This is a genomic window from Streptomyces sp. NBC_01017 (assembly GCF_045162795.1).
In the GTDB taxonomy this organism is placed as follows: domain Bacteria; phylum Actinomycetota; class Actinomycetes; order Streptomycetales; family Streptomycetaceae; genus Streptomyces; species Streptomyces machairae.
This window is the reverse complement of the sequence record NZ_CP108683.1, coordinates 10,644,074-10,759,416: the sequence shown is the minus strand read 5'-3', so window position 1 is coordinate 10,759,416 and position 115,343 is coordinate 10,644,074. Positions and strand designations below refer to the sequence as shown.

Annotated in this window: 85 protein-coding genes and 14 pseudogenes (2 of these 99 running past the window's edge); 56 read left to right on the top strand and 43 right to left on the bottom strand. The window is 66.7% G+C overall.

All coding sequences use genetic code 11. The features are described from left to right. Nucleotides 1-743, top strand: the 3' end of a protein-coding gene (locus tag OG331_RS49240) for an ATP-binding protein (protein ID WP_406191340.1). It extends 2,065 nt beyond the left edge of the window; 743 of the gene's 2,808 nt are visible here — the last part of the coding sequence; its start codon lies off the left edge, out of view; it ends in the stop codon at nucleotides 741-743. A gap of 93 nt (nucleotides 744-836) precedes the next feature. On the opposite strand, the pseudogene OG331_RS49235 reads toward OG331_RS49240, so the two are convergent. After that, nucleotides 837-1,119: pseudogene (locus tag OG331_RS49235) on the bottom strand (transposase); the annotation flags it as partial. A gap of 882 nt (nucleotides 1,120-2,001) precedes the next feature. Here OG331_RS49235 and OG331_RS49230 point away from each other — a divergent pair. Genes OG331_RS49230 through OG331_RS49210 form a run of 5 tightly spaced genes read left to right on the top strand, consistent with a single transcriptional unit; the run spans nucleotide 2,002 to nucleotide 6,684 of the window. Beyond that, entirely contained in the window at nucleotides 2,002-2,775 is a 774-nt protein-coding gene (locus OG331_RS49230) for an ABC transporter ATP-binding protein (protein ID WP_406191342.1), read from the top strand. Next, complete coding sequence (locus OG331_RS49225) at nucleotides 2,693-3,490, top strand: ABC transporter ATP-binding protein (protein WP_406209507.1); 798 nt, start codon at nucleotides 2,693-2,695, stop codon at nucleotides 3,488-3,490. The genes OG331_RS49230 and OG331_RS49225 overlap by 83 nt, the downstream gene beginning before the upstream one ends. An 11-nt stretch (nucleotides 3,491-3,501) precedes the next feature. After that, on the top strand, nucleotides 3,502-4,368 hold the full coding sequence (locus tag OG331_RS49220; protein WP_406191344.1) for a branched-chain amino acid ABC transporter permease: 867 nt from the start codon (nucleotides 3,502-3,504) through the stop codon (nucleotides 4,366-4,368). Next, the gene (locus tag OG331_RS49215; protein ID WP_406191346.1) at nucleotides 4,365-5,402 is read left to right on the top strand and encodes a branched-chain amino acid ABC transporter permease; all 1,038 of its coding nucleotides are present in this window, start codon (nucleotides 4,365-4,367) and stop codon (nucleotides 5,400-5,402) included. Before OG331_RS49220 ends, OG331_RS49215 begins: the two co-directional genes overlap by 4 nt. After that, entirely contained in the window at nucleotides 5,395-6,684 is a 1,290-nt protein-coding gene (locus OG331_RS49210; RefSeq protein WP_406191348.1) for an ABC transporter substrate-binding protein, read from the top strand. Before OG331_RS49215 ends, OG331_RS49210 begins: the two co-directional genes overlap by 8 nt. Before the next feature lie 651 nt (nucleotides 6,685-7,335). Here OG331_RS49210 and OG331_RS49205 read toward each other — a convergent pair. Further along, nucleotides 7,336-10,140, bottom strand: a complete 2,805-nt coding sequence (locus OG331_RS49205) for an AAA family ATPase (RefSeq protein ID WP_406191350.1) — start codon at nucleotides 10,138-10,140, stop codon at nucleotides 7,336-7,338. Between the two features lie 522 nt (nucleotides 10,141-10,662). On the opposite strand from OG331_RS49205, the gene OG331_RS49200 reads away from it, so the two are divergent. The 4 genes from OG331_RS49200 (at nucleotide 10,663) to OG331_RS49185 (ending at nucleotide 13,312) form a co-directional block, all read left to right on the top strand. Next, nucleotides 10,663-11,685, top strand: coding sequence for a tyrosine-type recombinase/integrase (locus OG331_RS49200; RefSeq protein ID WP_406191352.1), 1,023 nt, complete (start codon nucleotides 10,663-10,665; stop codon nucleotides 11,683-11,685). A 307-nt stretch (nucleotides 11,686-11,992) separates the two neighbouring features. Then, on the top strand, nucleotides 11,993-12,370 hold the full coding sequence (locus OG331_RS49195; protein ID WP_406191354.1) for a hypothetical protein: 378 nt from the start codon (nucleotides 11,993-11,995) through the stop codon (nucleotides 12,368-12,370). Nucleotides 12,371-12,554: 184 nt separating this feature from the next. Continuing rightward, entirely contained in the window at nucleotides 12,555-12,947 is a 393-nt protein-coding gene (locus OG331_RS49190; protein WP_406191356.1) for a hypothetical protein, read from the top strand. A gap of 2 nt (nucleotides 12,948-12,949) precedes the next feature. Then, a complete protein-coding gene (locus OG331_RS49185; protein ID WP_406191358.1) occupies nucleotides 12,950-13,312 on the top strand; it encodes a hypothetical protein in 363 nt (120 codons plus the stop codon). A 224-nt stretch (nucleotides 13,313-13,536) separates the two neighbouring features. On the opposite strand, the gene OG331_RS49180 is transcribed toward OG331_RS49185, so the two are convergent. Next, on the bottom strand, nucleotides 13,537-15,750 hold the full coding sequence (locus tag OG331_RS49180; protein ID WP_406191360.1) for a hypothetical protein: 2,214 nt from the start codon (nucleotides 15,748-15,750) through the stop codon (nucleotides 13,537-13,539). Nucleotides 15,751-16,122: 372 nt separating this feature from the next. Here OG331_RS49180 and OG331_RS49175 point away from each other — a divergent pair, with 372 nt between their 5' ends. Together OG331_RS49175 and OG331_RS49170 are read left to right on the top strand one after the other, a co-directional pair. Further along, nucleotides 16,123-16,653, top strand: a complete 531-nt coding sequence (locus OG331_RS49175) for a winged helix-turn-helix domain-containing protein (RefSeq protein ID WP_406191362.1) — start codon at nucleotides 16,123-16,125, stop codon at nucleotides 16,651-16,653. Beyond that, complete coding sequence (locus OG331_RS49170) at nucleotides 16,560-17,003, top strand: transposase (RefSeq protein WP_406209504.1); 444 nt, start codon at nucleotides 16,560-16,562, stop codon at nucleotides 17,001-17,003. The genes OG331_RS49175 and OG331_RS49170 overlap by 94 nt, the downstream gene beginning before the upstream one ends. A gap of 191 nt (nucleotides 17,004-17,194) precedes the next feature. Here the strand turns inward: OG331_RS49170 and OG331_RS49165 are convergent, their stop codons facing one another. Then, the gene (locus OG331_RS49165; protein WP_406191364.1) at nucleotides 17,195-17,398 is read right to left on the bottom strand and encodes a hypothetical protein; all 204 of its coding nucleotides are present in this window, start codon (nucleotides 17,396-17,398) and stop codon (nucleotides 17,195-17,197) included. 458 nt (nucleotides 17,399-17,856) lie between these two features. Between OG331_RS49165 and OG331_RS49160 the strand changes: the two genes are divergently transcribed. The 6 genes from OG331_RS49160 (at nucleotide 17,857) to OG331_RS49135 (ending at nucleotide 24,251) form a co-directional block, all read left to right on the top strand. Continuing rightward, complete coding sequence (locus tag OG331_RS49160) at nucleotides 17,857-19,662, top strand: VanW family protein (RefSeq protein WP_406191366.1); 1,806 nt, start codon at nucleotides 17,857-17,859, stop codon at nucleotides 19,660-19,662. Between the two features lie 457 nt (nucleotides 19,663-20,119). Further along, nucleotides 20,120-20,626: an ATP-binding protein gene (locus tag OG331_RS49155; protein ID WP_406209663.1), complete on the top strand. Its 507-nt coding sequence runs from the start codon at nucleotides 20,120-20,122 to the stop codon at nucleotides 20,624-20,626. A 500-nt stretch (nucleotides 20,627-21,126) separates the two neighbouring features. Then, on the top strand, nucleotides 21,127-21,330 hold the full coding sequence (locus tag OG331_RS49150; RefSeq protein ID WP_406191368.1) for a cold-shock protein: 204 nt from the start codon (nucleotides 21,127-21,129) through the stop codon (nucleotides 21,328-21,330). Nucleotides 21,331-21,616: 286 nt separating this feature from the next. Further along, nucleotides 21,617-22,390, top strand: a complete 774-nt coding sequence (locus tag OG331_RS49145) for a GNAT family N-acetyltransferase (RefSeq protein ID WP_406191370.1) — start codon at nucleotides 21,617-21,619, stop codon at nucleotides 22,388-22,390. A 1,216-nt stretch (nucleotides 22,391-23,606) separates the two neighbouring features. Continuing rightward, a complete protein-coding gene (locus OG331_RS49140) occupies nucleotides 23,607-23,924 on the top strand; it encodes a WhiB family transcriptional regulator (protein ID WP_406191372.1) in 318 nt (105 codons plus the stop codon). Between the two features lie 75 nt (nucleotides 23,925-23,999). Further along, complete coding sequence (locus OG331_RS49135; protein WP_406191374.1) at nucleotides 24,000-24,251, top strand: hypothetical protein; 252 nt, start codon at nucleotides 24,000-24,002, stop codon at nucleotides 24,249-24,251. Between the two features lie 623 nt (nucleotides 24,252-24,874). Here the strand turns inward: OG331_RS49135 and OG331_RS49130 are convergent. Further along, nucleotides 24,875-25,525, bottom strand: coding sequence for a hypothetical protein (locus tag OG331_RS49130; protein WP_406191376.1), 651 nt, complete (start codon nucleotides 25,523-25,525; stop codon nucleotides 24,875-24,877). A 464-nt stretch (nucleotides 25,526-25,989) separates the two neighbouring features. Here OG331_RS49130 and OG331_RS49125 point away from each other — a divergent pair. Next, nucleotides 25,990-26,799, top strand: a pseudogene (locus tag OG331_RS49125) (transposase family protein). Here OG331_RS49125 and OG331_RS49120 read toward each other — a convergent pair. The 3 genes from OG331_RS49120 to OG331_RS49110 all read right to left on the bottom strand — a co-directional run bounded on the left by OG331_RS49120 (nucleotide 26,759) and on the right by OG331_RS49110 (nucleotide 28,895). Next, nucleotides 26,759-27,490 (bottom strand): ANTAR domain-containing protein, encoded by a 732-nt coding sequence (locus OG331_RS49120; protein WP_406191378.1) that lies wholly within the window; start codon nucleotides 27,488-27,490, stop codon nucleotides 26,759-26,761. The pseudogene OG331_RS49125 and the gene OG331_RS49120 sit on opposite strands and share 41 nt — an antisense overlap. Before the next feature lie 5 nt (nucleotides 27,491-27,495). Beyond that, the gene (locus OG331_RS49115; protein ID WP_406191380.1) at nucleotides 27,496-28,155 is read right to left on the bottom strand and encodes an ANTAR domain-containing protein; all 660 of its coding nucleotides are present in this window, start codon (nucleotides 28,153-28,155) and stop codon (nucleotides 27,496-27,498) included. 395 nt (nucleotides 28,156-28,550) lie between these two features. Beyond that, complete coding sequence (locus tag OG331_RS49110; RefSeq protein ID WP_406191382.1) at nucleotides 28,551-28,895, bottom strand: group II intron maturase-specific domain-containing protein; 345 nt, start codon at nucleotides 28,893-28,895, stop codon at nucleotides 28,551-28,553. 294 nt (nucleotides 28,896-29,189) lie between these two features. Between OG331_RS49110 and OG331_RS49105 the strand changes: the two genes are divergently transcribed. Both OG331_RS49105 and OG331_RS49100 read left to right on the top strand, forming a co-directional pair. Next, on the top strand, nucleotides 29,190-29,984 hold the full coding sequence (locus OG331_RS49105) for a hypothetical protein (RefSeq protein ID WP_406191384.1): 795 nt from the start codon (nucleotides 29,190-29,192) through the stop codon (nucleotides 29,982-29,984). Between the two features lie 95 nt (nucleotides 29,985-30,079). Beyond that, nucleotides 30,080-30,196, top strand: a pseudogene (locus tag OG331_RS49100) (hypothetical protein); the annotation flags it as partial. A gap of 137 nt (nucleotides 30,197-30,333) precedes the next feature. Here OG331_RS49100 and tnpA read toward each other — a convergent pair. Beyond that, nucleotides 30,334-30,762, bottom strand: a complete 429-nt coding sequence (gene tnpA / locus OG331_RS49095; protein ID WP_406191176.1) for an IS200/IS605 family transposase — start codon at nucleotides 30,760-30,762, stop codon at nucleotides 30,334-30,336. A gap of 25 nt (nucleotides 30,763-30,787) precedes the next feature. On the opposite strand from tnpA, the gene OG331_RS49090 reads away from it, so the two are divergent. From OG331_RS49090 to OG331_RS49075, 4 genes and pseudogenes are all read left to right on the top strand, one after another. After that, entirely contained in the window at nucleotides 30,788-31,945 is a 1,158-nt protein-coding gene (locus OG331_RS49090; RefSeq protein WP_406191386.1) for an RNA-guided endonuclease InsQ/TnpB family protein, read from the top strand. 2 nt (nucleotides 31,946-31,947) lie between these two features. After that, nucleotides 31,948-32,424: a hypothetical protein gene (locus OG331_RS49085; protein ID WP_406191388.1), complete on the top strand. Its 477-nt coding sequence runs from the start codon at nucleotides 31,948-31,950 to the stop codon at nucleotides 32,422-32,424. 143 nt (nucleotides 32,425-32,567) lie between these two features. Beyond that, nucleotides 32,568-32,708, top strand: a pseudogene (locus OG331_RS49080) (DUF4158 domain-containing protein); the annotation flags it as partial. Nucleotides 32,709-33,613: 905 nt separating this feature from the next. Then, complete coding sequence (locus OG331_RS49075) at nucleotides 33,614-34,144, top strand: PleD family two-component system response regulator (protein WP_406191390.1); 531 nt, start codon at nucleotides 33,614-33,616, stop codon at nucleotides 34,142-34,144. Between the two features lie 448 nt (nucleotides 34,145-34,592). Here OG331_RS49075 and OG331_RS49070 read toward each other — a convergent pair whose 3' ends face one another. Then, nucleotides 34,593-37,247: an ATP-binding protein gene (locus OG331_RS49070; RefSeq protein WP_406191392.1), complete on the bottom strand. Its 2,655-nt coding sequence runs from the start codon at nucleotides 37,245-37,247 to the stop codon at nucleotides 34,593-34,595. A gap of 106 nt (nucleotides 37,248-37,353) precedes the next feature. On the opposite strand from OG331_RS49070, the gene OG331_RS49065 reads away from it, so the two are divergent. Further along, nucleotides 37,354-40,164, top strand: coding sequence for an AAA family ATPase (locus OG331_RS49065; protein ID WP_406191394.1), 2,811 nt, complete (start codon nucleotides 37,354-37,356; stop codon nucleotides 40,162-40,164). 106 nt (nucleotides 40,165-40,270) lie between these two features. Continuing rightward, nucleotides 40,271-40,699, top strand: a complete 429-nt coding sequence (locus tag OG331_RS49060; protein WP_406209666.1) for a zinc ribbon domain-containing protein — start codon at nucleotides 40,271-40,273, stop codon at nucleotides 40,697-40,699. Here the strand turns inward: OG331_RS49060 and OG331_RS49055 are convergent. Further along, complete coding sequence (locus OG331_RS49055; RefSeq protein WP_406191396.1) at nucleotides 40,685-41,728, bottom strand: GlxA family transcriptional regulator; 1,044 nt, start codon at nucleotides 41,726-41,728, stop codon at nucleotides 40,685-40,687. The two genes, OG331_RS49060 and OG331_RS49055, sit on opposite strands and share 15 nt — an antisense overlap. 132 nt (nucleotides 41,729-41,860) lie before the next feature. On the opposite strand from OG331_RS49055, the gene OG331_RS49050 reads away from it, so the two are divergent. Together OG331_RS49050 and OG331_RS49045 are read left to right on the top strand one after the other, a co-directional pair. Further along, nucleotides 41,861-42,784 carry an NADP-dependent oxidoreductase gene (locus OG331_RS49050; protein WP_406191398.1) on the top strand — a complete coding sequence of 308 codons (924 nt, stop codon included), beginning with the start codon at nucleotides 41,861-41,863 and terminating at the stop codon, nucleotides 42,782-42,784. Nucleotides 42,785-42,979: 195 nt separating this feature from the next. Next, nucleotides 42,980-43,414 carry a reverse transcriptase domain-containing protein gene (locus OG331_RS49045; RefSeq protein WP_406210841.1) on the top strand — a complete coding sequence of 145 codons (435 nt, stop codon included), beginning with the start codon at nucleotides 42,980-42,982 and terminating at the stop codon, nucleotides 43,412-43,414. Nucleotides 43,415-43,443: 29 nt separating this feature from the next. Here OG331_RS49045 and OG331_RS49040 read toward each other — a convergent pair whose 3' ends face one another. The 3 genes and pseudogenes from OG331_RS49040 to OG331_RS49030 form a co-directional block, all read right to left on the bottom strand. Further along, nucleotides 43,444-44,148 carry a L,D-transpeptidase family protein gene (locus OG331_RS49040; RefSeq protein WP_406191399.1) on the bottom strand — a complete coding sequence of 235 codons (705 nt, stop codon included), beginning with the start codon at nucleotides 44,146-44,148 and terminating at the stop codon, nucleotides 43,444-43,446. Nucleotides 44,149-44,854: 706 nt separating this feature from the next. Next, a pseudogene (locus OG331_RS49035) lies at nucleotides 44,855-45,217 on the bottom strand (VapC toxin family PIN domain ribonuclease). After that, on the bottom strand, nucleotides 45,214-45,378 hold the full coding sequence (locus tag OG331_RS49030) for a type II toxin-antitoxin system VapB family antitoxin (RefSeq protein ID WP_406191401.1): 165 nt from the start codon (nucleotides 45,376-45,378) through the stop codon (nucleotides 45,214-45,216). The pseudogene OG331_RS49035 and the gene OG331_RS49030 overlap by 4 nt, the downstream one beginning before the upstream one ends. Nucleotides 45,379-45,533: 155 nt before the next feature. Here OG331_RS49030 and OG331_RS49025 point away from each other — a divergent pair, with 155 nt between their 5' ends. From OG331_RS49025 to OG331_RS49010, 4 genes are read left to right on the top strand one after another with little or no spacing between them, the layout of a single operon-like run. Continuing rightward, on the top strand, nucleotides 45,534-47,144 hold the full coding sequence (locus tag OG331_RS49025; RefSeq protein ID WP_406191403.1) for a TIGR02677 family protein: 1,611 nt from the start codon (nucleotides 45,534-45,536) through the stop codon (nucleotides 47,142-47,144). Further along, on the top strand, nucleotides 47,141-48,367 hold the full coding sequence (locus tag OG331_RS49020; protein ID WP_406191405.1) for a TIGR02678 family protein: 1,227 nt from the start codon (nucleotides 47,141-47,143) through the stop codon (nucleotides 48,365-48,367). The genes OG331_RS49025 and OG331_RS49020 overlap by 4 nt, the downstream gene beginning before the upstream one ends. Then, entirely contained in the window at nucleotides 48,364-52,473 is a 4,110-nt protein-coding gene (locus tag OG331_RS49015) for a TIGR02680 family protein (RefSeq protein WP_406191407.1), read from the top strand. The genes OG331_RS49020 and OG331_RS49015 overlap by 4 nt, the downstream gene beginning before the upstream one ends. Next, nucleotides 52,470-53,750 carry a TIGR02679 family protein gene (locus tag OG331_RS49010; RefSeq protein WP_406191409.1) on the top strand — a complete coding sequence of 427 codons (1,281 nt, stop codon included), beginning with the start codon at nucleotides 52,470-52,472 and terminating at the stop codon, nucleotides 53,748-53,750. The genes OG331_RS49015 and OG331_RS49010 overlap by 4 nt, the downstream gene beginning before the upstream one ends. A 488-nt stretch (nucleotides 53,751-54,238) precedes the next feature. Here the strand turns inward: OG331_RS49010 and OG331_RS49005 are convergent, their stop codons facing one another. Further along, on the bottom strand, nucleotides 54,239-55,231 hold the full coding sequence (locus OG331_RS49005; protein ID WP_406191411.1) for a DUF3048 domain-containing protein: 993 nt from the start codon (nucleotides 55,229-55,231) through the stop codon (nucleotides 54,239-54,241). A gap of 907 nt (nucleotides 55,232-56,138) precedes the next feature. Between OG331_RS49005 and OG331_RS49000 the strand changes: the two genes are divergently transcribed. Beyond that, the gene (locus OG331_RS49000; RefSeq protein ID WP_406191413.1) at nucleotides 56,139-56,585 is read left to right on the top strand and encodes a DUF402 domain-containing protein; all 447 of its coding nucleotides are present in this window, start codon (nucleotides 56,139-56,141) and stop codon (nucleotides 56,583-56,585) included. A 693-nt stretch (nucleotides 56,586-57,278) separates the two neighbouring features. Here the strand turns inward: OG331_RS49000 and OG331_RS48995 are convergent. From OG331_RS48995 to OG331_RS48970, 6 genes and pseudogenes are all read right to left on the bottom strand, one after another. Beyond that, nucleotides 57,279-57,482 (bottom strand): cold-shock protein, encoded by a 204-nt coding sequence (locus OG331_RS48995; protein ID WP_406191415.1) that lies wholly within the window; start codon nucleotides 57,480-57,482, stop codon nucleotides 57,279-57,281. A 329-nt stretch (nucleotides 57,483-57,811) separates the two neighbouring features. After that, complete coding sequence (locus OG331_RS48990) at nucleotides 57,812-59,890, bottom strand: N-acetylmuramoyl-L-alanine amidase (RefSeq protein WP_406191417.1); 2,079 nt, start codon at nucleotides 59,888-59,890, stop codon at nucleotides 57,812-57,814. A 1,453-nt stretch (nucleotides 59,891-61,343) separates the two neighbouring features. Next, a complete protein-coding gene (locus tag OG331_RS48985) occupies nucleotides 61,344-63,188 on the bottom strand; it encodes a stealth family protein (protein WP_406191419.1) in 1,845 nt (614 codons plus the stop codon). 1,197 nt (nucleotides 63,189-64,385) lie between these two features. Further along, entirely contained in the window at nucleotides 64,386-65,579 is a 1,194-nt protein-coding gene (locus OG331_RS48980) for an acyltransferase family protein (protein ID WP_406191421.1), read from the bottom strand. A gap of 1,396 nt (nucleotides 65,580-66,975) precedes the next feature. Next, nucleotides 66,976-67,344 (bottom strand): zinc ribbon domain-containing protein, encoded by a 369-nt coding sequence (locus OG331_RS48975; RefSeq protein WP_406209501.1) that lies wholly within the window; start codon nucleotides 67,342-67,344, stop codon nucleotides 66,976-66,978. 128 nt (nucleotides 67,345-67,472) lie between these two features. Further along, nucleotides 67,473-68,048 (bottom strand): annotated as a pseudogene (locus OG331_RS48970) (IS607 family transposase). A gap of 72 nt (nucleotides 68,049-68,120) precedes the next feature. On the opposite strand from OG331_RS48970, the gene OG331_RS48965 reads away from it, so the two are divergent. Then, the gene (locus OG331_RS48965) at nucleotides 68,121-68,792 is read left to right on the top strand and encodes an HAD family hydrolase (protein WP_406191425.1); all 672 of its coding nucleotides are present in this window, start codon (nucleotides 68,121-68,123) and stop codon (nucleotides 68,790-68,792) included. A 450-nt stretch (nucleotides 68,793-69,242) separates the two neighbouring features. Here OG331_RS48965 and OG331_RS48960 read toward each other — a convergent pair whose 3' ends face one another. Next, a complete protein-coding gene (locus OG331_RS48960) occupies nucleotides 69,243-69,527 on the bottom strand; it encodes a WhiB family transcriptional regulator (protein ID WP_406191427.1) in 285 nt (94 codons plus the stop codon). 289 nt (nucleotides 69,528-69,816) lie between these two features. On the opposite strand from OG331_RS48960, the pseudogene OG331_RS48955 reads away from it, so the two are divergent. Beyond that, a pseudogene (locus OG331_RS48955) lies at nucleotides 69,817-70,434 on the top strand (alpha/beta hydrolase); the annotation flags it as partial. Here OG331_RS48955 and OG331_RS48950 read toward each other — a convergent pair. Continuing rightward, nucleotides 70,324-71,514 carry an RNA-guided endonuclease TnpB family protein gene (locus OG331_RS48950; protein ID WP_406191429.1) on the bottom strand — a complete coding sequence of 397 codons (1,191 nt, stop codon included), beginning with the start codon at nucleotides 71,512-71,514 and terminating at the stop codon, nucleotides 70,324-70,326. The pseudogene OG331_RS48955 and the gene OG331_RS48950 overlap by 111 nt on opposite strands. A gap of 373 nt (nucleotides 71,515-71,887) precedes the next feature. Here OG331_RS48950 and OG331_RS48945 point away from each other — a divergent pair. Next, a protein-coding gene (locus OG331_RS48945; protein WP_406210838.1) for an IS5 family transposase occupies nucleotides 71,888-72,717 on the top strand; the annotation gives its coding sequence in 2 pieces (ribosomal slippage) (nucleotides 71,888-72,224 and nucleotides 72,224-72,717; 831 coding nt in all). Between the two features lie 20 nt (nucleotides 72,718-72,737). Here the strand turns inward: OG331_RS48945 and OG331_RS48940 are convergent. After that, nucleotides 72,738-72,896: pseudogene (locus OG331_RS48940) on the bottom strand (IS5/IS1182 family transposase); the annotation flags it as partial. Between the two features lie 135 nt (nucleotides 72,897-73,031). Next, on the bottom strand, nucleotides 73,032-74,195 hold the full coding sequence (locus tag OG331_RS48935) for a low temperature requirement protein A (protein WP_406191431.1): 1,164 nt from the start codon (nucleotides 74,193-74,195) through the stop codon (nucleotides 73,032-73,034). Nucleotides 74,196-74,473: 278 nt separating this feature from the next. Here OG331_RS48935 and OG331_RS48930 point away from each other — a divergent pair, with 278 nt between their 5' ends. Continuing rightward, nucleotides 74,474-74,791 carry a hypothetical protein gene (locus OG331_RS48930; RefSeq protein WP_406191433.1) on the top strand — a complete coding sequence of 106 codons (318 nt, stop codon included), beginning with the start codon at nucleotides 74,474-74,476 and terminating at the stop codon, nucleotides 74,789-74,791. 272 nt (nucleotides 74,792-75,063) lie between these two features. On the opposite strand, the gene OG331_RS48925 is transcribed toward OG331_RS48930, so the two are convergent. Together OG331_RS48925 and OG331_RS48920 are read right to left on the bottom strand one after the other, a co-directional pair. Beyond that, a complete protein-coding gene (locus OG331_RS48925) occupies nucleotides 75,064-75,393 on the bottom strand; it encodes a transposase (RefSeq protein WP_406191435.1) in 330 nt (109 codons plus the stop codon). 229 nt (nucleotides 75,394-75,622) lie between these two features. Beyond that, the gene (locus tag OG331_RS48920; protein WP_406191437.1) at nucleotides 75,623-77,572 is read right to left on the bottom strand and encodes a hypothetical protein; all 1,950 of its coding nucleotides are present in this window, start codon (nucleotides 77,570-77,572) and stop codon (nucleotides 75,623-75,625) included. Nucleotides 77,573-77,653: 81 nt separating this feature from the next. Between OG331_RS48920 and OG331_RS48915 the strand changes: the two are divergent. Further along, nucleotides 77,654-78,378 (top strand): annotated as a pseudogene (locus OG331_RS48915) (IS5/IS1182 family transposase); the annotation flags it as partial. A gap of 208 nt (nucleotides 78,379-78,586) precedes the next feature. On the opposite strand, the gene OG331_RS48910 reads toward OG331_RS48915, so the two are convergent. Then, nucleotides 78,587-79,522 carry an NADP-dependent oxidoreductase gene (locus OG331_RS48910; protein WP_406191439.1) on the bottom strand — a complete coding sequence of 312 codons (936 nt, stop codon included), beginning with the start codon at nucleotides 79,520-79,522 and terminating at the stop codon, nucleotides 78,587-78,589. A 553-nt stretch (nucleotides 79,523-80,075) separates the two neighbouring features. On the opposite strand from OG331_RS48910, the gene OG331_RS48905 reads away from it, so the two are divergent. After that, on the top strand, nucleotides 80,076-80,267 hold the full coding sequence (locus OG331_RS48905; RefSeq protein ID WP_406191441.1) for a hypothetical protein: 192 nt from the start codon (nucleotides 80,076-80,078) through the stop codon (nucleotides 80,265-80,267). 24 nt (nucleotides 80,268-80,291) lie between these two features. Next, nucleotides 80,292-80,662 (top strand): annotated as a pseudogene (locus tag OG331_RS48900) (IS5/IS1182 family transposase); the annotation flags it as partial. 289 nt (nucleotides 80,663-80,951) lie between these two features. Here the strand turns inward: OG331_RS48900 and OG331_RS48895 are convergent. The 4 genes from OG331_RS48895 to OG331_RS48880 all read right to left on the bottom strand — a co-directional run bounded on the left by OG331_RS48895 (nucleotide 80,952) and on the right by OG331_RS48880 (nucleotide 85,545). After that, a complete protein-coding gene (locus OG331_RS48895; RefSeq protein WP_406191442.1) occupies nucleotides 80,952-81,407 on the bottom strand; it encodes a hypothetical protein in 456 nt (151 codons plus the stop codon). Nucleotides 81,408-82,803: 1,396 nt separating this feature from the next. Then, nucleotides 82,804-84,015 carry a hypothetical protein gene (locus tag OG331_RS48890; RefSeq protein ID WP_406191444.1) on the bottom strand — a complete coding sequence of 404 codons (1,212 nt, stop codon included), beginning with the start codon at nucleotides 84,013-84,015 and terminating at the stop codon, nucleotides 82,804-82,806. A 42-nt stretch (nucleotides 84,016-84,057) separates the two neighbouring features. After that, nucleotides 84,058-84,591, bottom strand: coding sequence for a hypothetical protein (locus OG331_RS48885; RefSeq protein ID WP_406191446.1), 534 nt, complete (start codon nucleotides 84,589-84,591; stop codon nucleotides 84,058-84,060). A gap of 756 nt (nucleotides 84,592-85,347) precedes the next feature. Next, complete coding sequence (locus OG331_RS48880) at nucleotides 85,348-85,545, bottom strand: hypothetical protein (protein ID WP_406191448.1); 198 nt, start codon at nucleotides 85,543-85,545, stop codon at nucleotides 85,348-85,350. Nucleotides 85,546-85,558: 13 nt separating this feature from the next. Between OG331_RS48880 and OG331_RS48875 the strand changes: the two are divergent. After that, a pseudogene (locus OG331_RS48875) lies at nucleotides 85,559-85,654 on the top strand (IS200/IS605 family transposase); the annotation flags it as partial. Nucleotides 85,655-85,693: 39 nt separating this feature from the next. On the opposite strand, the gene OG331_RS48870 reads toward OG331_RS48875, so the two are convergent. From OG331_RS48870 to OG331_RS48860, 3 genes are all read right to left on the bottom strand, one after another. After that, entirely contained in the window at nucleotides 85,694-85,942 is a 249-nt protein-coding gene (locus OG331_RS48870; protein WP_406191450.1) for a hypothetical protein, read from the bottom strand. 3 nt (nucleotides 85,943-85,945) lie between these two features. Beyond that, the gene (locus tag OG331_RS48865) at nucleotides 85,946-86,239 is read right to left on the bottom strand and encodes a transposase (protein ID WP_406191452.1); all 294 of its coding nucleotides are present in this window, start codon (nucleotides 86,237-86,239) and stop codon (nucleotides 85,946-85,948) included. A 138-nt stretch (nucleotides 86,240-86,377) separates the two neighbouring features. Beyond that, nucleotides 86,378-87,424 carry a transposase gene (locus tag OG331_RS48860; protein WP_406191454.1) on the bottom strand — a complete coding sequence of 349 codons (1,047 nt, stop codon included), beginning with the start codon at nucleotides 87,422-87,424 and terminating at the stop codon, nucleotides 86,378-86,380. Nucleotides 87,425-87,719: 295 nt separating this feature from the next. On the opposite strand from OG331_RS48860, the gene OG331_RS48855 reads away from it, so the two are divergent. From OG331_RS48855 to OG331_RS48845, 3 genes are all read left to right on the top strand, one after another. Further along, a complete protein-coding gene (locus OG331_RS48855) occupies nucleotides 87,720-90,632 on the top strand; it encodes a LuxR C-terminal-related transcriptional regulator (protein ID WP_406191456.1) in 2,913 nt (970 codons plus the stop codon). A gap of 305 nt (nucleotides 90,633-90,937) precedes the next feature. Further along, nucleotides 90,938-92,233 (top strand): ABC transporter substrate-binding protein, encoded by a 1,296-nt coding sequence (locus OG331_RS48850; protein ID WP_406191458.1) that lies wholly within the window; start codon nucleotides 90,938-90,940, stop codon nucleotides 92,231-92,233. 1,004 nt (nucleotides 92,234-93,237) lie between these two features. Beyond that, a complete protein-coding gene (locus OG331_RS48845; RefSeq protein ID WP_406191460.1) occupies nucleotides 93,238-93,498 on the top strand; it encodes a hypothetical protein in 261 nt (86 codons plus the stop codon). Nucleotides 93,499-93,567: 69 nt separating this feature from the next. Here OG331_RS48845 and OG331_RS48840 read toward each other — a convergent pair whose 3' ends face one another. The 5 genes from OG331_RS48840 to OG331_RS48820 form a co-directional block, all read right to left on the bottom strand. Continuing rightward, nucleotides 93,568-94,416, bottom strand: a complete 849-nt coding sequence (locus OG331_RS48840) for a maleylpyruvate isomerase family mycothiol-dependent enzyme (RefSeq protein ID WP_406191462.1) — start codon at nucleotides 94,414-94,416, stop codon at nucleotides 93,568-93,570. Continuing rightward, entirely contained in the window at nucleotides 94,413-95,153 is a 741-nt protein-coding gene (locus OG331_RS48835) for a DsbA family protein (protein ID WP_406191464.1), read from the bottom strand. The genes OG331_RS48840 and OG331_RS48835 overlap by 4 nt, the downstream gene beginning before the upstream one ends. Continuing rightward, complete coding sequence (locus OG331_RS48830) at nucleotides 95,150-95,770, bottom strand: TetR/AcrR family transcriptional regulator (RefSeq protein ID WP_406191466.1); 621 nt, start codon at nucleotides 95,768-95,770, stop codon at nucleotides 95,150-95,152. The genes OG331_RS48835 and OG331_RS48830 overlap by 4 nt, the downstream gene beginning before the upstream one ends. A 636-nt stretch (nucleotides 95,771-96,406) precedes the next feature. Next, nucleotides 96,407-97,885, bottom strand: a complete 1,479-nt coding sequence (locus OG331_RS48825; protein ID WP_406209674.1) for a S8 family peptidase — start codon at nucleotides 97,883-97,885, stop codon at nucleotides 96,407-96,409. A 291-nt stretch (nucleotides 97,886-98,176) separates the two neighbouring features. Further along, the gene (locus OG331_RS48820) at nucleotides 98,177-98,374 is read right to left on the bottom strand and encodes a hypothetical protein (protein WP_406191468.1); all 198 of its coding nucleotides are present in this window, start codon (nucleotides 98,372-98,374) and stop codon (nucleotides 98,177-98,179) included. Nucleotides 98,375-98,921: 547 nt separating this feature from the next. Between OG331_RS48820 and OG331_RS48815 the strand changes: the two genes are divergently transcribed. Then, nucleotides 98,922-101,516, top strand: a complete 2,595-nt coding sequence (locus tag OG331_RS48815; protein ID WP_406191470.1) for an ATP-binding protein — start codon at nucleotides 98,922-98,924, stop codon at nucleotides 101,514-101,516. Here the strand turns inward: OG331_RS48815 and OG331_RS48810 are convergent. Further along, nucleotides 101,513-102,019 carry an ATP-binding protein gene (locus OG331_RS48810; protein WP_406209677.1) on the bottom strand — a complete coding sequence of 169 codons (507 nt, stop codon included), beginning with the start codon at nucleotides 102,017-102,019 and terminating at the stop codon, nucleotides 101,513-101,515. The two genes, OG331_RS48815 and OG331_RS48810, sit on opposite strands and share 4 nt — an antisense overlap. Before the next feature lie 372 nt (nucleotides 102,020-102,391). Between OG331_RS48810 and tnpB the strand changes: the two genes are divergently transcribed. Together tnpB and OG331_RS48800 are read left to right on the top strand one after the other, a co-directional pair. Continuing rightward, nucleotides 102,392-103,768 (top strand): IS607 family element RNA-guided endonuclease TnpB, encoded by a 1,377-nt coding sequence (gene tnpB, locus OG331_RS48805; RefSeq protein ID WP_406191472.1) that lies wholly within the window; start codon nucleotides 102,392-102,394, stop codon nucleotides 103,766-103,768. 222 nt (nucleotides 103,769-103,990) lie between these two features. Further along, nucleotides 103,991-105,229 (top strand): IS256 family transposase, encoded by a 1,239-nt coding sequence (locus OG331_RS48800; protein WP_406209680.1) that lies wholly within the window; start codon nucleotides 103,991-103,993, stop codon nucleotides 105,227-105,229. A 77-nt stretch (nucleotides 105,230-105,306) separates the two neighbouring features. On the opposite strand, the pseudogene OG331_RS48795 reads toward OG331_RS48800, so the two are convergent. After that, nucleotides 105,307-105,694 (bottom strand): annotated as a pseudogene (locus OG331_RS48795) (transposase family protein); the annotation flags it as partial. A 1,194-nt stretch (nucleotides 105,695-106,888) separates the two neighbouring features. Here OG331_RS48795 and OG331_RS48790 point away from each other — a divergent pair. The 7 genes and pseudogenes from OG331_RS48790 (at nucleotide 106,889) to OG331_RS48760 (ending at nucleotide 113,054) form a co-directional block, all read left to right on the top strand. Further along, nucleotides 106,889-107,581, top strand: coding sequence for a thioredoxin family protein (locus OG331_RS48790; RefSeq protein ID WP_406191474.1), 693 nt, complete (start codon nucleotides 106,889-106,891; stop codon nucleotides 107,579-107,581). Nucleotides 107,582-107,601: 20 nt separating this feature from the next. Next, nucleotides 107,602-108,162, top strand: coding sequence for a TlpA family protein disulfide reductase (locus OG331_RS48785; protein WP_406191476.1), 561 nt, complete (start codon nucleotides 107,602-107,604; stop codon nucleotides 108,160-108,162). Nucleotides 108,163-108,319: 157 nt separating this feature from the next. Beyond that, the gene (locus tag OG331_RS48780; RefSeq protein ID WP_406191478.1) at nucleotides 108,320-109,102 is read left to right on the top strand and encodes a cytochrome c biogenesis CcdA family protein; all 783 of its coding nucleotides are present in this window, start codon (nucleotides 108,320-108,322) and stop codon (nucleotides 109,100-109,102) included. Nucleotides 109,103-109,314: 212 nt separating this feature from the next. Then, the gene (locus OG331_RS48775) at nucleotides 109,315-109,815 is read left to right on the top strand and encodes a hypothetical protein (protein ID WP_406191480.1); all 501 of its coding nucleotides are present in this window, start codon (nucleotides 109,315-109,317) and stop codon (nucleotides 109,813-109,815) included. Nucleotides 109,816-110,058: 243 nt separating this feature from the next. Beyond that, nucleotides 110,059-110,872: pseudogene (locus OG331_RS48770) on the top strand (IS5 family transposase). A 62-nt stretch (nucleotides 110,873-110,934) separates the two neighbouring features. Then, nucleotides 110,935-111,663 carry a response regulator transcription factor gene (locus OG331_RS48765; protein ID WP_406191482.1) on the top strand — a complete coding sequence of 243 codons (729 nt, stop codon included), beginning with the start codon at nucleotides 110,935-110,937 and terminating at the stop codon, nucleotides 111,661-111,663. Then, nucleotides 111,660-113,054 (top strand): ATP-binding protein, encoded by a 1,395-nt coding sequence (locus OG331_RS48760; RefSeq protein WP_406191484.1) that lies wholly within the window; start codon nucleotides 111,660-111,662, stop codon nucleotides 113,052-113,054. Before OG331_RS48765 ends, OG331_RS48760 begins: the two co-directional genes overlap by 4 nt. 82 nt (nucleotides 113,055-113,136) lie before the next feature. Here OG331_RS48760 and OG331_RS48755 read toward each other — a convergent pair whose 3' ends face one another. Further along, nucleotides 113,137-114,378, bottom strand: a complete 1,242-nt coding sequence (locus OG331_RS48755; RefSeq protein WP_406191486.1) for a DUF5925 domain-containing protein — start codon at nucleotides 114,376-114,378, stop codon at nucleotides 113,137-113,139. 645 nt (nucleotides 114,379-115,023) lie between these two features. On the opposite strand from OG331_RS48755, the pseudogene OG331_RS48750 reads away from it, so the two are divergent. Then, nucleotides 115,024-115,343, top strand: a pseudogene (locus OG331_RS48750) (transposase) (its annotated part continues 16 nt past the right edge of the window); the annotation flags it as partial.

Below are 115,343 nucleotides of genomic sequence, written 5' to 3'. Positions count from 1 at the left end.
ATCAGGCCGTGCTTCAGGCTCTGCGCGCTGTGGACGACCCCGCACGGGTCCCACTGACCACTCGAACCAGCCTCTGTGTGCTGTGGGCACCGCTGCTCATCGAGGCTGCCACGGCCAGCCCAGGACTGGACCATGCTGATCTGGTCCGCGCCGAGCGGGCCCTTGCCGACTATGACCAGATCACCTCCGGCGCACCAGCCTCCGCCTGCACATCTGCCTGGTTGCGCGGCCGCTTGGCCACTGCCCTGGGCCACTCACCAGACGCACTCACCCACTACCGGGCCGCTGTGGCCACTCCCGCCTCGGACCAGGACGACATCCCCCTCCACCGGGCCTTCTGCCATCGCGACCTGGCTCACCACTTGCAGGCCCTTGGCGGTCGGCAAAGGCTCGCTGAGGCGACACACCATCTTCAGGAGGCACTCGGCGTCTGCACCGCACTGGGTGCAACACCGTATGCCCTGCACATCACCGATGACCTTGCCCGACTCCATCCGCACCAAGCTCGCATCCCGCATGCCGCATTCAAGGTCGACGCCGCCTTGACCGAGCGCGAACAGACCATCGCCCATCTAGCCGCCAGGGGTCTGACCAATCAGGAAATCGCGCGCGAACTATTCCTCAGCCCGAAGACAGTCGAATACCACCTCAGCCACGTCTTCACCAAACTTCGCCTCACCAGCCGCCGCCAGTTGCGCACCTCCTTTGCCGGAGCCGCAGGCCGCTCGGTGACAGCACAATGAAATGCGGCTGCTGGATGGTCCCAGGACGAGCTGCCCGCCCGGGTCTGTCCGATCAACGGCTGATCGTGGCTGTTGAGGTTCAGTGGCCGGCAGGGGGGTGAGTCGGCCTTCGAAGGCGGTCCGGAAGGCGTTCAGCGGTGCTTTCCAGCGCATCGTCCAGCGGCGTCGGCCCTTGCCGGTCGGGTCCATGCTCGTCAGCGCCATGCAGGCGCACTTCAATGCGGCGTTTCGGCGAGGGGAAGTGCCCACGAGCCCTCACGGCCTTGCGGATGCGGGCGTTCGCACTCTCCATCGCGTTCGTCGAACAGATCACCTTGCGGATCTCGACGTCGAAGGAGAGGAGGGGCACCATCTCTGCCCAGGAGTCGTACCACAGAATAGAGTTGACCTGAAGGCGAGTTGGCGAACATGTGAGTTCCTGACTGGTTTACGCGATCCTGCAAACTGCTGACCGTTCAGCACAAAGTCCGGCTATCCTCGCCGACCGACAATGACAGAAGCCCACGGCATCTGAGCAGGACCGTGGCTTCTTCAACCTGGTCAGCAAGGCTGCCGATTGCGACGGTCCCCTTTGTGGTGACCGCTCGTTGGGCGGTCTATGGGGCAACGTCGCGGCATTGTCACGTTGTTGGGGGCGTGGCCGGCTGAGGGCATGGCGGAGGCCGGCGGCTTGTGGCTCAGCCGGTGGTGGGCAGGCTGGTGGCGCTGGTGATGTGATTCCAGATGGTGAGGCGGACCATCATCTCGAAGCGGTACCGGCCGGTGGGGTCTGAAGTGGGGTGAGATCCCTCGGAAGTACCGCCACACACAGTGCGAGATGACCTCCACCGGATGGCGGTGATTCCGGTACGACGGCACCACATCCGACACGCCCCCGCACTCTTCCCACACGGACAATCCGAAGATTCATCCCACGCCCCAGCCGGCAATGTGAAGCACCTGCTGGAAGTCAATTGTCCAGCTACCCGGCTCCATCAGAACCGGGCATACCATCTCCGCCGAACCCGGAACGGTTCAACCTCGGGCGAGTCGTCCCGGTTGACGTGGCTCCTTGACGTAGGCTGGAAGAATGTCCGCCGCTGACGTTTTCGGACGGTTGCGCCGGTGCGGATTGACTATAACGGTCAACGGTCACATGAGGTTGGAGAGTTAAGCCATATGAAGGCATGATGAGTTCCAGCAGCAATCCATCAACGGCATGGGTTGATAATCTGCACCCGGCCAAACCTGCCTCGCCGCTTGGCTGCCGGAGATACTGATGGCGCCTCCCCTGCTGGAACTCGCTGGCGTGACTGTGCGTTTGAATGGAGTGAAAGTCCTTGATGGGATTTCCCTGAGCATCCTGCCGGGGCAGGTTCTGGGTGTCATTGGCCCTAACGGGGCGGGTAAGACCACGCTGTTCAACGTGGTGTGTGGATTTGTCCGGGCAGAATCCGGTTCGGTCATCTGGAAGGGACGGAACCTGCTTCGGCACCAGACCCACAGTCTTGCTGAACTGGGTATCGCCAGGACCCTGCAGGGTCTGGGGCTCTTCCCCGGTCTCACGGTGGTGGAGAATGTGATGGCCGGGGCCACCGCCCACGCGCGGGCGGGGCTGCTCTCCGCGCTTTTGGCGCTGCGCCGGGCGGATCGTGACGAGGCAGCCCTGCGGGCGCGGGCCGGGGAGCGGCTTGCAGCTCTTGGTATCGGCGACACAGCGGACCGGATGCCGGGCGAGCTGCCCTATGGGATCCGTAAGCGGGTGGCACTGGCACGGGCGCTAGTTGCCGAGCCGGAACTGTTGTTGCTCGATGAACCTGCCGCTGGACTTTCCAGTGCGGAGATTCAGGAGCTGGCGGAGCTACTGCCCAGTCTCGAAGCCTCTGTGGTGCTGGTGGAGCACCGGATGGACCTCGTGATGAGGGTCTGTGACAACGTCGCGGTGCTCAACTTCGGGAAGTTGATCGCCCATGGCCCGCCGGACGTCGTGCGTAACGATGCTGAGGTGGTTCAGGCGTACCTGGGTAAGGGGGTCGGCGGCAGTAGTGCTTGAGATCCGTAACCTCACGGTCGACTACGGGGCGGTTCGAGCCCTGGACCAGGTGACGCTAAGCGCCCGGGAGGGCACAGTTACCGCTGTGCTCGGCGCCAACGGGGCGGGGAAGACGACGTTGCTGCGTACGATCAGCGGTCTGGTCAAGCCGACGGCGGGCAGCATCGTCTTCGTCGGACGGGAGATCAGCGGCCGGCCTGCTGAAGACATCGCCCGCCTTGGGCTGGGGCACGTCCCTGAGGGACAGGGCGTGATTCTGGAACTCACCGTCGAGGAAAACCTGCGGCTGGGCGGGCTGATCGCGCCGGGTGGGTCCAGGGAGCGCCGGGCCACCGCCGATCGTGTCTATGCGTTGTTCCCTGCCCTAGTCGAGTGCCGGGACCGCCTCGCCTCGACTCTCTCCGGTGGCGAAAGGCGCATGCTGGTGATCGGGCGGGCCTTGATGGGGGGGCCTCGGGCCCTTGTCTTGGACGAACCGTCGCTGGGCCTGGCACCTCTGGTCGTTGCTCAGCTCTTGGCCAGCGTCCGCCAACTGCGGGACGAGAGCGGGTACACGGTGGTGCTGGCTGAGCAGAACGCACGCAGTGCTCTGGCCATCGCCGACCGATCCGTCGTGCTCGATCTGGGCCGTGTAGTCCTGGACGCCGACGCCGCAACGCTCGCCGCTGACGAACAGCTCATGGACCGGCTGCGCCGTGCCTATCTGGGGTTCTAGTGCTGAGGTTCTTGAATCTGATCCTGGCCGGCCTCACGGAGGGGTTCGTGCTCGCGGCTGTCGCGCTGGCCGTGGTGCTGATCTTGCGTACGACCCAGGTCATCAACTTTGCGCAGGGCAGCATGTTGATGCTGACGACGTTCATTGCGTGGACCGTGCTGCAGCATTCCGGGTCCTACTGGCTCTCTCTGATCACAGCACTCGTTTCCGGGCTTGTCTTAGGCGCTGCTGCTGAGCGTTTCTTGATCCGCTGGGTCGAGGGCAGGCATCTGTACAACTCCGTCATCCTTACTTTCGGCCTTCTGATCGTGCTCGAAGCTGTAGCCGGCATGATCTGGGGATCGACTCTGCGGTCGTATCCAACGGCGTTCAGCGTCCAGGGCTTCACGATCGGCGGAGCTCGCCTGCTGCTGTCACCAGCCGATTTGTTCACAGTAGGCGCGGTCTGTGCCACGCTGGCTGCACTGGTGGTCATGTTCCGTTTCAGCGCTGTAGGCCTGCGTATGCGCGCCACCGCCTACGAACCGGAGATTGCACAACTGCTCGGCGTTCGGGTGAACCGGATGCTCACCCTGGGCTGGGCGCTGGCAGCCATGGTCGGGGCTCTGGCCGGAGTACTGGTGGCCCCAACCACTTCCGTCGGCCCCAGTCAGTTCGACCCGGTGTTGATCTATGGGTTCACTGCAGCGGTCATCGGCGGCCTGGAGAGCCCGGTCGGTGCCGTCGTCGGCGGTATCGTGCTCGGCTGCGTACTGAGTCTCATCTCGGGTTACGCCAGCCCGGCCCTCGGCCCGCTCGCCACTTTCGGATTCCTTATCGCCGTACTCGCAATTCGGCCCGCCGGGCTGTTCGGTTCCGCAGCCGGGAGAAAGGTATGAAAAGGACCTTTGTGCGGCACACCGTTTTCGCCATTGCGGGCCTGGCAGCCGTGGGTGTCCTGACCTCTCTAGTGTCACCGTACTGGCAGTTCGAGCTCACTCGGGCCACCTGCATGCTCTGCGCTGCCGCGGGGCTGACCGTTCTCATCGGGCTCAGCGGCCAGATCTCCGCCGGGCAAGGCGCATTCATAGCGGTGGGCGCCTACACGACAGCATTGCTGCTCAACAGCGAGCGGTCCTCGTTGATTCTGGCCCTGGTCACCTCTGCGGCGACGGCGGGCGGGGTGGGCATGCTGGTGGGCCTGGTCTGTACGCGACTGCGGAGACACTACCTGGCGGGGGCGACACTTGCGCTGGCATTGGCGTTGCCGTCCTTGACCAATCTTGGACCCCTGCGGCCTGTACTCCAGGCGGAGAACGGGCTGTCGGTGCCGATCGGCCCGCTGCCAGCCGTGTTCGGCACGAGCATCCCTGTGGCGCAGTGGCAGGCATGGGTTGCTGGTGCCAGTGCCACCGTTGTTTTGTGGCTGCTGGCAAATCTATCCGCAAGCCGGTACGGAAGGATACTGAGGGCAGTGCGTGACGACGAGGCGGCGGCGGCACTCAGCGGCATTCGCGTTGCCCGGGTACGGTTGATTGCTTTTGTCGTCTCAGCTGTCTGCGGTGGTCTGGCGGGAGGTCTGCTTGCGTGGGTGACCTCGCTTGCTGCGCCAGGAGCGTTTACATTGATCTTGTCATTGATGTTGATCGCCGCGGTCGTCATCGGCGGCCTTGGCAGCCTTATGGGTGCGATCTGGGGCTCGCTGCTGTTGGTGCTGGTTCCGATCTGGGTGTCGAATTTCTCCGTAGCGTTGGAGCTTCCGGTCCGTGTGGAGAACAACCTGCCTAATGGGGTGTTCGGAGTAATCCTCACCACCATGATCATTATCTTTCCGGCCGGGATCCAGGGAGGACTTGCCAAGGCTTGCCGCCGCGCGGGGCCCCGGATGCTCTCCCTCATGACATTTCGCCGAGCAAGGGGAAGCGATGAGTAAGCGATCAAGTGTCGTCGCAATGCTGACAGCATGCGTGGTTATGGCGGCCGGCTGCAGCAGCGATTCGTCCGAGGGCGGCGATTCGACGGGGGTGACCGACACGTCCGTCACGATCGGCAGCCATCAGCCGCTGACGGGGCCGGCTTCTCCGGGATTCGGCGACGTCGCGCCAGCGGCCAAGGCCTACTTCGACTACGTCAATGCCCGTGGCGGCGTGCACGGACGTAAGATCATCTACAAGTATCGTGACGATGCCTACGATCCCGTCCGAACTGTCAGCGTGGTCCGCCAGCTCGTAGAGCAGGACAAGGTGTTCGCCATCTTCAACGGCCTCGGCACACCGACGCACACCAAGGTCGTGGACTATCTCAACGCCCGGAAGGTGCCCGACCTCCTCGTGACATCTGGCTGCACCTGCTGGGATGCACCCGAGAAGTATCCCTACACCTTCGGCTACCTCACCGACTACGTCCGCGAGGGCAAGATCCTCGGCGCCTACATCAAGAAGAACTTCCCGGGCAAACGCGTCGCCTACTTCACCCAGGACGACCAGCTGGGCCAGGACGGCATCAAGGGACTGGACAAGGAAATCCCGGCTGCATCGGTTGTCTCCCGTCAGGTCTACCAGCCCGGCAACCTCGACATCACCCCCCAGGTTGCGGCCATTGATCAGGCCAAGGCCGACGTGATTGTGGCGTTCGGAATCCCGCAGTACACAGCACAGTTGCGCAAGGCCCAGCTCAAACTCGGCAACAGTGCCCAGCTGGTGCTGAGTACCAGCAGCGGCGGAGAGCCCACCACACTCGTGCGTCTGCTGCAGGACGCTACCCCCGACCAGAGCGCCACCTCGCTGATCCAGGGCATCATCACCGACGCGGCGGCGCCCCTGCCCAACGAAACAAGAAACCCCTGGATTCAACTCTTCACCAAGGTCCGCAACGAGTACGCGACATCATTGCCGCTCACCACAGCCATGGTCGCAGGCATGACCGCTGCCTATACCTTCGTCCAGGCGCTTCAAGTAGCCGGGCCTGACCTGACCCGGCAATCTATGGTTAGCGCCATGGAGAAGGGCGGATTCACCGGGCCGAGCTTCGTCCCGTTTGCCTTCAGCAAGACCTCTCACGCCGGCGGCACCGGCACCCGCGTCGGCAGCATCAAGGGCACCGCCATCGAGTACCAAGGCCCACCCATGACCACCGATAACGGCAATGGGCCCGTCGTACCCTATGACGCTTCGCCGGCTACCCCTCCGGCTAACGGCATCCCCACCACGAGGTAGCCCGGCACCGCGCAGGGCCACGGTGTGCGTCCAGCTGGTCGGCGATCCGCTCGATCGCACCAGCCCGGCCGAGCGGGTCCTTGCAGGCCTCGACCGCCAGACGCGTCGCACGCTCACGCAGCTCGTCGGGGTATCTACGGGGAGCAGCCATGATCGGCATCCTCCCGGGGTCTTCGATGTCTCCATCAAACCCGGGCGGTTCAGGCTCAAGATCCTGGAACGCTCCAACCGGGATAGCGGAGCATACCTTAACGATCTTCCTCAAGCGGCTTGACTCGATATAGCAGTCTTCCGTTCACCTGCGGATGACGCCTCGCGAGCGTGAAAATCGGTACGTGGGCTGTCCGCCGACGCCGCTTGGTGCTTGGGCTGTGAGCCCGTATAGCAGTCTGGTGAGGGAGCCGTCCGAGGGGCCACACACTGTCGCCTTTGAGCACGCCGATCAGCTTCTCCGTTCCCCTCAAACTCCCCGCCACCTCAGTCCCGCCCGCAAACCCGCGATCTCGTCCGCCAGCTCCAGGCCCTCGGCCACCAAGTCGCCCTCACCCCAACCACAGACTGACCGCCCACCGCACCGACATCCGGTCCGCACACGGCCCGGATGCTGCCGCCTGCCCTGCCGAAGATCGATTTTCCGTTCAGCCTCGGGGGTCATGCGGCGGTGAATTGGAGGGCGCGCAATTGGCGGCGGCTGGTGAGGTCGAGTTTGGTGTAGACGTGGCTGAGGTGGTATTCGATGGTTTTGGGGCTGAGGAAGAGCTCCTTGGCGATTTCCTGGTTGGTCATGCCCTGGGCGGCGAGGTGGGCGACGTGGTGCTCGCGTTCGGTGAGGGCATTGGCGGGGAGATGAGTGGGTGTGGCTGTGGGGTGGGTGTGGGGGTGGAGGCGAGTGAGGTCGTCGGCGGCGCGTTGGGTGTAGGGGGTGGCACCGAGGGTGGTGTAGATCTTGTGGGCGAGTCGGAGGTGGTTGGTGGCCTGGGTACGGTCGCCGTCGGTGGCCAAGAGGTGGCGGGCCAGGTCGTGGTGGAGGAAGGCGCGGTGCAGGGGGATGTCGTCGCCCGCTCGTGTGGGGGCGTTGATTCCGGCCTGGTAGTGGGTCAGGGCGGTTGTGGTGTCGCCGTGGGCGGCAGCGAGGCGGGCGTGCAGCCAATGTGAGGTCGCGGTCAGCGCGGGCGTATTGCGGGCGAGGCCAGCGCTGGCGTGGAGGGCGTCTTCGGCTCGGTGCAGGTCCTCTGGCAAGGGCTGTTGGTCGGCGGTGACAGCCTCGATGAGCAGGGGCGCCCACAACACGAGGAAGCTGGTGCGCATGCCGGGGGGGACGGTGGTCGGGTCATCGAGCGGTCGGAGCGCCTGGAGCATGGCCCGGTGGTCCGCCCTGGCCTGGGCCAGCGTCGCCTCGGCCAGCATCAGGAAGAAGGAAGAGAACGCCGGGAAGGTTCTTGCGGTGCGGCGGCAGGCTCCGAGGTGTTCCAACGCTGGTTCCCAACGCCCCTGCAGGGCATGGACGAGGACGGCGACGGCATGGCCCAGGGGCAGGCCCCATGGCTGCGCGGCGGTGTCGGCGACTAGCAGTGACTGTTCGGCGCTGATGGCGGCATCCTGCGGGTGTCCGGTGAGGTAGCGGGCGAGGGCCAGCGCGTAATGATCGGAGGGCCACACCGGGATGTTGGCGTCGGCGTGCTGGCGGGCGATGAGCGTAGTCAGATCCTCGGCGCCAGCCGACAGCTGTCCGGCGAGCATCCGCAGAAGTCCCCGGAAATACAGCAACTTGCTCTCGGGCTTGGGCACCGAGTCGGCGTGCTCGGGCAGGCCGGCCTCGGCGATCACTTCCAGACCGGCCCGCGGGCCGTCGGCGAACCCGACCGCCGTGGCGAGGGAGCCGCGCGCCCTGCAAGCAGCAGGCCCCGCCGGCACGGCGTCGACGACCGGGCGCAAGGCGGCGGCAGCCCCGGCCCCGTCAATCTGCAGGATGCAGCTGGAGCCGAGCCAGGTGCTGGCGAGCAAGTGGGTCTGGGCGTCGGAGGCAGTGGCAACAGCGTGGGTGAGCAGCTGCTCGGCGCTGTCGAAATCGCCTCTCACCGAGGCGAGCCGGCCGAGGATCGCATCGCAGCGGGCAGTGGGGACGCAGTGTTCAACGGCGTCACGCAAGGTAAGGGCACGGGCCGGCAGTTCGCCGACAAGCAGGTGGGTGGCGGCGGTCAGGAGGTGGTGTTCGTGGCCGTCGCGGGTAGGTGAAAGGTCTGCTGCCCACAGCTCCAGGGTGGCGGCGCGGTCCAGGTAGCCATGGTCGGCCAGCCGGTCGGCTTCCGCGGCGAGCTCCTCAACCAGAGACTGGGCGGCAGCGCCGGAAGCGGCGGCCACCTTGTGGGCCCAGGCCTGGTCCGCTCCGACCAGCGTGGCAGCGACGGCGTGCAGGGCGCGGCGGCGGGTGGGGGAAAGGGCCTGGTAGACGGCGTTGCGCTGCAACGGGTGGTGAATGCGCAGTGGGGTGGTGGGATTGTCCGGTTGCCACCGCAGCAGCCCGAGGGCCAGGGCCGGCCCCAACGCCCCAGAAGCGTCAGTCAAGTCGGCCAGCTGGGCGGCGATGCCCAGCGGCACGGTGGTATCCAGCACGGCCAGGGCCTCCACCAAGCGGCGCGACTCCTGCGGAAGCCGCCCCAGACTCTTGCGGATGACCGCCTCCAGACTGGAGGGCACCGGCAACGGGCGGCTGCGGTCGGCCAGCGCCTCGGGAGTGACCTCGGCCAGCAGCGACAGCAGATACAGCGGATGCCCAGCAGTCCACTCGTGCAACCGGTCCACAGCCGCCCGCCCCAGCCCCCCGAAGCCCGCCCCGGCCACAATCCGGGCCGTCTCGCCCCTGCCCAGGCCCTTCAGACGCAGCGGAAGCACCGGCGCAGCGCCCCGGGCCAGGCCCTGCCAGCCCGATCCACCCCCGGCGGGGGTGCCGCCGGAGCCAGCTTCGCCGGTCCTGGCGATGAGCACCACCAGGACCGATTCGGTGAACAGGCGGCGCACCATGAACCCCAGCGCCTTCACCGATTGCTCATCCGCCCACGGGACATCATCCACGACCACCGCCAGCGGGCCGCCATCGCTCACGGCGGCCACCACCGCCAGCAGATCGGCGCCCACCGCCAGCGGCGAGGCAGCTGGCGCCAGTGAACCCGCCAGCTCCTGCACACCGGAAGTACCTGCCGGCAGGCGACGCAGTAGCCGATCGACCACCCCATAAGGCAAGTCCTGCTCGCTGCGGTCGCACCCAGCCCAGCAGGCCCGCATCCCATCCTTGCCTGGCGCCAGCGCCCGGCGCACCAGCGCGGATTTCCCGATCCCCGAGGCCCCCTCGACCACCACCAGCCACGGCCTCCCGGCAACGGCCTCCCCACGACAGCGGGCCACCGTCTCCAGCTCCTCCTCCCGCCCCGCGAAGCCCGTTTCCCACACCCCCGACACAACAGCACTCCCCACGCCGACCAGCCCACCGGTCACTGACGGAATCCCCTCAGCGGGCCCCAGACTCATGCTCGTCACCGGCTTCCCACAACCCCACGGCAGCCCCCTTCGAGGATAGGACCGATCAGCGCCGAGGGCGTTGTCAGACATCGCGATGACCTGGTCATCCTGGTCGATGACAGCCGGCAGATGAGCCGCGGTCCGGGCCCGGGTGCGCGAGCCCCGGGCACTCACCGCTGCCCGAGGTCTGCCGGATCAGCTACTGCGACCTGTGGGTGAGGGGAACCTCGGCGTTCTGCACGGGACACGACGGCCGCTGGAAGGCGCTCGGACGCCCCGACAGCGAGGACTTCAGCGCCTCCTACGAGGAGAGCGGACCCGGCGGGTCCGAGCACATCGACCTGCGCAGACTGCCCGTGCAACTACGCCTGGAGATGCAGTACGCGCTGCAGTGCCGCCATGACGAAGCCACCAAGAAGATCAGGCCCGCATGGGCCCAGCGCCTGGTCAACGCCCTCGCCGATGCCCACGTCCGGTCCCTTCTCGACGAGCCGGAAGATTTCTGGAAGACCTTCCGCGGTCCGTCCGACAACTGGGCCACGGGCTGGGTTCCTTCCTGGCGCCCGCCGGCGCATCGAGGAACTGGTCTACGGTCGCGGCTGGGAAGCGGAATATCCCCGCCCCGTCTGGCGGCTGCGCAATCTCGGCATCGTCCACTCGCACACATCGACGATCACCTTCGAGAAGATCACCCAGTCCTGGCTGCGGGATCTGGCCAAGCGTTGGGCACGCTGGCGGCTGTCCGGCGGCCTCGGTGCCGGCACCGTACGCGCGGGAGTGCGCATGGTCGCCCGGTTCTCCGCGTTCCTCCCGGCAGGGGTGACCGGACTCGCCCAGGTCGACCGCGCCTTACTCGAACGCTATCTGGCAGATCTCCATGCTGCGATGGGCGGCCGCAGCACACACAACGCGCACATCAGCAACCTCAACACCTTCCTGCGCACGATCCGCGTGCACCGCTGGGACGAGACACTGCCGGGCAACGCGGCCTTCGTCCCCGAGGACTACCCCACGCCGCCGCCCCTGCTGCCCCGGTCCGTGGCCGAGTACGTCATGGCCCAGCTGGAAGACCCCGCCAACCTCGCCCGCCGGCAGGACCCCGCACGACGGCTGATCACGCTCGTCCTCATGCGCTGCGGCCTGCGCATCACCGACGCCATCAGCCTGCCGCTCGACCCCGTCGTCGATGACGCCGAAGGGGCGCCCTACCTGCGCTACTTCAATCACAAGATGAAGCGCGAGGCGCTGGTCCCCATCGATGAAGAACTCGAACAACAGCTCCGTGACCACCAGCGCCGAGTCCTGGAGGAGTGGCCCGAGGGGGTGTCGGTCCTCTTCCCCCGCACCGACGCGAACCTCCGCGGTGACAGACCGATCAGCACCTCCGGCTACCGGATCTCGCTGGCCGAGTGGCTCCAACTCTGCGAGACCCGCGACGAGTGCCCGGGAGCGTACACATCCAGGCGTGCAGAACTGGCAGAGTAAGGCATCAACAGGGCTCCTGTTACCGAGAGTTGTCTTGGTCGACTACCTCTCATAGCAGGAGCCCTGCCCGCCTACACCGACTTCACCGAAGCCCTTGACGACCCCGGCCGGACCCAAACTTCGCGACATTGCCTTGCAAGGGCCCTGGATGAAACCCCCCTCGGACACTCGGCGCGCCTAACGGTGCCTAACCTCATGTATTCAGCTGCAAGGGGGATCTGATGCCCCAACAGAAGAAGGGTGCCTCCGAACTGCGATGATCTGGACTGTCTAGATCAAGAACGTCGCGTGGAGAGGCACCCAACGGGTGAAGACTACCGCTTGGGACCAGCGGCTGGACGTGCGGGCCGATGACAAGAACCTGATCGGTCACGCGGGCGTGGTGCTGCTGCGGAAGGTCGCCGATCGTGTCGGGCTCGCCCGTGCCCTGGCCGCCGCGTTTCCGCGGGGTGTCGGGCGGGGCCGGCGGGACCGGGGCGTCGTGTTGGTCCGGCTGGCCTGTGCGATGGCGCTCGGCGCGACGAACGTTCTGGAAGCCGAGCAACTTCAGCGGCACTGGCGGCACCTGTTTCCGCGTCCCGTCTCCGACAGCACGCTGCGACGGTGCCTGGCCTCGGCCGACGGCCCGGTCGCGGCGAGGATCGAGCGCATACGTGCCGCGATACGCCGCGTGGTGTGGACGTAGCTCGCCCTGCGTCCCGGAGGCTTCCCCTGGATTTCGGTGTGCGGTCGGCAGCTGACCGGCTGGTACGTCCTCGATCTCGACGCCACCGTCGTGACCTGCAGCAGCAGGAACAAGGGGCGGCGGGCACGTTCAAGGGAACGTGGGGGCATCACCCGCTCGGGGCCTGGGTTGCCAACACCCGCGAGTGCCTGGCGATGCTGCTGCGGCCGGCAACCCGGCCGCCAACGACGTCGTCGACCACAAGAGCTTCCTGGCCGCCGCGTTGCGTCAGCTCCCGCTGCCGCTGTGGTCGAAGCTGCTGATCAGGATCGACGGTGCGGCCTTCAGCCATGACGTCCTCGACCACCTCCAGTCCCTGACCACGAGCCGGCGCCGGGTGCGCTGGGTGACGGGCTGGGCCATCCACACCAAGGACGCAGAAGCGATCGCGCTGCTGCCGGAACAGGTGTGGACGGCCGCACTGCGACAGCACGGCGAGATCCACGAGATCAAGGGGCCCGACGGCGAGACGGTCTCCTACCAGGTCGCCGAGATCACCGGCCTGCGCGACCTGACCGGCCGGAGGAAACGCGGCTGATCGTGCGCCGGGTCAAACCCTCACGCCGGGACCTGAAGAAACTGACCGACTTCGAGAAACGCACAGGCTGGCGCTACCAGATCGTCGCCCCGAACATCCCCGCCCGCAACGGACTGTCCACAGTGCCCGGCTCCGGGCAGGTGTGGTTCGTCGACGCCCTCTACCGTGACCATGCCGAGGTGGAAGACCGGGTGAAAGCGATCAAACGGGTCGGCCTGGGACCGCTGCCCTCGAAATCCTGGCAGCTCAACACAACCTGGGTCCTGGCCGCCACGATCGCCGCCGACCTCGACGTCCGGACACGTCTGCTTCTCCCGCATGACGAACCCAACTGGCCAAGGCCGAACCGGAGACGATCAGAATGAAGCTCTACCACCTGCCCGCACGCACCACCCACGCCCAGGCGCACCCTCCACCTGGACCAATCGTGGCCGTAGGCATCGGCGTTCGCCACCGCCTGCCACCACGCGACGAAGCTTCCCGCCGTCACCTGACGGCGGACCCCGACCCGGCGAAGACCAGGAAGGAGGAGCCGTACCACCGTAACTTCACGGCTTGGCCTAAAGCTCCGCTACAAACCCACAGGCCTTCAATCCTTCTTCTTCTTCTCCTCCTCCTCTTCCTTCTTCTTCTTCTTCTTCCCCGTCAGTATCCTGATACTGAATTTACCGCTTCCCTTCTTCTTCTCCGGCTTCTTTGGAGGCGTCCCCGGAGACGCATCACGCGTATCAGGAGGCGAATCATCACGCGTACTAGGAGGCGTACTCCGCAGCATAAACCCTGTGTTTGTGAGTTTAACGGCATCACGCCTGCGATCCCTAGGCCTAGACGAGGGTAGGCTCCTGGAGGGCCGTTCCTCCTCCTTCTCCTTCTCCTCCTCCTTCTCCTCCTTCTCCTCCTTCATTCCCTCATACACTCCTGCCTCTCCCGGATCCGCCGGAGGCGTGGGAGGTTTGGGCCGCATTTGCAATACTTCCCCGACTATCCTGTCGCCCTCGTCCTCGTCCTTGCCCTCCGCACGCAGAGTCGCGTTAGCGAGTTCGACCTCCCACTTGCGCACCTCCTCTTGATAGTCTGCATATTCCTTTTCATATTCAGGATACGCCGCCTTCTTCCGTCTTTCTGCTGCCTTTTCTTTCAATCTCCCCTCAAGGTCGCGGTGGTGTGCGCGGCTCGCTTTGCTCCGGTCCCGTGCGAGTTCCTTCTGCTTGAGCTTGGGTTCTATCTCGTGAAGCTTAATAGACGTCTCCGGCCCGATGAGTTTCTTCGCTTGGAGCCACAGAGTGCCCCGGGTCGTCGCGTTCTCGCCCGGCACATAGTGCCCGCTCTGATCGGTTACTGAGATAATGTACCCGCCGTCATCAAAAACCAGCGTCCCGGCCGCCAGGACGTCAGCTCCAAGCGACATGGATGAGTGATGGATGAGGCAGTACTGGCTCACGTCGCCGTCTTCGGCAGGCGCGTTCTCCCACAGCGCCGGCGTTATGGGATTGACATATTCGAGTGATCCGTTTTTCTTCCTGGTGAAGGCAGCGTTTAGCGTGAAGATGTAGATCTCCTCCTCGCAGATGACGAAACCGCGCTCACTGTCTGTGGCGTAATCGCGCCCCCATGTGAGGATTGCCTCCTGACCGTGCGGTCCTTTGGCCGGCGCGCGTACAATCTGCCCGTGGAAGTTATCTTCCCTCTCCTCGTCCGTCGGCTTGAAGGTGACTACCCAGTCCCTGTTCTTTTTGGGATGTTTTTCGAATTCCCTGTCGAATTCCTTGTCCCGGCTCGGGTCTGCGTACCCTTTGCCCCTCGCCTTCGCCCTCCTCTTCCGCTCCTCCTGTGCCGGCTGCGGCAGGTCCGGAAGCGGGGCGGCTTCATCATCTTCCAGCGCCATCGACTGCGCTGCGAATTCATACTCCAGGAGCGCGGCGGCATCGAGTTGCAGGAGGCATTCGTCCCACAGGGCGCTGGCGGGGTACACGGATTCGAAGATTCGCCCCACCAGAGCATCCACTTCGTCGAGCCATCGTTCCCACTTCGGCCACAATTTCCGGTCCGGCAGCCTATCCTCGTCCCGCGGCTTCTCCTGTTCCTCCACGAGCCGCTTCACCTCATCCAGCACAAATAGAACCTCTTGCTGGACCGTCTGGGAAAGACTGCTCCAGGTTCCGTTCTCGTGGGACGCGGTTTTCCGTGCGCTCACAAAGTCATTGTAGAGTGCGAGTCCTGGCTCCTCACCGATGTTCCAGGAAGCGCACTCAGGACTTTTTTCTGCAGAAGCGGAGATATGGCGGCTCGCCAAGTCATCAATGAACAGACCCACACTTTCCAGCTGACCATACAGCCTACCGACCGCGTCCCGCGCCGGATCATCCAATTCTGGTGGTGGAGAGGAAGTCTTTACGTTAAGCGCTTCATGCGCCGCTTCTATATTTTTTGCGTACGTCTTGTCGTGCTCTTCCTTTGCCCAGTTCAGATAGGCGGTCCGGGTGCCCAGTTCTTCCTTCCGCTGCCGGCTCAGGTGGACCATCTGGACTGACCTGGGGTTCAGCCCTTGCAATGCCGCCTTGGTTTTGATCTTCGCCTTGAGGTCCTCGTAGACGGCCAATTTGATATCGGGGCCCGGGTCAATACGGTTCGCCTGGCAGTACTCCACGAATGCCTTTTGCACATCTTTGCAGCCGAAGGATTCGGTGAGCTCTCGAATGATGTCCCGGAAGTCCGGCATAGTGTACGGATTTGTCTCCCAAGCCTTGAATGCGGCGTTGGTTACCTTGAAAACGTCAGGAAGGCGAGCGGGGTCCAATTCCATAATTCTTCTCCAGTCATGCTGTATTTGAAGTCAGTCGTGATCCCGCGACGCGGGGTTCGGACTCACGCGTTAGCGTTGCCGATCCCCGGCCTGCGCCGTCTCGGTCACGGCGGCAGCTCAAGAGCCATGCGGGCGAGCCCGACACCTGGCCCGGTGGAGCAGCCCTCCTCCCCTGCGGATCCCGGGGATCCCCTACACCATTTGGCGGAACGGTCATCCCAGTCGAGTGCAGCACGCCCGGGGCCTCTGCGGTCTTCCTTCCAGGGCAGCATTCAGGGCGGGCACTGCAGACAAGCAGACATTCAGGGCGGGCACGATACTGATCTTTGAGGCCGTGGTTGACGAGTCGGCCATGTGCAGCACACCAGATGTATGGGGGCTCGAACTCGCAGGCCGGTGAGCCTGGTTGAGGCGGAGCAGCGGCGTTTGCAGGCGGCCGACTTATTCGAACAAGGGATGCGGCAGAACAAGGTCGCGGAGGTGCTCGGGGCGAGTCGGCAGGCGGTCAGCCTGTGGCACCGGGCCTGGCGGGAGGGCGCCAGCGACGCGCTGTTGTCCACGGGGCCGGGCGGCAACTCGTACCTGTCCGCCGAGCAGGAAGCGGAGCTGGAGGTCTTGCTGCGGGCCGGTCCGGTGGAGCACGGCTGGGAGGACCAGCGGTGGACACTGGCGCGGATCGGCAGACTGATCGAGGAGCGATTCGGCGTCACATACGAGCTCTCGGGGGTCTGGCGGCTGCTGGACCGTCTGGGCTGGTCCTGGCAGGTGCCCAAGGTGCGGGCCATCGAGCGAAACGAGGAGGCGAACTGGTGCACGCAGACGTGGCCGGCAGCTTCCCATCTGCGCAGGTCACGGCAGCCGGCGGATGGATCTGCTTCGAGGACGAGGCCGGGGCCTGGCTGAACGGCCCGGTCCGCCGCACCTGGGGCAAGGCCGGACACACCCCGGTGCTGCGGATGTCCGGCAAGCACAACGACAAGATCAGCATGGTCGCCCGGGCGTGCTTCAAGGAAGGTGCCGAGCCCCGGCTGATCTACGCGATCAAACAGTCCGGCGGCTCCACGAAGAAGGACTTCCCGCGCTTCCTGACCCTGCTCCACCGCCGCCTGGAGGGGCCGGTCACCGTCGTTTGGGACAACTACTCCAGCCACATCAGCGAACACGTGAAGCAGTACGCGCAGCGGCAGGACTGGCTCACGATCATCCAGATGCCGTCCTACGCACCGGAGTTGAACCCCGCGGAGCTGCTGTGAGCCCACACCAGGGAGAAGATCGCAAACCGGCCTTCCGTTCGATTGACGAGCTGCACCGGGCCACCCGCAGCGCCCTCCGGTACATCCAACGCCACCCCGAACTCCTCCTGGCATTCCTAGCAGGAACAGGGCCTCGAACTCACCCCACCAGCGTCAAGCCCGTAGTCAAAGATCAGTATGTAACTCGGGCATCAACACCCGGCGGCCTCGGCGAGGGTGACGAGCTCAGGCAGATGGGCGTGGTCGGCGACGTGGGCGTCGAAGCGGTGGCGAGCTACGGAGATCGCAGAGCGGCCGGGGGTGACGTGGGTGCGGTGGACGGCCTGCCCGAGGAGATCACGCAGGAGTTCCTTCGCCTGCCCGGCGGCGTAGATCTGCCGGCCGTAGGTCCCCATGTACCCCAACTCGGTCTTGAGGAGGGTGTGTTGTTCGGCGGTGACGTCTTCCCTGTTGCGACGCAGGAGTTCGCGGACGGTGCAGACGGCATCGCCCTGGCGGCCCGGCGGCCGTGCTGGAGCGTGAGCAGCCCGCCCGTGGAAACAGCACCAAGCCGGTGACCGGACGGTAGCTACCGGGCTGGACGGACGCCCGTAGATCCGGACCGACGGCGCTGGGCGACCGAAGACCTTCGGAACGGACTTCGATGCCTCGACGACCAGCCGGACTCTTGATCGGCGTGGACGCCATCATCCGGACCGAGGCAGGTGCGCCACCATCTCCACGCTGCGATCAGCGGAGGCTCCCGCTCGCAGTACAGGGGGCTGGAGCAACCGCGCCGGAACTTTGGCAGGCAGCACCACCTACAAAATTATCGCAAACGCCTTCATATCATCGCTTCACATACGGTCGGGCCATGCCCGTCTGCCCGCACCACGGCACCATCAGACGAGGAGAACCAGTGCCCCGCTCAGACCATCACGGCTCATCCGTCTCCCCCACCGACACCCGGTCACCGACTCGCCGTCGAATAGGCCGTGTCGCGCTCGTGGCGGGGGCGGCAGGTGTCGGCTTCGGCGGACTGTACCTGGGAGAGCTGTTGGTTTCCGGTAACGCAATACCCGCAGGCACCCAGGTAGCCGGGGTGAACATCGAAGGGCTGAGCCGCCCACAGGCACAGCACAAGCTGGACGAGACCCTGGGCACCGCCTGGACCGAGCCGGTGAAGGTACGCATCGCCGACCGCACCACCGCTATCAACGCGAGAGGCTTCTCGCTGGACAGCGCGGAGACTGTCGCGCATGCCGCACAGTCGAGGCTTGATCCGGTCACCGTGATCGGCCGCCTGTTCACCAACAACGACCATAAGGTCGAACCGGTGATCCGCGTGAAAGAGACCCAAGCACGCACCGCACTGGCCAGAACGGCCAAAGCACACGACCGGAAGGTCCGAGAGGGCGCCGTCACCTTTCGCAGGGGAACGGCGACGCCAGTAAAAGCCAGGCCCGGGCAGTCCCTGGACATGGACGGAGCGATCAAAGCGCTGGGTTCGGCGATCCCCGGCCGAAGCAAGGAACCGATCCGTCTACCGGTCCGTACAGCCGAACCCGTGATCGGGACGGCCGAGGTGGAACGTGCGATGAAGGAGTTCGCCACCCCCGCGATGTCGGCGCCGGTCACACTCGTCACGGGCAGCCGGAAAGTCGAGATCAGCCCGGCGACGCTCAGCAAGCACCTCACCATGAAGCCGGACAGCGCCCACCGGTTGAAGCCGCAGCTCGACAGCAAGGGCCTCCTGGCCGATCCGACGACGGCCAGTTCCTTCGCACAGGCCACCGACAAGGCGGTCAACGCACAGCTACGCCTGAGACACGGGCGCGTAGTGGTGGCCTCAGACGGCGAGCCCGGACAGGAAGTCACAGCCAAGACGCTTCATAAGGCCGTACTGCCGCTGCTGACCAGGACCGGGACGGCCGCCCGTACCGGAGCGGTGGCCACCGAAGAGATGAAACCCAAGCTGACCCGCGACAACTTCGCCCGCCTGGGCATCACCGAGCGAATGTCGACCTTCACGGTCAACTTCGAGCGGGCCCCGTACCGCACCACGAACATAGGCCGGGCCGCGAAACTGATCAACGGATCGGTCGTGCTACCTGACGAGACGTGGAGCTTCAACCGCACCGTTGGTGAGCGGACCAAGGCCAACGGGTTCGTCGAGGGCATCATCATCAACAACGACAAGTTCGAGAAGTCGGCCGGAGGCGGCGTCTCCGCGGTCGCCGCCACCACCTTCAACGCCATCTTCTTCGCCGGCGTACAGCCGGTGGAGCACGGGGCCCACTCCTTTTACATAGAGCGCTACCCCGAGGGCCGAGAAGCGACCGTTGCCTGGAACAGCCTCGACCTGAAGTTCAAAAACGACTCGGGCAACGCCATCTACATCGCCGCGCACGCCACGAACACCTCCGTCACAGTCACCTTCCTCGGCAACAAAAAGTACGACAAGATCGAATCGGTCACAGCCCCACGCACCCACCTGAAGGAGCCGAAAACCCGCCACGACTCCGGCGACGACTGCGTACCCCAGACGCCCCTCGAGGGCTTCAACGTGGCGGTCGACCGGGTCTTCAAGAACGGCGGCAAAGAAGTCGGGCGGGAGACCTACGAGACGCGGTACGTGCCACGCAACGAGATCATCTGCAGCGGCAAGGCCACCGACTGACCTGCAGAGGCCCCAGGGAAACATCCTCAAGGTCTGCACCGCCGGAAGTCCGGACAGCCCGGCCGGAGCGTCGAAGACATGGACGAGGGCAAGGAGCCGCAGCCGTCGGCGCCGGTCTGCTCGGCGTATGCGTCACAGGCTGCTCACCGCCGGGACGCGGTAGTTCTCGATGCGGCGCCCGCCAGGACGCTTGAGCAGATCCGCCCTTGCGTAGCCGCGTCAGCACCAGATCCAGCAACCCACTGGTCACGCGTGTACGCACGGGTGGAGGTGCGCGGTCCGGCCCGCGGTCCGCCCTGCTGGGTTGTGCTGTCCGGTGTCTGCCGCCCCCCTAGGGATTCAGGGCCGTGTCAAGCCTAGGGAGTTTCCCTGATGTGTGGTATATGCGCATGTTCTTGTATGGAGTCAGTGATCCGGTCAGACGAACCACACCACAGGCTCCCCGGAAGTGAACGCGATGTATGTCACCGACCTCGACAGCACCCGCCCCGAGACGGCAGGCGCCCCCCGGCACACCCGGGCCGGCGACCACCCCGCCCGCACCGCGTCCACCGAAAGCCTCTGCCCCGACCAGCGGGCCACGCCCGTCACCCGCGACCTCGACCACACCCCCCAGTCCGTCAGCCACGCCCGCCACCTCACCCAGCAATTCCTGGGCAACAGCCGCAACGACGCCGCCGAGGCCGTCGTGCTCGTGGTCTCCGAACTCGTCACCAACGCCATCGAGCACGCCCAACCCCCAGTGATGCTCCACCTGCACCGCGAGACCACCGGCAACCGCGTCTGGGTCGGCGTCACCGACGGCGGACCCGCCCCCGACGAAGCTTCCTGGACCTCCCCCCGCACCGACGCCGAACACGGCCGCGGACTGAGCATCATCGACACCCTCGCCGACGCCCACGGCACCCACCACCTCACCAACGGCACCGCCACCACCCACTGGGCCCGACTCCACACCACCTAAAACAGTCAGATCGTCATTGTCTGATGTGGGTCAGGCGCTGGTGCGTGACCTGGTGGAGGCGGTTGCGTTGTACCAGCAGACACACGTGCACGTCTCCCGTGACGGTTCCGTGTGCGAGGGGCCCCCGACTGCACCGGCCCACAGTCGGGGGCCCTCCGGATTTGACCGCGCCGATCACACTTTCGACATCACACCGAACAGGATCCGTCCTCGGGTCGCGGTACCTCATCAGGCTTTGGCCCCGCGCCCGAACCCCTCCACTGTCACTGCGGGCCCGCGGCGCCGAGAACCCCAGGGCGGGGGCCTTCAAGCGGGGCGGCGGCAGCCTCCGGCACCCCGCTCCGATAGACAGTTTCCGCTGGCCCCTGCAACCAGAACGCAGCCGCGCGCCTGCACGGACTAGCCGGTGCAGCACGACACAGCGCCGGCACCTGGCGCCGAGTGAGCAGGTTCCGTGGCACAGTGCGTGCTGGTTGACCATCGACGGGAGGAGAACGTAAATGCCCACCGGCACGGTGAAGTGGTTCAACGCGGAAAAAGGCTTCGGGTTCATCCTGCAGAACAGCGGCGGGCCCGACCTGTTCGTCCACCACACAGGCATCACCGGCCCCGGCTACCGGCAACTGCACGAGGGCCAGAAGGTCACCTTCGACGTCATCCAGAGCCACAAAGGGCCAGAGGCCGAGAACGTCACACCCGAATGAACACCGACACCGCACCGACTCCAAAGCCCCTCGCCGTCACCTGCACCCCACGCCAGCAACGTCAGTGGTCCAAGATTTCAGGTCAAGGGTGTCAAGCCTGGTGTGCTGCGGGCATGAGCAGCGGTTCCCTCGTACGTGCGCATAGCGACGCAAGGTGAAATGGCCTTTCTGGGCATAGAGTGCCGCATGATCGGCGTCCTGAGGGAGAAAACCGGTGCAGACAGCAGGGGTTCAGCTGGCGGGCGGTATGCGTGTACGGGCGATGGAAACAGCGGATCAACCTTCCGTGCTCGCCCTGATTGCAGCTGACCGCCTGCCCGGCCAGCCCGCACCCGACCCGCTTCTGGTATCGGGCCCGGCCCGCAACGGCCTGGCAGAAACGGCCACCCTGGTCCTGACCGACGGCGCCGGCCAGATCCATGGAGCAGTCCACGTCGCGCTCCGCAGCCACGACCACGCAGGACTAATCGGCTGGCTGCACGCCCAGGAAAACTTCGAGGCAGTGGCCGTGCTGATCGCTGCGGCACGCGCTCGCCTAGGCCCCGTACGGATGCTGTACGGCGGCACCGGGCCCACCCAACCCCCCGAAGTAGCTACCCATGCTCTGCCAGGCATCGCCGAGCACCACCATGCGGCCACCACCCGTGCCCTGCGCGCGGCCGGCTTCACGCCCGCCACCAGCCGCCTCTACCTCCACCACCCGCTCACGCCCACGCCAGCCCAGTCACACTTCCCCCTCGCCGAGGTGCGCCCTCTCACCGACCCGCCCGGCGTGCAGCTCACCCTGCTCGAAACGGACGGCAGCCCCTTGGCCACCGCCGTCCTGCACAGCAGCGACGACGGTCATTGGCTGTTGCGGTACCTGGCTGTCCGCGCCGGGTACCGCCACCGCGGCATCGGCTCCAACCTGCTCGCCCAGTGTCTGCAAATCGCCCACCTGCGCGGAGCCACCAGTCTCATCGCTCACACAGACGAAGACGACCACGCCAGCGCCCGCCTCCTCACCCACGCGGGCTTCGCCGCCGTCGACACCCTGACTATCCACCACCGCCGCCCCTGAGGGGAACCGGGCTGCCGCTCCCCCACGCTGACACGGGCAGTGGCCTTCCCCCGCTCGACCAGCTCGGCACTTCGGCCGTGGCCCAGTTCCGCCGCATGTGTGACAGGTGCAGCGCCGGGGCCCGACAGGGCCAGTACGGTCATCCGGCTCCCCCGTGATCACGCGCGCGTGAATGATCTGGCCGCTTGAGCCTTACGGATGCGGTCATGACAGGCGTCGCAAGCCACGACGATCGTGCGGCGCCCGTCCAGCATGACGCGCGTCCAGTCGGACAGCGGCCATCTGGCATGGGCGAGGGCCGGATGTGATGCACCCGGACATCACCGGTGGCTCCGCAGATCTCACGGGCATCCCCCAGGGGCCGAGTGATCAGCTCTTTTGTGTGGATGGTCCACCACCTAGACAGGACGGCGGTCGACGACGTTCGCCGGCCGCTGCTGCTGAAGAGATTCCACCGAACCTGACAACCAGTGGCTCCCTGCCCTTCCCACGGTCGGTGCCTGGAAAGGCACCGTCGTTGCCTCTTCAGGCACCGACAACACAGCTCGGACGGAAGAGCAACAGAATAGTCAAATCGAGGTCGTGTCCCGCGACGTGGTATAGGGGATCAAGCGCTGGGCGTTCCGGGTTCGAGGTCCAGGGAGATCTGTGCGGAGGTGGCATTCCACGAAGCCTCCTGGTAGGGCGAGTTGGGCGCCCGTTCAGGCCGAGCCGCCGTCCCTGGCCTGCGGATTCCAGCGCCTTGATCCCCTACACCACCTGACGGGACGCCATCCAAATCGACAGGATTGTCGGCAAGGAGAAGAGGCGATGAATGGCCGGCTGAGTGGCCGTGCGGCCTGGTCGCCGACGCTGATATCGGCATCGAGGCGTGACGCGCAAAGTACAGGCGGAGGTGGTGGGCTGGTATCGCCCGGTCATCCGGACACCGCGTGTCCGCCATCCTCGGTTAGATCTAGTGACGGCAGGTACGCCCGGGCAGAGGCAGGCCGAATAGGGACGCGTCGCCATGGCCCACCCGGACGCCAGTTCGTCGACCAGGAGATCGACCCGTGGGCCGTGGGCACGATCTACAGCATCGCGGGGGACGAGTACGCGCCCTGCTGCACCGCCGGTGCGCTCAGCGGGCGCTCATCATCAAGGACGTGCTGTGAGCCGGCGCCGCGCCGCTCTCGAACGGCAGCGGTTGCGCGCTGCGATCACAATGGGAGAACCTATGCCAGGCATCGACGACCTCCTCAGTCCCTCCACCGCCTACGCGCCTGCCAATGAGGCCGGCGGCGACTGGCGACGCAACGCGGTATGCACCGGCATAGACCCCGATCTCTTCTTCCCCATCGGTAACACCGGGCTTGCACTGCTGCAGATCGATGAGGCCAAGACCTTCTGCCGGCGCTGCCCCGTCATCGTGCAGTGCCTCCGATGGGCGCTCGAGTCCAACCAGCACCACGGTGTCTGGGGCGGCCGGTCCGAGGAGGAACGCCGCGCCATCAAGCGCCGCATCGCCCGTCAGGGGCTGGCAGCTGTTGAGTAATCCATCAGTGCCTCTCGGTCTCTGTTGTCTTGTGCCGTGACGGTGTGCGGTTCGCCGAGTGGGGATCGGTGCCTGATGGCGATCGCCTCGTGGTGGCAGCGCAAGGCGGAAGCTTCCTACCGCATCGGGGATGAGGAGTTGACGCCGTGGCGGCCGTGGTCGCTGCCCGCGCTGCGCAAGGAGTTCAACCGGGCCAAGTCCATCGACCCCAGGTTCGCCGGCTGGTGGCGGGAGAACTCGAAAGAGGCCTACAACACTGGGCTGGCGAATGCTGCCGCGGCGTTCGACAGCTACGCGAGGTCCAAGCAGGGCAGGCGCAAGGGGTAAACGACTCGGGATGCCCCGGTTCAAGTCGAAGCGCAAGGCGCGCCTTGCGTGCCGGTTCACCACCGGCACGCTCCGTGTCGAGTCGGACGGCCGGCATGTCACGCTGCCCCGGCTGGGCACCATCCGCACCCACGAACCCACCGTCAAGCTGTTGCCCCGCATCCGAGCGGGCACAGCCCGCATCCTGTCCGCGACCGTCCGGCACGAACGTGGAGACGGCCCGGGAGATCACCCGCGTCGACCGGCCCGGTGTCGCGGTCGGAGACCAGGACACGCCCCGCGTGTCGAAGCCCCGTGGAGCCGACCGTGAGACCCGTCGCCAACACCCCGGCCAAAATACCGGCCGGGGCGGGCGGGCAGGTGGCGCGAGCCTGCCGCACCAGCGGCAAAAGGAAACGGGAGACCGTCGTCAGGACACCGAAGCACAACCCACGCAAGGGTGACACCGACACGGACCTTCCAGACGGAAACGTCTGGAAAGCCGAGAGTCACTGAGACTCTGAGCAACGGGCCCGGAACACCGCGTGATCTTGGCGGCGGATTTCTCCGAACCAGGCATCGGCGACGTGGCGGGCGAGCTCAACAGCTGCTAGCCCCCTGACGTTTCCCTGGCCCCGGTCGGGTCACCCCTCGGGCAGTCGCTGGGCAACGCTTCCTCCACGCGCGGCGCCGTCGACGATCTCGCGGGCAAGTCGGCGGCTGTCGTCGCAGGTGGAGGCGCCGAATGCGACGAGCGCGTCGTCAACAGAGACGTGCCAGCGTTCCGCGAGGATGCCCATGGCCTGTTCCATGACGATGTGGCTGTTCAATTCGTTCTGGAGTCGGTCCCGTTCGACTCGGCCGCGCTCCAGGGCTCGCTGCTGGCCGCTGATGGTCGCCATGTTGGCCAGCGCCTGCACGAGCCGGTAGTTCTTCGCGGCGAGCGGGTCGGGGTCGGTTAGGAACTCGGAAGCCATGGGTGTGCCCCATTTGCGCTCCGCTTCGGCATGGGTGGTCCCCCATGCCTGGGCCAGCTCCTCATAGCTTGCGCCATCGCAGCGGGCGTCGCTGGCCGCGTTGTCGGCCAAGCATTCCACCGCGCCGGCAAGCTCACCCAGCGCCTCAAGATAGGCCAGCGGACTTGAGGGGTCCGCCATCATGCGTTCCTTACTCCAGCTACTGCTTCTGAGGCCTTCGGCAAGTCGGCGGCCCAGCTCCTCGGCGAGACCATGGGCATCGCCGATCAGCTTGTCCCGCTCTGTTGTGGTGGGCTCACGGTGCGGCAGTGACCTCATGTTCGTCCTCGAAATCCTGCAGCAGGGGGTGTTGCGCCGATGATCCATTGGTCGTGTGCGACCGCGTGCGGGCACGGCATCAGCAACACCCGCCGCCGGGCTACGCCACGTCTTGGGTCGGTGCGGATGCGGGACCAGGGACCGGAGCCGGCCGTTCGTGACCACCTGGTCATGGTCTGTGGCTTGCAGTACGTGGCGCGAGCAGTGGCCGTGGTGGCGACGGCTGCCCTGGGCCTCGTCGCGGTGAGAGACGCGCGCTGAGAAGAAATGGGTTCACCGTTACTCCCGACTGCATGCCGACCGGGGCCGGTATGTCCGCGACGTCGGGGGCCGGGACGTCTGGTTCTTTAACGGTACTACGCTTTGTTCGTGATCAGAAAACCCGACCTATAAACCTCTTTCATCCTGTCCGGTGAGGGTGAAACGTCCTGGTCAGCTGGGTGATGCCGAGTCTCGTTGTTGGCGTGGTGATACCACTCATTGCACATGCGACCGTAGGGGCCCTGTTGGTCTTCGTTTCCTGCCGTGCTGGACGTCCGGCACGAGCTGGTGGAGCATGTTTTCTGGCTTATCTACACCCGCAGGCGTGAAGTCAACTCGCGATGGTGGAAGCTCGGTTGCTTCAAGCGGGCCCTGGTGCTGGCCCACGTGCGCAGAACGAGACTGTCGGCAGGTCGGTGCCGGGTTCGGGGTGTCGGAGGTGACGGCCTGGCGGTACGTGAACGAAACCCTCGAGGTTCTTGCTTCCTGGGCGCCGGGCCGGCACGAGGCTCTGGTGTGTCCGGGCGACGGCGACTTCGTCGACGGCACCCTGATCCCACCGGCCGCATCAAGGCAGACGAGCAACGGCATGAACGTGCAGGTCATCGCGGCGCCGAACGGCCCACCCCTGTGGTTGTCCCAAGCAATGTCCGGCCGCTCTCATGATCTGTTCGCGGCCCGTGCTCGCGGTATCGTCCCGGCCTGCCTCACCCGCCAGATCCAAGTGCCAGCCGATTGGGCCTACCAGGGTGCCGGCGCCGCATTCCGTACGCTGTACGGCCTTACTGGTTTCCAGCAGTTCAATCATGATCATGCCGGGCTAGGGTTCCAGGGCGAATGGGCCCTTTGCCGGGCTGTAGTCCTGGCGGATCCTGCGCAAGGCACGCTGCTCGACCCGGCGCATAAGCCACACCGTCCAGGCCATTCGCACCCCCATGACATGCGAAATTCAGAATGAAAAGAGCGGCCGACTCAATGTGGGATATGGTCGGTGTCGATCTCTCCGGCGATGATCTGGCGGCCGAGCTCGACCAGGAGCAGGCGCTGCGCCCGGGCGTAGCTGCGCAGAGCGGTAAAGACCTCGTCTACCGAGCACTGCCAGCGCTCTGCGAGTACGCCCTTGACCTGCTCCAGCACGACACGGCTGTTCAACGCTTGCTGCAGTTGTACGCGTTCAAGCTGGCTTTGCTCCAAGGTACGCTGCCGCACGATGGTGATGGTGGCGATGTCGGCCATCGCCTGAGCGAGGATGACGTCCTCCGGGCTGATGGAACCCGTCTGAGTCTGGAACAGGTTCAGGGCGCCGATGACCCGATGGTGCAGCCGGAGCGGGATGGCGTGGGTGACCTCGAAGCCGATCCGGCGGGCGCTGGCGGTAAAGAGCGGCCAGGTCTCGGTCGCTTGGGGGCTGCGGAGGTTGATGTTGGTGCGCTGCCGTCCGGTGGTGTAGCACTCGACACAGGGGCCCTGGGAGTGCTGCAGGGCAAATACTTCCAGGATGCGGGTGTGCTCGTCTGAGGCGGCGATCAGCTGCAGTTCGTCGTGCGCGTCGGCCAGCAGGACGCCGGCCGCCGAGACGTTGAGGAGTTCCACGCTGTGCACCGACAGCCGGTGCAGGAGCTCGATGACGTCGAACTCGCCGGTCAGGGAATCCGCAACCTCCACGAAAACCTCGGTCACGTGCTGCTCGCGAGTCATGGCCATGGCGATCAGTCCTTGTCTGTGGTGGGGAGGGTTCGGCCGTCCCCGTTGTCGTCCAGACGCAGCCGCCGCGCGACGATGGCCTGGGCTACCTCGGTCAGGGGGCGGCCAGTGATGTAGACGTGGGCGCGCAGCCGCGCCATGGCCTGTGGCAGGGGCAGGCTGAGCTGGACACTGAGCATGCCGGTGGCTTGGTGGACCACCGCGCTGTGCAGGCCGTCCATGGGCCGCAAGAGGGCGGCACCCATGGAGTGTGGGGCGCTGCCGTTTAGGAACCGCGCGGTCAAGCCGGCGGCCAGGACCACGGCGTCGTCGGCCTGCTGCTCGCTCAACGGACCCGGGGTACGGCGCACAGCTGTGAGCACGCCCAGCCTGACAGCTCCGATTCCCAGCGGAAAGGCGAAGACCGCTCGCACCAGTGATAGCGCAGATGCCTCGGAGACCAGGGCGGACCATCGCTCAAGCGGCGTGGCCTCCAGGTCCGCGACCAGGACGATTTCACCGGTGCTGGCCGCATCGGTGCCAGGCCCCTGTCCGACGGTGAACTGCAGGTCCTCGAAGGTGCTGCTGAGATCGCCTGAGTGCCACAGGACCTCGTTGACCTGGTTCTGGTCCAGGATGGACACCGCCAGACCGTCGACGCCCAAGATCGCAGCGCTCTCGGTCACAGCGTCGATCCAGGAGCCTGTAGACAGGCTCTGCTGCAGCCCAGCCATCCGGTCGCTCATCATCGCCGACCACCGCGCAAATAGACTGTCATGACCGAGTTGGCTGCCACGTTGCCCTTTCGATCGGTGGGCCCCTGGCCGCCTGATTGGCCACCTAACCCACCCTAGCCCGCCGAGTAGCCGAGGGGATTCTCACTCCTCGGCTCTCACAGATCCGTACGTGACGATCTCTCGTCATACAGCTCTTGTCGTTCTGGTCACCAGCCGCGGGGGCGCGTGTGGTTCAGGCTCAGTGGGAGCGAAGAACCGGGGGCGTCGTGCGACGGCCTGGTTCCACGCCGTCTGCGCTCCCTTCCTGCCCCGCAGCCGTTTGAACTTCTTGCGCATCCACCGCATCACGTAGGCGTTGACGCGTTCCAGAAGGGGATGGAGGGCCTTCTGGTAGAAGGCCCCGTAGTACGCCACCCGCGAATGATCGGGTTGATGAACCGTGCGAGGTCCGCTTCGGTCAGGTTGGTGCGGTGGTGCAGCCGCCAGGACCGCACCTCGGAACTGATCCTGCGCAGAGCTTCCCCGTTGATGGCGGGGAGGAATGCCCGGAACATCTGGCCGTCTCTGCGGACCGCGGAGCGGGTGCGGAAGGTGAGTCCCAGGAACGTGAACTCGGTGTGCTCGTACGAGGCACGCCGGTTGGCATCCTGGAGCCGGCCGCCGTAGCGGCCGAGGTTGTACGTCGGCATCGTGACTGTACGTCCCCACGCCTCCTGTGCGGCGGAGCGGGTACAGCTCCTGCCCCGATGAGATGAGCTTGCGTCCGTGCTGTCCGGCCTCTCGCCCGAGTGGCGAGAACGTCAAGTTCCTGCTCGGCCGAGGTGTGCTCGCGACGCGGCACATCATCCGCAGTGGGTGCGTGCCTTTTCCTCCACAGAGACCTCCATAACCGCTGTCGCCCTCGCTGGCTGAGGCGGGTCAGGTGGGGGGAGAGCTTCAAAACTGCATCCGCTCAGGGAGCAGCGGGTTCCTATGCTCCCGGGATGGAAGTCTGGTTGTTGGACCACTTGTCGACTGCTGTGCTGGCCGTGCTGGTGGTGGGCGGCATTGTGGTGTTGTCGCTGCTGGGCGACAAGCTCTGCCGTCGCTGGTTCCCGAGTACTTCTGGTGGCGCCCACAACGAGATGGTTGCCCTGCTGCTGTCCGTGTTCGGCGCGATCTACGGTGTGATTCTGGCCTTCGTGATCGTCAACCTCTGGACACAGATGCAGGACGCGGAGACCGTGGTGGCCGGCGAGGCGACCGCGGTCGCGCAGATCGTCCGCGATGCACAGGCCCTGCCACCCGGCCCTCGGGACAGGATCAACACGGCAGTCGGGCGGTACGTCCATACTGTGGTCGAGAAGCAGTGGCCGGTGATGCGCGAGGGACACGCCGGCCACGACCACACTGCATCAGAAGTCGACGGCATCTATGAGGCACTGCGGTCGTTCGCGCCGACTGACAGCCGCCAGCAGATCTTCCTGGAACATGCCGTCAACAGTCTCGACAATGTGGTCGACCATCGACGGGATCGGATCGCCGCGAGCGGCCAGGATCTGCCGGCTCTGCTGCAAACGCTGGTGTTCGGCGGCGCGCTGGTGATTCTTCCGCTGACGTTCATGTACGGCCGGGAGGATCGCCGCCTTGAAACGATCTTCGTGGGCTCGGTCTCCGCGCTCCTCAGCCTCAGCGTTCTGCTGGTGCTGGTCCTCGACCTGCCGTTCTCCGGCGACCTCAGCGTCAGCCCGGCCGTATTCAAGGAGGGCATCCTGGCTCAGTTCTGGACCGCGCCCTGACACGAAGAGGGTGTCCCTCGGCAGACCCGCGCCGTGTCCGTCGGTGACGAGACCGGCTTCCTGATGACCGAGAGTGGACGTGCGGAGCGTGCGGGACCGTCCTGGACCGAGACATCAACGCGGCGGTCAACGTCGCCAAGGCGGCCGGACTGGCCGTCGCAGCCCGTGGAAGCGCAGATAAGACCGGGACTCCTCCCGGCGCAGCGCGATGAAGCAGGAACCCACTCGAAGCCGCACCCGACAACGGCGCGGCAGGCGGAAACCGCCCTCCTTTAGGTTCACGCCCGGGAGGAATCGCTTCTCAAGATAGGTGTGACCCGCACAGGCGCACGGGTCTGCGCTGTTGACCTCAGTCGGGACGCTTCTGGTTCTCGATGTACTCCTTGATGATCGCCAACGGCGCTCCGCCGCAGGATGCTGCGAAGTAGGACGGGGACCAGAAGTGATCACCCCACAGGTACGTGCGAATGTGGCCGGGGAACTCCTGGCGCAGCCTGCGGGCGGACACGCCTTTGAGGGAGCCGACCAGCCGGGAGACGGCGACCTTGGGCGGGTAGTGCACCAGCAGGTGTACGTGATCGCGTTCGCCGTTGAACTCCACCAACTCGGTTTCGAAGTCCGCGCACACGGCCCGCATGATCTCTTCGCAGCGCGTGAGGATCTCGTCGGTGAACGGTCCGCGCCGGTACTTGGGTGTGAAGACCAAATGGGTGTGGAGGGTGTGGACGACCGTACGACCCCTGCGAATATTGGGGTTTGGCTCCCAGCGTGGTGACATAGATCAACTGTAGTACGATGAGCGCATGAAGATCGTGACGCAGGTGAAGCTGATGCCGGAGGCCGACCAGGCCGCCGCGCTGCGCTCCACGCTGCGTACGGTCAATGAGCCGGCGTGCTGGGTGTCCGAGGTGGCGTTCGCCAACGGTGTGCCGCGTGAGTACGAACTGCGCAAGCACACCTACGCGCACCTCAAGGCCGAAGGGCTCGGAGCGCAGGCAGCGCAGCACGTGATCAAGAAGGTGCGCGACGCGTACACGACGCTGCATGCCAACATGCGCGCCGGAAACCTGGGCAAGCCGAAGTCGAAGCGCCGGACCAAGGCCGTCTCGAAGCCGATCACGTTCCGTCCCAGTGCCGCGCAGCCGTATGACGATCGCTGCCTGTCATGGCAGTACGACGCACAGACCGTGTCCATCTGGACCACCGCCGGACGCATCAGGAACGTCCGCTTCGCCTGCTCCACCGACGCGCTCAGGACACTGCGCGAGTACCGCAAGGGCGAGGCGGATCTGATCGAACGTGACGGCGACTTCTATCTGATCGCCACGTGCGACGTTGTCGAAGCGGAGACCTATGAGCCGGGCGGCTTCATCGGCGTGGATCTCGGCATCGTCAACGTCGCCACCACGTCCACCGGCTACATGGCCGCCGGGCGCGGCCTGAATCGGTACCGCAAGCGTCAACTTGCCCTGCGGGCCAAGCTCCAGGCCAAGCGCACCAAGTCCGCCAAGCGCAGGCTCAAGGAGCGTTCTCGCCGTGAACAGCGGCACGTCAGGAACACCAACCACATCATCGCGAAGACGATCGTGACCGAGGCTGAACGCACCTTTGCCGGACTCTGCCTGGAAGAACTCAAGGGAATCCGGCAGAGGGTACGGCTCCGCAAGCCCCAACGGGTCGCACTCCATTCCTGGGCCTTCGCCCAGCTCGGAGACTTCATCGTCTACAAGGCCAGGCGGGCCGGGGTGCCCCTGGTCTTCGTCGATCCCGCGTACACGTCGCAGACGTGCGCCGAGTGCGGCCACGTCGACAAGCGCAACCGTGTCGACCAGGGGCTTTTCATCTGCCGGGGGTGCGGGGTCGTTGCCCACGCCGACCGGAACGCTTCCCACAACATCGCCGCAGGTGGCGAGAGCGTGTGGAATGCGGGGCGTGAGTCACGCGTCCCTGCCACCCAGTAAGGGTGTCCGGACGGAGGAGCCGACCCAGCAGCCAGTTGGGCGCTACCTCCAAGCCCGGTCCTTTAGGCCCGGGTCAAGTTGACCGGTACCACTCCTTCCGAACCGGAAGTGACCTGCGTGTGGTCGTGGTCGACGGGCACGCGGTCGGCGCAGAGGTACGCACCAGCATCAAGGGCTTCAAGTCCAACCCGGCTCTGGGCGGCACGGCCGAACCCTGCCTGGGACGCTATCTGGAGGCGGAGCAGTTGGCCTGCCGTGCTGCGGCTACGGTGGGAGCCGAGATCGCCGGCGTCGACCTGCTTTTCGAGTCCAGCGGTGCCTTTACGATCTGCGAGGTGAACACAGCGCCCGGCACGAAAGTCCTCACCGAGGTGACACCCGCGATCATTGCAGCGTGTTCAGCGCGGGTCAGGCGCGTCGATGGCCTGCCCGCGGAAAAGGGAGCCAGGCAGCAGACGGTCGCGGCCTGCACCGGTTGATACTCCATGTCCAGCGCTTCTCATTTCCGGAATGCCGTCCAAGCCGCCTGAACGGACCGAGCTGCCCGAGTGTATTGAGCGGAACTCGCAACTTGCCGACATGATTTTGGCCAGGCCCAGAACGTGCTGGGCGCTACGGCACCCGCGCCGATCATCTGCGGGAGATCGCCGACTATCTGGGGTGGAAGCCGGCGAAGGCGCTGGAGTTGAAGGAGCTGGACGAGTTCCTGCTGGCCCGCGCCATGGAGCACAACTCGCCGAGTCTGCTGTTCCGGCTGGGGTGAGTACCTGCGGTCGGCGAAGGTGATCCGGTCGGGTGTGGTCTCGTTGTTGAAGAGGTCAACCGGCGCCACCCGATCCTGCTGACGCTGCTCGCGCAGTCCGCGGTCGATGCCCTCGACTCCGTGGTGCAGCTGTTCGATCAGACTCTGTCGGTGTTCGGAGTCACGCGCCCGGATCAAGCTGCGCGACGTGCTCGCCGAGCGGGCCAAGCTGTCGGAGGGGGTACGGCTCTGGTGTCCGCAGCGGACACCATCGGACCCGCTTCCACCCCACTTGGCATTGATGATGTGCCCGCCTCAGAGCCGATATCAAGCGGCACGTACATGCCTCACACGCCCCGCACCGGCTGTCGCTCCTGCCCACCGTGACCCGCCGCACGAGATCGGCCGCCGTGCTGACAGCGGGCACCGCTCAGCCGCAGGTCAGGTAATGCCGATGCCAAGGCCGAGACGGGGCCTACCAGTATGCTGAGAGGACGTCGGGGACATTCCTGCCCCGCGAGGAAGTGGCCGTGGCACTGGCCTCCGAGCCTGGTGGCACCAGCCGTGCGACGAACGAGCAGCAACCGAAATCAAGTCCGGCCGGTGTTGCGACGGCTGGAGCGGTCCGCCCCTTGGCTGGCCTCTCTCGGGAGGAATCGATGCTGGCTGTCATCGACCTGCAGCAGGCGCTGAGCATGTCGGGGCCGGCAGGCTCGCCCGGAGTGGGTGTCGCATTCATGCACGCACTGGTTCGGAGCATGGGGCTCGCCTTGGTTGCAGAGTCATGAGGACTGTACCCGGCACGCCCTCGACCACGCTGTGTGAACTCGTCGACCGCATCACCACGGCATACCAGGCCGCCCGCGCGGCCCTCGAGAAACGTAGGGAGGAAATGGGGAATGAGCAGCGCTAATGGACACATCCTCGTGGTCGACGACGACCGCACCAACCGCATGATGCTCACCTACCGGCTCGAGGTCAGTGGCCTGCAGACCGCCACCGCCGAGAACGGCTCCGTCGCCCTCCAGATGCTCCGCGAAGAAACGTTCGATCTCGTTCTGCTCGACATTCTGATGCCGGAGCTCGACGGCTACGGAACCCTCCAGGTGATCAAAAACGACGTCAAGCTGCGCGACGTCCCCGTGGTCATGATGTCCTCTCTGGGCGAGATGGACAGCGTGGTGCGCTGCCTGGAACTGGGTGCCGTGGACTACCTGCCCAAACCCCTGGACGGGCTCTTGCTGACCTCACGCGTTGAAGGCCTCCTCCTCAAAGGCCGCTTGCGTCGACTCGACGAGGACTACGAATCCTGGGCCAACCTGCTCGCTGACGCCCTGCCGGCAGCGGTGCAGGGCACCTTGGACCCACTACTGCTCAAGGACCTCGCCGGCCGCACCGACGGACTCGGCCGCCTCGCCCGGGAAATCCAGAAAATCCAGCCTGCCGCGCAGGCGTGAGATTCCTGATGCAGGTGTCCTCGATGCGGCCCACTCCTGCGAGCATGAACTGCTGACAGGCTTCACCACCTGTGAATGTCCTGTTCGGTCCCTGTCCCTGCCGGCACAGCTGCACCGCACCCTGGCCGACGGTTGCCGAATTGGGAGCATCATCATCGGCTTTCCCCGTGCAATGCCTCTCATCCGGATGTCTCGAACGGTGTCGCAGGCCACCAGCCGGAGACGGACGAAAGACGCACGTCAGCGACGCCAGCGCCATCCACGGCCTGGACATCGGTAGGGCGACAGACGCCATGAAGTCCAAGCCGTCGAGCAGTCGCTGCACCCCGGCGATCCGGCCGCCGCAGCGCGGTGATCAGCTTGCCGAACCGTTGCACTCTCAGCTCGGCGAAGGGGACGTCCAGCACGGCTCCAACGCCGGCATCCCACCACCCACAGCAAGATCGTCTCATCCTTGACCAGCAGCCCATACAGGCTCGGTCGTCGGGTCGGCCGGCCGGCCGCTGCGGATCTGCCCGGTGAGCGCTGGTGCGGCGCAGCGCTGCGCGAGGGTGAGGGCTTCTGCGGTGGCCTGGGACGCTTCTGTTTGCCGTCCGGCGGCCGCCAGGGCGGCGGCGTAGTCTGCCAGGGCCTTGGCGTACTCCAGCCGTGCCGGGGAGGGCTGGAGCCTGAGCACAGCCGCATCGAGATACTTCAGGCCGTCTGCCGCAGAAGTCTGCAGCAGTCCCAGGGTGCGCAACGCCCGGCCCCAGGCACGTGGTGCGCTCCAGTTGCGTGCCTGTCGTAGTTCTTCGTAGGCGAGGTCCAGCGCCTCGTCGGTGCGGCCCAGCGCGTGCAGGCACCATGCCGCTTCCGACATCCACGGCAGCAGCGCCGGGTTCGTTCCTCCGGCCGCGGTGAAGGACTGGCCCGCTGCGAGGGCCGCTTCCAGTGCCTGATCGGTGTGACCGCCCAGGCGCAGCAATCGGGCCCGGCTGCACTGCACGTGGTAGGTCAGGTCTGTCACGGGGGCAGGTTCTGCCTGGGCGCAGGCCAGGGCTGTTTCGGCCTGTTCGAGGAGGCCCCTTTCCAGCAGGGTGTCCGCCCACACAGGGCTCAGGACGTTCCGCAGCAGTGAGGCGGAGGCTGCCTGTGCTGCCGAAGCCGCCTGCTGTGCGTCGGTCTCGGCTTGGGCCAGGTTGCCGTGGGCCAGACCGGCCATGGCGCGATAGGTCAGCGTGATTGCCTCACTGGTCAGTGACTCTGTCCGGTGCGCATGAGCGAGTGCTCGGTCCAGGCTGGCGAGGACTGCGTCCTGGTCGCCGCTGATGAGGACCAGCCAGCCCAGGGCCAGTGCGACCTCGCCGCCGGGCAAGTCGGCCAGTTCGTCGCAGGACGGTCCGTGCAGCGCGTGCAGGGCCCGGCTGACTGCTCGCGGGTCACCAAGGACTGCGTCGTGGCCGGCCACCACGCAGTCCAGGGCCGTTCCGCCCGGCGGGAAGCGTGTAGCACGCGAGCGGACCTCGGCGATCTGCCGCAGAGTGGCACGGCGCAGCGTGGGCTGACTGGGATCGTATAGGGGCAGGGACAGCACACAAGCCTGAATCTGCTGGAACAAGCTGGTGTCCTCGGCCACCTCAGCCAGCGCATGCTGCCACACCTCCATGGCCTCCTGGCTGCGCTGTTGCATCAGCAGAGCTTCTCCCAGGGCCAGTGCTGCCTCGGCGCGCGGCCGGGCGTGCGTGGCGGCTGTGTACGCCTGGTCCAGGTCGTCGGCCGCCGCTGCAGCATCGTTTAGCAGGCAGCTGCGGCCTAGGTCGTACAGGATGGACGCGCGCTGCTCTTCATCCGGGGGTTCAGCCACGCAGCGTCGCAGGTACACCGTGGCGGCTTCCGGTGAGCCCCGGGCCCAGGCCAGCTCTGCGGCTTGGAGAAGCCGGTGAACGGTCTCGAAGCCGCCGCCCGGCAGCGTTCGTAGAAGGTGGACGGCCGCCTCTTCCGGCTGCCCGTCGGCACGCAGAAGCGCGGCTGCGCGTCCGTGTGCCGCGCTGCTCTCGTCGGCCGGGACGGCGTCGTAGACGGCGGCATGCACCAGCGGATGGACGAAGCGGACATCGCCACCAGGTGTGGGGTCCAGGATGCGGTCGGCGCGCCGGAGTTCCTCCATGGCCTGCTGTGCAGCATCCAGCGGCATGTCCGCCAGGCGGGCGGCCTGGGCCAGGGAGGGGCTCGGACCGAGAACTGCGGCCGCCCGGGTGAGGCTGCCGCTGTCCTTTGGCAGCTGCTCGAGCGCTGTCCGCACCCGGTCCTGCACTGTCTGTGCGTTGACGGGGGCCAGGCGGGCGACCGTGTCGGCGCTGGGCGCAGCCTGTTCCCGGGCCAGAAGGCGCAGCAGTTCGCCGAGGAAAAGGGGATTGCCTGCGGTGGCACTGTGGCAGGTGTGCAGGAAGGAGGGGTCCGGCGGGGGCGAGCCGGAGCAGGCGGAGGACGCTTCTACGATGGTGGCGATGGTCTGCGGGCCGAGCGATGACAGCCGCAGCAGGTGACAGCGCCGGTCGGCGGTGATCGTGTTCAGCAGGGCCGGCGCATCCTCGTCGTTGTCGTCGAGCGCCGCTATCACGCAACAGCGTTGGCGTTCGATCAACGGCAGTAGGTGAAACAGGAACTTCACTGAGGCGGTATCCGCCCACTGAAGGTCGTCGACGACGAAGACCAGCGGCTTGTCCTTGCACAGCTCGAATGTCAGCGCCAGCAGGCTCTCGGTCACTCCTTCCTCGGCTTGCGGCAGTGCTGCCGAGTCGGTCACGTCCTGCAGCGCCCGGCTGGCTGCGGGTGACATCCTGCACTGCCGTTGTGAGGCGCTGAGCTGCGTGACCAGGGGCTGAAGCAGTTGGCGCATCACGGCGAAGGGCAGGTGCTGGTGAAGGCTGTCCGCTCGGGCCACCGCCACGTCGCAGTCCGCAGCCGCCATACGTCCGGCCTCGGTGAGGAGTCTGGTCTTACCGATCCCGGCGGGGCCCATCGCCACGATGACCTGGCCCCTGCCTGACCGTGCGCGGGCGAGGCCCGACTGCAGCGCGTCGAGTTCCGCGGTCCTTTCGTAGAGCTCCTCGGCGGAGGTCATCTCCCCAGTATGCGCATCGGCGTAGCAGTGACGAGTGCAGCGCGGACGCCGTCACCCATAACACGACGTCGCGCGCGGGTGTGCTCTGGGCGGATAATTCGGAGATATGGCGGGCGAAGAGGTCTCCACAGTTGCCGGAGAGCTGCTGGCGTCGGAGGCCGGCGGCTTCATCGGCCGCGTGCCTCAGCTGGAGCAGCTGCAGGCATGCGTGTCCGAGGTGCGCGGCGGTGCGTCATGGACCGTGGTCATCGAGGGCGAAGCCGGCATGGGTAAGACCATGCTTGTCCAGCGTCTGATGAGCAGCCTCGATGATTTCGATGTCCTGTGGGCGTCGTGCGATCCGATGGAGCAGGATCTGGCGTTCGGGGTGGTGGATCAGCTCGTGCGCCGGTTCCCGCCGCAGATGCTCACCAGTTCCGCGATGCTGGCGAAGGCAGCCTTCAGGGATGTTGCACCGGCCGAGGTGGGTGCGGAGCTGATCCGGATCCTCACGACGACTCAGGCGCATCGTCCGCTCGTGCTCGCGGTCGATGATGTGCAGTGGTCGGACACTGCTTCGAGGGTGGTCCTCGGTTTCCTGGAACGGCGTTTGTGGACGCAGCGGGTCCTCGTCCTTGTGACCGCCCGTACCGGTTCTGAGGCTCTCCCCGGCGGGGAGAGCGGGCAGTGGTGGCAGCGGGCGGCAACGAGTACTGATCACTATGTACGGATGTCTTTGACGGGAATGGACGAGGCGGAGACCAGCCAGATGGTGCCGGCCTCCGGTAGGGACTCGATCAGCCCCGCTGCCGTCAAGCGGCTCGTTGACTACACCGGCGGGCACCCGTTGTATCTTCGCTCTTTGTTGGCCGCGATCCCGGCCGGCGACCTCGCCGATCTGCACCGTCCTCTTGCGGCACCTGAATCACTGACCTCGACCACACGGCGCGCTGTGGACCGCCTCAAGCCCGACAGCGTCAGCCTCGTCGAGGCACTGGCGGTTCTCGGCAAGACCGTCCCGCTGCCGCTCGCCGCCCAGGTCGCAGGAGTGCCGGCATCCGCTGAGGCGCTGGAGCCCGCTTTGGAGGCGGGGCTTGTCCAGTGGTGGCCGCGAGAAGTCCCCGCCCGCGTACGGATCAAGCATGCGCTCCAGCAGGAAGCCATCTACCAGACGGTTTCCCCGCCCCGACGTCGGGCATTGCACTCGGCGGCCGCCTCACTGGTGGATGCGAACGCCGCCTGGCGGCATCGTGTGGCCGCCGCCGACCACACGGCCCCCGCCCTGGCAGTCGAACTCGACGCCGAGGCCGATCGCCTCGCCTCCCTGGGGCAGCTCTCCCGCTCGGCAACGCTGATTCTCTGGGCCGCGGAGCTGTCCGACAGCCGGGACGACCACGAACGCCGACTGCTCACCGGCGCCATCCGCCTTCTCCTGGCACGAGATTACCTCCGGTGTTTCGACCTGACCGATGCCGTCAGGTCGTGCACCGAGTCGCCCACTCGCACATGTGTCCTGGGCGGACTCGCCTACGCACAAGGCGATCTTCAGGAAGCACAGTGGCGCCTGACGGAAGCCCTCCGAGCAGCCGACACCCAGGGCCCGGTGCACATCGCGGAACTGGCCTGTGTCTGGCTGGGCACCATCTACACCCGCCAGCACCAGTGGGAGAAGGCCCTGCCCCTGGTGCTCCGCGCTGCGGGGCTGGACCTCCCCCAGCCGCGTGCGGTCAACTACGCGCGCCACTTGATGATCCTCGCATCCGACACGCTCGCCGAGACACGGCCCGCCCCCGACCGCCGAGCCTTTACCGACGGCGAGGAGAGCGCCCGCGCCGCACTTGCGGCCAGTCTGCTGCTGAACCCGCGCGGCATCCTCCGCGAGATGGCAAAGGAGCTCCATGCGGGGATGGAGGACCTCAAGACACTGGTACGCCGCCAGCGCGTCGGAGAGGTCCAGGAGATACAGGTCTCGGAGTACTTCACTCTCGCCGCGTTCCAGTACCTCACCGGCGTCTGGGACGACGCCTCCCTCACCGCGCAGCATGCGCTCACTCTGGCCACCTCCAGTGGACAGTTGTTTGATTTCGCCGCCGGTCACGCAATCGCTTCGATGGCTGCGGCCAGTCAAGGCAGGCGGGAGGTCGCCCTCGACCAACTGCAGGCCAGCGAGCAGGCAGCCGAGCGCACCCAGCTGCCGCTGGATCAGGTCTACCCGGTGCTGGCTCGCGTCATCCTCGGCCAGGCGCAGGGCGACCCCCACACGATGGACAAGGCTCTCAAGCATCTTCCCGCTCCCAGCAACGGCTGGCAGAGCTGGTGGCTGCCCCTCCAAGTGGAGGCATACACCGGAACCGGACGCCTGGACGAAGCGGCCGAAGCTCTTGGACGCCTGGAAGCAATCGCCGAGGACGTCGCCGGCCTGAAGGTGAGCGCCCGCTGGCTGAGCGGGGACCTGTCCATGGCCAAAGGCGACTCCGACACAGCATCGATGGCCTATCGCAGCGGGCTGGCACTGCCCGCCGACACCGACGAGATTCCCTTCCACCGAGCCCGACTGAATCACGCCTACGCCCGCCTGCTGCTCCCCACCGACCCGGCCACCGCTCAGCGCTGCTTCCACAGAGCACGGGAAACATACCTGACGATCGGCGCAACCCCCTTCACCGAGCGCGTCACCACGGAATCGGCCGGCTCACAGGCAACCCGTCCGCCGGAAGAAGAAACGGTCGACGCTCTGCTGGAGCCACTCACAGCACGCGAACGTGCAGTGGCCCGGCTGGTGGCCGAGGGAATGACGAACAAAGAGACCGCGCAAAACCTCTACGTCAGCCCCAAGACCGTCGAGTATCACCTCGGCCACATCTTCGAGAAACTGGGCCTCACGTCCCGCCGCCAGCTGCGCAGGGCTCTTGACCACCAAGTCAACAGCGGCGGTTGAATGCTCCGCAACCGGCGACTCGCCCGCCACGTCGCCGACGCCGGGTTCGGAAAAGATCCGCCGCCAACTGCTCTGCAAAGGCCGGCGCAACGCGTGTCCCACCATCGTGGCCGACCACTGGTACCCCAGCTCAAAAACCTGCTCGGACTGCGGCGCGACGAAAGCCAAACTGCCGCTGCACGTCCGAGTCTTCACCTGCGATCTCTGCAGCCTGGTCATCGACCGGGACGAGAACGCAGCCCGCAACCTGGCCGCCCTCGCAGCGGCCCGCACGACTGGTACCGGAGTGGCCGGAGACCAGGACACGCCCCGCGTGTCGAAACCCCGTGGAGCCGACCGTGAGACCCGTCGCCAACACCCCGGCCCAAACACCGGCCGGGGCGGACGGGCAGATGGCGCGAACCTGCCGCACCAGCAGCAAAAGGAAACGGGAGACCGCCGTCAGGACACCGAAGCACAACCCACGCAGTGGAGACACCGACACGGACCATCCAGACGGAAACATCTGGAAAGCCGAGAGTCACTGAGACTCTGAGCAACGGCTGAAGGCGCTTCGGTAGGCGGCCGGAGAGACGCCGAAGGCGGTTCTCAAGTGCGTACGCAGCGAGTTCGCGGAGCCGAAGCCGGCTCGGTGCGCGACCAGGTCGATCGGCAGGTCGGTGGTCTCCAACAACTGCTTGGCCAGTTCGAGGCGTTGTGCGGTGAGCCACTGCACCGGGGTCATGCCGGCCTCGTCGCGGAAGCGGCGGGTGAAGGAGCGCAGGCTCATGCGGGCGTGCTCGGCGAGCTGGGCGAGGGAGAGCGGCTCACCGAGGTGTTCCAGGGCCCAGGCGCGGGTGGCGGTGGTGCTGGCGACGGTCGGGTCGGGGACGGGGCGGTCGATGTACTGCGCCTGCCCGCCGTCCCGCCAGGGTGGTACGACGCACATCCGGGCGGCCCGGTTGGCGGCGGCCGCTCCGTGGTCGCGGCGGATCATGTGCAGGCACAGATCGACGCCGGCGGCCACGCCCGCGGAGGTCAGCACGTCGCCGTCGTCGACGAAGAGGACCTCCTCGTCGACCTTGACCTTGGGGTAGGCGCGGCGGAACTCGGGAGCCAGGTTCCAGTGCGTTGTGGCCGGCCGCCCGTCGAGCAGCCCTGCCGCGGCGAGCACGTAGGACCCGGAGCAGATGGACACCAGCCGGGCGCCGGACCGGATGCCGGCGATGGCCGCGGTGACCTCGGGAGGCAGGGGGCCGCCGCGGCCCAGCTCGGGCATGGCATGCGTGGGCGGGATGATCACGGTGTCCGCGGCGGCCAGGGCCTCAGGGCCGGCCGCGGGCTGCACCGTGAAGCCGGCGTCGCTGAGCACGGGGGCGCCGTCCGCCGTGCAGACGGTGACGTCGTACAGCGGGCGGCCTTCGTCGTCCACGACGCTGCCGAAGACCCGGGAGGGGATGCCGAGTTCGAACGGCGGCACCCCGGCCAGAGCGAGCACAGCGATGCGATGCCGCCGCGGCCTGCGGGGCGGCTTGTGCGCCTGATGCCACCCGTCCGGCGTCGATGCCTGCCCAGTTTCACTCATGGCCAGATCCTGTCACATGCTGGCCGGACGGCCAATACCACGAGGGATCGGGATAGCGCATCGTGGACCGCGTCGCGCCGGGGAACCTCCCCGCAGCGGGCCGATCGAGACGAAAGAACGAGGCTGACAGAGATGCGTGCGGTGGTCGTGGAGCAGTGGGGCGGACCGGAGAACCTCATCGAGCGCGAGGTCGAGCGGCCGGAGCCGGGGCTGAACGAGGTCCTGGTGCGGGTACACGCGGCCGGAGTCAACCCGGTGGACTGGAAGACCCGCGCCAGCGGAGCCCTCATCGAATGGGGCGCCGTACCCATGGTCGGCTGGGATGTGTCCGGCACCGTCGAGGCCGTCGGGCCCGGCGTAAGCATCTTCCGCCCCGGCGACGAGGTCTTCGGGATGCCCCTGTTCCCGCGCCAGGCAGGCGGCTACGCCGAGTACGTCGTGGCACCGGCCCGGCACCTCGCCCACAAACCGGCGGGCCTGACGCACGTGCAGGCGGCGGCGCTGCCGCTCGCCGCGCTGACCGCATGGCAGGCCCTGGTGGACGCGGCGGACGTGCGACCCGGCGAGCGGGTACTGGTCCACGCCGCAGCCGGCGGCGTCGGTCACCTCGCGGTGCAGATCGCCAAGGCCCGCGGCGCCCACGTCATCGGCACTGCCAGCGCCGCCAAGCACGACCTGGTGCGACAGCTGGGCGCGGACGAGGTGATCGACTACCGCTCGGTACGATTCGAGGACGCCGTAACCGACATCGACGTCGTCCTGGACGGACTCGGCGGTGAGACGGCCGAGCGCTCCCTGAAGGTCCTCCGCCACGGCGGCCGGCTGATCACCCTGCCTGGCCCGGACGACGTCCCCGCAACCCAGGACGGGGTGCGGGCCATGTGGGTCCTGGTCGAGCCGGACCACCTCGGCCTGCGCGAGATCGCCGCGCTCGTGGAGCAGGGCGCTGTGAAGCCAATCGTCGAGACGGTCCTGCCGCTGGCCCAGGCCGCCCAGGCCCACGAACTCGGCGAACAGGGCCGCACCACCGGCAAAATCGTCCTGACCGTCGCCTGAATCCACAGCCAACCCACACCAAGAAAAGCAAGCCCGAACGGCGTCACACCATCAACGACGTACTACGCAGTGGTCAGCGCACCTGCCTCCACGCTCCAGCACCGGGCCCGACAAAAACAACGGAGCCTGCTTTCAGGCCCGCCGATAGGCGGCGGCGTTGAGCCATTCCCCGCCGCCTCTGGCGGCGGGGACCAACTGCGCTGCGGCCCTGGTGAAGGCGTTCTTGAAGTCCGGGGTCATGCACCACGGCATCGCCAAGGACACCCTCACCGGCACTCCCCAGGGCGGAGAATCCTCTCCCCGCTGCTGGCCAACATCGCGCTCAGCGCGCTGGACGAACACTTCCACGCCCAGTGGCAGAGCCTGATGAGCCGCAAGTACCAACGGGAGAAGCGCCGCAAGACCGGCACAGGGAACTGGCGCCTGGTCCACTACGCGGACGACTTCGTCGTCCTGGTCAGCGGTCCGGCCCAGCGGGCCGAGGCCCTGCGCGAGCAGGTCGCCGACCTCCTGGCCCCGCTCGGACTGCGGCTCTCCGCAGAGAAGACCCGCGTGGTCCACATCGACCAAACGTGGCACGAGCAAGCGATACGTCTACACCCGGCCCTCCAGAGTTTGCCCAGCTCCTGACCGGGCTGAAGAAGCTCATTTAGGAACGGTCAGGTCCCGGGCTTGCGCCCGTAGACATACACGTCTTCCCCTTTCCTCAGCAGGTTCCAGTACGCCTTCGCGTCCGCCGTCCGCATGTTGACGCAGCCGCCCGAGCCGGGCGGGTTCCACATCGACTTGGTCGTCGAGTGGAAGGCCTGCCCGCCGTCGAAGAACTGCGCGTACGGCATCGACACGTGGTAGATCGTCGACCAGTGGTTGATGCTTCGCCAGTAGATCTTCTTCAGGCCGGTCCGGGTCTCGGTGCCGTCCTTGCCGGTCCGCACCGGCACCGGGCCGTACTTCAGCCTAGTGCCGTCCTGGATCCAGCTCAGCTGCCTGGTCAGATCCACACAGGCGATGCGGCCCTTGTTGGTCGGGCACTTGCCGGCCTTGTTGGGGTTGTTGCCCGCTGCCCGCTGGGCCAGCATCGTGCTCATCGTGCGCCAGCTAATCGGCCCGGCGTATCCCATCGTCGGCGTGATGCCGTGCTTGGCCTGGAACGCCTTGATCGCCTGGCAGTCTGTCGCGGACTGCCTTCCATCGACCCGGAGGCCGAGGAATTGCTCGACCTGCCGTTGGTACGGGCCGGTGCTCAAGTTGCACGAGGCGGCCTGCGCCGGGGCCGCGCTGAGCGCCAGCGGCACCACGATCCCCGTGATGCCGAGGGCGACACCGCCCCGTCTCCGCCAGCTCCTCGTCCTTGTACGTTCCACGGCCACCAACTCCCCTGAGTTTACAGAGCGGTTGCCCCACCATGGGACGCCTGCAGCAGTGCCTCAGTCGCGGCTCGCGGTCAGAGCCAGGCCCGCGACGAAAGCGGCGGCGGACAGGGGCGGGGCAGGACACATGCAAATCTCATGTAGGTTTTTGAGGCGGACCGGCAAGATCAAGAAGACCCAACTCGACTGCCTCCCAGTTGGCTCAGTGTGGCCCGCGCCTCCATGCCAAATGCCGTCCTTGAAGGCACGTGAGAGGGAAGCAGGGCCGGTAGCCATCAGCGCCCTATCGCTACTTGCCAAGCCCCGGGTTTGGTGGAGAGTGAGTTAGCTGGTTCTGGAGTGCTGCTGGGAGTTCGGGCGTGTAGTGGGCGGCTTCGAGCTCGGCGGGGGTGATGTGGCTGAATTCGCCATGGAGCCTTCGCTGGTTGAGCATCGTCCGGTCATCCAGCCGAGGCCGCCCCATCGACGTCCGGGGCAGCAACGGCCGCACGAAGTCCCACTCGGCATCGGTCAGTTCATGGCGACGTATCACCCGACCATGATCCACCAATCAAGATCACATTGACGACAGACCCTAGGGACCCAGCAGGCGTTCACCGAGTACCTCGCCGGCCTCCGGACAGAATTGAAACGCCGGCGCAAGCTGATGAACATCCTCGACCGGTACGGGCTGTGAAGGAGGTGCGGGCCCGGTGTCCGCTCACGGCGCTTCTCTGTCCCTGAGGTCGATGATGCGGATGGGCTGTCCGGTCGTGCGGGCGATCGTTTCGAAGTCGCGGTCGTCGTCGTGGTGGACGGGCCCGCACTGCGGTGCTCGCCCTTGGCGGTGAGCAGTTCCTGGACGACGCGCGTGCGTCGGTAGATGCCGTGGGGCATGGGGATCTGGTGTAGTGGGCGTTCAGCGTGCGCTTCACGTGCTCCCGGTCCGGCGCCGAGCGTGCTGAGTAGAGGACTTCCAGTTCGGTGATGTCGCACAGGCGACGAGTCCCGCAGCGATCTTGTCGTCCTACTCGGCCGTGGTCCGGCCGAGGGAGACACGGGCGAGCGCGGAGGTGTCGATCAGGTAGTCGGTTCGCGGGCTTCTCCAAGAGCGTGCAGCCGCCGGTAGCGGGCGGTGACCTCCCGCAGGGCGGTGTTGATTGTGTCGTGCTTGGTCGTGGTGCCGAGCTCCTTGGCGGCGGCCTCCAGCGCATCGTCGTCGAGATCGATCACGGTGCGGCTCATGGCACTCCCCTGTGCATACGGTGATGTTTCAATACATATGCTCCGATATGCATGGGTGGGGCTCTACGCGGAGGTACACGCACGTGGTTGACGCAGCGCAAGGGTTTGGCCTCGGTTGACGCGGCGGGGGTTTCATCGGGAAGAATGCCACGACGATGACGCCGCATTCTGCCGAGCCGGACAGCTCCAGGCCCACCGGACCCGCCGCGTCCGCACACACAGAGTCCGAGACTTCATACGCTCCCTTCGCCCACCTCACCGCACCCAACGCCGTCCTGTATCGCCAGGTGATGCACGTGTTCCTGACGGCAAAGGAGCGGTTCGCGGTGCATCTGCGACCCGAGGACGTGCACGCTGCGCTGGCGCCGGAGCATCGCCCCGCCGGCCCGGACGCCGTCGTCAAGGCGCTGACCGGCCTCGTCGGGTGGGGCAATCTGCGGGCGGATCCGGACACCTCCCGGGTCACCGCGGTCGAGGACTTCTACCGCAAACGGTTCATCTACCAGCTCACCCGGGCCGGCGAAGCCGCGGAGCAGGCGCTGTCCGTGTACGACGAGGCGCTGGGGCGGCGCGGAGCACTCCAGGCGGTGGCGTTGCACGACATCGTCACGCACCTGCGGGCGCTACTCGTGCTCGCCACGGAGGAAGAGCCGGACGCGGCCAAGGCGCATCTGGCGCTGTCCGCTCTGACGAGCCGGTTCGAGGCGCTGGCGGAGAACGCTCGGGCGTTCATGGGGTCGCTGCAGCGCACCATCGACCTGCACGGCGTCGAGGTGGACGTGTTCCTCGCCTACAAGGACCGGCTGATCCAGTACCTGGAACGGTTCATCCAGGATCTGATCACTCTGGGCGGGAGGATCGCCCTGCTCATCGGGGAACTGGAGGGCCAGGGCCGGGTGAGGCTGCTGCTGCGGCTGGCGGCCGTGCGGGAGGCCGCCGATGCCGCTCCGGACGAGGCGGACACCGCCGAAACGCAGGCGTACGAGCGGTGGGCGGGGCGCTGGGCCGGACTGGCCGCCTGGTTCGTGTCGGGGGACGGCCGCGAGTCCCAGGCCCGCCTGCTGCGCGGGCGCGCGCTCGGCGCGATCCCGCAACTGCTGGCAGTGGTGCGGCAGTTGAACGAGCGGCGGGCCGGACGCTCGGACCGGTCGGCGGACTTTCGCACTCTGGCCCGCTGGTTCGCCGAAGCCCCGGACGACGGGGCGCGGCATCGGCTGTGGCGCGCCGCCTTCGGCGTCTATTGCGCCCGTCACCTCACCGTCGACGCCGACACTCTCGCCGATCGCGCGGCGCGCCCCGTGGCGCCCTCCACCCTCTGGGCCGAGGCGGAACCGCTGCGGATCAGCCCGCAGCTGCGCCGTACCGGAAGCTACGAGCGGCGCGGCAAGCCCCGCAGAGTGCAGGACCGGTCCGAGCAGCGGCGGCAGCTGGCCGAGCTCGCCGAGAAGCAGGCGCAGGAGATCGCGGCAGCCCGCGCCCGGCTGGCTACGGACGGCATCACCTGTCTGTCCGCGCTCGGCGAGCTGGACCCGGTGACCTTTGGCTTGTTCCTCAGGCTGCTCGGCGATGCCCTGGCCAGCTGGCGGCCCGGCACGACCACGACCACGGCGGCCAGCAACGACGGCACGATGGAGATCCGCCTCACCGCCCTCGACGACGCGCCGTTGGCCGAGATCCGCACGCCGGGCGGCGTGTTCCTGGGCCCCGATCACACCGTCGAGATCACCGACCTCACGCAGCGCATCCCAGCGCGGGATACGCTGTGACCACATCCCTGGGTGAGGTGCTGGACAGCCGGCGCACCGCCGAGTTCCACAAGGCCGCCCGCGCCCTGCTGAAGGAGCCGCTGCTGCTCGCCCGCGGCCCTGGCACCGAGGCCTACCGCCTGGTGCGCCGGCACGCCGCCGAGCTGCGCGATTGGTTCGACCGCAACACCGGCTGGTCATTGCGGGTGGACGCGGAGTCCGCCCGGTTGCGCAGGACGCCCGGCACCCTGGCCGACGCGACCCACCCGGCGCGCGAGGCGTCCCGCGCCGGTGTGCCGTTCACCCGCCGCCGCTATGTCCTGCTGTGCCTGGCGCTGGCCGCACTGGAACGCGGGGAGGCCCAGATCGCGCTCGGCCGCCTCGCCGAACAGGTGGTGCTCGACGCCGCCGATCCGCACCTGGTCGCCGCCGGTGTGGAGTTCACACTGGAGCGGCGCGAGGAGCGCCTGGACCTCGCCGCCGTCGTACGGCTGCTGCTGCGGTACGGGGTGCTGCGCCGGGTGGCCGGGGACGAGGACGCCTACGTCAGCGGGGCCGGCGACGTGCTCTACGACGTGGAGCGCCGCGTCCTGGCCGGGCTGCTTGCCGCCCGCCACGGCCCGTCACTGATCGACGCGGACAGCTTCGAGGAGCGGCTGGACGCACTCACCGCGGAGAGCGCCCTGGACAGCGACGAGCTGCGGTTCCGCGCGATCCGCCACAAACTCACCCGCCTCCTCCTCGACGACCCCGTGCTGTACTACGACGAACTCACCGACGACGAGCTGGCCTACCTGACCCGCCAGCGCGCCTTCCTCACCGCACGCATCAGCGAACTGACCGGCCTGGTGCCCGAGGTGCGGGCCGAGGGCATCGCCATGGTCGACCCCCATGACGACCTCACCGACGTACGCATGCCCGAACAAGGTACCCACGGGCACGTCACCCTGCTGCTCGCCGAGCACCTCGCCGCCGCGGACGGCGAGGTCAGCCGGGGTGAACTGGAGCGCCGAGTGCGGGAACTGGCCGCGATCCACGGCGCGTTCTGGTCCAAGAGCGCCAAGCAGCCGGGCACGGAGGGGGAACTGGTCGAGCAGGCGCTGGCCAAACTGACCGGGCTCGGCCTGGTGAGGCGCACGCCCGCCGGCGTGGCCGCACTGCCCGCGCTCGCCCGGTACGCGGTCGGCGAGACCATCGTCGTGGACCCTGCACACCGCACCCAGCGAAAGGCACAGCAACCGTGACGGCCCTGCCCCAGCCCGTGCCCGGCCGGTGGCGGCCGCTGCGCATCGGCCTGGTCGACCTCTTCTACTACGACACCGAGGAGTTCTGGTTCCGCGACGGCCGCCTGCTGCTGCGCGGCAACAATGGCACCGGCAAGTCCAAGGTGCTCGCCCTCACGCTCCCGTTCCTGCTGGACGGCGACCTGTCGCCGCGTCGGGTGGAGCCCGACGCCGACCCGGGCAAGCGCATGGAGTGGAACCTGCTGCTGGGCGGGGAACACCCCCACCCCGAGCGACTCGGCTACACCTGGATCGAGTTCGGCCGCATCGAGGAGGACACCGGGCGCGCCCGCTTCCGCACCCTGGTCTGCGGGCTGAAGGCCGTGGCGGGCCGCGGCATCGCCCGCCACTGGTACGCCGTCACCGACCAGCGGATCGGCCAGGAGCTGAGCCTGCTCGACGCGACCGGCACCGCCCTGTCGCGGGACCGGCTCGTGGAGGCTCTCGCCGGTCACGGCATGGTGTACGACACGGCCACGGCGTACCGCCGCGCGGTCGACGAGGCTCTGTTCGGCCTCGGCGAGCGACGCTACGCCGCCCTGGTCGACCTGCTCATCCAGCTGCGCCAGCCACAGCTGTCGAAACGGCCCAACGAGGCCGCCCTGTCCCGCGCTCTGACCGAGGCGCTGCCGCCGATGGACCAGGCCGTGATCGCCGACGTGGCGGAGGCGTTCCGCTCCCTGGACGAGGAGAAGGAGGAGCTGCGGGCGGCGGGCGAGGCCGAGCGGGCCGCCTCCGCCTTCCTGGACCACTACCGGCGCTACGCCCGCGTGGCCGCACGCCGCCGCGCCCGGCTGCCCCGCAGCGAACACGCCCGCTACGAGCAACTGCACCGCGACCTGGCCCAGGCCCGGGCCCAGCGGGAGCAGGCCGAGACGGACCGGGAGGCTGCGGCCGGACGGATCACGGAGCTGGAGGAGAGGGCCACGCGGCTGAAGGCGCAGCAGGCCGCCCTGCGCGAGGGTCCCGAGATGCGCAGTGCCCGGGAGCTGGAACAGGCGGCGGCCGAGGCACGCCGCACCGCCGAGGAGCTGAGGCGAGCCGAGACCGACCGCCAGGACGCGGCCCAGGTGCACACCCGAGCCCTGGGCCGCGTCGGTACGGCCGAGCAGCGCGGTGCGGCGGCCGAGGAACGCGTCGCCGACCTGGCCGAGCGCGCCCGGGACACGGCTGCGGCGGCCCGCCTCGACGGCACGCCGCGCACCGACGGGGCGTCGGAGACCGAACTGCGGCGTGCCGCCGAGGAGGTGGTGGCCCGCAGGCGGCGCACCGTCGAGCACGTGGCGGAGCTGGCGGACCGCGCCGATCGGACGGCCGCCGAGCGGCGTGCCGCCGCCCGCCGCCTGGACGAGGCCGACACCGAGGCCGGCCACACCGCGCGGCGGCAGGCCGAGGGGGAAGAAGCCGCCGATACGGCGGGCACGGACCTCGTCGCCCGCGTCCGCGCCCACTTGGACGCCTGCGACGAACTCGCCGTACCCGATCCCGCCGGGCTGCTCGACGCGCTGCAGGACTGGGTGACCCACTGCCAAGGCCCCTATCCGGCACGGGAGACAGCCGGTCAGGGCCATCGCGCACGAGCGGCGCATCTGGCCGACCGGGCAGCCGTCCTCGGACAGGAACTGGTCGGCCTTGAGGCCCGGCGCGCCGAGGCCGAGCGGGAGCTGGCCGAGCTGGAGGCGGGCGGCCAGCGCGGGCCGGCGCAGCCGCACACCCGTACCCCTGGGCTGCGCGAGCAGGTCCCGGGCGCGGCCCTGTGGCGGCTGGTCGAGTTCCGGGACCATGTCCCTGCCGGTGAACGGGCGGGTCTGGAGTCCGCGTTGGAGGCGTCCGGGCTCCTGGACGCCTGGGTGTGCCCGGACGGTACCGCCCTGCACGCGGACGGGCACGACGTCCTAATCTCGCCCGCCGACCCGCTCGCCGGGCACACGCTCGCCGACGTGCTCCGCCCGGCCGTGGACCACGGCGACCCCCAGGCCGCGGCGGTGAGCGAGCATACCGTCGCCCACCTCCTCGCCGGTGTGGGCCTCGGCTCGGGCGGTGACACCTGGGTAAGCGCGGACGGCCGTTTCCGCGTCGGCGCGCTGACCGGCACCTGGTCGAAGCAGGTCGCCGTGTACGTCGGCGAGGGCGCCCGCGAGGAGGCCCGCCGCGTCCGGATCACCGCCCTGCACGACGAACTCGCCGCGTACGCCGGGGACATGGCACGCCTCGGCGCCGAACGTGCCGCGGTCGTCCGGCGCCGCACCACCCTGGACACCGAACTGACCGGCGTCCCCGACGACGCCGCCCTGCGCCACGCGCACGCCCTCGCCGCCGCGGCCTCGGACACCGCGCACCGGGCCCGGGCCCGCCGCGACGAACACGCCGCCGAACTCGCCGATGCTTCCCGGCAGGAGGCCGAGGCCGCCACCGAACTCGCCGACACCGCCGCCGCGGTGAACCTGCCCACAGGCCGGGCGGACCTCGCCACCGTCCGCCAGGCCCTGGCCGACCACACCGCTGTCCTCGCCGGGCTGTGGCCCGCGCTGCGCGAGCGGGCCGACGCGGCACGGGCCCTGGCCGACGAGCGCACGGAAGCCCGGCGGACCGAGGAGAAGGTCACCGAGCTGGCCCAACGCGCCGAGGAGACGGCCCGGATCGCGACGGCCGCCGACGAGCGCCACGCCACCCTGCGTTCCACCGTCGGCACCGCTGTCGCAGAGCTGGAGCGGCGCCTTGCCGACACAGCCGACGCGCTCACCGTGTGCGACCGCGAGCAGCGCCGCGCACGTGAGGACCACACGGCCGCAGACCGGCGCGCCCACCTGGCACTCGGCCACATCGAACGCCTGGAAGTGGACGTCCGCGAGGCCACCGAGGCCCGCGCCGAGGCCATCGCCGCACTCCAGCGGTTCGCGGCCACCGGGCTGCTCGCCGTCGCCCTGCCCGAGGCGGCCGTGCCCGACCCGGCCGCCGGGCCCTGGGCCGCCACCCCGGCCATCGCGCTCGCCCGCGCGGTCGAGAGCGACCTGTCCGGCACCGACGACTCCGACGGCGCCTGGGAGCGCGTGCAAAAACGGCTCAGCGAGGAGTACAAGAAGCTCCAGGACGCTCTCTCCCGGGGCGGTCACAGCGCCTCGGCCCGGATGGCAGAGGACGGCATGGTCGTCGAGATCGTCTATCAGGGACGTACGCGTGCTGTCCCCGACCTCGCCGAGGCCCTCGCCGTGGAAGTCGCCGAGCTGACCCGCATCCTGTCCGCGCACGAGCGGGAGATCCTCGAAACCCACCTGCTGACCGAGGTCGCCGGCACCCTGCAGGAGCTGATCGGCGCCGCGGAGCGCCAGGTACAGGCCATGAACGCCGAACTGAAGGAGCGGCCCACCTCCACCGGCATGAGACTGCGGCTCCTGTGGCGCCCCTCCCGCAGGGCGCCGGCCGGGCTGACGCAGGCCCGCGAGCGGCTGCGCCAGTCCGCCGACGCCTGGACGGCCGAGGACCGGGCCGCGGTCGGCGAGTTCCTGCAGGCCGAGATCGCCCGCCGCCAGGCCGACGACACCGCGGGCAGCTGGCTGGAGGTGCTCACCGCGGCCCTCGACTACCGCGCCTGGCACGAGTTCGGCATCGAACGGCACCAGCACGGCAAATGGGTTCCCGCCACAGGGCCCGCCTCCGGCGGCGAGCGCGTCCTGGCCGTGAGCGTGCCGCTGTTCGCCGCGGCCTCCTCGCACTACGCCACGGCCGGGTCCGATGCTCCGCGGCTGGTCACCCTGGATGAGGCGTTCGCCGGGGTCGACGACGACTCCCGCGCCAAGTGCCTTGGCCTGCTGCACGCCTTCGACCTGGACGTGGTGATGACCTCCGAACGCGAATGGGCCTGCTACCCGCAGGTGCCCGGTATCGCCATCGCCCAGCTCTCCCGCGTTGACGAGATCCCGGCCGTCCTGGTGACCCGCTGGGAGTGGGACGGGACCTCACGGGTCAGGGACAGCGAACCGGGTCGCCTGACAGGCGGCATCCCTGCGCAGACCGGTCCGCGGGCAACGCCGGACATGGCCGAAACCGAGGACACGCTGTGGACATGAGCGAGCGGGCGGACACGAGCGAGCTCGGGGACACCCACCGACAGCCCACGGCACCCGTCGACCGCGACCGCCTGACCCGGCTGCTCGGCGGGCCCGACCTCGCCTGGCTGATCGACCGCATACGCCGCCGCATGGCGCGGGACGAACCCCTCACCGGCCCGGTCTCCCTGAGCGCCCCCACCGCCGGCCAGCGGGCCGCCGCCGAACGGCTGCTGGGTCGCACCCCGGGCGCCGGACGTGCGCTGAGCGTTCGTCTCGACGCCGTGGACGCCGTCCTGCGCCGCTCCCTCATCAGCCCCGACGGCCTGGCAGCAGCCGTCACCGCCCTCACAGGACCTGTCGCCCGGCTGGCCGACGTACGCGAGCGGGAGGAGCACGCCTGGCGGGACGCGTACACCCCGCTCGACGAGCTCACCCGCACCGGCAGGCCCGAACTGGCCGACTGGACCGAGCGGATCGTCTCAGACGGCCTCGTACGCCGGCTCGCCCGCACTCCGCAAGCGGCGAAGCGCCTGCTGGAGGACACCGCCAAGGCATTGCGTCGGCTGCCGGCCAAGCCCGCCGTGTCCCTGCCCGCCTTCGCCGCCGCCGCCTTCGGCGACGCGCACGCCCTCGACAACGGCACCCCGCTCGCCACCCTCGTCCTGTCCGGTGCCCGCTCCCTGACCGGCTTCCCGGACGGCAGCGGCTCCGAGTGGCGCCGCGAGGCTTGGGCATCGGCCGGGCTCCTCAAGGACGCCCTGTCCTCCACCGTCCTGACCCTGGGCCTGCGCGGCTCCCCCGCCCTCGACTGGTCGGCCGACGAGGGCGAACCGGCAGTCCTGACGCTACGGCAGCTCACCCGGTACCCGCCGCGCACGGCACCCCCTGTCGTCCGCGTCTGCGAGAACCCGGCCGTCCTGGCCACCGCGGCCGACACCCTGGGCGCCGCCTGCCCGCCGCTAGTTTGCCTCCAGGGCCAGCCCTCGGCTGCTGCCCTCACCCTGCTGCGCCACCTGCACGCCCACGGAACCACGCTGCGTTACCACGGCGACTTCGACTGGGGCGGCCTGCGTATCGCCTCGGCCTTGCTGCGCCGCGTCCCCTGGCACCCCTGGCGCTATACGGCCGCCGACTACCGCACCGCGGTCGCTGCCACCCCACTGGCCTCGCCCCTGACGGGCACACCGACCACCGCCGCGTGGGACCCGGATCTGCCCGCGACCCTTACCGGACTCGGCGTGCGCATCGAGGAGGAGACGGTACTCGACGACCTGCTGGCCGACCTCGGCCCGTGAGCGGGGGCCGGCCACGGCGCCGTAACCGTCTCCCGTGCGGCGATCCCGCAGGGCGAACACGGCGTTCGTGGTCGAGCCCCAGGCCATGCTCTCGTTGGCGAACGAGCCTTGCCTTTTCGTACTTCGGGCTGCGGACACACGCCTTGGCGTCCTTCCTGCTGATGTCCACACCGGCGCAGCGTTCGTGCAGCACGTCCCCGGCCCCGCTCCCTCCCCTCAGCGCCACACCGACCTGCGAGGGAACCGGCCAGTCGGGACAGGGCGACCTTCGGTGGGCAACTGCAACAGGAGGTAGACGTGATCGCGCTCGCCATTGAACTCAACCAACACCGGACGCCGGCCAGACAGCCGCGCTTCTCGAAACCCTGCACGCGGTCAACGACGCCGCGAACTGGGTGTCCAGTGTGGCGTTCACGCGGGATGTTCCGGCACAGTACGAGCCACGCAAGCACACCTACGCCGAGCTGAGCCGGCCCTTCAGGGCCGGGTCACGTTGACGCCCCTGCGAGCACCACCCACACCTGCCCCTCGGCGAAGTTGATCTGCTTGCCGTCCTTCGTCGTGAACCGGGTGCCGTCCTCGGCGGCCGGGCGGGACCAGGTGACGTCGAAGGCTTTGCCGTCACGCAGGACTTTCGCCCGGCCGGTGCCGACCGTCTCCGTGTAGGGCGTGTTGTTGCCGAGGAAATCATGCAACTCGGACTTGCGGATCTTCACGTACTGCACGACGACCGTTGCAGGGGTCAGTCGCCCGGCATCGGTCGTGGTGGCGCTCGTGCCGTCCGTCGCCACCAGCCAGCGGCCGTGGCTCGCGGACCAGGTGAAGGTGAAGCGGGTCAAGGGAAAGTTCACGGTCTCGGAGGTGTCCGCCTTGCCCCCCGCGGGAGCGGCGCCGTAGGTGAAGCCCGTGTTCAGGGTCGTGGTGCCGGGTGCCTTGGGCCTCAGCTTGTCGGGGCGCAGATACAGGTTGTGCGGGGCGGGGCGATCCGTTCCGCGGTAGTAAGCGCCCGAGGTCCTGCCCGGCGGCTCGGCCCGCAGCGGCGCGGCGTCGATCAGGGGGATCAGCTTGCGCTGCGCCCCGGAGTAGGCGAGCGTCGGCTCGTCGAACTGGCGCAGCAGTTCCAGGTCGCTCTCGCGGGCGCTGCGCACCGGGCCGATTGCCTTCGGCAGCTTGCTCGCATACACCGCCATCAGCCGGCTCAGGCCGCCCTCGACCTGCTCGACGTAGATGATGTCCGCGCTATTCAGGCCGGTGTGCGGCCGGGCGCGGGGAGCGTTGTCGATCTTCACGGCGAGCACGGGCCCTGTGGCTGTCGGACTCGGTGCAGGTTGCTGGCGCGAGACCCGCCCGCTGTCCGAGGGGCCCCGCCCGTCGGACGGCAAACTCCCGGATGTGCAGCCCGCGGCCAGGGAGGCAGACATCAACGCTGTCAGCAACGCTGCCGTTCCACTGCCGCGCCTCGTGCGCACCCTGCGTCCCATACCCACCTCGCCAATCCGGCCGATTACCGCCCCCGATTGTGCGGTTATCAGAACATCGATGGACATACCTCATAGGGCAGGACACCGTGCACTTCCCGGAGGCCGTGCGCATCGATCGGGGTGCTGCGACCGCAGCCGGCGGGTGCGGGGCGGCCGGCGAACAGGCCCCACAGCCGCCTCGACGTCCTCACTGTCTTCGACGAAGGCAAGGCCGATCCGCCGGGACCTGATCGACGTCAACTACGACCAGTCATCTCGTAAGCCGACCGCGATCCGCACCGGTACCGCCTCCGCCAAGGCGATCCTCTCCCGCTCCCCCAGGCAGCTGTGAAATGCGGGGCTTGAGTCATACGTCCCTGCCACCCCGTCGGGGGTGTCCGGACGGAGGAGACCGCCCAGCAGCCAGCTGGGCTCTACCTCCAAGCCCGTCCATTGGGGCCGGGTCAAGTTGACAGTCAACCGGCCCCGAGCCACGGGTGACTGGCCGGGCAAGGCGACCTCGAGACGATCCGACCGATCAGCTCTTTCGTAGGACCATCAACGCAGGTCACCAAGCGTGAGGCCGGTTCACCTACGGAAAGTACTCCCGGCCGGCCCTGGACCAATCGGGCATTCAAACGATCCCTTTCTGGTGTCCGTCAGTCCCCAGTGCGGGATGCCAGATAATCCGCATGATGACTTCATGGCGTGTGAACTTCCGCGATTCGAGTCCGGCGCGACGGCTGTCCATCGGAATGTCCTGCGTTCGCGAATATGGACAGCGAAACCCACTCGGGTCATTCGGGATGACGGCTCCTCCCTTCAGCTGGCACTGTGGCCTGGCATCAGGACGCTTGCGCCGACGACGCTTATCGCAGCGCGCACTGGTCCGTGTATCGGAGGCGAGCGAGGGCTGAGAGACTTGGCTGTGGGTTCCTGGGAGTTGGACTCCTGGGTGTGGCAGGGGAATGCACTTGCCAGCTACTACGAGGCCGGCGAGTATTTCAGCGTCCACTTGCATCGTGATGCTGCCGGTGAACCGGTCCACTGGTACGTCAATTTTGAACAGCCCTTTCAGCGGACTCCCATCGGGATCGACACTTTTGATCTGTTCGTTGATCTTGTCGTTACGCCAGACCTGTCGTCCTACTCCTGGAAGGACGAGGACGAGTATGCGCACGCTCGCCGCCTGGGGCTGGTCAACCAGGAACTTCATCAACACATCGGTCTGGCACGCGAACGAGCGCTGGAACTGCTCAGGAGGCGGATCGGGCCCTTCACGGGCAACTGGCCGAACTGGACCATGTCGCCCTCCTGGGAGTTGCCGAAGCTGCCGCTCGGCACCGACTCTGCTGTTGGCACCAAAGCCGCATGAGCCGTTCGGTATCAGTTCGATGAAAAGATGACGCCGATAACGTCAGCGCGCCTGCAGCCACACGCAGCGACGAGAAACAGGATTCCTTCTTGGCACAGCAAATGGCGTGGTCATGCACAACAGAGCAGAGAAGAGTGGAGAGGCGCCAGATGACGGGCGGTTGCCGAATGGCAGCAGACTCCCACATGCGAGAGCACCGGAGACCGCCTCGTCCTGGCGCATGACAGCCGTGGTCATGTCTCCATGTGCGCGGTTGTGGACGGGGCGACTGGGGCTGTGAGCGCAGCGAAGGCGTGATGGGCTTGTGGAAGGATGTGCAGCCGCAAGGGGAAATGACTGCGGCGGCCTTCGGGGTCTTCGTCGTCTTCGTCGTCTTCGTCGTCTTCGAGGATGAGGCCAGGTTCGCGATGAGACCGTCGCGTGCCCGCACTTGGGCCGGATTCGTCCCCGCCGTCCGAGACATTGCTCGAAGCTACGGGGCCTGGGGCGGGCACGGAGTGAGAGACCTCATCGCGGTCCAGTCGGCCGAAATGACGGCGGGCAGGCGGGGCAGGAGCAGAGATCCAATGAGCCGAACCATCGCCACCCGGCATCCCGCAATGATTGCGGTATTCCGTCATGGCACACGGATACCGCGGCGCGTCCAGGCGATGGTGACGGGTCCAGGTTTGGGCATCGGTAGGATGTCAGGCGTCATACAGGGGTGACATTCTCGGCCTGCGGCCCCTTCTGGCCTTGTACGACATCGAAGCTGACTTTCTGGCCCTCATACAGCTCCCGGTACCCGTGACCGGCGATGGCCGAGTAGTGAACGAATAGGTCGGGACTGCCGCTGTCCTGCTGAATGAAGCCGAACCCTTTTGCTGCGTTGAACCACTTCACCGTGCCGGTAGGCATGTCGTTCTCCTGACGTCAATGATCGAGCAGCACAGCACTGTGCCATATAAATGATCCACGAGACCGCTTGCCACCCCGGAAATCAGGGCCGCGGCACACGGAAATGGAGAGCACGGAGCGACGCGGTCGCCAGCATCTCTACGACCTGGCGCGGATCGGCCACGTCTTCGCCGCCACCGCACTCAACCTCATCCGCATCGACCGATAGCTGACCGGCACCCCACTCGGCGGCACCCGCACCTCCCGCCTCGAAGCCCTGATGCTCGCGGCCTGACCACCGAATCACGCATTCGTCAGCAGAGTCATAAACACCGGAGCACTGACCAAGATCAAAGGTAGACAAGGCCGTCCGTCGTGATGGTGGGCCGTCCGCTGGTGCCGACCACGACGATCTTGACGGTGTGCCTGGCGCTGGTCGGCCAGGTCTTGGTCCAGATGGCCTGGCGGTACAGGGTCGTTGAGGACTTCAGGTCGACCGTGGAGACCTTCACGCCGTCGACGTAGACGTACGCCTGGCCGTAGTTGGAGGCGCGGGAGACCACCCAGGAGGCGGAGCGGCCGGTGAACGTCCAGGTGAGGGCTGCACCCTTCGAACGGCTGGAGTACGACTTGCCGCCGAGGTAGCTCGTGGAGGAGCGGACGGTCCAGCTGCCGGACCTGGCCGCCGAGGCCTCCTGGAGTATCACCGGGGTGGCGGAGGCGGAGGCGGTGCGGTAGTTGCCGGCGTAGTCGTATGCCTGCAGGGACCAGGTGGTGGTCGTGCCTGAGGTGGCGGTGTGGCTGGAGGCGGTGGCGGTTGCGTTGAAGGTGGTGGCCGCCGGGGAGAGCAGCTTGGTGTACCGAAGCGCCTTGTCGTCGGTCGCTTTCCAGCCGAGGGTGACTGGGACGGCTGTGGTGTTGACGGTTCCGGTGCGCAGGGAGAGCTTCGGCTTGGCCGTGAATGCCGGTGGCGTGGTGTCCGTGACCAGGGTGAGCGGCGCGGTGGTCGTCGTTTTGCCCGACTGGTGCGTGGCGCGTACGGCCACCGTGTGGCTGCCCGCGGGCAGGGTGATGCTCGTCGCCGTGTCAGCACCGGAGGTCTTGGACACGGTGGTGCCGTCCACCAGCGCCTCGAAGCTCTTGATCAGCGAGGATGGTGTGGTGGCCGACCAGCGCACGGTGACCGTGCCCTTCGTGTAGTACGTCGAGCCAGAGATGGTTGCGCCGCTGAGTGAGGTGACCTTCAGGTTCTGCACCGGGCCGGCCGCCCAGGTGCGGATCGTCGGCAGACTGGCGTACAGGGAGTTGCCCGGGCACTGGGTGTTGTAGCCGTCACGGTGGGCCGGAATGCGCGGGAAGGTGTACTTCGTGCCCGCAGTGAAGCTCTTGCCGAAGTAGTTCGTCTGGGTCGCACCGGCCGTGAGACTCACCGTGCCGGCCGGGTCCGCGCCGTGCAGGCCGAGTTTCCAGGCCGCCACCCGCGAGACCGAGGCGAGCGCGGCGTCGGTAGCGCCGGCAGAGGTGTGCCGGCCGAGGACCGCGATGCCAGCGGACTCACGGTTGAAGCCGTAGGTGTGGGCACCCAGCACCGGCTTGTCGATGCCGCCCTTGCGGCCCTCGAAGATCGTGCCGCACTTGTCGACGAGGAAGTGGTAGCCGATGTCGTTCCACTTGTTGACCTGCGTGTGGTACGCGTAGATGCCGCGCACGATGGAGGCCGATTCGGTGCAGGAGTAGTCGTTGGCGCCGTCGGTGTGGTGGACGAACACTGCCTTCACGTCCGCGTTGTACTCCGACGGGTCCGGACTGAGCGACTCATCCGCACCCCAGCCGGCGCGGGAAGTGACGGGCGGCTGGGAAACGGTGGACTCCTCCGTGGCGGACGTCTGGGAGGCGGTCCTCTCGGCGGCAAACGCAGCCGGCTCCGGCTTGCTCACCTTCGCCTCGACGTCAGTGACCACACCCGGATCGACCAGGTTGACCTCGAGTCCCTTGGGCAGGGCAGCCGTCGTGCCGTCCTCGTGGACAACCTGGGCCTGAATACCGTCGGACGAACCGACCCACAGCGGCGCGGACGCCCCGCGCATCTCCGCGTCCGGCTTCTCTGCCCGGGAGGCATCCACCTCAAGGTCGTGCCACGCGCTCCACACGCCGCTCTGCAGACTGCGGGTGCGTACCTGCGCCGTGCCGTCGAGCGGCTTGACGGCCCCGGTCCAGGAGACGCCGACGAGCGAGAACTGCGTGGTCTCCGTGCGCGGCAGCTCCCGCTTGCCGGTCGTGGGTCCTTTCAGCGCGAGGTCGTAGACCTTCACCGGCCGCTTTTCGACGCCCTGGGCGCTGAGTCCCTCGGCCGGGCCGGCCAGGGCGTGCGACGCCATGCCGCTACTCCCCATGACCACCGCGCCGAGCAGCATCAGCGCACGACGCATACGTCGCGTCCTACGACTCAATGGGATCCCACCTCAACGCAGGGCCGTAAGGCTCAAATGAAAGGTCAGAGAAGCGATGAGGCACACCTTCGGTGCGCCGGATCCACACCGTATGGGCTTCCGGCATCGAGCTGACTCTTCGCATCCCATGACGGCCCTAAAGTCAGCAGCCGCTGCCCGATCCGGCTGCCTGTCGGACACCGATCGCGGCCACAGCGGCATCGCCCATGCGGATCTGGCATGCGCCTGCGCACCGCTGCGGCCAATCCCCGTCTTCGAAGTGCTCACGCAGCCGCTCGGGATGCGAGCCGCAGCTACCGACCGGTATATGCAGCTCGACGGACTGCTCTTGTTGGAAGCCAAAGCCCGCTCGACGGGGGCATGTTGGCGGGGCCGAGCACTTCCCGAGGCAACGAATGTGGCCTACCGTTCGTTCGAACGACTGGGAGTTCTTCATCGGCCGCGGGGTGAGTACCGGCTTCGAGTCGGTGAAGTCTCCGTCCCTGCCCGGCACCTGGTCGAACAACCTGGGCATCGGCATCTTCGGGCCGACCGGGTTCCGCGGTTGGTCAAGCAGGGCCAGGCGTGACTTCACGCTGTCCGGTGCGGATGCCACGCGGGTTACCTGGCAGGCCGATCCGGCCGGGCAAGTGGTCTGTGGCGCTCGGGCCGGTGGTCCGTGAGGTGGGCGGCAGGGGCTGGCAGGTCCAGGTGACCGTGGAGTATGGGGACCTACTGCCCGCGGTCCGTTACGACATCCTTCCCTCGGTGATATCCGGCCGTGGCAGCGGCTGGTAGCGCGGAGACCTCCATCTGCACAGCGACCACTCGGACGGGCAGCGGACGGTCGATGACCTAGTGGCCGCCGCCTGGACCGCGCAACCGGACTTCATCGCCACCTTGGATCACAACACCAGCCCGACCGGCGTGTCCTGGCGCGGCAACGTGCCGGAGAAGCTGCTGGTGATCAAGGCGGAGGAAGTGACCACGCGGCACGGGATTTGGCTGGCCATCGGCCCGAATCTCCACCCAGCTCGCCGGCACCGTTGTGGCCTTGGTCTTCGGACAGCAGTTGCGACGCCTGGCCACCGGGACGTCCGCCGACAATCTGGCGGAGTCTCTGTTGGCCGCCCTGGCGCACAGCCAAAGCGGAAACGGCAATGCGACAGGGTGATGAAGGCGCAGGCCACGAGGGCGCTGATGCGCGCCCATTGGAGGGCGGAGAGCCGCTCGGCCGACACCGGCCCCTTGGAAGCGCAACGCCTGCGCCCCGCCCTCGCGCCACTTGCGCACCGTCGGCACGGTGACGCGGAACTCCTCGGCGACTGCTCCGATGCGCTCCCCACGCTCGAACCGCTCGGCGGCGCCCATCCAAGAGGCACCGTTCCCACTCGGAGAACTGCACGCCGTCACGGCACAAGACAACAGAGACCGAGACGCACTGACGGATTACTCAACAGCTGCCTGCCCTTTGCTCGAGCGGGCTCGGTACGGGGAAGTAGCTGTTCAGGAAAGGGCTGAGCAGCGCCTGCTGGTCGGCGATGTCCTGTTCGCCGGACACGGTGTCGTTGAGGCAGAAAGAGTGGCGGTCACGGCTGGCGAGGAGCCTGTCGAGGCGTGCGGCGGTATGGGGGTGCGACAGGTCCAGGTAGGTGTAGCGCAGTTCGGCCGGAGTGGCCCGGCCGGTCTGGTGCGCGTAGTAGTGGTGCAGGTTGGAGGCGATCGACAGGTCGTTGAGGCTGCGGAAGCGGTTGCCTGCTGTGGTGCGGTGCTGGTCGCTGAAGGTGTCTTCGATCTCCTGCAGGACGCTTCGGCGCAGGGCGTGTGGGGTGTGTTTCATCTTCTGGGTGATGAAGACGTTGAAGCGGGACTGGAGCAGCGTGCGGTTGTTCTTGCCCGCCACGCATACGGGCGGATCGTCGCAGCTGGGCGGCCCGAGAGGGATGTGGGCGGGTGAGGGGAAGAACTTTGTGATGCCGTTGGCGCGGAAGAAGTGCTGGGGAAGGACGGGTCGGCCGAGGAAGACGTCGTCGTTGAAGTAGAGGAAGTGTTCGGACAGGCCGTCTATGTGGTGCAACTGGCTTTCGATGGCGTGGGAGTTGAACGTGGGCAGAATGCTGGGGTCGCGAAATATGTCGTGGTGGCTGACCACCTGCACTCCGGGGGCGCTGGTGTCGAGCCAGTGCGGGACCTGCTGGTCGGTGACGAGATAGACGGTACGTACCCAGGGCGCGTATTGGTGCAGGGAGCGCAGGGAATAGCGCAGTTCGTCGTGGCTGACGTAGCGGGCTGAGTTTGCGGCCTCGGCGTGGTAAGGCTGTCCACCTGCTGCGGCACGGCGCTGCAGCCAGGCGGGGTCCTGTCCGTCGACCCAGGTGTAGACGGCGTCGATGGGGAAGGTGATGTCGTCGGGCAGCGTGGGCTGGAACTGCTGCCGGGTACGAACGCGAAGGCTTGTCTGCCGATGGTGAGCAGCGTACAGCTGGCTGAACAGGGCGTCGGGAGCTTGGACAGCCGTGTCGTGGCGGGGAATGCGGTCGGTGATCCGGTTCGGGCGCGGGGCGAGCAGGAAATCTCCGTCAGCCGTCCAGAATTCGAGGTCGCACCCGTATGCAGTGCCCAGGACAAGGCGCAGTGTGGGGTCCGCCTGGTACCAGGTCATGCGGATGACAGCGGTGCGTGAGAGAGCTCGCCAGGTGGCCCGGGCGTATCCGGGTTTGCTCGAGCGCGGGGTGATGGCTGTGTTGCCCAGCGGTGAGACGTAACCTGCTGTCCGCTCGCACAGCAAAGCCAGCTCACGCAGGACAGTGTGGCGGTCGGTTTCGGACACGGCGACGACGGTTGATCCATCGTGCTTTCCCCGCACACAGAAGTAGTCGATTCCGGCCTGCTGGAGAGTGGAGCAGACCATGCTGAGGTTGTGGCGGCGCGCGGCCAAGGGTGTGATGTCCGGCCGTGTCAGAACGGCCTTGGGCACACCTCGCTCCAGGCGCAGCCGGCGTCCGTCGGCGAAGGCCTGGGGGTAGCGGTACACAGCCAGCCGGCTGCGTGCCCGATTTCGCACCTTCTCAGGGGAAGGGCAGACCGCGAGCAGTCGCTTGAGGCGCTGGCGATAGTGCGGTGACAGCCGATGGGCGATACGGCGACGCAACCAGACCGGAAGCAACGTGCGCACCGTACGAATCCACCAGCTCGTCTCAGGATTGGCCCGGAAGCGCGCACCGATGTACTCACCCGAGCGGCGAGGCGACTGTGCAGTGGCCTCGCCCGGGAGAGCGAGGGTTTCGTTGTGGGTCATCGGCTATCTCCGTGGGGAAGCGAAGGACGCAGCGGACCTTCGGCCGAGCAGGCAGGGAAGGTCGAGTCGCCAGGCGGGGACGGTTCGGCGTCACCGTCACGAGCCGTCAGGCCATCGGCTCACGCCATGGCTAGGACCGTGATCGTTCACATGCAGAGGGCGTTCGCGTACCGCCGCCGTCGGCGGCAGCGGCTTATCAAGCCGACATAAGGCCTCAACGAGATTCCTCCCGGTGGGCTCCCTCAGCTGGCAGAAGGGGCACCCCCCTCTGGTCAAGGGTGCGCTACGTCAGAACCGGTTCTGCGTTTTCCTGCGTGATGTAAAGGGAGGGGAGCTGTCACACAGCAGGTTGCGCGCGTGTGGGAATGACGGCGCGCATAAACGAAACTGCGGTTGACCTTGCTTCGTGGTGAGTCCCTGTCATCGGTGCACGCTGTCGGCCGGCGGATGCGCGTGTGAAGCCGGGCAGCGAGGATCAGCTGGCGGTGTTGGCTCAGTGGCAGGTCACCAGGGACCGCCCAGAGTGCGGATCGAGCATTCTCAGCGGACATTCTGACTTCCGGCTGCGTGACGAGGACTGAATCGAGCGCCCTGCCTCCCCCCGCGGGCCGGACGCACGCGGCTCTGCCTCGCCGCCCAGCAGGGGTACAGGTCGCCTCCGAGCGGCCCGGGCCGTGGGAGCTCGGCGGCCGTCCGGGCGGGTGGCCGGCCGGACGGCGGCCGTCGGCTGGAAGGAGTGACGAGGCATGTATCGCGATCCCCAAGGCCTTTGATCGTTCCCGGACGGCTTCGCCCCACCGGAATCGAGAACGTCGGGTGCCCCCGCGCAGCCCCGGAAGGTACCCAGTGCCGGTTCCAGGGGCTGCGCGGGCAGCTTCCCGGTCGCGTCGATGACTGACCTGCGCAGGCGCGAGCAGCCCGCAACCTGGTCGCCCTCGCGGCGGCCCGCACGACTGGTACCGGAGTGGCCGGAGACCAGGACACGTCACGCGTGTCGAAGCCCCGTGGAGCCGACCGTGAGACCCGTCGCCAACACCCCGGCCAAACACCGGCCGGGGCGGACGGGCAGATGGCGCGAGCCTGCCGCACCAGCGGCAAAAGGAAACGGGAGACCGTCGTCAGGACACCGAAGCGCACCCCACGCAGGGGTGACACCCACACGGACCTTCCAGACAGAAACATCTGGAAAGCCGAGAGTCACAGAGACTCTGAGCAACGGGCGGGTTGGTCGAGGTCGTGCGGCGGTCCGGTCTGGGGCCCCGGATGCCGGTCGCTGGAGGCGCTGTCAGCACGGATCTGGGCGAAGGCCGAGTGCAGGGCGTGCTGGAGCTGACGAGAGAGGGGCCGCTCCACCCAGCGGTGCACCAGGTGGGCCAGTGCCAGCACGGCCGCCAGTGTGCTGCCGAGCAGGACCCAGCGGTCGACCGAGGGCTGGAATAGGCGGAAGATCTCCCAGCCGATGTACTGGTGGAGCAGGTACAGCGGGTAGGTGAGCGCGCCGGCCGCCGGCAGCCATCGCCAGTCGATCCGCCGGAACCAGCCCAGGGAGACGCCCGCCATCATGACGTAGAAGACGGTGATGATCACGGCCACGCCCCAGCCGGGGATGTTGTGTCCGACGTGCTCCAGGGTCTGGCGCCAGGTCTGCATCACGGTGTGCTGGCTCATGGCGAAGGAGAGGGCGACGATGCCCCACAGCAGCAGACTGGGCCCGAACCGGTACATCAGGTGGAAAGCGAGGCCGGCGATGAAGAACCAGCAGTGCGGCACGACCATCAGGTCGTCGAGGGGACCGAGGTCGTATCCGCCGGCCAGCAGTGCCAGGGTCGCCCACGCGAGACAGAAGGCGACTATCCGCCGGTAGGTGAGTCCGCCCCGCACGACGAGGGCGAACAGCAGGTAGAAGCGCAACTCGGCCCAGAGCGTCCAGTACACGCTGTCGACGGGGTCGACCCCCATCGGCCGCTGGAGCATCGTCAGATTGACCAGTACATCGCGCCAGGCGAGCGGCGTTATGCCGCCGGCTACCAGGGCCACCATCGTCGTGGTGGCGATCACGCCAAGCCAGTAGGCGGGGTAGAGCCGGATCACCCGCGAGGTGAAGAAGTCCGCGACGCTGCGTCCCCAGCAGCTCATGCAGATGACGAAGCCGCTGATCATGAAGAACAGCTCAACGCCCAGCCAGCCGTAGGCGGATGGCCGGAAGATCACCGGGAACAGCTCCGCCTGTGAGCCCTCCCAGCCCCCGCCGAACGCCACATAGTGATAGGCGACGACCATCAGCGCGGCCGCGAGCCGCAGGCCGTCCAGCACGACGATCCGCTCGGTGCTCCCCTGCCGCCCTCGCACCTCGCGCAGCACACCGGCCCGCTTCGGACGCAGTGATCTCATGTCTCTTCGCACGCAGTTCTCCAGGATGCGACTTCTGCCGCCACGAGCACGGCCGGATCATTCTAGGTTCGTGGCACATTCAGTCGGCCTGAGGCTTTTGCATATATGCGAAGGCGCGGTGCTGCCCGGCCCCGTCTGTGGGCACCTCACAGACGGGGGCCGGTAGGAAATTCGAACCTGCGCCAAGGTTCCGCAGGGCGTGCACTGATCAAGGTCAGAAGTGTTCTGACCTGTGTGTACGTGGCCGCGAACGGGCAGGTTCGAATCGTGTCGTATACCGTGCGCCGGGTCGTTCGTCCGCGAGTTCCGTGTGGTGGCGTTGGTGGGTTCAGCGACGAATGAGGGGGCCACCTGGCACATCACGCATCTCTTGTTGATCAGGAACTGGCATGCCGAGCCGGAGGGAAGGCCTTCTCTGCCGGGGGCCGCCGCCCGCACGAGCTGATGTGCGGCCGTGTGGCCGCGGCTGATACCTCACCGCCTGCAGCAGATGCCGTCTCAGTAGCCGGGTCACACCTGTACAGGTCCGAAAAGCTCACACCGTTGCCATTCACTCGAACCTGACCGTGAACAGCCGGAAAGCAGAGCACCGGGAAACGAAGGAACGCTGCAACTCCCACCGACGATGGTAGATGACCTGACGAGGTGTCCGGAACTTCTCCACGCCCTACTGCCCGAAAGGGCAGCATCGACCGGACTCCTCCTCACACACCGATGCGCAAGGGCGCACCCCCCGGGGGTGCGCACCTCCCTTCACTACTGACCTGAGCAGCTGTTACCGCAGGTCAACGGTTCATGTGCGGCAGGCGAACCGGCGGTTCCGGCTCCCCGGTCTTGAATTGACGTCTCCGGGAATTGAAGTCAAGATCTCGATGCAACCGAGCCTGCCCGGGCGGTACAACTCGTCTTGTTTCAAAGCCTGTTGTGCGGTCCGTGATGATGATCCGCCCTCTTCAAGGGCGTTCCGGGAAGGAGACCCATAAGTGGCGATGCCTTCGCTGTCCGATGTTTTATCCGCGGAGGGGGAGCAGCCCCTCGGAGAGGGGGCTCGACATCGTCGTCGGCAACTCCCGCCCCGGCCTGCAGGCCGGCCTGACCCGTCTCGCCCGGCGCGGCCAGCTGATCACAGCAAGCGGGTTGTCGCTTCCATCGAATCGCTGGACGGCAGGTTCGCTGCCGCGCTCAACCTGATCGCGACCGGACGGATACCCACCGAGCGCGCCGTCCCGCACGCCTACCCGCTCGCAGAGTTCGGCCAGGCATTCAGGCGACTGGGCATCCGCTCGGACGCCAGAAGGAGGCTTGCCCCGCGTGATGCACTGCAGGTGGCCGTTGCTCAGAGTCTCAATGACTCTCAGCTTTCCAGACGTTTCCGTCTGGAAGGTCCGTGACGGTGTCACCTATGCGTGGGTTGCGCTTCGGTGTCCTGACGACGGTCTCCCGTTTCCTTTTGCCGCTGGTGCGGCAGGCTCGCGCCACCTGCCCGTCCGCCCCGGCCGGTACTTTGGCCGGGGTGTTGGCGACGGGTCTCACGGTCGGCTCCACGGGGCTTCGACACGCCTGGCGTGTCCTGGTCTCCAGCCACTCCGGTACCAGTCGTGCGGGCCGCCGCGAGGGCGGCCAGGTTACGGGCTGCGTTCTCGTCCCGGTCCATGACCAGGCCACAGAGATCGCAGGTGAAGACTCGGACATGCAGCGGCAGTTTGGCTTTCGTCGCACCGCAGTCCGAGCATGTGTTTGAGCTGGGGAACCAGCGGTCGGCCACGACACGGCCCAGTTGTACCCCGCCCGCGCCGCACCACAATGCGAGCGCAGCGCACACCCGGCATTCGGATCGAGAGCGAACGTGTACGCCTGCACCACACAGCCGGGCCGCGGCCGGAACTTCTTCACTCAACGGCCTCGCCGGTCGCCACAGCCACCCGCACGGGCGGCACGGTTCCTCGCCACGCGACGCCCATACAGACGGGCACACATCGAGGTCAGCACCTCGGTGATGTCCCGCACCAGATCACCGGTCGCCTCGGCGGGATCGAGGACGACCAACCGCCGCCCGGCCGCCGACAACACGGCATCGAGGTGCTCGACACCGAACCGGGCCGGCCGGTCACGGTGCTCGACCACGATCACAGCGGCAGACGGATCGGACAGAACCCGATGCAGCTCGCGCCGACGCCCGTTCAGCCCCGAACCGACCTCCGTCACGACCTCCGCGACCGGCAGGCCGAGACCAGTGGCCCCCTGGACCACACGGCCCGCCTGCCCGTCAAGGGTCCGGCTTCTGGTCCGCCGACGAGACCCGGCAGTACACCACGACGCGACCGGGCACCTGCGGAGTGGGCTCGCCGACCAGCCACATACCAGACGGCGTCCGACGCACCGGCACCGGCATACGGCCCACCTTCACCCACGCCCACGCGCGGTCTGGTAGCGCACGCCATTGCGCGCCTCCCACTCGGAAAACTTCACACCATCAAGATATGAGAAAACTGAGGCTCACTGATGAAAAACGCAGCGGTTGTCAACCCCTACCCCATGACTGTGGCACAACAACACGCCGAGGCCGTGCTCTTCGACTGTGATGGGCTGCTGCTGGACACCGAGCCGCTGCAGGCGCTTGCAGAACGCTGCTTCCTGCTCTCACTCGGCGGCATCTGGTACCACCGGCACCATGTACTCAGCCCTGGTCGCTCAATCCCTGACACCGCCGCCCTACTCGCTCGTGAGGCGGGCGTGGACATGCCCGACGACGAAGCCGCAGCCCAGCTGCTGCACTACTTCGGCAGGGCCACCGAGTGGGCGTCGTTGCCTTTGATGCCGGGAGCCGCTGCGCTGCTGGACACACTCGACGAAACGGGCACCACACTGGCCATAACCTCCAACTTGCCCGAGCCCCTCCTCGGACGGCTCCTCGACGAGGCCGGCCTCCGCGGACGATTCGTCGTGGCCGTCGGCGCGGGAGGCGACCTGGCACCCAAGCCCGCCCCCGACGTGCACCGCGCCGCGTGCTCGCTGCTGGGCGTGGCGCCCGAGAAGGCCCACGCTCTGGAGAGTTCGCAGCCGGGAGTTGATGCGGCTCATGCTGCAGGGCTGGCTGTCACCGGCGTTGCGGCCGACCCGCTCCAGCTGAACGGATGCCGCCAGGTCGGCTGGCTCGGTTCATTGACCCCTCAGCATCTGGGCGTTGCCGTGCACGGCCTCCCCCGGGGCTGAACCGGCGCATCTCGAACGTGTGCCCCTGCCGATACGGTTGGACGGGGCGGAACCAGCACGCCACGCGCTGAGCAAATAGGCCCCAGGCCAACGTCACCGCGGCTCACGCGCATCGGCCAGCGCGATCTCTGTCCAGAGGTGAGCCGGCCCTGGACCTCGATCGAGCCTGAGATCCACGTCGGCGACACTGCGTGCCTGGTCTTCAGGCTCGCTCGCCGAGACCTGACTCTGTTGAGCTGCTGCGACGAAGCGTCGGCCTGCGCACTGGCGGGGATGACCGCCCGTCTTCACTCAAGGGCGGAGGTGGAGGTCGCTCCCGCGAGGCTCGGGCGTGGGCGGCACGCAAAAGGCAGGCCCTCGCAGCGGTATTACGCTGTATCAGGTGAGTAGGCACTCCGAGTCTTCCTTCCGCCGCAAGGGTCCAGCCAGGACTGCGGGTGGCGGCTGCAGTCAGCGGCGATCCGGACGGGGGACGCGGTTGCGCTCGGACTCGGTCAGTCCGCCCCACACTCCATAGCGTTGGCCAGTGGAGACGGCGAACTCGGCGCAGGGCAGTTGCACAGGACAGCCAGCACAGACTTCCTTTGCTGTGGCCTCCCGAGCGCGCCGCGCGCTGCCGCGTTCCGCCCCGGGTGAGAAGAACACAGAGATGTCCATGCCGTGGCAGGCGGCCTCGCCCTGCCACTCCCACAGCGCCAGGAGAGGCTTGACATGAATGTTCAACTCAATCTCCACAGGAGTCCGCAGGCCTGATGCCGGCCCGGTCGGACGCGAGCACCGTCCGGCCGGGATGTGCCGGTCCGGCCGGCGGCTCGCGGACGGATGGTGTTCACAAAGGGCCTGGGCAGCAGAAGCCTTCGACGCAAGGGGCCACGCTCGTCGAAGCGTGCCATCAAGGGTTGCCCTGATGGTGTCTTGCAGCGAGTGAAAGCCGTTTCATTGCCTAGAAGTCCGCCTCTTGGGGCAATGGTTGCTGCAGCCCACTATGCGCTGGGGAGTCCGGTCAATAATGGGCGTTCTCTGAGTGCAATACAGAAGTGAGGGACTAGCTGTGGCGAATGTGGTTCTGGTTCATGGTCTGTGGGTGGACGGCTCGAGCTGGCGCTTGGTGGCTCGCGAGCTGCTGGACCGTGGCCACAGCGTCACCTGTGTGCAACTCCCGCTGAGTTCCTTGACCGATGATGTGGCTGTCGTACGGCGCGCGGTGGCACAGTTCGACGGACCGGTGGTGCTGGCGGGACACTCCTACGGTGGCGCGGTGATCTCCAATGCCTCGCATGGAACGGAGCAGGTGTCGGCTCTGGTGTATGTGGCAGCGGTCGCGACCCGGCCGGGAGAGAGCGCGGGTGCGGTCCTGGAAGGCTTCGCGCCGTCGGAGGGACTGGGTGCGGTGGTGGCCGACAAGCAGGGATACCTGACGCTTGACCGAGAGCGGTTCGCGGAGCTGTTCGCCGGTGATGTGCCGCCTCGTGAGGCAGAAGTGATGGCCGTTTCCCAAGGTCCGGCCGCACCGGCTTGTCTGTCGGAGGCGTCAGGCGAGGTGGGATGGCAGCAGCTGCCCTCCTGGTATGTGTTGTGTGAGCAGGACCGGACGGTCACTCCCGAGGCCCAGCGAGGCATCGCCGAGCGCATCGGCGCCACTGTGGTGTCCGTCCCGGCCAGCCACTCTGTCGCCGTATCCCAGCCGCACACCGTAGTGGACACGATCGAAAAGGCAGTTACGGCCACCGTGTAAGTCAGCCGCCGTCACCCTGCCGCACCGCTCCACAGCCCGGGCTGCGCGGCAGTTGACCTTCACCACGCGCGTGCCCGTGTACCGGGCCGCGCTGGTGAGGGCGAGTTCGAGGCGGTGCCATCCCTTGTCGAGGATGGCCCGGTTCAGGCCCTGTTTCTGGGCCACACGGCTGCCGGGCTCGGCGAGCGTGCCGGACGCGGCGGCCGTCATGCTGCGGGTCTTGAGGTCTTCCAGGACGACGAGTGCGTTCTTCGCAGTGAGGTACGCGGCCGTGACGGCGCAGAAGTCCGCGCGACGGCTCGTGACCCGGCCCATGATCTTGTTCATGCGGGCGCGGACCCTGACCCGGTTGGCGCTGCCCGTCTTCGTGCGGGCGAGCTGCTGCTGAAGCCGCCGGAAGCGGACGGCTTCGCCGGCGGTGATGAAGGGCCGGTCGAAGAACTCGCCGTCGGAGGTGACGGCCGCCGCCTTCACGCCCCGGTCGATCCCGGCCACCGTACCCGGCATGGCATGCTGCTCGGGCGTTCTCGCCTGGTCGTTGACGAGGAACGACACGAACCAGTGGCCGCCCCTGCGGCTGACGGTCGCAGACCATACCTCACCGCCGAGCGGGCGTGACCACCTAAAGGTGACCCATCCCAACTTGGGCAGCTTCCCGCGACCCCACTTACGGCCGCGGCGTTTCACGGTGATGAGATTCCCGGCGGGGAAACGGAACGAGGACGCCCAACGCGCCTTCGAGCGCCACTGAACCGTTCCGGGTTTGATCGAGACTCTAGGTTGTGACTGCGACCTGGGGTTTCGTGGTTTCGGGTTAGTAGTTGGTCTCGTATTCGACCGGTGGATGTTCCCGATCTCACCGTGGAGTCGACGGTGGCAGTACCAGTCGGTCCACTCGGCGGTGGCCGGCTCGACCTCGGAATGTGCCTTCCATGGCCGACGGGGCTTAATCAACTCGGTCTTGAACAGGTCGATCGTGGACTCCATCAGGGCATTGTCGTGGCGTCGCCGACCGAGCCGCTCGAGGCGGCGATGCCTGCCCGCTCGAGGTGTTCGGCGAGCGTGAACGATGTGTACTGCGACCCGGCGTCGCTGTGGTGTATCAACTGGCCTTCCTGGCGGGGGCGTTGGTCCCGGTCTCGTTGCCACAGAGTGATCTCGAGGGCGTCCAGGACGAGCCGTGTCTCCTTCGAGTGGCCGCGGACCAGCCGACGATGCGGCGGGAGAAGGTGTCCACGACGAAGGCGACGTAGACCACGCCGGCGATAGGCGTGGGCCGTGCTCTCACGGATCCGGGAACCCGGTGGCGAGCTAGGGTCTGTCGTCAATGTGATCTTGATTGGTGGATCATGGTCGGGTGATACGTCGCCATGAACTGACCGATGCCGAGTGGGACTTCGTGCGGCCGTTGCTGCCCCGGACGTCGATGGGGCGGCCTCGGCTGGATGACCGGACGGTGCTCAACGGGATCGTGTGGAAGTTCCGGGCCGGGGTGGCCTGGCGGGATGTGCCCGAGCGGTACGGATCCTGGGCGAGCCTGCACACCCGTTTCCGTCGCTGGGCCGCGGACGGCACGTTCGACCGGATGCTGCAGGCCGCGCAGGCCCGGGCTGACGCGGCCGGGGACGTCGACTGGCTGGTGTCGGTCGACTCCAGCATCGTCCGGGCCCACCAGCACGCGGCCGGGGCCCGAAAAGGGGGCGCCGCAGCCCGGCGCTCGGACGCTCCAGAGGCGGGCTGACCAGCAAGATTCATCTGGCCTGCGACGGCCTGGGCCGCCCGCTGGCTCTGGTGGTCACGGGCGGCAACACCAACGACTGCACTCAGTTCACCACCGTGATGGAGGCGATCCGGGTCCCCCGCCTCGGGCCGGGCCGGCCGCGGGTGCGGCCCGGACATGTCATCGGTGACAAGGGCTACAGCTCGAAGGCGATCCGCACCTGGCTGCGGCGCCGGAGCATCCCGCACACCATTCCGGAGAGGGCCGACCAGGTGGGCAGCCGGGCCCGGCGTGGCAGCCGGGGCGGCCGCCCGCCGGCCTTCGACAAGCAGGTCTACAAGCGGCGCAACGTCGTGGAACGGTGCTTCAACCGCTTGAAGCAGTGGCGCGGAATCGCCACCCGGTACGACAAGACCGCCGCGTCGTACCAGGCAGCCGTCACTCTCGCCTCGCTCCTGATGTGGGCGTGACACTTTGACGACAACTCCTAGGCCAAGGTGTCGTGCTTACGCAGGTACACGAGCGTGATGAGAGCCCGCGCGGAGGCCGCCAGCCTGCACCGACGGTCACCCTCCCGGATGACGATCAGCATCGTGACCCACTCCACGAGAGCATGCGGAAGATTCAATGCGGCAGGACAGGTGACCAACAAGGCTCCCAGGCGAACGAGTTGAGACGTCAGATCTCTCACTCAACCGTCCGGAGCCTTGCCCGTTACGCACCCTGGCCCGTCACCCGATCAGTGGCCAACTCGAAGAAGCTCAGTCAGGTACATGCCGTCTCCTTATGGCATCCCGGCTACGGGCCGGTGGCGGGTCATTGCCTTGGCATACAGCAGATGGGCGATCGCCTCGGTCGCGAGAATCAGGACGACCAGCCAAGGGGAGAGGTAGTTGGCGAGGAGGATCACCAGGACTGGGATGCCGACGCCGGGAACCGCCCAAGTGGCCACCCGACCCAGCGGGCTGCGATAACGGAGTGCGATACAGGCGAGGGTGAAGTGGTACAGCGCCAGTCCGCCGGCCAGGGCGATGACCGCCCCCTCGGGCAGGTGGTGGTGTCCGGCCTCGTGCACAGTCGTTGCGAGCCCGCCGGCGATGCAGATCACCGAGGCTGTCACGAAGAAGTGCAAGAACCCTGCAGTGTCTCGTACGAGGAGATAGGCCTGACGTCCCTGGGCGGCATCCAGTGTCCGCTCGGCCGAGGCCACTCCGAAGTCGAAGTAAGACCACCAGAGCGCGGCGAGCAGGACAAAGCCGAGCAGAGCCGTGAGGCCTGCACGGGCGGTCCATGCATGGTCGGTCGAGGTGACCAGGGTGAAGACCGACTCGCCGAGCACGATGATCACGAACAGTCCGACACGCTCCACGAGATGCTTCTTGTGCAACTGCCCGGGCAGTCCACGCGCGGTGATCAGCAGTGCCACTTCGGCCACTATCAACAGCGCCCACAGCACATAGCGCCAGGGCTCCGGCGTGAACGCGGAGACCGCCCACAGCACTCCGGATACCAGGCAATAGCTAAGCGGCCGCCACTTCGGCACCCGGACCGGCGCAGAGAGGCGGGTCGCGGGCCACCAAAGCCCCAGCAGTACGAACCGGGTCCCCGCATAGCCCAGCGCATACATGGGCCCGCGCTCCCCCGCCACGTCGGGTACCGCCGCAGCCATCACAGCCAGGCAAGCCATCGCTGAGAGCAGCAGCAGCCTGCGACGGGCACTATCGTCCTCGAAGAGATTGGCCGAGACCGTGAAATTGATCCACATCCACCAGGGCGGGAAGTAGAGCGCCAGCAGGATGGCGAAGTCGCGCAGGCTGGGGTCTCCATGCAGGCTATGAGACAGCTGGGCGGCAAGTGCAACAAAGACAAGATCGAAGAAGAGCTCGAGCCAGTCGGCATGCCGCTGGTCCGGCGTGGCGCTTTGCGGTGCTTCGGAAATGGTGGCCATCGGCCCATCATGGGGCTTCGTCTTCCCCTTGTCGGGGCCCGTGCCCTCGTCGCCGACCGGTCTGCCTTTTTGGGGGCCCGGCGCAGGGCAGCGCCGAAGAAAGTGCGCCTCCCCAACTTCCGCCCTGCCATCAGCAGAGATGGTTACACGAAGGGGCAGTGGATTCGGTGCGTTCGTTCGGCCTCTCGGACCGATCTATAACGGCCACCGGCCGGGATGCTCCTAGTATGAGTCCTGTTACTCATGACTTCTGAGCGCAGGAAACAAACTACTAGGGAATGAAAGAGGAAAACATGCCAGAAATTGTCGTTTTGACGGGCACTAACGTCGCTGGCGGTATGGCGGCGGTACACATGTGGCCAGGTGATCTCGCACCTGCGGATACCGGGGATTCCAGCGACTCCGAAGATGATCAAATGACTCGCTACGTGATGACTTTCCATAATTTGCCGAACCTGGGGCGGCTGCAGCACTTCATGCTTCAAGGGGCGCATTTCGATATATACTCGACCGTCGCGCAACAATATGTCGATACGTATCTGACCCTCGAACAGTACGACCCGGCTACTCTGGTGGGTGTCTTTTTGGCGAACTAGTGTCTCGTGATCCTGATTAAGCTCGATGCTCGACCAACCGCATCGGCAGAGTGGTCGCAGCCATCCACACCCTCCTCACCTGCGAATACTCAGGATGAAAGAGGTTCAGTCGGACCTTGGCGAGGACGTCGGTGGTAGCGGTCCTGGTGAAGGGTTTCGCGTTCTCGTTCCAGGAGTTGACGTGGTCGCGGATCTGTTTGACCAGGGGACGTTAACGCTTGCGAACGTGCCGCGGACTGCCGGGTGATGATCCCGAACCAGATCTCGAGGGTTCAACTACGAGGACCCGACGGGGGCGAATGGAAGTGGACGTGCGGGTTCTTCGCCGGCCACGCCTTCACGTCCGGGGTCGTATGCGTGGAGAGGTTGTCCAGGACGACATGGATTTCCTTCCCCGTATGCGGCTTGACGGCCTCTTTCAGGGATGTCAGGAAGTTCGCGCCGCTCCGGTTCGGCCTGCACTCGCCCAGCACTTCACCGGTTGTGACGTTCAGCGCGGCGAATAGGGTCGTGGTGCCGTGCCGCCCATAGTCGTGGGTGCGCTTCTCCGTGGCCGCGAAGGTGACCGGTAGTACCGGCTGGGTCCGGTCCAGGGCCTGCACCTGCGTCTTTCTCGTCGACCGACAGCTCCACGGCTCCACGGCTCCACGGGGGCGACGACGTCTTGAGCGATGGCACCACAGCAACGCGCGCGTCTGCACGGGCAGCCCAGTCACAAGGTGAGCCGCCTGGGGTTGTCGGCCGCGGGGGCCACGTTGCGGGTGCGAGCAGAAGCAGAAGGCAGTTGCGCGCATGCGCCGGCCGACCGAATGCATGTGTAGAGGAGGACAGTCAGGAGGTTTGAGCGGAACGAGTGGCGAGAGTTTGAGTCAGTGCTTGAAGCGCGAGGGTGCTGCGGTGGATGACCTCCTCGATCAGGCCTTGCGGCCAGGGGGTCACGGTGGGATCCTCCACCAGGCCTCCGAGTTTCCTGAGGTCTCGGGCGTTTTGCCCAGCCGTTCTGGCGAGTTCGTAGACCTCGTCCATCCGCTCCAGGTATGTCTTGGCACCGGTCAATTGGCGGGTCGACCACTTTGTGCAGTATGCCGCGTTCTCGGCGGAAACCAGCCAGTCGACAAGGTCACATGGCTGGGGTTGGCAGTACGCGTCCATGCCGTCGATCAAACTGGCGAGTCCGGCGGCTGCCCATCGCAGGTCGTAGAGCCGGACCGCGATGTCATTGGTGTCGGGTGGGGAAGTGAGCAGTACGCCCCGCAAGTTCTCGTCCGCGGTGTTCAGATCCCAAAGTTTCGTGCTGACCAAGTCGATGAAATCGGCGGGGGAGGTCCAGGTGACGCCGGGTACGAACTCGGCTCCCTGAGTGTTGGCGGTCCCGTCACGGTGCGCGGCAGTTATGAATTGGTGGAACCAGTTGGCGTTGTCGGTCAGTTCCTCGGCGATGGCGAGCGTGGCCCGAGCGGTGTCGATTGCCTGCGCCGCCTTGTGGTGTCCGGAGGCAAGGGACAGGTCAGCGGACTGAGGAGTGCCCGTGGTGGCTTGCTCCAGGCGTTCACGAGCCTGTGTGACACGAGCCTTCATGCCGTCGATGTGGCGCCGAGGCCAGGTGGCAGAGTCGAGATCCGTGCCGGGCTTCGGCAGCGTCTGGATCTGTACGGCGATGTCGACGACAGAGGTGGCCTGGGCGAGGATCTCCTCCGTCTTGGCAAGGTCGTTCATGCCGAGGCGCAGTTGCTCTGGCGTCCACCGCAGATGCTGCGGATCTCGCGACAGGTTCTGGAGGACATGAGGCTCTTCCGCGTACTCGTCGATCACGGTTGCCAATTGTGCGAGGGCTGCCCTGGCGCGGCGAAACAGGGTCAGAATCTCCTCGGCAGTTCGACTGAGGTCGGTCCCGGCGGGAACGGGTCGATTCATCCGCTCCTCCAGCTCGTCGATGCCTCTGGTCGCCTTCTTTATCTCTCCTGCGACTGCGTCGTGAAAGGCCTGAGACGGCTCTTCCCAGGTCAACGCCTCAGAGCGAGCGGCTTCAAGGAGGCTTGTGTAGAAGTCGATGGCGGATCGGAGCATGGCCTTGGCAGGAGCTGAAGTCTGCCCCCAGGTTTCCCTCAGTTGTTCGAGGCGTGCGCTCGCTTGCGTGGCTGTCGCAGTTGCGCTGGTGGCGTCACGATCCGTCCGGGAATCCCGGAATACGGGTGGCTGATTGTACGCGATCCCTGCCTGTTGGAGGAATTCCCCGTCCTCCAAGATCTTCCTCGTTGCCTCAACGAGATTTTCTGTGAGGGTGAGACGAATCTCTTCCAACTCACCAAGGAATCTTTTATGTACCCTTGTGAACCATTCCTGCACGAGGACATGATCCTCTTGCCATTTGGCCAGAAATAGTCTCTCGCGCTCGGCCGACGATCGCGCCCCGCTGAGGGTTCCAGCTGGGTCCAAACTGAAGAGGTCTCCGAGCCTGTCTATAATTCTCGGCCCTCCCTTGAATTGCGAAAAAGCACTGAGGGCAGAAAGAGCCGTTTTGAGATCGTTTTCTGACTTCAGGCCGGATGCGCAGAGCCGGTGCAGGCGCCATCCCCAGACGATCAGTTTTCCACCTTCCGGCATGACAGCGTAGTAACTTGCCACAACTTTGCCAGGAGCCTCGAATATCGCCCTGGGTGCCACCACCCTATTCAGGAGGTCACCCTGCTCTTCCCGGATCCTTCCGAATCCTCCGCGATTAAGTCCATTTCTCTCGAACCACTCTACGCACGCCATTGCTTGGTCTTGATTCAGCGACATATGGAAACTCCCGGCACGGTGTCGCCGCTATTCGCAAGGGTTACCCCGTAATGGCTGGTCACGGTGCGAGATGGTCTTCGTGTGGTTGGTGTGATCACGGCATTGGTGCCGTCCTGGATGGGTCCGTTGACCGGGCTGAGCCCGTGCTGCTTCGGCACGTTGGTGACGTCCGGGGCAGGCACGCGGCTGACGTGCACCGCGGGCGGCGGTGGAGCCGGTCTCGGGAGGATCAAGGTCTGCTGGTCGCGGCCTACGGGCGGACGGAGGTGATGATGCACCGGCCGGCTCCGCTCTTCGAGATCTCCACGTCGGCCGCTGCCCGGATCATCGACCAGCTGGGGCGGATGGCCGCCCAGCGGCCGCGTCAGCGTTTCCGCAAGGACATCATGCTCATCGCCCACGAGACTCTGGGCCCCACCCGCGACCACCCTGTCACCGAGCAGTCGAAGAACTACCGCTATTGCACGGCCTGTCAGGTCGTCACCGACGCCGACACCCGCCTGGCCGGCCAGCCCGTGCCGGGCAACCGGCACAACTCCCGCCACTGCGAGGAATCCGGCGCCAGGGCCGCCGTCGGCCAGACGAGGACCATCACCGACGGCGGCTACCAGGGCACCGGACCACTCATCCCGCACCACCGCCGCAAGGACGATGGACTTCCGGCCTGGAAAGAGGAACACCAGCGGGCCCGCACCCGCGCCGAGCGGCCCTGCGTCCGCACGAAGAGCTGGAAGACCCCGCGCGACTGCCTGAAAGGCGACCGCGTCGACCACCCCATGCTCGGCAACGCCCACCTGCACAACCTCACCTCGCCGGATAGGCGAACGAGCCGCACAGCAGTCGACCGCGTCTCCAACAACTCGAAGATCATTTACGGGACAACCCTTAGCTGCCCTGCGGCCGATGGTCGCACTGAGTATGCGGTTCCTCCAGCCGAGCTTGAGCGGTTCTCCCCTTCAGGCAGCGAGGTGCTCCTCATCGTGTGCTGGGCCCTCGTCAGCGCGGAGCTGCGGGTCAGGATCGGACGGTGATGACGGTCTTGCCCCGGGCGCCGCCGCGCTCGACCTTGAGCAGGGCCTCGGAGGTGCGGTCGAGGGGAAAGACGGTTTCCACGATCAGCCGGAGCTCTCGGGATTCCACCAGGGCGGCGAGGCGGGCCAGCTGCTCGCCGTTGGGGCGCATGAAGAAGCTGCGCGCCTGGACCCCCCACTGGGCCTTCTTGGCCTCCACGTCCGCGATCGGGACGATGGACACCAGGGTGCCGCCGGACCTGAGGACACGGAAGGAACGCTCCTGAGTGTCCCCGCCGATGGTGTCCAGGACCACGTCGACCCCGGAAAGGAGTTCATCGAACTTCTCGGCCCGGTAGTCGATAACCTGGTCAGCGCCCAACTCGCGGACCAGTTCCACCCCGTCGGCACTCGCGGTGGCTATGGCCTCGGCACCGAGATGCTTGGCGATCTGGACGGCGGCGGAGCCCACCCCGCCCGCCCCGCCATGGACCAGCACCCGCGTTCCGGCCCCGACCTCGGCCTGCTCGGTCAGAGCCTGCCAGGCAGTGAGCGCGACCAGAGGCAGGCCGGCCGCCTCCTCGAACGACAGGCTCGCCGGCTTGGCGGCGACCAGCTCCTCATGGACGGCCACATACTCGGCGAACGCCCCGCCCACCCGCGGGTCGACCCGGGCGAACACCTCCTCCCCCACCGAGAACCGCGTCACCTCGTCACCAGCGGCGGTCACCACACCAGCCACCTCGCTGCCAAGGACCCGCATTTGCGTCAGCTCCGCGGACGCCATGAAGCCCTTCACCATCAGGCAATCCACCGGGTTCACGCCAGCCGCGCGGACCTCGATCAGCACATCACGCGGCCCGACGACCGGGACGGGGACATCCCTGACCTCCACAACATCGCCGATCTGGCCGAACCGGGTGATGACTGCTGCCTTCATGATGGCTCCTTTGGTCGCACTGCTTGAGAAGTACCGGCGGGTACCCAGGCGGCTTCAAGGTTCAGTCACTCGGCCAGTCCTGCAGGAAAACCCGGCGGCCTTCGGAATCCTATTTCGATCGAGCCGATTCGGAAGCTCAGCATGGAAAGATCACTCCAAGAGGCAGGCACTGAGATTCCCTTTAAGGCAACGTGGTCAACGCCGTGCAGCCCCAGGGCTGTTCCAAAGTCCTGGCGAGTGGGTGAAGGTGCTGGTCACGGCGTGGTGACGATGTCGGTGAGAGCCGCTACGAACAGATCGAGGCTCCCGCTGTGGACGGATGACTTTGCCAGTCACCGTTCAGGACCGGAGCCTCGATGTGCCGTCGGTCTGCCACCGTCTGTCTCATCAAGTCGCCTGCACTGGCGCGGTGTTCGGGGCTGTCGCTGGCTGAGTGACTGGTCAGGCTGCCGGACCCGCACCCTCGCCGGGTGTGCGTCACCCGTTCGTGGCAGTGCTACCGATCGCCGCATCCGCCGTGGTAACCGGTGCACGCCCGGGCGGACTGGCCGACTTGACCGGCGAGGCTCCGGCCGGGACGGAGTCGGTGGCCGCGGACGGCAAGAGCGCCCACGGCTCCCGCGACGGCGATGCGCCGACCGCGCACCTGCTCGCCGCCATGACGGACGACAACAGGACCGTCGCCCAACTGAACCTCTTCATCCTGTGCGGCAAGGTGAAATGGGCTGGTCAGCGGCGGTGGTGATGTGACAGAGCCCTCGTCGTCGGCGTGGTGACTCCACTCATCACACCGGCGGCCGAGGGGCTTTGTTGGTTCCGTACCCTTCCATGCTCGACGTCCCGGTACGAGCTGGTCGAGCATGTCGCCTGGCTGATCTACGCCCGAAGGCGTGAACCGAACTCTCCCTGACGGAAGCCGGGTTGCTTCAAACAGGCCTTGCCGGTCCTGGCCCACATGCCGAAGAACGAGACCTTCGCTCAGATGAGGGCCGGGTCCGGGGTGCCGGAGGCGACGACGTGGCGATACGCGGACGAGACAGTCAAGGTCCTGACTGCCTGGGCTCCCGGCCTGCACGAGGCCCTCGTCGGTCCGGGCAGGGCGCCTTCGTCACTATTGTCGACAGGACGTTGATCCCTACCGATGGTCTGTCGGGGATCCGCGGCTGGGCAATGACCTGGTCATCCTGGTCGATGACGGCCAAGAGGTGAGCCGCAGTCCGCGTCCGGGTGCGTGAACCCCGGGCGCTCTTGCCATCCGCCGCCAGCCGCACAGGTCAGTCACGGTCCGCACCGGCAGGCCGGCAGCACGGCCAGACCGTCAGGGTGCAACTGCTCGATGACCCGGCGAACGGTGTCCATCGATTCGGCTGGCCGCACGCCCAGTGCACCACGGATCGGGAACCCCAGGACGCCCTGGCACGGCTCGGAGTCAGCCTGGCCCCAACATCCCGCCCAAGTCAGGAGATCCGAGAAACAGCGCCTGGTGCTGGTTGCGCTCGATCCAGCGCTGCAGCTGCGGTCCGCTCTCAAAACTGGTGATCATCGCGTAGCGAGGTTCCGGCCCTGCGTGGTACACAGCGTGCCACAGCCGTTCTGTGTCAACGACGAACAGCGCCCCCCGAGGAAGGGGGATCCGGCTCTCTGTCGCGGGGTCGTCTCTGTCTTCACGGACAATCATGTAACTGTCAGGGTCATCAGTCAGGTTCAGCCAGGCACGGACTATCCAGCCTTCTCCGTCGGGGTTGAGGCGATTGTTGTCATCGAGATGGAGGTAACTGTTGGCGACCTTGTCGTAGCTGGGCGAGGGCTGCAGCTTGATGATGCGTACACGTCCGAATCTCGTCCCGGCATGCTCTACCCACCGTTGCAAGGAAGGGGACTTCATGACGGCCGGCGTCCAGACGCCGTCCTTGTCCGGTTTTCCGTGCTCCCAGAAGCCATGAGGGTCTTCATCCCCGACCGCCGAGGCGAGAACAGCGAAGTTCGTATCCCCGCCTGACTTCCAGTCATGGTAGGTGGGAGACGTCCACTCCGCGGGTCTATCTCATCCCCTACCCGGTTGAGGATGACGAACCCTTTGTCCGTCAAAATATCGAGTTTCTTGTGTGGCATTGCTTGCCTGCCCGATTAAATGGAAAGGGTGGAAGGCCCACCTTCGTCTGCCCGTCACGGACGGCCGGGGCCGGATGACCCGGTTTCCGGAGTGTATTCCAGGCCTGTTCGGAGCGGACGCTCAAAACCGTTCCGTATCACGATGGGACAGGAACGCCTGCGCTACTGGGCAAGCCTGTCGCGGCCCAGCAGTCAGGCTGGTCGCATCCGTGCTTCCAGGCCGGAGACACCGAAACGTGTACTGAGCTGCATTTGCGGATTTCCACCCCCCACTTGGTCCAACTGTCCGTTGCCTGGGGGCGGGCATGCTGTGAGGAGTGTCCCTTAAAACACTCGCCCCTGACACACCATCAAACGCTGCGCCCGCTTCATTGTGATCGTCAGATCACACACATCGCTCTCGAAAGGGACCGTGATCCACCTGCGGGTCGACCGCCTGCCCAGCGGCGCCAATCCAACGCCGGTATGGCTGGCCACCACGCGCTGAGCCTCCTACACAAAGGCCGACCGCCATACACATCGCGCTCCTCGTCGTCGCCGGAGCGGAACACGAAACGCCCGGCTACTCAGGGCCGAGCGGGAGTGGCAGGTCACCTTGACCCGGCCCTAAACCGCGGCGGAGCGATACGGATGCCTACGGAAGAAGCGGCAACCGAGACCACAAGTGAGACCTGAACAACCGCCTGTTGGCCGAAGCGACTTGCGCATCGGAGGCTACGAGCGCTTCACGCGGCGAACACCCATCGTCACAGCCGCCACCGCCTGGCCCCTCTGGGCCCGGTGTAGATGGCTTGGAGCGGGAGGCTCGGTATTTCGGGTGTGCCTGGGGACCGTACTCGCGCGAGGGGAAGAAAACGTTCCATCTTGCCCGACCGCCGCCGAGGGAAACCCGTATGATTGAGCGGTACTGACCTGGGCTTTCACTGCTGGCGGCTCTGGCTCGGTTGTCAGTGTCCGTCGTCGTTGTCCGGCCTCGGGCTCCCTCACACGGCCCACGGACGGCCCAGCGTCGGGACTGTTCACTTGAGAGGCCGGGCCGCCCCACCCGTGCGACCGTCTGTCAGCAGCTGGGGGAACGGCAGGGGCTCATGCCGCGGCCTGGGGCCACTGTGCCGCCAGGCGAGACTGCCACCGCCCATCCACGGGCCACTGGCCACATGCGGAGACCGTCACCCCGGAGGGTGCTTTGTTGCATATCTTCTGTAAATTTCGTCCCTGTAGTATTCGGCTTCCATCCGGAGTCTTTCCAGCACGTTCACGACTGTTTCGAGCCGCGCAAGCTCGGCTCTTATCTGCTCCAACCGCAGCATCCTTTCGCTCTCGGCATCTTCTCCCTTTTTCCCTCGGCCGAATTCACGCTTCAGGTCTGTGAACTTGCTCTGCTGCGCATCCCAGGCCTGGTCGGATTCTTTTTTGATCCAGAAGGTTCTTTCCAGCGTTGTATCGTAGGGTTTGGCTTCGTCCTGTGCGTTTTCCCGGTCGATGTCTTGCTGATGGGTGGTGTCGCCGCAACACTTCTGAAGCCACCCCATGTAGTTCCTGAGCACCGCAACGCCCATAGCGATCTGACCAATTCCGACGCCAATGAAGGCAGGACCGGAAGCCAAATTACTCTCGGCCATTCGGCCAAACCACTGCCCCTCGGCCCACTTTGGGTCCGACGCTGGCACCGCGTTACTCGGGTTTGTCTCGTTACCTGCCGAGGCCGGGAGGGTCGTGTCCCTGCCGGGCGCATTGTCGAAACGCGTATCCCACCCAATAGCTTGAATTGTCTGAGCAGTTCCCAATGCGATGCTCGAAACCCCGGACAGTATCAAGGCCACCCCCGCGACCTGCTGCGCTTTCTCGCCCGTGGTCCTGCCCTTGCTGCGAGTATTCGCCTTCTGTTCCATGGACGTTTCCCCCTCAGCCACGAGAACGTCGCGCATATTCACCCCCCTCTCGAGAACTGCCCAGGCATGCTCCTTGATATCGTCAAGTTCGCCTTGACTCAGGCCATCATACCTTTTTCGAATCTGCTTCATGAGACGTCTAACAAACGTTTGTCGGTCCTGGACGTCCGCCAAGTTTTCCGGGCCTTTAACGGCGCCACCCACATCCCTGCCCATCCGGTCGATCGCGCTTTCGATAGCACGGAGCGCCTTTTCCTTGTCGGTGCGCTCCAACTGTATGGTGAGCTCCGGCCGTACGATGCCGAGAGGCTTCTTCTCCTCGTTTGCCTTCTTGACCCGCGAACCACCCCTAATCTCCCGGGATGCAGGCAGTGGTGAACTTTCTGCGGCGCCGGGATCCGTGGGGTTATAATCGTTGTCCGGACTATTGACGGCAGAGCTCGTGAGAGACTGGAGCTCCTCCCCGGAGCTGTTTCCTTCCGATTCCATGGCCATTCCTCCCGTGTATCCAAATACCGAATCTGCGATAGGTCAATTCCCGGAGGCGGCCGCTTCTTCGACCACATCCGCGTCGATCCCGAGCCCGGTCAGATACTTCTTCGCTTCTGTTTTGAACTGTTCCTCTCCGGCATCCGGCGAGAGGCCAGTAAAGGCATCCATAAGGACTTTCAGCGCGTCGCACTCGTCGAGTGTGAGAAGGGGCTCGTTCTCCTGGGTGCCGGGATATGCAGGGACATACTCCGCGCCGCCCGGATCTGGGGCGTCGACTCCTGCACCCCCGGCGGAATACATAGGCAATAGAGCGGCCGCCACAACGTCCACGTCTAGCGCATAGCCCCCTGATGGATCTTGCAGGATCTTTATTATCTGCTTCACGTCATCATCCGGGCTGCCGTCCCAATGGCTAACTATGTCGGCCGCTCTGGTCGCCCGCTCCGGATAGAATTTTTCTGTGATTGTTTGGTAGCTGACGGGGTCAGTGACCCCAGACTCAGGCCAGAACCCGGTCATTACGTACGATGCGATTTGCGCTGCGAATTCTTGAGCCTGTTCGAGAGTGCTCATGGGGGTCCTTTCTGACGGTGGGGCACGCCGCCCCTCCGGGCCAGCTGTCAGCCAGCTGTCCCGTGAGAGCGGGATTTGTCATACAAGCACTTGGCAACGCACGCCGTGCGGCGCCGCAAAGCTGGCCGGTGCCACGGCACCCGTCGGTCCGGTGAGAGAGATATGCAAATCGCACCACAGCTTCAGCAGCGGGGCCCACTGCCCACGGGGCCAGTCCCGGTACCCTCTAAGCTGCCTCCGCACCTGCCCTCACGGCGGCGGCTTCAGCCCACCACCTGCCCTGGCTCCCGTCCCGTACGCCGTCGACCCACACGCATGTGGAGCGGACGCGGTCCATGGCGTCCAGGTGGAGCGCCCTACCGGACGTGCGACCTGGACGCCATGGGCCGTCTCTGCTCGGCTTCGCCTGGGCCGGCGGTGTGCGGGACGGGACCACCCCCACGCGCCCGCGCCCGGCAGGGGCACCCCCTCGATCCCCGTGCCGGCCGATCCCCCGCCGGAGGCACCGCTGTGACCGGGGGCCGCGCTCTGCGCTGATCTACCCTTGGCTACCGGTCCTGTCCACACGTAAGCGCGCGTCGGCGCAGCGCCCGCAGCGCGGGCCGAAGGCATGAGCGCGGAGGTCGGCGGAGCCGGGAAGCGCGCCCGGCGGAGCGGAGCGCAGCCGGGGCTTGATGGAGTAGAGAAAGTCGTGCGCGCTGGGAGTGCGGCGGAGTTCTTCCAGGGAGATCCCGGCCGAGGTGCTTTCAGCCTCGGTCACGATCGTCTTGCCATGATGTGGTTGGCGTTCGCGGCGTGCCACTGTTCGCGGCGGGAGCGCTCCTTCAACCGGCGCTTCGCGCTCTCGGTGCGCTTCTTCTGGAGCTTGGCCCGCAAGTCAAGCTGCCGCTTGTGGTACCGATTCAGACCGCGCCCGGCGGCCTGGTAGCCGGTGGACGTGGTGGCAATCCGCACGTACCTGTGGGGCGACCACTTCTGGTCCCCGTCCTACTTCGCCGCATCCTGCGGCGGCGCACCGCCGACGATCATCAAGGAGTACGAGAACCAGAAGCGTCCCGACTGAGGCCAACAGTGCAGACCCGTGCGCCTGTGCGGGTCACCCCTATCTTGAGAAGCGCTTCCTCCCGGGCGTGACCGACTCCGTTGGGAAATCCGTAAACGGGGTGTGGGCGGGGCCTTTATGCGGCCAGGTCAAGTCGGCCAGATGCGAGGTCCTGGTCTCGCCGAGTGGGGTTTCGGTGAGCCAGGCGTCGAGTCGGATGACGTTGATGGCGGTGGCGCCGAAGACGTGGCCGAGGTGGGTCTTGGGCAGGCCGGTGTAGCGGGTCCGGCGGATGCGGGTGCGCCGCACTGCCTAGGAGATCGTGCCTTCCACGCCGGCGCGGATGTTGTAACGCTGCTGCCACTCGTCGGTCAGCTGCTCGCGGCGCCGCGCTTCCAACGCCTCCTGCTGGCCCCGGGGAAGCAATGTCAGACTGCGGCCCCATTTGCCGTTCGCCGCCTTGGTGCACTTCTCGCGTACGGGGCAGCTCCCGCAGTCCTGGGCAGTGAAGTGGACCCGCGCGACGGGAGTTTGGCTGCTCTTTCGCTGGTCGGACCAGCTGGCGCTGATCTTGCCTCGGGGCAGATGACCTTGCGGGCCTGCCAATCGACGGTGAAGGCGCTCTGCGTGAAGTGCTCGCCTTCGTGGTTCTCGTGGCAGGTGTCCAGTCCGACCGGCCCCACCAACTCGATCCCGTACTCGTTCCGGGCGGTGACGATGTGCGCGGCGGTGACATAGCCGGCGTCAACGTCGTGCTCGGCAGGCAGTAACTTCCGTGCGGTCAGGCCTTGGTGGATCACGTCGGTCAGCTCGGTGTCGGCGACCGTCGCATCCGTGGTGACCACGTGGATGATCAGATGCGGGACATCGGATTCGCGAGGTCTCGCTCAGGTGCGTCTTGTAGCCGCACCAGCCCGATCCCCGCTTCACGCCGTAGCGGGCGTCCGGGTCATAGGGCGAGGACAGGCGGCGTCTGCCCGGCGGGAGGTCCTTGCCCTCCCGCCAGTGCACCCCCTCGCCATCACGGTGGTACTGCTCGACCCAGGCCCGGCGCAGGACCTGAACGGCAGGGATCTCCCGCAGCCAGCCCGGAGAGCCGGGACCGAAGGCGGCCTCAAGGACCATGAAGCCGTCACGGCCTACCTGCTCGGCCCACTCCTGACGCACGTTCTCCCCCTTGGGGAAGCGGTAGGAGTCAATCCGGGCGCCGTATCGTCTGGCCCAGTCCGCGGTGACCAGCGCGGACAGCCACTGCGGGGCCGCCGCCGACAGGGCCTCCAGGGCAGCCCGCAGGGTCTCGCCCACGAACTCCATCCGGTTCAACGTCCCCACCGCCGCGAGCACGTGGGTGGAGTCGGTCCGCTGCCGGCCCCCCGCGCGCAGCAGCCCGACCCCGGAAATCCGCTCAAGGACCAGGTCCAGGACCTTCTCCTCCAGGCCGTGCCCGATCAGCCGGGCACGGAAGTCGCCAAGAACGGAGAAGTCGAACCCCGGGTCGTCCAGCTCAAGGCCGAGGAGGAACTTCCAGTCCATCCGGGCCCGGACCTGGTCAGCGGCCTGCCGGTCGGTAAGCCCCTCGGCACACTGCAGCACCGACACCAGCGCCAGTGCCCCGGGCGAGACCGCCGGCCGCCCCCGTCCGGGGAAAGCCCCCGCGAACGACTCGTCCTCGAACAGCGGACCGAGCGCCTCCCGAACACGGACCGCAAGCGTCCCCTTCGGAAACGAAGCCCGCACCACCCGCGCAGTCAGCTCCGGCACTCCGCGCACAGCCCGCGGCTCCAGCGACATCCAGCCCCACCCTCGATCGACGAACAGGCCGATCATGGCAGCCCGCCACGCTCGTCATCACCGGTTTACGGATTTCCCAACGGAGTCCTTCACGCCCAGGGTTCCGCGCTAGATCATGCTGAAGAGTGCGGCAGGGAGATCAGCCGTCGGCGGCTGGCCTTGCGGATCTGGGACAGAGACCGAGCCCCTGCAACAGCGCGACGACGTCGGGTGCCACAACCGCGTAGTGGTTGACACTTGACTGTTACCCTGACCTAGGTAAGCGGGGGGGGTAGCAAAGCCCCAGCAGGTGGTCATGAAATCCGGTTCCCGTAACGAAGACGTTAGCGCGGCAGCGACGACCTGGACGTCTGTCGTCACCCCTGTCGAGGGTTCAGTGGGCAGGGGGCTGACCTCGGCTGCATGGGGGCCTGGCTTCGTTGGGCGGTTTACTGAGCTCGCAGCGATTGCCCGCTGCCGCGCCCAGGTGGCCACGGGCATCCCCTGGCTGGTCGCGGTGGAGGGCGAGGCGGGCATCGGGAAGACTGCTCTTGTGCGCCAAGCGGTGGCTTCAGGTACAGACGGGCTGCAGGTGTACTGGGCGAGCTGTGACCAAGCTGAGCAGGACTGGCCATACGGTGTGCTGGAACAGCTCCTGCGTCGCTTCCCCGAAGATACGCCCGGCCTTTCTGACCTTGCAGACGCCATTACCCCCACTGCCTCGCCGCTGATGATCGGCGCCAGGCTGCTGGCCTTGCTCGCCGCAGCGTCGGAGAGGGCGCCAATCGCCCTGGTGATCGACGATCTGTCCTGCGCCGACCAGCATTCGATCAACGCCCTCGCGTTCTCGCTACGCCGCCTATTTACCGAGTCCATACTCATCCTGATCACCACGCGCAGCTCTGATGCGTTCGCTCCTCCACCCGACCACTCCGTGAGCCCGCGTTCCCAGGATTGGCAGGTTTTGACCCGGGGCACGGCCCGTGTGCAGCGGATCAGCCTGCTTGGTTTGACCGTGGACGAAACGGCGCAGCTGGCGGCCTCGGCGGGGATCGACGACCTGCATGCTGCAGCGGTGCGCCAGCTGCACCGGCGCACCGACGGACATCCGCTGCATCTACGCAGCCTGCTTTCGGAAAATAGCCCGGACCAGCTGGCCGACGTGTCTCAGCCTCTGCCGGTTCCCACGACACTCGAGGCTGTCGTCCGACACACGATCGACGCGTTGCCTCATACCGCCCGGAGGCTGGTCGAGGCTGTCGCTGTCCTCGACGCCCCCATACCGCTGGCCGTCGCTGCTCGGCTGGCCGAGGTGCCCGAGCCGTCTTCTGCGCTCGATGCAGCACTCGGCAGCGGGCTGGTCGAGTGGCAGCCTTCCCAGCCCATTACGCCTGTTCGGATTCACCACCCCCTTCAGCGAGATGCCATATACGCCGCCATCACACCTGTGCGCAGGCGGGCTCTCCACACCATGGCCGCCACTCTGGTCAGTGCAGACGACGCATGGGCGCATAGAGCGGTTGCAGCTGACGTCGACTCAGATCTCGCCGACCAACTCGCTGCCGAAGCTCATCGTCTGGCTGACACTGGCCGCATGCACCGGGCAGCCACCTTCGAACTGTGGGCATCCGGTCTCGTTCCTCGGCGTGATCAGTATGAGCAGCACCTGCTGGCTGCAGCCAATTACCTGCTGCTCCAGGACGACGATGCCGGAGCCCAAAAACTACGGAAGGCCATCGAGGGCTGCGCACCTAGTGCCGGCCGCGATATTGTCCTGGGCCGTCTTGTGGCCTATGCGGGCGAACCGGTGGCTGCTGTGGAGATGCTCGAGCGGGCCAGGCAAACCGCGGTCGGCGAGGCCATGCAGATCATGGCCGGTACTTGGCTTGGTCTAGTGCGGATGATGCTTTCCCAAGCGTCCAAGGCTACCGAGGCCCTTGAGCCGGTTGTCAATCAGTTGTCTGCAGGGCTGACGAGGCATCGGGTCGTCGGGCTGCTCTCCATGGCTGCCGGCCACACAGAAGGCCCACTCGCCGGACTCGATGTGATCGCCAAAACGCACATCCCTGAACGGGCCGCCAACGTCAGTCTTGGCGACTCCCACCTGTTGGCGTGGCGAGGGTACATGCGGGTAGAGGCAGGCCAGCTGCAGGAGGGAATTGATGACCTGGCTACGCTGATCGCCCGTCAGGGTACACACGCGAACCTTTCCGTCAGCCCGGCGGATTACTGGCAGCGCGGGTTCGCCGAGTACTTCCTCGGCCGTTGGGACGACGCCCTCGTCGCAGTGGAGCAGACACTGATCATCACAGAGGCACAGGAACAACCGTTGTCCTACGCCCCCGCGCATGCACTGGCGGCCATAGTGCACGCGCAGCAAGGCCGTGTCGACCAAGCTGCCGAGCATTTTGAGCACAGCGCTCGTCACGCCGCATCATTCCCCCGGTTGGCGTCGACGTACAAAATGGTGGCGCAGGCTTCTATGGCGCAGGCTCGGGCAGATCGTCCGGCCATGCTCGACGCTCTGCGCGCGCTGCAGGATCCTGCCACGATCGAACCGGGCAATCGACTTTTGCACCTTCTGCTGTGGGCTCCTTTGTTCACGGAGGCAGTCGCGCATGCCAGGGATGCCCAGCCCTCAGAGGTGCGTCTCGTTCGAGCAGCAATCCGGATATTCGACAGGCTCGCCGGCAGAGCTCCCGCTCTGACGGCTACTTCACACTTGCTTCATGCACATCTGGCCGAAATTCTAGGTCAGTCTGAGGCGATGCTGAGCCACTACCGTGCAGGGGTGGCGGTGCCAGCTGACGAGGGAGTTCACATCCCCCTTCATCACGCTTTCCTCCATCACGGTCTCGCCGACCGCCTCCTGGCGATGAACGACACCCGCCATCACAGCGAGGCGGCACTCCTCCTGCAGTCAGCTCACAACAACTACGCACGCCTCGGTGCTACACCGTATATCCGCCGGACTGCTGAGGAACTGGCCCGGCTGCAGCCTGGCGCACGGGTGAATGAGGCCCCCACTGGCCTGTCCTCCCGAATCCTCAGTGAGCGCGAATACGCAGTGGCTCACCTCGCCGCCGAGGGGCTGACCAATGCCGAGATATCCCGCAAACTCTTTATCAGTACGAAAACTGTCGAATATCACCTCAGTCACGTCTACAGGAAGCTTCATCTCACCACTCGTCGTGAACTGCCGTCCGCCCTCACGACTGATCACCACTAAAGAGTTGTCCCGCAGTGGCTGGTCACGGTTGAGGTGATCTTGATGCGGCTGGTGTGATCACAGCATTGGTGCCGTCCTGGATCGGTCCGGTGGGCTGAGCTCGAGGCCGGTTCCGCCGAGGAATGCGGTGAGAAGATCGGGGGTGTCTCTGGATGTAGCGCAGTGCCGCACGGGGCTGCCTCATGCAGCTCGGTAATCGAACGGAAGGCTCGGAGCCTGGTCAGAATTTGCCCAACCCGTTGTGTGGGAGCACGGTGGTGATGTCAGGCCCACCGGCTGCCGACCATCTGCCGAGGAGAGCCATCATGGCAAGGCGTTCGTGGCTCGCCTGCGCACTGGCATTCGTACTCGTCGCCGCCGCGGCATGCAGCCGTCCAAGTGACGAGTCCGCGACACCGGGGGTAACCGACACAACGGTCACGATCGGCAGCCACCAGCCGTTGAGCCACCCGCTGGCCCCCGCCTGGGGCCAGCTCCCACTGGCAGCCAAGGCGTACTTCGACCATGTCAACGCGAATGGCGGCGTCCACGGCCGGAAAATCATCTTCACCTACCGGGACGACGGCGGTGAACCGGATAACAGCATCAAGGTGGTACAGAACCTTGTAGAGAAAGACAAGGTGTTCGCCATTCTCGCCGGCTGGGGCGCCGACTCACACGCTGCAGTCATTGACTACTTGAACTCCCGCAAGGTCCCTGACCTTATCCCAAATGGGGGATCCGCCCGTTTCAACAATCCAGTCAAACTGCCATACACCTTCGGCTGGTACAGCTCCCTTCGGGAAGGCAAGATCCTCGGCGATTACATCAGCAAGGCGTTCCCGGGAAAGAAGGTGGCCTACTTCTACCAGAGGGACGAAGTGGGTGAAAGCGGGATCAAGGGACTGGATAAAGTCATTCCACCTTCTTCCGTGGTCGCGCGGGAGAGCTACCTGCTCGGCGAAACCGACGTTACTGCGCAAATGCGGGCTATTCACCGGGCTAAAGCAGACGTCATCGTCAGTTTCTCACTCACTAACTACAACGTTTTGCTGCGCCTTGCCCAGAAGAAGCTCGGCAACACAGCGCGGCTCGTTCTCGTCTCCACGGGCTCCGACCCGACGACGCTGTCCGGTCTCCTGACGTCCGCGACCGGTGACCCGGCTACCGGCAGCTCGATGATCCAGGGCATCATCACCAACGCCTGGCTCGTGCCGGTCAGCGACACCTCCAACAGCTGGATCGTCCTGGTCAAGATGATCCATGACCGCTACCTGTCGGGCCGCCCCCTGGACCGCTACACAGAAATGGGTGTAGCGGCCGCATACCTGTTCGTGGAGGCGCTGCAGCGCACGGGCAGGAACCTGACCCGGCAGTCGCTGGTGGACACGCTGGAAAAGGGCGGCCTCTCGCCCGGCCTCGGCCTGACCCCTCTGGACTACAGCCGCACCTCCCACGCCGGCTATGCCGGTGCCCAGATCGGCGTCATCAAAGGCAACGCCATCGTCCTGCAGGGCAAACCCATGATCACCGATGATGGAGCCGGGCCGGTCGTCCCTTACACCGCTCCCCTTCCCCGCCCTCCCGCCAGCGGCATCCCCCCACCTCCACCGCAAGGATGAAGGCCCTTGCCCCCCTATGACCGGGTCCCCGGCATACATGGAGAGACCGGTTGGGTCTGCGCCCGCCCCCGCCCAGCGGCTACTGCATGCTTTGGACGCGCGGGACACGCCCGTCCTGCTGCACTTCCCGTGATCATCAATGGCACCCCGGCGTGAAGTGAGCACGGCCCTTGTAGATCATGGAAGTCTTCACGCTTCACGATCTGCCGTGCTCGTCGCTCCACCTTCTCCCGTATCCATCACGCCCGGGTGCGCGCCCTGCCCGACCCGTGCGCAGGCTGACGCGGGAGCGGTCGTCCCCGGGGGACTGCCGCATGCCCTGGCCCAGATCCCCGATCCGCGTGATCCACGCGGGGTTCACGTGCACCGCTCCGGCGGCCCCCACCCGCTCAGCGTGCAACACCACCAAGGCGGACAGCAAGACCAGGAAGCAACCCGACCACTGCGAGCACCAGGACCAGGCCGACACCCACCAAGCACGACCACGCCACCCAACCGCCCGCCGCTCCAGGCCACATGGCCCACAGAGCCGCAGCCGGAGCCCAGCGCCCATGCACCGTCGGCAACGCCCAGGCCGGATCGAAGTACGGCCCGTGACGTATGGAAGAAGCGTGGCTGAGGCCAGTACGGGGTTGCTGGAAACACACGTGCCGGGTGCTCAGTCGACGCACCCACCGCCGTGGCTGACTCTCGCTGGCTCAGGTCAGAACCGGGCATCCATCGATCGAACGGCAACAGGCATCTTCCCTAACTCGGCATTTCAGATCGTCACCGATGCCGACACCCGCCTGATCGTGGTGGCCGCCGGCCCGTGCCGGGCAACCGGCACGACTCCCGCCGCTGCGAGGAATCCGGCACCAGGCCGCCATCCGCCGCAGCATCGCTATGGCGTCCCCGGACGGCGACCGAACCGGCAGGCTCCCGCGAGAGCGGTTTGCCTGTATCCGACGTGCTTGAGTGGGATGGCCCGCCCTCTGGCCAAGGACACGCAGTACGGAGGAGTGATGGACAGTAACAGGGTGTACGGGATCCTGATGGCAGTTCTTGGTGTCGTACTCGTCCTGGTCATGCAATGGCGTGCCACCCCTCGACGAGGCGTCGAGCGCCCGATGGAGCGCATGGCGCCGGACCGTAGAAAGCCAAAAGCCTCCCCGGCATGCGTCCGCAGGATGGTTGTCGAGGAAGCGGAGGAACTGGTGCGTGGCTACGCTCGCGTGCTGGAGCCGCTGTATTCGCTCCCTGATGAAGACTCCATCGGCACGTAGGTCCCCGTCCCGGCCATCCGCAATCAGCCTCATCCTCAACGAGGGCAAACTCCCGACATGCCAGGCGGGTCAGATCGTGAAGGCGAGGTGGTCCAGGACCCGTAGCCCCAGGAAGCGATCACCGCGGATCTCGATGTCCGAGCTGTGCTCAGAGGCGCTTGAGCGGCCGCCGCTGAGCCACATCAGCAGCTCGGAGGGCATGCGCAAAGTGACGGTAGGCGTCCTGTCGAGCTGGACGATCTCGGCCCGCCCCTCCACCATCACGTCGATCCGCGCGGGAAGCGCTCCGGCCAGGTCGAACCGAACGCTCGTACCGTCGGGCAGGGCGGCCCGTTTGCCGACGATGTAGCCCAGTGCGCGGCAGAGTTCAGCCAATGAGACGGTAGCGGCGGGGCCGCGGCAGTGCCCGGCGATGCCGGTGGCGGCGCGGACGTCCTGCTCGTGCATCCAGGTGTCGTAGACACGCAGCTGCATGAACCGCGCGTAGGTGGCCTCACCGGCGGGAGTCCAGCTCCGGGCGTCGAAGTCCGCCTGCGTGGTGCACTCGAGAGCCTCGCGGCGGCGGGAGACGACGTTCCGGAAGAGACGAAGCATCTCGGCGCCGGGGGCAGCACGCAGCGCCTGAACCCAGATCTCGTTCACGGCGCCGATGTCATTGGCAACGTGCGGGAGCGAGGAGACATCCAGGGCGACAGCGGGAACCGGGTCGCCGGCGAGCATGCACTCCGTGCCGATGACATGAGCGATGACGTCGCTCACGGTCCATTCCGGCAGGCAGGTAGGCAGCGCCCACTGGACTGGTGTCAGCCGTGCGAGCACGTGGTCCAGCGAGTCCCAAACGTCGTGCAGCGCCACGATGAGCGTGCTGCGGTCCGAAGCCTGTGCGGCGACATCGCGCGGCATGTCCGTCCCACTCACCAGGATCGACCCTCCCCGTCCGTTGTGGCGGGCTCGATCGCGGGCAGGGGCGGGATATCGACCACCTTGCCCCGGTCCACGGTTTCCCAGTCACGCCCGGCCAGGTACGGCTGCATCGCCGTCAGGATGTCGGTATGGGCGGCGGCGCTCTTGGGCCGCTGGATCTCGTAGACGTGAGGAAATTCCAGCAGCGTGGTGACACTGCCCCACAGCCGCGCCGCCCGCTCTCCTGTGGGCGAGTGGATCAGCACGGGCCCGAACAGGCACTGCCCGTCAGGGAAGATCAACGTGGGTACCCCATAGCCGCCGGCGTCCACCACTCGCTGGTGGTCGGCGCGTATGTCCTCGTGAGTGGTGGGGTCCGCCAGGGCCTCGTCCAGCAGGCGCGGGTCGTGTCCTATCTCCTTCAGCAGTTCGCGGGCCACGTCGGGGTCATGGGGTTTGCCGCCGTGCTCGTGCAGTTCCCGTCCGATGCGCTCGTACCAGGCGTCTGCAAAGGCCTCGTCACGACGGCGCAGGTAAGCCGCGACGCGCATGAGCGACCAGCCGTACGACCAGCGCCGCTCCCACGGATGCTTGCGGCCTTCGGCCCGGTTGACCTCTTCCAGGCTGAAAAAGCGCCAGTTGACGGTGATGTCGCACTGCGTGCGGACCTCGCGGATCCAGACGGATGCCGCATAGGCGAACGGACACATCGGATCGAAATGAAAGTCCACACTCAGGGGCCGGGATGTCATCGGAGCCGCTCCTGGACAAGATAGTGGTCGAGCACATCATGCAGCGCGGCCGTGATGTCACAGGCCGGGGTGCTGTCGGTTTTCGCGAGAAGGATCATGCCCTGGAACTGGGCAAGCAGGATGCGCGCCAGCTGATCCGGATCCGTCCCTGCCACAAGTACGCCCCCGGCGGCTGCCTGCCGGCACTGCTCGGCCAAACGGAGCTGCCACGTGCCGAAGACCCGCCGCAGGTGCGCTGCGAGATCCGCGTCCGCCGCGGCCACCTCGGCGGCAAGGTTGCCGAAGGGGCAGCCCACCACCGTGCCGAAGTACGACTCGAATTCCCCCTGGATGGCGCCCACTGCATCGACGAGCCCACGCAGCCGCGCTGCGATGTCGGGAATGTCCGCGGTGGCCGCAAGGCGCAGCCACAGGGCATCCGCGTGACGGTCGATCACGGCCTTCATCAGGTCGGCCTTGGAGGAGAAGTAGTAGTAGAAGCTTCCCTTGCGCACTCCCGCAGCCGCACACAACTCGTCAACACCAACGGAGTGATAGCTGCGGGACAGGAAAAGCCGGGCCGCTGCGCCAACCAGCCGGCCGCGCGTATCGGGGGCCTCCGCCAGGATCTCCGTCATGGGGAAGAAGATCTCCTTGGTTGACCGGTCTGTCAAGAGAGCCCAAGCGGGATGCTCCTTCCCGTCCGCTGCCCCTCGCCGTCTATGCGGGCCGACCCCGACGGCCCGCGGCTCGGGCTCGACCAGCGGCGAACAGCCCTCCCCGGGCGGCAACAAGGAGTTCAAACAGCCTTCTCCCTCGCCGTATTCGCCGCCCTGTTGACCCACGGCCCAGGGCTTGCAAAGACAGGAAGACCGCCCGGGGAAGGCATCACACCCAAAGTCCTCCCCTGTCCGAGCAGACGACGAGCTGGTGTTCCGAGAAGTTCCCGGAAGGTCCGCCGCTCACGGACCAGGCGGTGGCAGGTCGATGTCGATCACGAGAGGAACCGCTGCCCTTCATATATGATCATGGCGGATATCAGTGGTGACATAGGCATCGAAGACGACGGGCACCGCACCCGTGATCCGCACGCGTCACCCGCCATCGCCAACGACGAGGGCTGGCTCTGCCTGGCCACGGTCATCGACATCAGTCGCCGGCGCTGTCCAGGCCGGCGATCTTCCACTCGGGACACGGCTGCCTACACCAGCCGTGAACTCGCCGCCACGGCCGCCTGGTTCGGCGTGTCCCGCACCAACGCCTGTGCCGCGCCGTCAGAGGCGGACGGCCCAGGAGTCGATCTTCCCCGTATCGAAGGACGCGCTGTCGGTCACCCGCAGCCGCCATGTGCCGCTGGCTGACTCCGAGGAGGCATTGACCGTGTGGGTGGTGTCAATGTTGTCTGAACTGCCGCCAGTACCGAATCGCTTGAGCATGTACTGCGTGCCGTCCGGCGCTATCAGTTTGACTTGGAGGTCGCCGATATATGTATGCCGGATGTGCACTTCTGCACCCAGGGTCGTCGAGGCCTTGCCCGGCTCGCCGCTGACGGAGATCGGTGACTCGGTCGTGGAGTGGTCCCTGATCGCGAAGTCGGTCGCGTTCCGGTAGACGGGGCCGGGCGCTTTGAGGAGTCGGTTGGGTGAGCCCTGGCCCGCGCCTGACACCGCACCGACGAAGGCACTGTTCTTCAGGGCCGAGGCGACCTGGGCTGGAGTCGCCGACGGGTTCTCAGCGAGGAAGAGAGCGGCTGCGCCGGAGACGTGGGGGGCCGCCATCGAGGTACCCGAGCTGGTCGCGGACGCTGAGTCGCTCGAGTGGTAAGCGGATGTGATCGATGATCCGGGGGCGAAGAGATCCAGTGCCGCACCATAGTTGGAGTAGCCGGCGCGGGCGTCGAAGCGGTCCGTGGCTCCGACCGTGATTGCCTCACTCACCCGGGCCGGTGAGGAGCCGGCCGCGTCGCGACTTTCGTTGCCTGCCGCGGCGACGACAGGGATGCCGGCTGCGACTGCCTTGCGCACAGTCGCATCCAGCATGGTGTCAGCGGGGCCGCCGAGAGACATGTGGATCACCGCCGGCCTCACAGCGTGCCCGATGACCCAGTCGATACCGGCGATCACCTGCGCGGTGGTACCGGATCCGGACTTGTCCAGGACACGAACGGCTACGATCTTCGCTTTCTTGGCCACACCTGCGGAGACACCGGCTATTGTGCCGGCCACATGCGTGCCGTGACCATGGCCGTCCGGGGCAGACAGATCGTTGTCGATTGCGTCGTAGCCGTAGGAGGCGCGGCCGGCGAACTCCCTGTGGGTGATGCGTACACCGGTGTCGAGGACGTAGACCGTCGCGTTCGCTCCGGCCTTGTTGGAGTACCGGTATCGGGTGTCCAGCGGGAGGCTCTTCTGGTCGATGCGGTCCAGGCCCCAAGAGAGCGGGTCGGTCTGAGTCGCGGTGATGGAGAAGGTGCGGTTTTGTACCACGGAGGCCACTGCCGGATCGGCCGCGAGACGCTCAGCGTCATCGGCCGAGGCTTTGATCGCGTAGCCGTTGAGGGCCTCGCGGTAGACGTGGGCGATCTTGCCCTCGTAGTGCTTGACCAAGGAACGACGCCTGGCGGAGTCCTCTGGGAGGGACGCCTTGAAGGTCACGAGGTAACTGCCGTCGACCGCGTTGGCGGCATCGGCGTACCGGACGCGGTCGTCGCGTTCGGGGTCCGCGCTCGCCGGAACCGCGCAGAGTGCGCTCATCACGAGTACAGCCAGGGCAGCCACACTGCAGTCGGCCGCTCCTCGCCATGCGTTCCTCACAGCATCGTCCTATCCGTCGTTTTCAGCGCGTGTTTCCCGTGCCGCGTACGTGCGCGTGTGGGAGCGGAGAGACCGCTCGGCGGCCCATGAAGGTCGGCTGGTTCAGTCAGGGAACCCATCACCTGAGGGGCCTGTTTGCGCCTTCCTGCGAAGTTGTCCTTCCGTAGTGCGCGGCCGTCAGAAGGATGAGTGGGGGCTCATCCCCGCGCAGCCGCGCGAGCCGGACCTGGGTTAGTAGTCCTGGTAGCGGGCGCAGAGCCGTGAGAAGCGGACATCGGCGCAAGGAGAGCTCTCCCCCGCGACGCGCAGGGCCGCCTGCGCCACGGCGTCATAACTGCCTGCGCTCTCGTGGGGCTTGATGAGGACCGTCTTTTCCTCGCCGTCCACCTGCAGCGTCACCGTCCAGCCATACTTCGGCTTGTCAGACACGAGCCCTCCCTTCATGGGTCATCTCACTGTGCGAAGTGTCGTGCCTGCCCAGCCAGCCCCAAGGCGCAGACAAGCGGGTAGAGACGTCGTCCGCCCAGAGACCGGGAACCCGCGAAGGGCCAGGGCCCAGGCCTGCGCACTCATGCTGTGACCGGAGGGTTTCCTTGTGGCAGCGAGGTCCCGGTCACCTTGCTCACCTGCACCGGTGATGGTCCCCCGCGATCAAGCACACGGGCCAAAGGAGCTGGCCAGTGCGAGTAGAACCACCGCCATCACACCGTGTACCGCCGCAGTCTCGGGGACGTCCTGGAACAGGCGTCGACGAAGACGCCCAGAGGCTTGTCACCTCTGGTGATGATCACCGCTCAGGGCCAGGGCTCCGCCCTGGCCACGTGACTTCGGCGCATCCCCACCAGTGCCCGCGGCTGATCCAGATGTGAAGGCCTCCACCGGGTTCCGCCCGCGGACACCCCGGCTGGCCTGTCCGATCCCGACTTCGCCGGGGTTCTGACTGTTTCGATCGGCTGTGGGGGGCTACGGTTTTGGTATGGAGGTCGGCTTCATAAGCGCCGACACCACGACTGTCGGTGAGGTCTTCGTCGGCCGGGGCTGTGAGCTTGAAACCCTGGCTGTAAGCGCTGAGCAGGTACGCTCGAGCCGAGGTCCCGTGGTGGTCTGCATCCACGGTGAGGAAGGCATCGGGAAAACTGCCCTGCTCAATCGCTTCCTCACCACTCTCGATGGCTTCACGGTGCTCCGCGCGACATGCGACCCGTCCGAGAGCGACATGCCCCTCGGTCTGGTCGGTCAGCTGGCGGGACGAGTGCCGAAGGCACAGGTCCAGCGCTACCCCTTCATCACGAAGCTCACCCCGGCGCCAGGTGCCATTCCCACCCCGGCGCTGTCCGCGGTCGGCGTGCAGCTGCGCCTGCTCATCGACGAACTGCTGGACAGCGGACCAGTCACCGTCGCGGTGGACGACCTGCAGTGGGCGGACTGGACCTCCGTGCAGGTGCTGCGGGTGGCGCTGAGACAGCGCCACGGGGAACCCCTGCTGGTGCTGGCCGCATGCCCGAGCAGCCCCGGCACCTCCGCGGTGGGGAACACTGCTGTCCGGTTCGTGGAGGATCTGGGCGAACTGGTCCACCTGCCCTTGGCGGGGCTGGACGCGGGCAGCGTGGCGACGCTCGCGTCCTTGCACACCACAGCCCCTTGGAGCCGGCGCGCGCTGGAAGAACTGTGCCGGCGTACCGAGGGGCACCCCTTGTACCTGCAGCTTGTACTCGCCGACTCCGACAATCCCAGGGACAGGTTCCAGGTGCCCGGCTCACTGGTGGCCACGATGCGCTTGCGCCTGGACGGCCTGGACACGGAGTGCCGGCGTCTGCTCGATGCCCTCGCCGTGCTGAATGCGTTCGTTCCTCCGAGCGCCGGGGGTGCCGTGGCGGGCCTGGCCGACCCACAGCCGGCCCTGCAGCGTCTGCTCCAGCTCGGTCTGGTGCAGTGGCAGGGGGCCGGGTCCACGCTCATCGGCGTAGCGCACGAGTTGCAGCGTGAGGCGGTCTATACGGCGCTGACGCCGACACGCCGCCGGGAGCTGCACACGGCTGCAGTCTCCGTGGTGGAGGGGCCTTCGCAGTGGGCGCACCGGGTCGCGGCTGCTCAGCAGTCCGACACCAAGCTGATCGCTGCGGAGCTGGAGGAAGCGGCCTGGGAACGGATCGCGGAAGGAGACACCGACTTGGCGGCGACGTGGCTGCTGTGGGCAGCCGATCTCGCCGACAGACGCGAGGACCGCGAACGGCGGCTGCTGACAGCGGTGATCCAATTGCTGTCCGGTCGCCGGATGGACCGGGCGCACCCGCTGCTGGAAAGCGTGCAGTCCTGCGCGCCGTCTCCGCTGAAGGACTGTGCGTTGGGTGTAGCGGCCGGCTACCGGGGCGCGTATGCCATGGCACGGGAACGGCTGACGGCAGCGATGAAGGCAGCCCAGGTAGCCGGCCCGGAGTGGGTCGTCGCGGAAGCGGGAAATTTCATGGCGTCGCTTGCGTGCTGGCACGGCCTGGGCGAAGCCGGCCTGCGGTATGCCAGACAAGTGCTGGACACCAGCGGCGCGGTCGCGCATCTCGCCGCCCCGGCCAGGAGCTCCATGTTCCTCGGGCACTTGCTCGTTGACGGTCCTGAGGCAGCTTTGGCGCGCGTCAGCGATGCGGTGGAGCCATGGACGCGCGAGATGGGCGGACAGGAAGTCCCAGCGTGCGGATACTGGCATGCGTGCATGGCCCTGGCACATATTGCGACCGCGAAGCCGGCAGCCAGCGAACGGCATGCGCAGATGGCCCTGAGCACGTCGCCGACCACATCGTCCGAGGCATGGTCCGGGGATCTTGCATACTTCTGCCTTTCGCTGGGGCAGTATCTGCTCGGCGCGTGGGAGAGGTCTGCCGTCAATGCCGAACACTGCATCTCGGTCGCCGAGGGGCTGGAACACTCCTGGGCTTGCAGCCGCGCGTATGCGGTGGCCTCACTGACTACGTCCGGCCGAGGAGAGTTCGAGCGGGCCCAAGCACATGTCGAGGCCGCTCAGCAGTGGGCGTACCAGGTGGGTCCCCCGCAATTCATGGTGTACCCGGCACTCGCACAGGCCGTCCTGTCCCAGGCACGTGGCGATCATGAAGGGATGGCTGCGGCCCTGCTGCCGCTGTGGACCGATCCGGGCGGCTGGATCCGGGCGTACCGATCCTGGTGGCTGCCGTTGCTGGCCGAAGCTCTTGTAGGAACCGGGCAGATCCGCCAGGCCACGAGCGCGGTGGAGGAGCTGCAGCAGCTGACCCGGTACGGCTCGAGCCTGGCTGTGGTGGAGGCATGGCTGTCCGGGCTGCTGCTCGAGTCCCACGGCGCCATCGACGAGGCGGCCGCCGCCTACACCGCTGGTCTCGCGTTGCCCGAGAGGCCGGAGAACATCCCTCTCCACCGGGCCCGGCTGGAGCAGGCGTACGGCCGGCTGCTCTCGGCCCAGGGGATGGAGCATGCTGCGATCGCGCACCTGCGCCATGCGCACAGCAGGTTCCAGGCGCTCGGTGCCGCTCCCTTCCTGAAACGCTGCCGTGAGGACCTCGTCGGCCTCCTGCGCATTGGTTAGGTGGTGTGGAGTCGGGCCCAGTGGGTGGTGGCGGTGCCGTTGGTGAGGTGGTGGGTGCCGTGGGCGTCGGCGAGGGTGTCGACGATGCTCAGTCCGCGGCCGTGTTCGGCGTCGGTGCGGGGGGAGGTCCAGGAAGCTTCGTCGGGGGCGGGTCCGCCGTCGGTGACGCCGACCCAGACGCGGTTGCCGGTGGTCTCTCGGTGCAGGTGGAGCATCACCGGGGGCTGGGCGTGCTCGATGGCGTTGGTGACGAGTTCGGAGACCACGAGCACGACGGCCTCGGCGGCGTCGTTGCGGCTGTTGCCCAGGAATTGCTGGGTGAGGTGGCGGGCGCGGCTGACGGACTGGGGGGTGTGGTCGAGGTCGCGGGTGACGGGCGTGGCCCGCCGGTCGGGGCAGAGGCTTTCGGTGGACGCGGTGCGGGCGGGGTGGTCGCCGGCCCGGGTGTGCCGGGGGGCGCCTGCCGTCTCGGGGCGGGTGCTGTCGAGGTCGGTGACATACATCGCGTTCACTTCCGGGGAGCCTGTGGTGTGGTTCGTCTGACCGGATCACTGACTCCATACAAGAACATGCGCGTATACCACACATCAGGGAAACCCCCTAGGCTTGACACGGCCCTGAATCCCTAGGGGGGCGGCAGACACCGGACAGCACAACCCAGCAGGGCGGACCGCACCTGCAGGAAGGCGGGAGCAATCCCGGCACGGCGGATGGGGCGCCCGCCCTCCCCCGGCCTTCGGCCCGGCGCGGGCCCTGCTCAGCGGGGCTACTAGCTGCTGTGGAGTCCATCAGTGAATCTCGGCCTTCGTCAGGTTCTCTTGATCGTTGGGGTTGCTGGTGTCGGGTTGTCAGCGGGGGCAGGTACGGTTCTTGGGGTGATCACGACGCATGCCTACCGGTTTGCGCTGGACCCGACGCCGCGTCAGGCCGGTGCGATGTTCCGGCATGCCGGTGCGGCTCGTGTCGCCTACAACTGGGGTCTGGCCGTGGTGAAGGCGAACTTGTCCCGGCGTGAGGCGGAACGCTCCTACGGCATTGCCGAGGCGGAGTTGACGCCTACGGTGTCGTGGTCGATGTACTGGCTGCGCAAGGCGTGGAATCAGGCAAAGGACGCCGTTGCCCCCTGGTGGGCGGCGTGCTCGAAGGAGGCGTACGCCACCGGTCTTGACCGGCTCGCGTCTGCGTTGAAGAACTGGGCCGATTCCAAGCGGGGCAGGCGCAGGGGCCCGCGGATGGGTTTCCCGCGCTTCAAGCCGAAGCGGAAGGCCACGCCTTCGGTCAGGTTCACCACGGGTGTGATCCGGCTGGACGGGCGTATGCATGTGGTGCTGCCCGTGCTGGGGCGGATCAGGACACACGAGTCCACATGCAAGCTCGGCCGCCTCATCGAGGCGGGGAGCGCGCGGATCAAGTCCGCGACCGTCGGGCAGGAGGCCGAACGCTGGTTCGTCTCCTTCATCGTGGAAGTCCAGCGCGCGGAGCGTACGCCCACCCGGCCGGATGCGGTGATCGGCGTCGATCTCGGGGTGAAGACCCTCGCGGTGTTCTCCGACGGGCGCCCGGCCACCGAGAACCCGAAGCACCTGGCCGAAGCACAGCGGAAGCTGGGCCGCCTGTCCCGTACGGTCTCCCGCCGCCGAGGGCCCGACCGGCGCACCGGACAGCAGCCCTCGAACCGGTGGAAGCGCGCCGACGCCCAGCGCAACCGCGTGCACCACCGCGTCACCGCGCTGCGCCGGGACGGCATACACAAGCTCACCACCTCCCTGGCCGGGGAGTACGGCACCGTGGTGGTGGAAGACCTCAACGTCGCCGGCATGGTGAAGAACCGGAAGCCGGCCCGCTCGATCGCGGATACCGGGTTCGGTGAGATCCGCCGGCAACTCGCCTACAAGACCGCCTGGAACAGCGGACGGCTCGAAGTCGCCGGCCGCTGGTTCCCCAGCTCGAAAACGTGCAGTGCCTGCGGCAACGTGAAACCCAAGCTGCCGCTGCGGGTACGCACCTACATCTGCGAAGACTGCGGATTGGTCCTGGACCGGGATGAGAATGCCGCACTCAACCTCGCCGCACTCGTGAAGCGGCACGTCGCCGGGAGTGGCCCGGAGACAGTAAACGGACGTGGAGCCGACCGTAAGACCCCGCCTGGCGGGGCAGGTGGCCATGAAGCGTCTGCCCCGCACCGGGCGACCCCTGCCCGGGTAAGACGGGGACCTTCGTCCAGTAATGGGCGAATCACTGCGATTCACTGAGAATCCAGCGAACGGTTACAGGCCCACTCTTCCGGGTCGGTCCGGGATCCGCGGCCGGACTCGGATGGCGTCCCTTGTTGTGGTGTAGCCGATCAAGGTGCGGGCGTGCGCGGGCGGGTGCTCGGGGCGCACTTCTGTTGGTGCCTGCCGCTCCCTGACGCGAGGCGGGCCATCACGTAACTCTCCTTGGTGAACGCCCAGTTCAACCATGAGGAGTACGCGATGGCCCTGTCCCAGTCTGACCTGATACGGCTGCTGGAGTCACTACGCTCGTCTGATGGAATCGAGCTTGTCCGCAGTGTGGCCGAGCGGATGCTGCAGGAACTGATCGAGGCCGAGGTGAGCGCGCACATCGGTGCCGGCTGGAACGAGCACACCGCATCACGGACGGCCTTGCGCAACGGCCACCGGGACAAGACCCTGACCACGCCAGCCGGCGACCTGGACCTGGAGATTCCCAAGCTCCGGACTGGCAGCTTCTTCCCCAGCCTGCTGGAACGCCGGCGGCGTATAGATCAGGCTCTGTATGCCGTGATCATGGAGGCCTACGTTCACGGGGTCTCCACCCGCTCGGTCGATGACCTGGTCAAGGCCCTGGGCGGGGACAGCGGGATCTCGAAGAGTGAGGTCTCCCGGATCTGCGGCGAGCTCGACGAGCCGCTGACCGCGTTCCGCACCCGTCCCCTGGACCACACCAGGTTCCCCTACCTCTACCTGGACGCGACGTACTGCAAGGTGCGGGTGAACCATCAGATCGTCTCCCAGGCCGTCGTCATCGCTACCGGCATCACCGAGGACGGCGGCCGCGAGGTCCTGGGGGTCGCCGTGGGTGACAGCGAGACCGAAGCATTCTGGAGCGAGTTCCTGCGCTCGCTCCGCGCCCGCGGCCTGGGCGGCATCTGCCTCGTCATCGCAGACCACCACAGCGGACTGGTGGCCGCTATCCGCAAGGTGATGCTGGGTTCCTCCTATCAGCGGTGCCGCGTTCACTTCCTGCGCAACTGCTTCGCGCACATCCCCAAAGGTGCTGGTGAGATGGTGGCCGCGACAATCCGGACCATCTTCGCCCAGCCCGCCACGGCACTGGTGCGGACCCAGCTGGACACCGTCGCCGACATGCTCGGCGAGCAGTTCCCCAAGGTGAAAGAGATGCTCCTGGCAGCGAAGGAGGACCTGACCGCGTTCGCGGTCTTCCCACTCCAGCACTGGAAGAAGATCCAGTCCACCAACCCCCTTGAACGGCTGAACCGGGAGATCAAGCGCAGAACCGACGTCGTGCAGGTCTTCCCCAACCCCGACGCCCTCGAGCGCCTGGTCACCGCCGTGCTCTTCGAACTGCACGACGAATGGATCGCCTTCCCCCGTCGGTACCTGCCCGAAGGCAGCATGACCGAGCTCTACTCCGAGCTCCCCGAACGCACCCCCGCACTACCCCACACCACCAACAAGCCCACCGATTGATCGGCTACACCACGAAGGGGGACATGACCCGGACTCGCAGTGCTGCCGTCGACGGACGCCTGTCCTAGCCGGAAGTCGTACGGCTCATCCGTGGCGATCCGGTCGGTGCCGATGAGAGTGCCGTCAACGACGACGAAATCACCCTCACCCAGTGCGACGAGAGCCTTGTGCAGACCCGGTGCCCACGCTGCCAGGAGTCCGAGCGTTTCGTCGGCGTACCGACCAGGCCGTAGTCGTGGACACACCGAAACCCGCCACGAACTTTGGAAACGTCTCGTTCTTCCGCCAATGGGCCAGGGCCGGCAGGGCCTGCTTGAAACAAACCCAGACGGCGCCACGGCGAATTTCAGCTCCTGCCGACGGGCATGGATCAGCCACGCAACATGCTCGACGAGCTCGTCCGAGACGTCGAGCGTGCAACCAACAGAGCCCCTCGGCCGCCGGTGTGATGAGTGAAGTCACCACGCCAACGACCAGGGGCCCTGCCACGTCACCCACCACCCCACCTGCACATCCACACTTCAAGGCTCGGGATGAAAAGGGCTCAATGATCTGTCTCGCGCACGCTTGCCCGGGCGACCGGATCCGTTGTCGCCGTGATCTGTGACCGGTGGCTGCCGCTTGTGAACGTGACGATCAGCGTCTGATCCGAGGTCTGCGTGGTGCCGGCGCTGAACCCAGGGTTCGGTATGGCGGAGATGAGGCACACACGGCCGTTCCCGTAGCGCACGGTTGCCTTGCCGCCTTCTGACGGCACCGTATGAGGTCCCCGCCCACTGTCCAGACAGTCCTCGGGGGAGTCTGGAGAGGCGGCCTGCACCGGTGCCGGCGGGGATGCACTGGCCGTGGTGGTGGCCGAAGCGGAGGGGTCGGGCGCAGTAGTCGTGGGGGCAGCATCCCGTGCGGGGTCGCTCGGCGTCGAAGGCGGGGCGGTGGCCGGGAAAGACCCGGGCGGACGAGATACGGCGGTACGGTGAGACGGCGAGGCGGAGGGCACCGCCTCGGGGGCCGGCCGGGCAACCGGGGGCTTCGGCCGAGTAGAAAGCGTCACGAAGTCGACGGTGACGATGACAGCCGCGACACTGGCGGTCGTGCAGGTCACCCAGATGAGCAGGTAGCGGGGGAAGCGAGACACCGCACCATACTGGCCGAACAGCTGACACACATGAACACAAGGCCCCGAGCCGGCCCCGATTCGCAGGCGCCGCTGCCTCTGGGTGGGACACTCCCGTTGCAGCCCGGCAGCTGGCGCCGTTGCTCACTGCGTGGGTTGCGCTTCGGTGTCCTGACGACGGTCTCCCGTTCATCCCCGTTGTCCGCTTCGCTGCGTATCAACCTTACACAACGCTATCCCCTCATATGTTCATCGCGGTGACGAAGCAGAGGGTGAGGGCTTCCTTAAGCGCACCTCAAGATCGCTGTCGAGGGCCTGTAGCCCCTATCGGCCGGCCCTATGCTCGCGGTCGTTCATGACCCGTCGGCCGGCCCGAGCGCTTGTGCCGACTGCCCGGATCCCCTGCGTCCGCGCCACAGGGACTGCTTCGCCTTCCGGAAGCACAGAGCCTTTTGAGGTGACTTGAGATGAGTCCTCGCAAACACCGTGCCGCCCGGCACACCCACCGTTCCCGCGGCACGGGGCGGGTCCTCACTGTCACTGGGGTGGTGGCCGTGATCGCTGTGGCCATGGGCGCCACTTATGCCGCTTCCCAGCATTCCGCGGAAGACTCCGCTGCGGGCATTGCTGCTGAAGGGCGGCACAGCATCACCTCCACCGTCGAACCTGCCGCCATCGGCACACCGACCCCTTCGAAGCAGTCGGCGTCTGTCTCGGCATCCCCGTCGGCTTCCCCTTCGAAGACTGTCACTGCTTCTGCCCCGCCCTCTGCCTCCGCAAAGGCCAAGGCACCCGAGCCTGCCCCGGACGAGCCTGAGCGCACTAGGGCGGCTCCTGCCGCAGGCACACCGTTCAAGACCGGTTACGACGGCTCGCTGGACGCTCAGGCGGCCGTTGATGCGGCACTGCGTTCTGCCGAAGCTGACGGGAAGGCCGTCCTGCTCGACTTCGGCGCCAACTGGTGCGGGAACTGCAAGGCCGCAGACGAGGTGTTCGCCGCCGGAGATACGGCAGGAATCCTCGGTGACTCTTACCACGTGGTGAAGGTGGACATCGGCAGCAGCGGCTCCGACAACTTCTCACTTCTGCGCGAGTACAGTCCGGGCGGCGGTAGCTACAAGATGCCTGTACTGATCGTGCTGTCCCCGTCGGGAACGGTGCTCACCGACACCCAGGAAACGGGGAAGCCTGACCTGACCGCCGACGGCCTCAATGCCTGGCTGCGCAAGTGGGCGTGAGGGTGCGCCACGCGCAGCGGTTGGCAACTGCCCTCGGTACCGCCCTGGTCGCGCTGACCGGCTGCACCTCCTCCAACGCCCAGTCCTCGGACGACCAGGGGGAGACAAAACAGGCCGAAGCAGCGGTGATCCGGTTGGCTGAACGGCATGCGGCACCAAGGATCGCCGGTGCCGACCTCGAAGGACGGCACACGGCCCTCGCCGACTTCCGGGGAAAGATCGTGGTGGTCAACGTCTGGGGGTCCTGGTGCAGTCCATGCCGGGCCGAAGCCGCTGTGCTGGAGGAAATCCACCGCGAGATGTGGCCGCGGGGCGTGCGGTTCCTCGGTATCAACACCCGCGACCGGCAGACCAAGGCCGCTCGCTCCTTCGAGCAGACGTACGGCCTGACCTTTCCGAGTCTCTACGATCCCTCCGGGCGGCTGCTGATGCAGTTCCCTGCCGACATCCTCAATCCGCAGGCCATCCCCTCGACCCTGGTCGTCGACCGCCGCGGGCGGATCGCAGCGAGTGTGTCGGGGCCGATGACAGTGTCCGGACTGCGGTCGATGATCACACGTGTGCTGGAGGAAGGAACGTGAGGTCCTCCCTGACGCCCCAGGAGCGGCGGCGCCGGTATGGGAGCGGCCTGTCCGTCACGGCCCAACGCGCATCGGCCGGCGTCGTCATGCGCGTGTGCGGCAGCGATGCGGAGTTGCATCGGCCGAGACATCTGGGGATGCCGGCAGGGAGCTTGCGATGATGCTCGCCGGTACGAGTATGCGTGCCGTTCAGGAGGCTCCGGCTCTCATCGAGGGAGCCTTGGTCATTGCTGTTCCCGTGGCTGTCGTGGCCGGTCTGGTGTCGTTCCTCTCACCTTGCGTGCTGCCGCTGGTTCCCGGCTATCTCAGCTATGTCACCAGCTTGTCGGTCGAGGACCTGGCCGATGCCCAGGGCGGGCGCAAGGGTCGCATGCTCATGGGTGCCGTCCTGTTCGTCCTGGGCTTCACCGCAGTGTTCGTCTCCGGGGGCGCCCTGTTCGGGTACTTCGGGCGCGTGCTTCTGACTCACCAGGAGTTCATCACCACGGTGCTGGGCGCCTTCACCATCGTGATGGGCCTGGCGTTCATGGGAGTGCTGCCCGGTTTCACCCAGCGGGAGTTCCGCAGCCACCGGCGCCCCGTACTGGGCCTGGCCGGAGCACCGCTGTTGGGGATCGTCTTCGGGGTCGGGTGGACTCCCTGTATCGGGTCCACACTTGCCGCGGTGCAGGCGCTGGCCTGGAGTGAGGCCAGCGCGGCGCGCGGTGCGCTGCTGATGGCTGCCTACTGCCTGGGGCTGGGGCTGCCCTTCGTCGTGGCGGCAGTGGCGTTCCGTCGTGCCCTGGGCGCATTCGGCTGGGTGAAGAGGCACTACCAGTGGGTCCTGCGTACCGGCGGCGGCATGCTTGTCGTCGTGGGCCTGTTGATGGTCACCGGTGCATGGAGCGATCTCGTGTATTGGCTGCAACTGTGGACCGCCGACTCCACGGCCGTCCTGTGAGCAAGCGGCCTTCCCCGTTCAGCAGACTGTGGGCTTCTGCGGCGCCAGTCAGCATCAGACCGCAGGCAAGGTGTCGTCACCTCGGCGACTCCTTCGATCAACCTTTGCATGGGAAACCGAGCGTGATGACCAACTCTTCCCTTTGGGCGCTGGCTTGGGCAGGCAGTCGCCGGTCCCGCCATGCCGCCGCGATCGCCATGACGGTTGTGTCGATGGCCGCCCTGAGCGCGTGTGCGGCCGATGACGAGCCGGCGGCAGGGCCTCCGCCGGCCACCAAGTTCACCAGGAACGGCGTCACCGTAGAACTCAGCGTCGCCGAGTGGAAGGCTCCCAACGGCACTCTGAAGGTGACGTTCACCCCCACGGACGACGGTTTCCATCTCTACAGCACCGATCTGCCCGAGGACGGCGTCGAAGGGGTGGGCAGACCCACCGTCATCGCCCTCGGCGGAGCGATCACGGCCACTGAGGAGCCGACTGCTTCCTCCGACGTCCGCAACATCAGTGTGCCGGGCGTGAAGAGCACCGTTGCGGTCTATCCCGACGGGCCCGTCACCCTGACTGTGCCTATTCACGCCGAAGGCACCGGCAAGGCGGCTGCGCTGCTGACCTATGCCAGCTGCAGCTCCTCCGAGGGCTGCACTCTGCCGGTCGAGAGTCACCCCGTGGCCATGCATGTCACCGACGACGAGGTGGCGTTCGGCGGACGCTGACCTCAGCACCACAAGGCCCGCTGCCACCCGATCGGGCAGACTATTGGGCAGACAATCCGGGCAAGGGTCCTTGCCCCGTCAGGCGCCGCGCCCGCATTTCGCGATGTACGGCCCGCCTTCATCTGCCGCATCCTGCGACCGGTCCGGTCGCTGCGCTGCGGTAGCGGGCGCAAGCGACGGCCGCAGGTGCGATCGGCAGAGATGCTCCTCAGACGTCATCTCATTTGGCTGGGTAAGCTGCCGATCGTGGCAGGGATCGTTGAGCGGCTGGTGCCGGACGAGTTGTGGGAACTGTTCCAGCACGTGGTGCCGAAGGCGCCGTCGCGGCCTCAGGGTGGTGGCCGGCGTCGACACGGCGACCGCGAAGTGCTGGCCGCGATCGTCTTCGTGGCGACCTCGGGCTGCGCGTGGCAGCAGTTGCCGACCGCGTCGTTCGGGCCGTCCGGCGCGACGGCTCACCGGCGATTCACCGAGTGGACGAAGGCCCGCGTGTGGGCCAAACTCCACCGCCTGGTCCTCGACGAACTCGGATCCCGCGGAGAGCTGGACTGGTCCAGGTGCGCGATCGACTCGGTCAATATGCGGGCCCTGAAAAGGGGGACCTGCCAGGTTCGAATCCTGTAGACCGGGGCAAGTCCGGGCCAAAAGATCCACTTGATCACGGAGCGGACCGGCCTGCCCCCCTCCATCGGCATCTCGGGCGCCGACACGCACGACAGCCAGGCACTGATCCCGCTGATGAAAGGCATACAGCCGATCCGCTCCCGCCGGGGACGCCGGCGACGCAGGCCCGCAAACTCCACGCCGACAAGGGCTACGACTACAACCACCTGCGGAGATGGCTATCCAGCCGAGGCATCCGGCTCCGCATCGCCCGCAAGGGCATCGAGACCTCGCAACGCCTCGGCCGCCACCGCTGGACCACCGAACGCACCCAACGGCCTGGCTCGCCGGATGCCGCCGCCGGCACCGCCGCTACAAACGCAAAGCCGACCACTTCCTCGCCTTCACCAGCATCGCCTGCACCCTGATCTGCTACCGCAGACTCACCAAATGAGATGACCTCTTGGTGCGACAGCGCGGAGTTGGCTGTGGAAAGACGCTGGATAGGGTTCGAGGATGCCCCGTGTACTTGTCGTTGAGGACGATCCCCGCATCCGTGTCTCCCTGATCGAGATTCTGACCGAGCAGGGGCATACCGTTCGCAGCACAGGAAGCGGCTTCGAAGCTCTGCGTGAAGTGGCGCAGGATCCCTTTGACGCCGTGGTGCTGGATCTGGGGCTGCCGGACCTGGACGGAGGCGACGTCCTGCAGATGATGCGCGGAATCTCCTCCGTGCCGGTGATGGTGGTCACCGCTCGCGACGACGAAGCGGAGATCATCCGGTTGCTGAACGCCGGCGCTGACGACTATGTGGTCAAGCCGTTCTCGGGCGGGCAGCTCGTCGCTCGCCTGTCTGCGGTACTGCGCCGCACCGCAGGCGCGGCATCCTCCTCCGCCCATCACACCGATGGTGCCTGGCGGCCCCCGGCCGTCGACCTGATGCAGCCGGTATCCGTCGGTGATCTCACGGTGGACCCGCCCGCCCGCACCGTGCTCCTGGCCGACCGGGAACTCAGGCTCACCCGCCGGGAGTTCGATCTGCTGTCCTTCCTCGCGCACCATGCAGGGCAGGTCATTTCCAAGCAGCAGCTCCTCAATGAGGTGTGGCGCGAGCCCTATGTCGACGATCAGACGGTCGACGTCCACCTGTCGGCCCTGCGCCGCAAGCTTGGCGAGCGGGCATCGGCACCCCGCTACCTGCAGACCGTGCGCGGCGTCGGCATAAAACTGATGGCTCCCCGTTGAGACGCTCGCTGGCGGCCGTGGCACTCGCCGTCACCTCCATGATCGCCTTGTCCTTCCTGATCCCGCTGGCGGTCCTGGTCATGTCTTTGGCCAGGGAACAGAGCATCACGGCCGCCGAGCAGCGGGCCGCCGCCATGGCTCCCTTGCTGGCCCTCACCACCAACCCCGCCGACATACGTGAATCAGCAGGCAGCCTGGACCAGGCTCAATTTCTGGTCCTCCACCTTCCCGACTCCCAGACCATCGGCACCACTCACGCCCCGCCGCACCTGCTCGAGCGCGCCAAGCGAGACCGCGAATCCATCTCCCAGGACATCGCGGACGGCTGGATCCACCTGCAGCCCGTCGTCCTCCCCCACAGCCGGGTCGCCGTGGTGGAGGACTTCGTACCCCGCGCAGAACTCACCCGCGGGGTGAGAGCATCGTGGACCGTCATGGCCGTCCTGGCCGCCGGGCTCGTCGTCGGATCCGTCCTGGTCGCCGACCGCCTGGCCGCCAGGGTGGTCAGATCCAGCAAGGAACTGGCCCGTGCTTCCAGCGCGCTGGGGGACGGCGACCTGGACACCCGCGTGGAGCCCATGGGTCCCCGGGAGCTGCAGGACGCCGGTAGGGCCTTCAACACCATGGCCGACCGGATGACGGAACTGCTCGCCATCGAGCGCGAACTCGTCGCCGATCTCTCCCACCGGCTGCGCACCCCGCTGACAGCCCTGCACCTGGCCTGTGAACGGATGCGGCCCGACGCACAGACCCAACGCATCACAGCAGCCGTGGACGAACTCGAGTCCGAGCTCCACACCATCATCACCGCAGCCCGCACCCCGCTGGCCGTCGGCCCGATGGGCCGAGCCTTGCGCACTGACGCTCCTGCACCCGCTGCTCGCGCCGGTCAGGGGGCCGACCGGTGCGAAGCCGCCCCTGTGATCCGCCGCAGGGCCGTCTTCTGGGCCATGCTCGCCGAACAGCAGCAGCGCTGCTGCACACTGAGCATCACCGAAGAGCCGACCTGGGTCGGGCTGTCGGCCCAGGACATCGCGGCCGTCGTGGACGCCCTCGTGGGAAACGTCTTCCGCTACACCGCCGCTGGCACCGCATTCGCCATCGCCGTGACCCGCACCGCCCATGCCGCGGAGCTGGTCGTCGAAGACGCAGGACCCGGTATTCCCGATCCCGACGCCGCTCTGGCTCGCGGACACAGCACCCACTCGACCGGCCTTGGCCTGGACATTGCCCGCCGCGCCGCCGCAGCCACAGCGGGCTCCGTGCACATCGGCCGCGGCCCGCTCGGAGGTGCCTGCATCCGCGTGACCTTGGGTCTGGCCTCCGCCACTTCGCCACGCCCTCGCCGCAGCAGGCGTGGACGCCCGGTCAGACGGCGGCTGCTCCCCTGAGACGCCGGAAGGCCCGAGGGCCACGGCAGTGCGCGCCGCATGCGCCAGCGCCGCCCTCCCCGCAGCTCCCGGCGCGGGCTGCTCAAAGGTAGGCACCAGTGAAGTCGCCGGTTCGGCGAGGAGTGTCAAGGAGCGGTGTGGCTACTGACGCATGGGCGTAAAGCTGGGCAAGTGTGGCGGACGCCCCTAGGTTCGCGGCCACTCCTCCGTTCCAGCGGCTGACTTCTTCCTGGCTCAACGGTCCCACTTCCACCTGCGCCAGACAGCGCCCGGGCCGGACGACTGCGGGGTGAAGTCTGTGAACGTCCTCATTGGTGGTCATGATCAACAGGGTCTTCCCTCCCTGCCCCAGAATGCCGTCGCTGAGGTTCAGCAGCCGGCCGAGGTTTTGCCCCATGGCTCTCTTCGCATCACTGCGCAGCAGTTCATCGCAGTCTTCGAGGATCAGTGCGCTCCACCGGTCGTCCCTCGGCCGGGCCGGAGTGGCGACATGCAAGAGGTAGTCAGGCGAACCGAAGAAGTGTTCGGGGTCCAGGATGTACTCAAAGCCGCACCAATTCTGCCAGGCATGTACCAGGGACCGCAAAGCCGTCGTCTTGCCGGTACCGGGAGGACCGTGCATCAAGATGATGGTTCCTTGCAGCGTTGCCGGGGTGAGATTTGCGAGGTGATCAATGCGCGCTGCAGCCGAGTTCGCGTAATTCGACCGGATGTCCTTCCAGCCGGGCACACGAGTGGGGCGGAACACACGCGTGGGCACGCCTCGCGAGGACAGGTGCCAGAATCCGACCGGCACGCTGTCGAACTCTTCCGTGCTGTCTTGGCCGTGGGCAGTGATCAGGTCCGCGAGAATCTCAGCAGCGAGCTGCGGAGTTTCGGCGGTCACCGTCACCTCTGCCTGGACTGAAGCAGATGGCCTCAGGTTCCGGGAATAGATGCACGTCCAGCCGTCGCCCCCAAGCAGGCAGATGTCGTGAAGGTCGGATGTGAAGCGGCGTACGACGCGGGGGTCATCCAGCGCAGGCGCACCGAAATGCTCGCGCACGCAATGTATCTCGGCGCTGCGGGCACAGGGCTGTGCGCCCGCTATGTAGGGGTCCAAGGCCAGTGCCAGGATCACCTGCCGGATGCCGTCTCCCCCGCTGATGACCCGGCGAGGGGCCGCCGCTTGAAGCGACTGCTGTCGTTCCGACCGTGCAGTCCACCTGGAGAACGGGCCGATCACTGTATGGTTCCTCGCTCTGTTCGTTCCGGCTGAGGGTGCTGCGCTTGGGGAGGCCAGGCGGACCCAGTCCGTCCTGCTCCGGAGCTCGCATCCGGGCATGACCCCGACGTCGTGCCTCTCTTACGCGCCACTCCTGGAGAAATCTGCATACGTGTCGCTAGGAGCACGGACATTCTCTGATCCCGCAGCAGCAAAGGTGAGTACTTGCCGTGCAAGCGAAAGGGCACCGATGGGTTCCTGTCTTGTCGGCAACGGGTGCCTGCGCGAGTGGAGGGCTCTCGTGTCCATACATGAACGAGGAGGAGCGTTTCCTGCTGCCCTTACGGGAAGCTCTTGCGGGGATTTCGACGGCAACCTGGTTACCGCATCGTGCGTTTGCTCATCTGCACGACCCTTCATTCACGATTGTCTCTCTTCACGAGGTGTGGCGTGGTAGCTGGTGATGGAACTACGACTGACCCGATCTACACTCAGCTGGTTGCCGAGCGAGGCGATGCGATTGCCGAGGCACAGCAGGCGGCTGAAGGCATGCGGCAGGTCCTGAACAGGTTCAGGGAGATCTACCCCCTGGCTGCCTTTCCCCATGTCCCTGCCACACCGTGGTCAATGGCATCGATACAGAGCCGCACCGACCCCACCCTCAGCAGTGGACGAGGTTACGCCGGGCTGTGACATCCCCGCTCGCCTGAGACGTCGCATTTGGCCGACTCGGCAGATGTCGGTCGTGGTGGGGATCGCTGAGCTGCTCCCTCGCAACCTCAGGGTGGTGGACGGCGCCGGCATGGTGACCGGGAGGTGCTGGCTGCGATCGTGTTCGTAGCCACGTCGGGCTGCACGTGGCAGCAGTTGCCGTCAGCGTCGTTCGGGCCTCGGGGGCGACAGCTCACCGTCGTTTCGCCGAGTGGACGAAGGCCAGGGCGTGGGCCAAGCTCCACCGCCTGGTCCTTGACGAACTCGGCTCCCGCGGCGCGTTGGACTGGTCCAGCTGCGCGATCGACTCGGTGAACATGCGAGCCCTCAAAGGGGGATCTGGCAGGTCCGAATCCTCACGGGCAGCGAGGCGA

Coding starts and splice junctions, on each gene's coding strand:
- OG331_RS49155 (WP_406209663.1), top strand. CDS start 20,120: ATGTATGTCACCGACCTCGACAGCACCCGCCCCGAGACGGCAGGCGCC.
- OG331_RS49160 (WP_406191366.1), top strand. CDS start 17,857: ATGCCCGTCTGCCCGCACCACGGCACCATCAGACGAGGAGAACCAGTG.
- OG331_RS49230 (WP_406191342.1), top strand. CDS start 2,002: ATGGCGCCTCCCCTGCTGGAACTCGCTGGCGTGACTGTGCGTTTGAAT.
- OG331_RS49005 (WP_406191411.1), bottom strand. CDS start 55,231: ATGGGACGCAGGGTGCGCACGAGGCGCGGCAGTGGAACGGCAGCGTTG.
- OG331_RS49165 (WP_406191364.1), bottom strand. CDS start 17,398: ATGGGGACCTACGGCCGGCAGATCTACGCCGCCGGGCAGGCGAAGGAA.
- OG331_RS49030 (WP_406191401.1), bottom strand. CDS start 45,378: ATGAGCCGCACCGTGATCGATCTCGACGACGATGCGCTGGAGGCCGCC.
- OG331_RS48800 (WP_406209680.1), top strand. CDS start 103,991: ATGGCCCTGTCCCAGTCTGACCTGATACGGCTGCTGGAGTCACTACGC.
- OG331_RS49090 (WP_406191386.1), top strand. CDS start 30,788: ATGAAGATCGTGACGCAGGTGAAGCTGATGCCGGAGGCCGACCAGGCC.
- OG331_RS48765 (WP_406191482.1), top strand. CDS start 110,935: ATGCCCCGTGTACTTGTCGTTGAGGACGATCCCCGCATCCGTGTCTCC.
- OG331_RS49210 (WP_406191348.1), top strand. CDS start 5,395: ATGAGTAAGCGATCAAGTGTCGTCGCAATGCTGACAGCATGCGTGGTT.
- OG331_RS48985 (WP_406191419.1), bottom strand. CDS start 63,188: ATGACCCACAACGAAACCCTCGCTCTCCCGGGCGAGGCCACTGCACAG.
- OG331_RS48825 (WP_406209674.1), bottom strand. CDS start 97,885: ATGAGCGCACTCTGCGCGGTTCCGGCGAGCGCGGACCCCGAACGCGAC.
- OG331_RS48830 (WP_406191466.1), bottom strand. CDS start 95,770: ATGACGGAGATCCTGGCGGAGGCCCCCGATACGCGCGGCCGGCTGGTT.
- OG331_RS49055 (WP_406191396.1), bottom strand. CDS start 41,728: ATGAGTGAAACTGGGCAGGCATCGACGCCGGACGGGTGGCATCAGGCG.
- OG331_RS48850 (WP_406191458.1), top strand. CDS start 90,938: ATGGCAAGGCGTTCGTGGCTCGCCTGCGCACTGGCATTCGTACTCGTC.
- OG331_RS48895 (WP_406191442.1), bottom strand. CDS start 81,407: ATGAAGTCCCCTTCCTTGCAACGGTGGGTAGAGCATGCCGGGACGAGA.
- OG331_RS48990 (WP_406191417.1), bottom strand. CDS start 59,890: ATGCGTCGTGCGCTGATGCTGCTCGGCGCGGTGGTCATGGGGAGTAGC.
- OG331_RS49105 (WP_406191384.1), top strand. CDS start 29,190: ATGGAAGTCTGGTTGTTGGACCACTTGTCGACTGCTGTGCTGGCCGTG.
- OG331_RS49120 (WP_406191378.1), bottom strand. CDS start 27,490: ATGGCCATGACTCGCGAGCAGCACGTGACCGAGGTTTTCGTGGAGGTT.
- OG331_RS48845 (WP_406191460.1), top strand. CDS start 93,238: ATGGACAGTAACAGGGTGTACGGGATCCTGATGGCAGTTCTTGGTGTC.
- tnpA (WP_406191176.1), bottom strand. CDS start 30,762: ATGTCACCACGCTGGGAGCCAAACCCCAATATTCGCAGGGGTCGTACG.
- OG331_RS48935 (WP_406191431.1), bottom strand. CDS start 74,195: ATGGCCACCATTTCCGAAGCACCGCAAAGCGCCACGCCGGACCAGCGG.
- OG331_RS48815 (WP_406191470.1), top strand. CDS start 98,922: ATGGAGGTCGGCTTCATAAGCGCCGACACCACGACTGTCGGTGAGGTC.
- OG331_RS49175 (WP_406191362.1), top strand. CDS start 16,123: ATGGGGGCTCGAACTCGCAGGCCGGTGAGCCTGGTTGAGGCGGAGCAG.
- OG331_RS48755 (WP_406191486.1), bottom strand. CDS start 114,378: ATGCCCGGATGCGAGCTCCGGAGCAGGACGGACTGGGTCCGCCTGGCC.
- OG331_RS48890 (WP_406191444.1), bottom strand. CDS start 84,015: ATGGAATCGGAAGGAAACAGCTCCGGGGAGGAGCTCCAGTCTCTCACG.
- OG331_RS49225 (WP_406209507.1), top strand. CDS start 2,693: ATGGCCCGCCGGACGTCGTGCGTAACGATGCTGAGGTGGTTCAGGCGT.
- OG331_RS48995 (WP_406191415.1), bottom strand. CDS start 57,482: ATGCCTACCGGCACGGTGAAGTGGTTCAACGCAGCAAAAGGGTTCGGC.
- OG331_RS49135 (WP_406191374.1), top strand. CDS start 24,000: ATGGCGATCGCCTCGTGGTGGCAGCGCAAGGCGGAAGCTTCCTACCGC.
- OG331_RS48810 (WP_406209677.1), bottom strand. CDS start 102,019: ATGTATGTCACCGACCTCGACAGCACCCGCCCCGAGACGGCAGGCGCC.
- OG331_RS49110 (WP_406191382.1), bottom strand. CDS start 28,895: ATGCCGACGTACAACCTCGGCCGCTACGGCGGCCGGCTCCAGGATGCC.
- OG331_RS48855 (WP_406191456.1), top strand. CDS start 87,720: ATGAAATCCGGTTCCCGTAACGAAGACGTTAGCGCGGCAGCGACGACC.
- OG331_RS48780 (WP_406191478.1), top strand. CDS start 108,320: ATGATGCTCGCCGGTACGAGTATGCGTGCCGTTCAGGAGGCTCCGGCT.
- OG331_RS49065 (WP_406191394.1), top strand. CDS start 37,354: ATGGCGGGCGAAGAGGTCTCCACAGTTGCCGGAGAGCTGCTGGCGTCG.
- OG331_RS49050 (WP_406191398.1), top strand. CDS start 41,861: ATGCGTGCGGTGGTCGTGGAGCAGTGGGGCGGACCGGAGAACCTCATC.
- OG331_RS48860 (WP_406191454.1), bottom strand. CDS start 87,424: ATGTCGCTGGAGCCGCGGGCTGTGCGCGGAGTGCCGGAGCTGACTGCG.
- OG331_RS48980 (WP_406191421.1), bottom strand. CDS start 65,579: ATGAGATCACTGCGTCCGAAGCGGGCCGGTGTGCTGCGCGAGGTGCGA.
- OG331_RS49010 (WP_406191409.1), top strand. CDS start 52,470: ATGAGCGAGCGGGCGGACACGAGCGAGCTCGGGGACACCCACCGACAG.
- OG331_RS48835 (WP_406191464.1), bottom strand. CDS start 95,153: ATGACATCCCGGCCCCTGAGTGTGGACTTTCATTTCGATCCGATGTGT.
- OG331_RS49215 (WP_406191346.1), top strand. CDS start 4,365: ATGAAAAGGACCTTTGTGCGGCACACCGTTTTCGCCATTGCGGGCCTG.
- OG331_RS48920 (WP_406191437.1), bottom strand. CDS start 77,572: ATGTCGCTGAATCAAGACCAAGCAATGGCGTGCGTAGAGTGGTTCGAG.
- OG331_RS48930 (WP_406191433.1), top strand. CDS start 74,474: ATGAAAGAGGAAAACATGCCAGAAATTGTCGTTTTGACGGGCACTAAC.
- OG331_RS49180 (WP_406191360.1), bottom strand. CDS start 15,750: ATGGAATTGGACCCCGCTCGCCTTCCTGACGTTTTCAAGGTAACCAAC.
- OG331_RS49200 (WP_406191352.1), top strand. CDS start 10,663: ATGCCCACGTCCGGTCCCTTCTCGACGAGCCGGAAGATTTCTGGAAGA.
- OG331_RS48775 (WP_406191480.1), top strand. CDS start 109,315: ATGGCCGCCCTGAGCGCGTGTGCGGCCGATGACGAGCCGGCGGCAGGG.
- OG331_RS49150 (WP_406191368.1), top strand. CDS start 21,127: ATGCCCACCGGCACGGTGAAGTGGTTCAACGCGGAAAAAGGCTTCGGG.
- OG331_RS49025 (WP_406191403.1), top strand. CDS start 45,534: ATGACGCCGCATTCTGCCGAGCCGGACAGCTCCAGGCCCACCGGACCC.
- OG331_RS49070 (WP_406191392.1), bottom strand. CDS start 37,247: ATGACCTCCGCCGAGGAGCTCTACGAAAGGACCGCGGAACTCGACGCG.
- OG331_RS48950 (WP_406191429.1), bottom strand. CDS start 71,514: ATGGAGTCCACGATCGACCTGTTCAAGACCGAGTTGATTAAGCCCCGT.
- OG331_RS48885 (WP_406191446.1), bottom strand. CDS start 84,591: ATGAGCACTCTCGAACAGGCTCAAGAATTCGCAGCGCAAATCGCATCG.
- OG331_RS49140 (WP_406191372.1), top strand. CDS start 23,607: ATGCCAGGCATCGACGACCTCCTCAGTCCCTCCACCGCCTACGCGCCT.
- OG331_RS48910 (WP_406191439.1), bottom strand. CDS start 79,522: ATGAAGGCAGCAGTCATCACCCGGTTCGGCCAGATCGGCGATGTTGTG.
- OG331_RS49130 (WP_406191376.1), bottom strand. CDS start 25,525: ATGAGGTCACTGCCGCACCGTGAGCCCACCACAACAGAGCGGGACAAG.